The organism is Pseudomonas pisciculturae, from assembly GCF_015461805.1.
GTDB classification, from domain to species: Bacteria; Pseudomonadota; Gammaproteobacteria; order Pseudomonadales; family Pseudomonadaceae; genus Aquipseudomonas; species Aquipseudomonas pisciculturae.
Map to the genome: position 1 here is coordinate 569,383 of NZ_JACVZE010000002.1, position 115,343 is coordinate 684,725.

The window sequence follows — 115,343 nt, forward strand, 5'->3', positions numbered from 1 at the left end:
GCGGTCACCTTGCCGGCAATGGAGGCCTGCACTTCGGTTTCCATCTTCATGGCTTCGGTGATCAGTACGGCCTGGCCAGCCTTGACCACATCGCCTTCCTTGACCAGCACATCGACGATATTGCCCGGCATCGCCGTGCTGACATGGCCTGGCTCAGTGGCTTGCTTGCGCTTGCTGCTGCCACCGCCGACAAACTCGTTGAGCGGTTCGAACACCACTTCTTCCGGCATGCCGTCGATGGACAGGTAGAAGTGACGCTTGCCTTCGGCCTTCACGCCAACACCCGTGATGTCGACGCGGTAGCTTTCGCCATGCACGTCGATGACGAACTCGGTCGGTACGCCTTCGCCACCGGCACGCGCAACACCGCCGGCTTCCGGGATAGGCAACAGCACTTCCGGTGCCAGGGTGCCGGCATCGCGTTCTTCGAGGAACTTGCGGCCAATGTCCGGGAACATGGCGTAGGTCAGCACGTCTTCTTCAGATTTAGCCAACGCGCCGATTTCGCCACGCAGCTTGGTCATTTCCGGCTTGAGCAGGTCGGCCGGGCGTACGTCGATCACTTCTTCGCTGCCAATGGCCTGGCGACGCAACTTCTCGTTCACGGTACCCGGCGCCTTGCCGTAGCCGCCTTGCAGGTACAGCTTCACTTCGTTGGTGATGGTTTTGTAGCGCTCGCCGGCCAATACGTTGAAGAACGCCTGGGTACCAACGATCTGCGATGTCGGGGTGACCAGCGGCGGGAAGCCCAGGTCTTCACGCACACGCGGGATCTCGGCCAGCACTTCGCTCATGCGGTTGAGCGCGCCCTGCTCTTTCAACTGGTTGGCCAGGTTGGAAATCATCCCGCCCGGTACCTGGTTGACTTGCACGCGGGTGTCGACGGCGGTGAATTCGCTTTCGAACTGGTGATATTTCTTACGCACAGCGTAGAAATACAGGCCGATCTCTTGCAGCAGTTCCAGGCTCAGGCCGGTGTCGAATTCGCTGCCTTTAAGGGCCGCGACCATCGACTCGGTGCCAGGGTGGCTGGTGCCCCAGGCGAAGCTGGAGATGGCGGTGTCGATATGGTCGGCACCGTTTTCGATGGCTTTGAGTTGGCACATCGCGGCCAAGCCAGCGGTGTCATGGGAGTGGATGAAGATCGGCAGGTTTTGCTCGGCTTTCAGCGCCTTGACCAGCTCGCCGGTGGCGTAAGGGGTCAGCAGGCCGGCCATGTCCTTGATCGCGATGGAGTCGCAACCCATGGATTCCAGTTGCTTGGCCTGGGCCACAAAGGCCTCGATGGTGTGCACCGGGCTAGTGGTGTAGGCGATGGTGCCTTGAGCATGTTTGCCGGCGGCTTTCACCGCTTCGATGGCCACGCGCAGATTACGCACGTCGTTCATGGCGTCGAAGATGCGGAACACATCGATGCCATTCACAGCGGCCTTGGCGACGAAGGCTTTGACCACGTCGTCGCTGTAGTGGCGGTAGCCCAGCAGGTTCTGGCCACGCAGCAGCATTTGCAGGCGGGTATTAGGCAACGCGGCGCGCAGTTTGCGCAGGCGCTCCCACGGGTCTTCTTTCAAAAAACGTACGCAGGCGTCGAAGGTCGCGCCGCCCCAGACTTCCAGGGACCAATAGCCGACTTTGTCGAGCTTGTCGCAGATCGGCAGCATGTCGTCGGTGCGCATGCGAGTGGCCAGCAACGATTGGTGGGCGTCGCGCAGGATGGTGTCGGTGACAAAGATTTTCTTGCTCATTGTTATATTCCTCACAGGCCTGCGTGGGCGGCGATGGCGGCGGCGATGGCCAGGGCCAGCTCTTCGGGTTTGCGCTTGATCGAGTAGTTGGTCAGCTCAGGGTGGGCTTCAACGAAGCTGGTGTTGAACTGGCCACTGCGGAATTCCGGGTTGCGCAGGATTTCCTGGTAGTACGCGGCGGTAGTCTTCACGCCTTGCAGGCGCATGTCGTCCAGGGCACGCAGGCCGCGGTCCATGGCTTCTTCCCAGGTCAACGCCCACACCACCAGTTTCAGGCACATGGAGTCGTAGAACGGTGGGATGGTGTAGCCGGTGTAGATCGCCGTGTCGGTACGCACGCCAGGGCCGCCGGGGGCGTAGTAGCGGGTGATCTTGCCGAAGCTTGGGAGGAAGTTGTTCTTCGGGTCTTCGGCGTTGATACGGAACTGCAACGCGAAACCACGGTGCTGGATGTCTTCCTGCTTCACCGACAGCGGCAGGCCCGAGGCGATGCGGATCTGCTCGCGAACGATATCGATCCCGGTGATTTCCTCGGTGATGGTGTGTTCCACCTGCACCCGGGTGTTCATTTCCATGAAGTACACCTCGCCCTCGGCGAGCAGGAACTCCACGGTACCGGCGTTCTCGTAGCCCACGGCCTTGGCCGCACGCACCGACAGGTCGCCGATGTAGGCGCGCTGTTCAGGGGTCAGTTGCGGGCTGGGGGCGATTTCGATGAGCTTCTGGTTACGACGTTGGATCGAGCAATCGCGCTCGAACAAATGCACCACGTTGCCAAAGCTGTCACCGAGGATCTGCGCCTCGATGTGCTTGGGGTTGACGATGCATTTTTCCAGGAACACTTCCGCCGAACCGAACGCCTTGGTGGCTTCGGAAATCACGCGGGGGAAGGCTTGTTCAAGTTCTTCGCGGCTGTTGCAACGACGAATGCCGCGACCGCCACCACCCGAGGTGGCCTTGAGCATCACCGGGTAACCAATACGGTCGCCTTCGGTAAGGGCTTCGGCGATGTCGGCGACGTTGCCTTCGGTACCGGGGGTGACCGGTACGCCCGCCTTGATCATGCTGCGACGCGCTTCGGTCTTGTCGCCCATGCGGCGGATGACTTCAGCGGACGGGCCGATGAATTTGATTCCACGTTCGGCGCAGATGTCGGCCAGTTCAGCGTTTTCCGACAGGAAACCGTAGCCGGGGTGCAGCGCATCACAGCCGGTTTCCACGGCAAGGTTCACCAGCTTGCGCGGGTTCAGGTAACCGGCCAGGGGCTCGGCACCAATGCTATGGGCTTCGTCGGCACGTTTGACGTGCAACGCGTGGCGGTCGGCGTCGGAGTAGACCGCGACCGAGCGAATGCCCATCTCGGCGCAGGCACGCACGATTCGTACGGCAATTTCACCACGGTTGGCGATCAGGATCTTTTTTATCACTTGGAAATTCCCTTGAGCCGATTGCTGCGTTCTTCGACCCGCTAGACCCGGGTCGGCGCGTGACCAAATGTTTCATGACAGTCGCGAGACACACACTATGCGCAGCGGAGGATTAACAAAAATCAATAATTATTGGGTTGTATATAAGTAAAGACTTATAGTTGAGACCATCTGGTTTGGTGAAAGGGCTTGAATAATGCGTAAGTCATTGATGCGCATGACATTGCGTCAATTGCAGATCTTCAATGAAGTGTGCGATTTGCGCTCCTATAGCCGCGCCGCCGAGGAAATGTCCCTCACACAACCGGCCGTGAGCCTGCAAATTCGGCAGCTCGAAGAGCTGATCGGCCAGCCGCTATTCGATTATGTCGGCAAAAAGCTCTATATGACCGAGGCCGCTGAAGCCCTGCAACGGGCCAGCCGCGACATTTTCGGACGCCTGGAAAACCTCGACATGCAACTGTCGGACATGCAGGGCTCACTGCAAGGTCAGTTGAAGCTGGCGATTGAATCCAGCGCCAAGTACTTCGTGCCGCACCTGTTTGCCGCCTTCAAGCGCCAGCACCCCGAGGTGCAGTTGCACCTGACGGTGGTCAACCGCGCTCAAGTGATCCGACGGCTCTCAGACAACCGCGACGATTTGGTGATCATGTCCATGGTGCCGCAGGACATGGGCCTGGAATTCCTGCCGTTCCTCAACAACCCGATTGTCGCCGTGGCGCCACTTGATCATCCGCTGAGCCTGCAAGGCCCGCTGCGCCTGCAAGACCTGGAGCCTTACACGCTGCTGCTGCGCGAGCCGGGGTCCGGGACGCGACTGGCCTGCGAGGAGTATTTCAAGGAAAAACGCGTGCACTTCACCCAGACGGTGGAAGTGGCCTCGGCCGAGGCGCAACGTGAATGCGTATGCGCGGGATTGGGCGTGGCCCTTCTGACGCGTCACGCGGTCAACATGGAGCTGGCCACCGGCGGGCTCAAGGAGCTGCCGGTGGAAGAACTGCCGCTGTACCGCAGTTGGTGCCTGGTGCAGGCCAAGGCCAAGCGCCTGTCACCAGTGGCCCATGCGTTCCTGGGCTTTATCCGCAGCGAGCGGGCGCAGATCAGCGTGTTGGCTGAGCGTTTCGCTGGGCAGCCACGGGTGCCTGCCAGTGCAGTTCCGGGTAGTCACTGATGCTCTGGAGCAATTGGCGCTCATCACAGCGGTCTTCGATTGCACGACGGAACGCCATGCGGCGCTGATCTTCCTGCTGACGACGGGTTTTTACAGCGCTGTTGCTGTCTTCGTAGGGACGGGCCATTTCGAGTCTCCCAATGCGAGTACGGGAGCTCAGGATGGGCGCTGGCGGTTACGGTTTGGCGGCGCGGGGATGACAGGACGATGAATCTTGCAGATATACACTCGGTCAAAATGTGGGAGGGGGCTTGCCCCTGATAGCAGTGGATCAGTCAATGAATCAGGTGACTGATACTCCGCTATCGGGGGCAAGCCCCCTCCCACATTTTGCTCTGCGTACAGCTTTAGTCGTCGAGGGCTTTGACGGATTTGGGCGACAACCGCAGGCTGCGCAAGCTGCGCTTCACGCTCTTGAGGTGGTTGACCAGGCTCGGCCCACGCGCCATGGCCACGCCCATCGCCAGCACATCGATCACCACCAGGTGGGCGATACGCGAGGTGAGCGGGGTATAGATCTCGGTGTCTTCATGCACATCAATCGCCAGGTTGACCGTAGACAGCTCCGCCAACGGCGTTTGGCTTGGGCACAGGGTAATCAGGGTGGCGCCGCTTTCACGCACCAGGTTGGCGGTGATCAGCAGGTCTTTGGAGCGGCCCGACTGGGAAATGCAGATCGCCACGTCGGTAGGCTTCAACGTTACCGCCGACATCGCCTGCATGTGCGGGTCGCTGTAGGCGGCCGCCGTCAGCAACAGTCGGAAGAATTTGTGCTGGGCGTCCGCCGCCACCGCACCCGACGCGCCGAAACCGTAAAACTCAACACGTTGAGCCTGAGACATGGCCGTCACGGCCTTTTGCAGCTCAATCGGGTCGAGCTTCTCGCGCACTTCCATAAGGGTGTGCAACGTAGTGTCGAAAATTTTCAGGCTGTAGTCGGCGACGGAATCGTCTTCGTGGATCGCAAACTGCCCAAAGCTCGCACCGGCCGCCAGGCTTTGGGCCAGCTTGAGTTTCAAGTCCTGGAACCCGGAGCAACCGATGGCGCGGCAAAAACGCACGATGGTCGGCTCACTGATGCCCACGCTGTGGGCCAAGTCGGCCATGGAACTGTGCATCACGGCCGCAGGGTCAAGCAGCACGTGATCGGCAACCTTGAGTTCCGATTTGCGTAACAGGTGGCGTGACTGGGCGATATGTTGCAACAGGTTCAAAGGGCAGGACTCTTGTTATGGGCAGGGCCAGGGATGTAGCAAGCTTGTAGTTATACTACAAGAATTGTCGTTTTGCCCGTGCGACGCATCACTAAATCGCCCTGCTGCCCTCTGAATCAAAGGGCGCAGGCTTTGTAGCCACACAGGCGCCGTCGCCCGCACTAAGGAAAATCTGCATTTTTCCGTAACAAATCTGCCAAGCCTTCGGCCTGCATCGGCCGGCTGATCAGATAGCCCTGTACTTCATCGCAGCGTTCCCCCCGCAGAAAATCCAGTTGCTGCTGATCTTCCACACCTTCGGCCACCACTTTGAGTGCCAAGCCGTGGGCCATGGCGATGATTGCCCGGGTGATAGCGGCGTCCTCACGGCCCTGGCCTAACCCGCGAATGAAGGTCTGGTCGATCTTCACGTAATCCACAGGGATGCGCTTGAGGTAGCTGAGGGAGGAATAGCCGGTGCCGAAGTCATCGATGGCCAGCTTCACGCCCAAGTCCCGCAGTTGCTGGAAGGTGGCAATGATGTGTTCAACGCTGTCGAGCAACTGGCTCTCGGTAAGTTCAAGCTCCAGGTACTGCGGGTCCAGGCCGGTTTCTTCCAACACTTGCCGCACCAGGCTGACCAGCTTGCCCTGGCGCAGTTGGTGCACGGACAGGTTCACCGACACCCGAATCGGCGCGAGCCCCTGGCGCTGCCACTCACAGGCCTGCCAGCAGGCTTGGCGCAACACGAACTCGCCCAACGGTACGATCAGGCCGGTTTCTTCGGCCAGGCCGATAAAGTCGCATGGCGGCACCATGCCCCACTGCGGATGCTCCCAGCGGATCAGTGCCTCAGCGGCGTTCAACTTGCCAGTGGCCAGGCACAGCTTCGGCTGGTAGAACACCGTGAGCTGACGCTCTTCGATAGCCTTGCGCAGATGGTTTTCCAACTGCAAACGCTCCAGGGTGCTGGCTTGCAGGCTATCGGTGTAGAACTGGAAGTTATTGCCGCCCAGATGTTTGGCGTGCTGCATGGCGATGTTCGACTGGCTGACCAGTTCGGAAATTTCCCGCGCGTTATCCGGCAGTAGACTGACGCCCATCGAAGCGCTTACCACCAGCTCATGCCCCTCCACCGTCACCGGCACCCGCAGCTTGGCCAGCAACCGCGTCGCCACCCGTGCCAGGCTCGACAGGTTGCCGTAGGCGTCGAACAGCACGGCGAACTCATCCCCGGACAGGCGCGCGATGGTGTCGGCTTCCGGCAAGGCATTGATCAAGCGACGAGACATTTTTTGCAGCAACTGGTCGGCGACTTCATGGCCGAGGCTGTCATTGAGCAGTTTGAAGCGGTCCAGGTTGATATGCAGCAACGCCAGGCTGCGCCCGCCCTGACGCACCCGCGAATGGGCTTCGCGCAGCCGCTCACGGAACAACGAGCGGTTCGCCAGGCCGGTAAGTTCGTCGTAGTGGGTCAGGTAGCGCATGCGCTCTTCAGACTCACGGCGCGCCGAAAGATCGGCGAAAAAGCCTACGATATGGCTGACTTTTCCGCGAATATCACGCACTACATTCAATTGAAGCCACTGCGGGTACAGCTCGCCGTTCTTGCGTGTTTCCACCAGTTCGCCCTGCCACGTACCTTGGCTGAGCAGGGCCTGGCGGATGACCGGGAAATGCCGACGGGCGTCGCGGCTGCAGGGCAGCTCCACCACATTGCGACCAATCATGTCGTCAATATCAAAACCAGTGACACGGCTGAATGCCTGGTTCACAGCCACCAGTACGTAGTCAGGGTTGAGGATCACGATACCTTCGCTGGCGGCCTCAAACACGGTCGATGCCAGGCGCTGCTGCTCTTCCAGGGCCTTGTCGGCGCTGATATCCCGGCGGGTGCCGAGCATTCGGGTCACGCGACCACTGGGCGCACGCTCCACGGCACGGCCGCGGTCTTCGATCCATACCCAGTGCCCATCACCATGGCGCACGCGATACTCGACTTGATAGTCCTCACTGCGACCCTTGAGGTGTTCCACCAAGGCCCGCTTGAGCAGCGGCAAGTCGTCTGGGTGCAGGCGCGGCTTGAGGTGGCTGAGCATCGCCGTGACGTACTCAGGCTCCAGGCCAAACAACTCCTTGAGCTGGGTGTGGTGGACTTCGTCGGTTTGCAGGTTCCAGTCCCACAAGCCCAGCTCGCTGGCTTGCAGGGCCATGGCCAGGCGCGCTTCACTTTTATTCAGGGCGAGGCTGGCGGCGTCCAGCTCTTGGCTGCGTTGCGCCACACGGTCCTGTAGGCCGACTTGTGCGTCGCGCAGTTCCTGCTCGACCTGGCGACGCTGCTCGACTTCACGCACCAACTCCAGGTTCAACTGCTCGCTGCGCTGCTGGGCCTTCTGCAAATGCTCAATCAACGCCTGGTTCTGAAAGCGTCGCAACAGCCCGCGCTGGATCAGCCGGTTGACCTGCCACGCCACCAGGCTCAGCGATGCCAGCAAAATCAGGCCGAGCACACCCCACCCTTGTTGCTGCGGGGCGCCGCTCCAGAACAGATAGACGATCGCCGGCACCAGACACGGCAAGGCAAACGACAGAAACGCCGGCAGGCTGACGGCATAGGCCACACTCGCCGACAGGGTCGCAGCACCGATCAGGCCGAATACCCAGGCCTGCTGCATAAAGCTGTCCGCCGGCACCAGGGCGATGGCCGCCGTGGCCAGGGTCAAGCCGCTGACCGCCGAGCCGAGCATAAACATGCGCCGCCACAACGGCTGGGCCTGGCGGCTGGGCATGGCCGAATCAAATGCAGCCACCTGGATCACGCGCATGGCCACCAACGCGAGCAGCCAGACCAGCCAGATGCTGTCCAGCAGGTATTGCTTGGGGTTCCACAGAAGCCAGGCGCAGACCAGGCCGTTGACCAGCATTAATAACGTAGGCAACAACGAGCCTTGGTACAGCAGGCGTGTACGCTCGACCGCCATCTCAGTGGCGTAATGTTTGCGGATAACCTGCGCGGGCGCCACCGAGGGGCCGAACAGGTCAGAGCTGAGGGTCATAGGCAGTGTTCTTATAATGGTGAGCCCGAAACGTCGACGGAGCATACACAAGCAAGCGCTTGGGCCACACTGCTGCGCGTCATAAAAAATGCGCGCTCATCTGCCGTAAACCTTGGGGCCAGACAGCCTGAGCGAGACACAGCGGGGCCTGCGGCCATTGACCGACCGGTCATCACCCCGGATGTTTTCTGTCGACCACCCGGCATTGGGGTTTGCCCACTCCACCCCGGCACCCTAGAATGCGCCGATGCGCGATGATCTCTCTCTTTTGCTGAACTCCCTCAACGATGCCCAACGCCAGGCCGTAGCGGCCCCCGTTGGCCGTCAGTTGGTCCTGGCCGGTGCTGGCTCCGGTAAAACCCGAGTGCTGGTGCACCGTATCGCCTGGTTGATCCAGGTCGAAAACGCGTCCCCGCATTCCATTCTGTCGGTGACCTTCACCAACAAGGCCGCTGCCGAGATGCGCCACCGCATCGAGCAGTTGATGGGCATCAGCCCGGCCGGCATGTGGGTGGGCACTTTCCACGGCCTGGCGCATCGTCTGCTGCGCGCACACTGGCAGGAAGCTGGCCTGGCACAGACCTTCCAGATTTTGGACAGCGACGACCAGCAGCGCCTGGTCAAGCGGGTGATCCGTGAGCTGGGCCTCGACGAGCAGCGTTGGCCAGCGCGCCAGGCCCAATGGTTTATCAACGGTCAGAAAGACGAAGGCTTGCGCCCTCAACATATCCAGGCCAGCGGTGATCTGTTTTTGGCCACCATGCGCAGCATTTATGAAGCCTACGAGGCGGCCTGTGCGCGCGCCGGTGTCATCGACTTCTCCGAACTGCTGCTGCGTGCCCTCGACCTGTGGCGCGACAATCCCGGCTTGCTGGCCCATTACCAAAAGCGCTTCCGGCACATCCTGGTGGACGAGTTCCAAGACACCAACGCCGTGCAATACGCCTGGTTGCGCCTGCTGGCCAAGGGCGGCGACAGCCTGATGGTAGTGGGCGACGACGACCAGTCGATCTACGGCTGGCGTGGCGCGAAAATCGAGAACATCTACCAGTATTCAGAAGACTTCCCGGACGCGGTCACCATCCGCCTGGAGCAAAACTACCGCTCCACCGCGGGTATCCTCAAGGCCGCCAACGCCTTGATCGCCAACAACACCGGGCGCCTGGGCAAAGAGCTGTGGACCGACGGTGGCGAAGGCGAAGCGATCAACCTGTACGCTGCCTTCAACGAGCACGACGAAGCGCGCTACGTGGTGGAAACCATCGAAAGCGCCCTGAAAACCGGCCTCGCACGCAGCGATATTGCGATTCTGTACCGCTCCAACGCCCAATCGCGGGTATTGGAAGAAGCCTTGCTGCGCGAACGCATCCCGTACCGCATCTACGGCGGCCAGCGCTTTTTCGAGCGGGCTGAAATCAAGAACGCCATGGCGTACCTGCGCTTGCTCGAAGGCCGTGGCAACGATGCAGCGTTGGAGCGGGTGATCAATATCCCGGCCCGCGGCATTGGCGAGAAAACCGTCGAAGCCATTCGCGACCATGCGCGCCACGCCGATGTGTCGATGTGGGAAGCCATGCGCTTGCTCATTGCCAACAAAGGCCTGACCGGGCGTGCGGCTGGTGCGCTGGGGGTGTTTGTCGAGCTGATCGAGAACCTCGCGGCCAAATGCTCAGAAATGCCTCTGCATTTGATGACGCAGACGGTGATCGAACAGTCCGGGTTGATCGCCTACCACGAAGCGGAAAAAGGCGAGAAAGGCCAGGCTCGGGTAGAAAACCTTGAGGAACTGGTCAGCGCCGCCCGCGCCTTCGAAAACACCGAAAACGAAGAAGATCTCACACCGCTCGCGGCCTTCCTCGGCCATGCGTCGCTGGAAGCCGGTGATACCCAGGCCGACGAGCATGAAGACAGCGTCCAGCTGATGACCTTGCACAGCGCCAAGGGCTTGGAGTTTCCGTATGTGTTCCTGGTGGGCATGGAAGAAGGCCTGTTCCCCCACAAGATGAGCCTGGAAGAGCCCGGCCGCCTTGAGGAAGAACGCCGCCTGGCTTATGTGGGCATCACCCGCGCCATGCAGAACCTGGTGATGACCTACGCCGAGACGCGACGCCTGTACGGCAGCGAGACCTACAACAAGGTGTCGCGTTTCGTACGTGAAGTGCCGAAGGGGCTGATCCAGGAAGTACGCTTGTCCAACAGCGTGAGCCGCCCGTTTGGCGGCGGCCAACAGCAGAGCGCCAGCAGTATGTTCGCCGGGGCCGAGATTCCTGAAACCCAATTCAGTCTTGGCCAACAGGTCAAGCACGCCGTGTTCGGTGAAGGGGTGATCCTCAACTTCGAAGGCGCTGGCGCACAGGCCCGGGTGCAGGTGAATTTCGCCGAAGGCAGCAAGTGGCTGATGATGGGTTACGCGAAGCTCGAAGCCGTCTGAAACATTTCTGTGGCAAGGGAGCTTGCTCCCGCTGGCGTGCGTAGCGCGCCCGTTTTTTGGGGCTGCTGCGCAGCCCAACGGGAGCAAGCTCCCTCGCCACAGTAAGCGCCCCCAAGAAACACTGCGTTACATGAAGCTTATTGCCCCGCCCTTGTTTTTGACGGGCGCGGGCCAATATCTGTATTTAGTCCTACAGACCCTTCGGCATCGGTCTTACGCAAAAGCCGGAAACATTATGCCGCTAGCCACTGTCACTACACCTGTGCAACATGGCGCGCGTGCAATCCACAAATGGGAATTCCCTTTATGAAACGATTTCTTAGCATCGCCATGGCGTTGTGCATCGGCCTGACGATGAGCCTCGACGCCAACGCCAAACGCTTTGGTGGCGGCAAAAGTTCCGGTGCAGCACCGACTCACCAGACCAGCCAAATGGCTCCATCCGCCGGTGCCGGCGGCGCTGCGGCTACCGCAGGCGCAGCCGGTGCTGCTGGCGCCGCTGCCAAGGCTGGCGGTGCTTCGCGCTGGTTGGGCCCTCTGGCCGGTATCGCCGCCGGTGGCCTGCTCGCTTCCATGTTCATGGGCGGCGGCTTCCAGGGCATGCAGATCTTCGACATGCTGATCCTCGCGGTCATCGCGTTTGTGATCTTCCGCTTTATCGCCGCCCGTCGCCGCAAGCAGCAGGAGCACATGGCTCCAGCTGGCGCGCCAATGCAGCGTGAAGTGTTCGAGCAAAAACCAGCCATGGGCTCGATCTTCGGTGGTTCGGCAGCACCTGCTGCAGCCCGCCCGGTGATCAACGCACCGGCCTGGTTCAACGAAGAGCGTTTCATCGAAGCGGCCCGTAGCCACTTCCAGTCCCTGCAACAGCACTGGGACGCCAATGAAATGGACAAGATCGCCGAGTTCGTGACCCCGCAACTGCTTGAGTTCCTCAAGCGCGAGCGTGCCGACCTGGGCGATGCATTCCAGTCCACCTACATCGACGACCTGCGCGTACAGCTCGAAGGTGTGGATGATCGCGCCGACAAGACCATCGCCACCCTGACCTTCAGCGGTGTGTCGAAGACTTCGCGCTTCGACCAAGGCGAAGTGTTCAGCGAAAGCTGGAACATGGAACGCCCACAAGGCGAAAACCAGCCTTGGTTGGTGGCCGGTATCCGCCAGAACGGCTGAAACCCGCACGTGTGACCAAGCAATAGCCAAAACCCCGGACATGTTCCGGGGTTTTCTATTTCACGGTTGCACTTATAGCGAGCTACTGTATAAAACGCCCCTATTAACCGCGCCATCTAGCAAGAGGATCCCGGCCGTGGAAGAAATCATCGAACAATTGCGTGAAGCCAACGAACCGGTCCCGGTTCCTCTGGAGCTGCCTGACGAAGACCAACTGGTGGAAGTTGAAGAACAGCTGTTCATCAACATTCCGTTTGTCTTCAAAGAATTCCTGCTGACCGTCAGCGACGTGGTGTACGGCAGCCTGGAGCCGGTGACCATCACTGACCCTGGCTCCCATACCTACCTGCCGGAAGTGGCGGCGACGGCCTGGGACATCGGCGTGCCTCGCGAGCTGATCCCGATCTGCCAGGACGGCGACGATTACTACTGCGTCGAAGAAGACGGCACCGTGGTGTTGTGGTCCGGCGAAGAGGAAATCGTCACCGAGGAGTCGTGGGAATCGGTATGGCACTGGGCGCGGGACGTCTGGCTCGAAAGCTGATAGCTGACACCTTTGGCGAATGGGCTTTTGTGGCGAGGGAGCTTGCTCCCGCTGGGCTGCGTAGCAGCCCCCTCAAGCCACTCAGTGCTCCGCCGTATCCTTATGGTTATCCAGCGTCTCCAACAAGGCGACCTGCATCCGCGTATGCACGCGAATGAACCAGCGCCACAGCACAGCCGCTACCGCCGCTGTGACTACGGCGATCAACACCAGCAACTTGTTGGTCGGCAGAATACTGGCCGACAAGGCTGCCAATAGCAGGAAGATCACCAGCAGCGACAGGATCGGGATCAGCTCCGCGATCACCCGTCGCACGCGCTGGGTATGCCGCCCGGCCATCTCCGGCTTCACGCTCATCTCTGCCAGCAACATCGACAACGCCTTGAGCTTGCGATACGCCGCAATCAGGAACGGCAGCGACAACAGCAACGCCCCGCCCCAGATCAACGCCTTCTGCCAGCTTGGATCGCTGATCCAGCCCTCCAGATAGCCGCCAATGCGCGCCGCAAAAAAGCTGCCAGTGAAGAAGATCGCCACCACCAACGCCAGGTTCACCCCCACTTGCAGGATGATCTTGCGGATCATCGACGCCAGCATCGCGCCCTCGCCTTGTGGCTGAATACTGCGCAGCCATTCGCCGTACATCCCGAACACCCGGCTCATGCGCGTGGGCATCACCGCTGCGATCTTTATGGACAACGGGTCAGCGCCGCGAATCAGGTAAGGCGTCAGCAGCGTGGTAATCACCGAAACCGCCACAGCCACCGGGTAGAGAAAGTCGCTGGTGACCTGCAACGTCATCCCCAGCGCCGCAATGATGAACGAAAACTCACCAATCTGTGACAGCCCCATGCCCACACGCAGTGAGGTACGGCCATCATTGCCGGCGATAAACGCCCCCAGGCCGCAAGACAACATCTTGCCCAGCACCACCGCCACGGTAATCACCGCAATCGGCCAGGCGTATTGCAGCAGGATCTGCGGGTCGATCATCAGGCCGATGGCAACAAAGAAGATCGCGCTGAACATGTCGCGAACGGGTTCGATCAGGCGTTCGATCTTAATCAACTGCTTGGATTCGGCCATGATCGCGCCGATCAGGAATGCCCCTAGCACCATGCTGTACTCCAGCTTGACCACCAGCAGGCAGAAGCCGAAACACAGGCCCAATACGGTAATCAGCAGCATCTCGTTGCTTTCGAACTTGGCCACGTAGGCCAGCAGGCGCGGCACCAGCAGAATGCCGATCACCAGCGCAACGATCATGAACAGCGAGAGCTTGCCGACGGTGGAGAACACTTCGCCGGAGCTGACCGTACCGCTGACGGCGATGCTCGACAGCAAGGCGATGATGCCAATGCCAAGGATGTCTTCAACAATCAACACACCAAAAATCAGTTGGGCGAAGCGCTGGTTTTTCATCTTCAGGTCGTTGAGGGCCTTGACGATGATGGTCGTGGAAGAGATCGCAAGGATCGCGCCGAGGAACAACGAGTCCATCGTGTTCCAGTCGAACCACTGGCCGATCTCGTAGCCGATCCAGATCATCAGGATGATCTCCAGGAAGGCCGCGATAAACGCCGTGGCGCCCACGTTGAACAACTTGCGCAGGCTGAACTCCAGGCCCAGGCAGAACATCAGGAAGATCACACCCAGCTCCGCGAGGGTCTTGATGGTGTCTTCATCATGGATCAGGCCGAACGGCGGAGTGTGGGGGCCGATGATAAAGCCGGCGACGATGTAGCCCAGCACCACCGGCTGCTTGAGCCGATGAAAGAGGATAGTGACAACCCCTGCCACCAACATGATCACGGCCAGGTCCTGGATAAAGCTGATGGCGTGCATGGCGAGGGGCTCCTTGAGGGTGCTGGCGCTTTTCCCACTTCCGCGCGCGCCTTTGAAAAGTCGCAAAGTGCGGAAGGAAAAGTCTGCCGAAATCGTAAGAAATGCCCTGAGATGGGCTTTTGCAGGTTAACACCGCGACTTCCGGCAGAAAGCCGGTGCAATATATGGAAACAGATCGGTGCACGCGTGACGGCAAGTCGCCTACCGGCGTCCCGTTAAGGAAGGCGCAGCAAAGATTCCAGCACCCGCAGAGGTGCCCCCCAACCAATGCCTACAACCCGTGAGTGTGCTATGGAACCCGGAAACGCCCAGCTGTCGATGACGGTACTGATGACCCCCGATATGGCCAACTTCTCTGGCAATGTCCACGGCGGCACCCTGCTCAAGTACCTCGACGAAGTGGCCTACGCCTGTGCGAGCCGTTATGCCGGTCGCTATGTCGTCACGCTGTCGGTAGACCAGGTTATTTTTCGCGAGCCGATCCACGTAGGAGAGTTGGTGACCTTCCTCGCCTCGGTCAACTACACCGGCAACACCTCGATGGAGGTGGGCATCAAGGTGGTGACCGAGAACATCCGCGAGCGTTCGGTGCGCCACACCAACAGCTGCTTCTTCACCATGGTGGCCGTTGACGACCAACGCAAACCTGCCGCTGTACCGCCATTGCAGCCGCATAACAGCGAAGACAAGCGCCGCTTTGTGCAGGCCCAGCAGCGTCGGCAGATTCGCCAGGAGCTGGAGAAGCGGTATCAGGAAATCAAGGGCTGATCCGCTTAAAATCCCAGGATTAAAACTGGATCAAATGTGGGAGGGGGCTTGCCCCCGATGGCGGTGGATCAGTCACACAGTTGTTGACTGGCACTCTGCAATCGGGAGCAAGCCCCCTCCCACATTTGACGGTGTCCACATTTTAGATCTGTGTGCTTATAGACCGATCGGTGTGGCTTCAAACCGCACACGCGGATGGGCAATACGGTCCTGAGCCCGCACCAGCTCCAACTCGTAACTGGCACACGCCTGGGTCTCCAACAGCACTTCATGCACCGCCGCTGCGGTGAACTCAAAGGCTGCCACCAGGCTGTCACCCAACAACACCCGCGCCAGGAACAACCCCGAGGTCAAGTCGCCCACGCCCACCGGCTGACGCGGGAACGCCAGCAATGGCCGTCGCAGGTGCCAGCTGCCTTCAGCCGTCACCAGCAACATCTCAAAGCCCTCCGGCAACTTGCCCGGATAATCCAAATGCTTGACCAACACCGCCTTCGGCCCACGCGCCAACAACGCCTTGGCCATGGCTAGGCAATCGAACAGTGATTGCGGCTTGCGCCCGGCAAAGCTGTCCAGTTCCAACTGGTTGGGGCACAGGAAGTCAGCCATGGCAACTGCCTCGTCCAGCAGGAAGTCACTGACTTCCTGGGGCACGATGCAGCCTTTTTCCGGGTGGCCCATCACCGGGTCGCACAGGTACAACGCCTTGGGGTTGATGGCCTTGATGCGCGCCACACCGGTCAGAATCGCCCGCCCCTGATCGGCACTGCCCAGGTAGCCGGACAGCACCGCATCGCAGTTGCCCAGCTCGCCGATAACAGCAATCCCTTCCACTAACGCGGGAATTTGCTGCGGCGCCAACACTTCGCCCGCCCACTGTCCATACTGGGTGTGGTTGGAGAACTGCACCGTGTTCAGCGGCCACACGTTCACGCCGACACGCTGCATAGGGAACACGGCGGCGCTGTTTCCGGCGTGGCCGAAGACCACATGAGACTGGATCGCAAGCAGATGAGGTGTGCGTTTCATGCGGGAGATTTCCGTAAAACCATTGAATTTCTGGCCGCGCAGTATGCGACTAAACGCAGCCTGTACGACAGACCGACGACGCAGTTAAGCTGCGCTCACTTTGTTGGAGTTTTCGCATGCTGACCCTGGGAAATATCTTCGTGTTGATGCTGCTGGCCACCGGTGCTGCGTGGGTGTGGCACAACCACGGCCTGCGCGAGCGCGCATTGGAGCGGGTCAAGCAGCATTGCGCCAAGCTCGACATCGAACTGCTGGACGGCGCCGTGGCGCTCAAGCGCATCGGTTTTGTAAAAGATGCCAAGGGTCGGCGGCGCCTGGCGCGTATCTACAACTTTGAATTCACCGTGACCGGCGAAGCCCGCCACCCGGGCACGATCACCCAGTTTGGCGCCCATAGCGCGCAGATCGAACTGGCGCCCTACCCGTTCGAGATCAAGACGCCGCTGCCCAGCGCCGATGTGATCGAGCTAAGCCAGTGGCGCCAGGACCACGCCAGCAAGAATCGTCACTGACGACAGGCTGCCAATGCGGCCTGTAACGCAGCCACGTCTTGTGGTGCGCTGAAGATCAATTCGATACGTGAATCGCGACGCCATTCGCTGGGTTGCCAAGCGAGTGGGCTGTTATCCACAGCGTTGGCGCTGACCCAGCCTTCGCCGCTGTGGATAACCAGTTTGGCGCGGCGCCACTCAAGGCTTGCGAGCCACGCCTGCAAACGCCCGGCATTGAATTTCTGCGACGGGTGCCAGCGCCAGCCGATGCTCCAGCCGCCTTCTTGATCCTGGCTCAGGCAGATAGGCAGCGTAGGATCACTCCAGATCGCAGGGATTTGCGCCAGGCCTTTGGGCACTTCGAAGTTATCCACAGCGGCGCGAGCCTGTGCATTCAAGCCGGGTAACTGCTCCAACGGCAGTTGCGCCTGGCGCGTCCAATAATGCGGGCAATCGGGCAACTGCCGTAAGACAGCCTGGCGTTGCGCGGCATCCAACGCCTCATCCTTGTTCAACAGCAATAGCCCGGCACTCGACAACGCTTCTTGTTGGGCTTGCGGCAACGGTTTGCCCGCCGCCAAAGCCTGGGCGTCCAACACCATCACGCAGGGCTGCACCGCCAACACTTCCTGCCACGGCGCCTCTCGCAGCTGTTTAAGCAACTGCGCCGGATGCCCCAGGCCCGAAGGTTCGATAAACAACCGATCCGGCTTGGCCTTACGCAGCAAGCGGCCAAGGCCTACCTGGAACGGCGCCCCATTCACACAGCACAGGCAACCTCCGGCTACCTCGCCCAAGGCAATGCCCTCGTCGTCCAGGGTCAGCAGCGCAGCGTCCAGACCGATCTGCCCGAACTCGTTGATCAACACCGCCCAACGCTCGTTGGCCGGGCGTTGGGCAAGCAGGTGCTTGATCAGGCTGGTCTTGCCGGCGCCCAAGGGCCCGGCAATCACGTGGGTGGGAATGTTCTGCAACATGGGGGCATCATTCAGACCGTATAGGGCGTTTGATCCTACGCGGTTACGCGAGCCAATCCAGTGTCAGGATCAAGCGGCGCTCGTCGGCCTTGAGCGCGGGTGAGCGGTGGATCAGCCCGTAGCCTTCGTTGCCATGCCATTTGGTGCCCTTGAGCAACGCCACTTCGCCACAGTGGACCTGCTCGATGCGCTCGCTGGGCTCAGCGTCCGGTTGGCTCAATTTGCGGCGATCCATCACGCCTTCACGCAACCACTGGCTGCCGATGCCCGCATAGGTGGTGATCAACCGCACCGGCACATGGTCAACATGAAAACGCGGGCACATGGCCTTGTCCAACAAACGCAGGCGCACGCCGATGCGCTTGGCACCCAGCAGGCAGGCGAACGCGCTGACCAGCCATGACACATCGGCGATAAAACCTTCGTAGCCTTCAAGATCACGGCAACTGCCCGCCAAACCCTGCAAGTTCGGCTCAGCCTCTTCGCTGTTGAGTTCTATCACCATCGAGTCGGCCAATGGCTCGTTGAGCGCCACCAACAAGGCACCAAACTCGGCGATATGCAGCGGCAACTGGCGCTGCCATAGCGCCAGGTTTACGCCGTCTTCAAGAATGTCGGACAAGGCCAGCGGGGTGTCACCAAACGACTGGCGAATCACGGGGCGCAGGGGAATTACCGGGGCGAGCATCAGGCGGCTGCCTCCTCATACCAGGGGCCAAAGGGATCGGCCAGCAGGCGCCAACCGTCGACGCCCAAGGCCATTTCTTCATCGTTGAGCAAGCATGCATCCAGCTCGGCGCGCATCTGGGCGAAGTCGATGTTCTGCCCGATAAACACCAGTTCCTGGCGGCAATCGCCGGTGCTCAGTTGCCAGTTGCCCATGATCGCCGCAACGCTTTCTTCGTCCTGCGGCCACTGGCTTTTGGGCACGAAGCGCCACCAGCGTCCGGCAAAACCATGACGCATCAGGCCGCCAGCCTGGGACCAACTGCCCGCGTCCTGATGCTTGCTGGCGAGCCAGAAAAAGCCCTTGGAGCGCAGCAGTTTGCCGTTCACCCAAGGACGGTCGATAAAGTCGAAGAAGCGCTGGGGATGAAACGGGCGGCGTGCGCGATAAGCGGTAGAGGCGATGCCGTATTCCTCGGTTTCCGGCACATGTTCACCGCGCAGTTCCTGGAGCCAACCCGGGGCCTGGGCGGCACGTTCAAAGTCAAAGCGCCCAGTGTTGAGGATCTTGTGCAGCGGCACTTCGCCCATGACCATCGGGATGATTTCAGCCTGGGCGTTGAGGCGCTCAAGAATCGCCATCAGCTCTTCGCGTTCGCGGCTGCTGATCAGGTCGATCTTGCTGATCAGGATCACGTCGGCAAACTCGATCTGCTCAATCAACAGGTCGGTGATCGAGCGTTCATCTTCTTCGCCGAGGGTTTCACCCCGTGAGGCCAGGCTTTCGGCGGCCTGGTAGTCGAGCAGGAAGTTCATGCCGTCGACCACGGTGACCATGGTGTCCAGGCGGGCGATGTCGGCCAGGCTGTGCTCGTTTTCATCGCGAAAGGTGAAGGTTTCGGCCACCGGTAACGGCTCGGAGATGCCGGTCGATTCGATCAGCAGGTAATCGAAACGACCTTCCTTGGCGAGTTTTCCCACTTCCAACAGCAGGTCTTCACGCAAGGTGCAACAGATGCAGCCGTTGCTCATCTCCACCAGTTTTTCTTCGGAACGGTTGAGGGTGACGTCGCGCTGGACCTCGCTGCCATCAATATTGATTTCGCTCATGTCGTTGACGATCACCGCCACCCGCAGGTTTTCGCGGTTGCGCAAGACGTAGTTAAGCAGCGTGCTTTTACCGGCGCCGAGAAAGCCGGACAACACAGTAACGGGGAGACGATTGGGCATCAGGTATTCCTCATCAGGGTTGGCCGGTCAAATCGCCCGTTTATGGCGTTCGCGCAGCTCTTCACGTTCTTTGGCTTCGATACACAGGGTGGCGGTGGGGCGCAGCAGCAGGCGTTGCAGGCCGATCGCTTCACCCGTTTCACGGCACCAGCCGTATTCACCGCGAGCCAGCAGTTCGAGGGCGTCGTCGATCTTGTCCAGCAGCTTTTTCTCGCGCTCCAGCAGGCGCAGTTGCCATTGGCGCTGCTCTTCGGCGCTGCCTATGTCGGCCAGGTCGCTGTTGGTTTCCTGCTCACGCAGCACCAGGAACTCGGCTTCGATGCGGGCTTGCAGCTCGTTGCGTTGGGTTAGCAGCAGCTCACGGAAGAAGCCTTGCTGGGCTTCATTCATGTAGTCGGCGGCCGGCTGGGCCAGCAGGTCTTGTCGGGTCATGGAGAGCGATTCACGGGTCAGGCTGTGCTTTAATGTTATAGTATAACAATACAAATAAGCCAATCCCTCTTGAACGCCACGACGAAGGGCGCAATGCTTGAGCACCTTCCCGCCCCGAGAAACCCTATGAAATACCTGGTGTGCCCCCTGCTATTGGCAGCGGCAGTACCGGCCTGCGCCCAAGTGCCAAGCCTGCTGGCCAATTGCACACGCAGCGCCAACCTGCTGGCGTGCATAGACCCACAGGGCAATGCTTACAGCGTGGCGACGGTAGGCAGCACTACGTATTTGCGTGGCTATGAGGTGATCGGCAAACGCTATTGGGCGCAGACCAACAGCCGCTATGGGCAGCTGACGTTCTTTACCGGGTTGGCCTCGGATGGGGAGGCGTGGGTCGGCTACACGCGGCGGGTGGGCTGGACCACGATCAACCGGTTTTCCAGTTCCGGGGGGGCCAGCGCCAAGTTCACGTGCAACCGGATGACGGGCTGTTAGACCTGGGCGTTTTTCTGCTCCTGAGCCCAGGCCATGTAGCTGTTCATCGGTGGGTTCTTCTCGAAATACCGTTTAAGGCCTTCGAACAAACCATCCGCAACTGCCTGTTGATGACGCGCCGTGACCAAGCGCGCAGCATCCCGAGTGTTGGAGATAAACCCGGTCTCCACCAAAATCGACGGCACATCCGGTGACTTGAGCACCGCGAACCCGGCCTGTTCCACGCGTTTCTGATGCAGGCTGGTGATGCCTTCCAGGCTGCCCAGGATCGAGCTGCCCAGTTGCAGGCTGGAGGCGATGGTGGCGTTCATCGACATATCCAGAATGACCCCGGCCAACATCGGGTCTTTGTCCTTGAGATTGAGCAGCGTGGTGGCCCCCAGCAGGTCGGCACCATTTTCGCGCTGGGCCATAAAGCGTGCCGTGGCGGAGGTCGCACCACCTTCAGACAGCGCATACACCGAGGCCCCCGACGCCGTCAGCCGTGGCGCGGCATCGGCATGTACCGAGATAAACATGTCGGCCTTGTGCTGACGGGCGATGTCTACACGCTTGCGCAGTGGCACAAAGAAGTCGTCGTTACGCACCAGTTTCACGTCAAAACCCTTCTCGCGCTTCAAGCGTTTGGCCAATAGCTGGGCGATAGACAGCACCACGTCTTTCTCGCGCTGGCCCTTGGAGCCAACGGCGCCAGGGTCTTTACCGCCGTGGCCGGGGTCGACCACCACGATGATGTCGCGCTTGGGATGGGTTCTATCCACCGGCGGCCTGGGCTCAGCCGCGATTTGACGGGGGGCCTGGGTGGCGCTGGTCAGGTCCAGCACCAGGCGATGCCCCTGCCCATCCTGGGGGGGCAGTAGAAAGCTGTTGAGCTGCATCGGCGCCGCCAGGTCCAGCACGATGCGCGTGTCGCTCTTGCCAAAATGCCCCGAGCGGATCGCGGTAATCCCGCTGTTCTTCAACGCCAGTTGCGAGAAATCACCGCTGAGCCCTGCCCCGCTCAAATCGATGATCAGGCGCTCCGGTGCAGTGAGGGAAAAGGTTTTGTACTGCACCGGGCCGCTGAGGTCGAACACCAATCGCAGCTTGTCGTCCGAGCGCCACAAGCGCGCATTGCTGACCTGCGTGGCATTCGCCGCAAACGGCAGCGTGAACAAAGGGCTGGCGAGCAGCAGGTTTAGGAGCTGACGTCTGTGCATGACAACTACCGCGAATGGAGGAGCATCCCTACTCGACATGACTGAAAAAAGGCTGGAGCAGAATATTCATCGTCGACCTTATTGTTATACTATAACATGTCTAATTATTACCAACGATGGACCTGCTCATGAATGCGCTGACTCTGCCGGATATCGCCGCGCAGGCTTCACGCCAAGCCTTGCCACTCGATTGGGTCGGCATGTGCGGCATTGCCCTACCCATCTTCATTGACGGCCAACGCCTCAGCGCCAGCGCCGATGCCGGCGTAAGCCTGGACGATGGCGAGGCCCGTGGCATCCACATGTCACGCCTGTACCTGGCGCTGGAGATGCTTGAGCAGCAGCCCCTTACACCTGCACTTCTGCGTAATGTACTGCAGCGCTTCCTCGACACACATGAAGGTTTATCTAAGAACGCCTTCCTGCGTATCCACACCGATTTGCTGCTCAAACGCCCGGCACTGATCAGCCCATTAGCCGGTTGGAAAAGCTACCCAGTGAGCATCGAAGCGCGTCTGGAAAACCAGATGTTCCACGTGGAACTAAAAATTGACGTTACCTACTCCTCAACCTGCCCGTGCTCGGCTGCCCTCGCCAGGCAGTTGATTCAGCAACAATTTCTCCAGGATTTCGCCAACACGCCGTTGCAGCATGAAGACGTGCTGGCTTGGCTTGGCAGCGCCAACGGCATCACTGCCACACCCCACAGCCAGCGCAGCACGGCGCAGCTCAACATCCAGTTGCAAGGCGTTGACCTGCCGCTGACCGACCTGATCAACGCCGCCGAAGCCGCCCTCGGCACCGCCGTACAAACCGCTGTAAAACGCGCGGACGAACAAGCCTTCGCCCTGGCCAACGGGCAGAACCTGATGTTCTGCGAAGACGCCGCCCGCCGCCTCAACCTCGCCTTGAAACGCTCGGACGCCGTCAAAGCCTTCCACCTGAAAGTGATCCACGCCGAAAGCCTGCACGCGCACGATGCCGTGGCTGAAAGCCGCTGGACGAGACACCCTGCATGATCACCTGCACCGCTTTACGTTGGGGCGCGCCTGGCCAACCGCTGACACCCGCCCTAGACTTCACCCTCGATAAAGGCAGCCTCACCGGCATCATCGGCGCCAATGGCACCGGCAAAAGCAGCCTGCTTAAAGTCATCGCCGGCTTGCAAAAGCCGCTAGCGGGAAAGGTAACCGTGGATGTTCCACGCCGTGGCGGCCTGTCGTTCCTGCCCCAGCAACAGCACCTCGACCGCCAGTTCCCCATCAGCCTGCAAGAGTTGGTCGCCGCCGGTTTCTGGGGCACCCAGCTCTCGCCGCAACAGCGCAGCCAACGCCTTGAAGCCGTATTGGAAGACTGGTGCCTCAGCGGCCTGGAGCACCGCCCGTTGATGGCCTTGTCCGGCGGTGAGCTGCAACGTGCCCTGCTCGCCCGCATGAGCCTGGCGCAGGCGCCGGTGTTGCTGCTCGACGAACCCCACGCCGCCCTCGACGAAGAAGGCCAGGCGCTGTGCTGGAAACATGTGCACGCCTGGCACGACGAAGGCCGTACGGTGGTGATCGTTTGCCATGACCTGGCCTCCGTGCGCCATCACACCCAGCAAGTCGTACAGATCAAGCGCACCGGCTGCGTCTTCGGCGACAGCAAAGCGCTGATCCGCCCACAGCCCCACATGCAGGTGGCCTGATGCACTTTGCCGCCCACCTGTGGATGCCCTTCGTCGACTTCGTCTTCATGCGCCGCGCGCTCATCGGCGGGCTGGTACTGGCCTGTAGTACCGCGCCACTGGGCGTATTCCTGATCCTGCGACGCATGAGCCTGATCGGCGACGCCGTCGCCCACGGCATATTGCCCGGCGCTGCCCTCGGCTTCTGGTTTGCCGGCCTGAGCCTGCCCGCCCTGACCCTCGGCGGCCTCGGTGCCGGGCTGAGCATGGCCGGCTTGTCCGCGTGGATCACCCGCCGCACCGGCTTGCGTGAAGACGCCAGCCTCGCCGCCATCTACCCCATCTCCCTTGCCGCCGGTGTGCTGATCCTCGGCATCGCCGGCAAACGCCTGGACCTGCTGCACCTGCTCTTCGGCTCTGCCCTCGCGGTGGATCAAACCACCCTCACCGGCATGCTCTGGGTCACCGGGTTCAGCCTGATCGCCATGGCGGTGATCTGCAAACCGCTGCTGCTGGACACCCTCGACCCGCTGTTCCTGCAAACCGTCAGCCGTCTCGGCCCGTTGGCCCACGGCGTGTTTCTGACCCTTGTGGTGCTGAACCTGGTGATCGGTTTCCAGGCCATCGGCGCGCTGATGGTGGTGGGCCTGATGATGTTGCCGGCCATTGCTTCACGCTTCTGGAGCCGGCGCCTGCCGGTACTGATCGCGGTATCGGCAGTGCTTGGCTGCCTGTCGGTATGGCTGGGCTTGTTGCTGTCGTTTTACTACTCGTTGCCCAGCGGCCCGGCCATCGTGCTGGTAGCGGGCGCCGGGTATTTGCTGTCTGTGGCCTTCGGTCCGGTGCACGGTTTGCTGCGCCGCCCGCCCTCTCTTACATCCCAATGAGGTGTTCCCCGATGCGCGCTTTACTCGTGCTGTTCAGTCTTCTGCTGCCGCTGTCGATGGCCCAGGCTGCCGACAAACTCCAAGTGGTCACCAGCTTCAGCATTCTCGATGACATCACCCACCAGATTGGTGGCGATCACATCCAGATCAGCAACATGGTCGGCCCCGACGCCGACGCCCACACCTACGAGCCAAGCCCGGACGACGCCAAGGCGCTGCTCAAGGCCCGCGTGATCATCAAGAACGGCCTGGGTTTCGAACCCTGGCTCGACCGCCTGGTGACCAGCACCGAAACCAAGGCCACCGTGGTCACCGCCAGCAAGGGCGTGATCTCCCACACCATGGACGAAGACGGTGAAACCATCCCCGACCCGCACGCCTGGCATAACTTGGCCAACGCTGAAATCTATGTAAACAACATCACCAAGGCACTGATCACCGCCGACCCGGCCAACAAGGCTGATTACCAGCGCAATAGCCAAGCCTACCTGCAAGACATCTACCGCCTGCTGGCCGAAGCCAAAACCAAGTTTGCCGCGCTGCCGCCGGGCAACCGCCGCATCGTTACGTCCCACGACGCCTTCGGTTACCTGGGCCAGGCGTATGGCATCGAGTTCCTCGCGCCACAGGGCCTGTCCACCGAGCGTGAGCCGTCTGCCGCCGAAGTGGCGGCGTTGATTACCCAAATTCGCAAAGACAAGGTCAAGGCCGTGTTCATGGAAAACATCAAGGATTCACGCCTGCTCAAGCAGATCGCTGACGAAAGCGGCGCGCAAATCGGCGGCACGCTGTACTCCGACGCCCTCGCTGCTAAAGGCCCGGCCAGCACCTTCATCGGGTTGTTCGAGTACAACCTCAACACGCTCTGCGCCGCGTTGGGCAAGCCATGATCCGCAAGAACCCGTCCGGCGATCTGCCGGTGATTGCCGAATCGGCCTACGTCGACAAGACCGCGATCATCTGCGGCAAAGTCATCATCGGCGAGAATGTCTTCGTCGGCCCCTACGCCGTGATCCGCGCCGACGAGGTTGACGCCAGCGGCGCCATGGACCCGATCACCATCGGCGCCAACTCCAACATTCAGGACGGCGTGGTCATCCACTCCAAATCCGGCGCGGCGGTGACGATAGGCGAATTCACCTCGATCGCCCACCGCTCCATCGTCCACGGCCCCTGCACGGTCGGTGACCGCGTGTTCATCGGTTTCAACAGCGTGCTGTTCAACTGCGCCCTAGGCGATGGCTGCGTGGTGCGCCACAACTCGGTGGTCGATGGCCGCGACTTGCCGGATGCGTTCTACGTGCCCTCCACCACCCGCATCGGGCCCAGCACCGACCTGTCGCAATTCCCGCCGGTGAGCGTCAGCGCATCGGAATTTTCCGAAGACGTGGCGCGCACCAATGTCGACCTGGTGCGCGGCTACAAAGCCCTGCAAAACGAGTTCTGAACCATGAGCCGCCTGCTGATCCGCAATGCCCGCCTGGTGAACGAAGGCCAAGAGTTCGACGCTGATGTGCTGGTATCCAACGGCCGCATCGAGAAGATCGCCAGCAGTATTGAGGGCTGCAACGCCCCCGTGGCCATCGACGCCAAAGGCCAATGGCTGCTGCCGGGCATGATCGACGACCAGGTGCATTTTCGCGAACCCGGCGCGCCCGACAAAGGCAGCTTCTACAGCGAGTCCCGCGCGGCGGTGGCCGGCGGCATCACCAGCTTCATGGACATGCCCAACACCAACCCGGCCACCCTGAACTTGGAAGCCCTGGCCGACAAAAAGCGCCGCGCCTCTCTACATTCGGTGGCCAACTACGGCTTTCACTTTGGAGTGAGCAACGACAACCTCGATACCGTTGCCGCCCTGGACCCGAGCCAAGTGGCCGGGGTCAAAGTGTTCATGGGCGCCTCCACCGGCAATATGCTGGTGGACGACCCGCGCATCCTGGAACGCCTGTTTGCTGAAGTGCCGACCATTCTGCTGGCCCACTGCGAACACACGCCGAGTATCCTGGCCAACGAGCAGCGCTTGCGCGAACGTTTTGGCGAGCACATCCCCGCTGTCGCTCACCCACTGATCCGCGATGCCGAGGCGTGTTATCGCTCGTCGTCGTTTGCGGTGGAATTGGCCAAGCGTCACGGTACACGCCTGCATGTACTGCACCTGACCAGCGCACGAGAACTGGCGCTGTTCGAAGACAAACCGCTGGCGCAAAAGCGCATCACCGCCGAAGTCTGCCTGCACCACTTATTGTTCGATGACCGCGACTATCACCGCCTGGGCCACCAGATCAAATGCAACCCGGCGATCAAGACCCGCGCCGACCGCGACGCGCTGCGCCAAGCCTTGCTCAGTGATCGTCTGGATGTGATTGGCAGTGACCATGCGCCGCACACTTGGGCGCAAAAACAGTTGGGGTATCGAGAGGCGCCGTCAGGTTTGCCCCTGGTGCAGCATGCGCTGCCGGCGTTATTGGAGTTGGTGGCGGATGGGCTTTTGCCCCTGGCGACGCTGGTGGCCAAAACCAGCCATCGCGTGGCGGACCTGTTTGCCATTCCCGATCGCGGCTATTTGCGCGAAGGCTATTGGGCCGACCTGGTGTTGATCCAGCCCGAGCCCGACGGCAAACCGGTGAGCAGCCAGCCGATCCTGGGGCGCTGTGGCTGGACACCTTTCGCCGAACGCAGCTTTCGTCACAGCGTCAGTACCACGTTGGTGTCCGGCCACCTGGCCTGGCACAACGGCCAAGTGGTCGACAGCTGCCAGGGTTTGCCGCTGCATTTCTTGCGTTAAGCGCGGGGTTTGACCGTGCCGCAATCGTTGCCAAGCCATTGGGCGTGGCTGTCCAGGCTGCCCTTCTGCTGGATGCCGGTAGCATTGAACGTGCCGTTGACGGTGGTGGTGAATTCTTTCTGGCTCTGGAAAGTCGCCACACCCGTGCCTTGGGCTTTCGGGCAGCTGAAACGGAATTTCCACTGGTTACCGGTCTTGTCGGTCACTTCCTGTTTACAGCCCGATTGCGGGTCGGTCAGGGGGATCGAATCGGAGGCCACCTGTGCCGGGGTCAAGCACACCTGCACGCCTTTACCGGCCATGGTGATGCCTTGTTTTTCCAGCATGGCGCGCTGTTCAGGGGTCATCTGTTGCTTGAGCTGGCCGAGAATCAGCGACAAATCCGGCAGGTCCTGGTTATCCACTTTCATGTTGCTGGTGGTCAATTCCCACAAGCCCGGCGCCAGCATCTGCGCCTGCGCCGCTACCGGCAGCGCCAAACCAGTGACCATGGCTAAACAGAGCAAACGAGCATTCATCGGGTAACTCCTGGGTAATGTTGGGCGTTAGACGCCGCAAAGCCGCCAGTGTTGCACGGCAAATAAAATAGCGACATTCATAGCCGTTCATGGTCTGTTAGGCATTGGATTGTCTGGAGTATCGCCGTCCATGGATTTCTTTGGCCCGCACCTGCTCGCCTACTTCATTGCCACGCTGCATTTTTTCGGCACCCTCGCCGCGCTCCACGCGGTGCTGACCGTCAGGACCGCCCAAGGCTCCATCGCCTGGGCCTTGTCGCTGATGTTCATTCCCTACCTCACGCTGATCCCCTACCTGATTTTTGGCCGCAGCACCTTCGACGCCTATATCCAGGCACGCCGCCAGGCCAACCAGGAAATGCACAGCGCCATCGCCGAGCTGAACTGGCGCCCCTGGGTCGAAGAGGCGTTGGCCGCACGAAACTCCAGCGCCTATGCCTCCTTGCGCGCCATGCCCAAGCTGGGGCGCATGCCGTGCCTGGCCAACAACGAAGTGCGCTTGTTGATCAATGGCGACGCCACCTTCAGCGCGATTTTCGACGCCATTCGCAGCGCCAAGACCGCCGTGCTGTTCCAGTTTTTCATCATTCATGACGACGAACTTGGCCGCCAACTGCACACCCTGTTGAAGAAGAAAGCCGCCGAAGGCGTCGCCATTTACGTGCTCTACGACCGCATCGGCAGCCACGCCCTGCCCCATCGCTACGTGCAATCGCTGCGCGATGCCGGCGTACAGGTGAAGGCATTCGCCACCCGCAGCGGATGGCTCAATCGTTTCCAGGTCAACTTTCGTAACCACCGCAAGATCGTGGTGGTGGACGGCATCACCGGGTTTGTCGGCGGGCATAACGTGGGCGATGAATACCTGGGCAAAAAGCCGCCACTGGCACCGTGGCGCGATACCCATATGCAGGTCACCGGCCCTGTGGTCGCGTGTTTGCAGGAGTCGTTTGCCGAGGACTGGTTCTGGGCGGCGCGTGAGTTGCCGCCGCTGATCCTCCCGGACGCCTACCCCGAAGATGGCGTGCTCTGCCAACTGCTCGCCAGCGGCCCGGCCGACCCTTACGAAACCTGTTCACTGTTCTTCGTCGAAGCTATCCATGCCGCAACCGAACGGGTGTGGATCACCAGCCCCTATTTCATACCCGACGAAGCCGTGTTCGCCGCGTTGCGCCTGGCGGTGTTGCGCGGCGTCGATGTGCGCTTGCTGCTGCCGTCGCGGCCCGATCACCGCATCGTCTACGCCGCTTCGAGCCTTTATGCGATTGAAGCCGTGCGCGCAGGCGTGCGGGTATTTCGATATACGCCGGGGTTCCTGCATCAGAAGGTGGTGTTGGTGGACAGCGAAATCAGCGCCATCGGCAGTGCGAACATGGACAACCGATCGTTCCGGCTGAATTTCGAAGTGATGTTGCTGACGGTGGATGAGGGTTTTGCCCGCGAAGTGGAGCAGATGTTGCTGGATGATTTCGCCTTGGCCCATGAGGTCAGCCAGGAAGAAAGCCGCGAGACCCCGCGTTTGCAGCAGTTGGGGATGCGGGTGGCGCGCTTGATCTCGCCGATTCTCTAACAGGCGACGCGGTGAAAAATGTGGGAGGGGGCTTGCTCCCGATAGCAGTGGTTCAGTTGATATATGTGTGACTGACACACTGCAATCGGGAGCAAGCCCCCTCCCACATTTTGATCTTCAGTGTATTCAGAAGATCAGCGGTAGATATCTTCCCGCGTCCATGGCAGTTCATGGCCGCCATCGGCATGGGGTTTCACCGCCAATATCTGATGCAAGTTGATCCACCCCCGCGCAAACGCATACGCACACCCGGCCAGGTACAACCGCCAGATACGCAATGCCTGCTCCGGCACCATCTTCGCGGCGGCTTCCAGGTTGTCTTCCAGGCGCTCGCTCCAGTGGTCCAGCGTGCGCGCGTAATGCAGGCGCAGGCTTTCGACGTCGACCACTTCCAGCCCAACTTCGCTGAGCTCAGCCGTCATCATCGCCAGGTGCGGCAGCTCGCCGTTGGGGAACACATAGCGCTCGATAAACTCTCCGGCGCCACGGCCCACGGGGCGGCCGTCGGTGTGCTTGGCGGTAATGCCATGGTTCATCACCAGGCCACCTTCACGCACCGCGCCGAACAAGGTTTGGCAGTAGGCGGCCAGGTTGGCGTGGCCGACGTGTTCAAACATGCCCACGCTCACCACTTTGTCGAAACGCCCGTCTTGCGGCAGGTCGCGGTAGTCGAGTAGTTGCAGGTCAACCTGGTCTTCCAGGCCCTCGGCGTTCACCCGCTCCCGGGCCAGCGTCAACTGTTCTTTACTCAGGGTGATGCCAAACACTTTCACCCCGAATTCCCGCGCCGCAAAGCGCGCCAGCCCGCCCCAGCCACAGCCGACATCGAGCAAATACTCGCCCGGCTGCAACCGCAGCTTGCGGCACAGGTGGCGAAATTTGTCTTGTTGGGCTTGGTCGATGGATTCGCTGCCGGTTTCGAAATAACCGCAGGAGTACGCCATGTCCTGGTCCAGCCACAGCTGGTAGAACGCGTTAGACAGGTCGTAGTGGTAGGAGATGGCCGCCGCGTCAGTGGCCTTGTCGTGGGTCGAGCGCACCGGACGACTCCCCTCGTCGTCCTCAATCAGGGCGTGGCTCAACTCGTCGCACACCCGGATCACTTCGGTGATGGAGCCTTCCAGCTCCAGTTTGCCCTCGATAAAGGCTTCGCCTAGGGAATCGAGCGTGGGATGGGTCAGCTGTGTCACGACGGTGGGGTCCTTCACCACGATGGTCACACTGGGCTCAGGGCCCAAGTTGAATTCATGGCCATCCCAGAGTCGAAGACGCAGCGGTAGCTGAAGATTCTGTAAGGCCGGTGGAAGTTGCGCGAGCATGAGTAGTCCCCCCTTGTTTCAGACGTCTGGAGTGAGGGTAGACCATCCCTATAAAAGTAGGCAGCTATCTATTGGTAGCACCCCGCCGACTAAGTTCGACGCTCGATCAGCCCCTCCTGCACCCACTGCTTCAGCCATGTAACGGCTTGCAGGGGCGCACCCTCTGCATAAGTGACTGCCAACTCAGCGCACAGTTCTGAGAAGCACCAGCCGCTGGTCACCATACCCGCCAACGCACAGGCTTCTGCCGGCTCCAGGCTGCGGTAATGGCACACGTTCTGAGAACGCCACACCAGGCAAACCTGCGCAAACTCAAGGGCCTGGCTACCGGGGAAGCCTGAGTCGTCCTTGCTGGCCCGCCAGATCGCCACGGTATTGAAGTGGCACAGCAACTGCTGCACCGATGGCGCCAGCGTGACGTGCAAATCCGGCCAGGCCTCTGGCGGCAACTGCGCCATGTCATTGAGGCTCAGCGCATGACCCTGCGGCGCGTCGAAGGCCAGCGTAAACGCCCACTCCAGCCGAGCCAGTTCGGCCAGTGGCGCGCTTTGCTCGGCGATCAAATGCTCTGTGATAAACCCGGGTAAGCGCTCACCGAGCCAACGCAGGCTGTAATGGCCCGACGGATAACGGCGCACGTAGGCTTCGGCCAGCAACGCGAACTCATCATCACCCAGCCAATAGCGCGTGGCGCTGAAGTCGTGTCGCAACACTTCCTGTAACCGCGCCAGGTAAGCGTTGTGATAAATCGCCAAGCCCGTTTCCACATCCAGCGTCGGGCCGCCCATCAAGGTGGCGGCGAAACCCGCGCTGGCAACTGGCGACTCCGTGAGTAGGTGATGTTCAAAGGCCAACTGCCAATCGGTCAGGCGCATAGCGGTCTCCTGGCCAACGCCTCAGCACCCAGTTCACGCGCCTTGCTCAATTCGGTGAGTAACTCTTCGAACGGTGGGAAGTGGTCATCACGCTCCAACAATGTCGAAACAGGCCCCAGGTGTTCCAACGTCTGCTGGTACAGCGCCCACACCGGATCGCACACCGGATGGTCATGGGTATCGACCACGTAGTCGCCATAATCCTTATGCCCGGCCAGGTGCAGTTGGCGGATGCTGTCGGGCGGCAGATTACGGATAAACGTCCAGGCGTCGAAGCCATGATTGCGCGAGCTGACATACACGTTGTTAACGTCCAGCAGCAGTTGGCACCCCGACAGGTGGGCCAACGCGGTGAGGAATTCCCACTCGGTAAACTCATCGGCCTTGGCGCGTACGTAACTGGAGACGTTTTCCAGCACCAGTGGGCGCTGCAACACGTCCTGCACTTGGCGCACGCGGGCGGCTACGTGGTAGAGGCTTTCTTCGGTGTAAGGCAGGGGCAGCAGGTCGTGCAGCTGGTGGGCGCTGCCGCGGCTCCAGCACAGGTGATCGGAGACCCACGCCGGCTGGATACGCTCGGCGAGCTGCTTGATCTGCGTGAGGTAGTCGATATCGAGGGCATGAGGCCCGCCGATGGAAAGGGACACACCGTGCATCACCAGGGGGTAACGCTCGGCTATTGCATCCAGGTAGTACAGGGCTTTGCCGCCCTGGACCAAATAATTCTCGGAGATCACTTCAAACCAATCCACCGCAGGGGATTGCTCAAGGATCTGCTCATAGTATTCATTGCGTAAACCCAGGCCGTAACCGAGGTTGGGAAGGGACGTCGGCATCAGACACTCCTGGGGAAAGTGTCCGCAGCGGCGTAGGCAGCCGCTGCGGGTGCACGGGGTTACTCGCCGACTTTGCCGCCAGCCGCATCGCACGCGGCCTTGGTCATGGCCTTGAAGCCGTGCCCCTTGCACGCAGCCTGGCCCTTACAGGCGTTTTCGGCGGTCTTGCAGTCATTCATGCCTTTGCAGGAAGTGACGCCGTAGCAATGAACAGTAGCGTCGGCAGCCTGTACCTGGGTGGCAACACCGGCAAACATTGTGGCAGCAGCGATAGCCAGGGCTGCACCGGAAACGGCGTTTTTGATGTTCATTATTGTAGTCCTCAGAGATCGGTAGGGGTGTCGGTCCGAGCGGATTGCTCGGTCTCGACACACCACTAGAGAGAGGCCCCCCATCGGCGTTACAACGGTTTCAAGATTTTTCTTCAAGTTTGGACAATGGCTCCTGAAAACGCAGCAAACGCCCGGCGTTGCCCAGCACCAATAACGTGCTGAGGTTGTGCAATACCGCCGCAATCATCGCGCCCGCCGCCCCCAGCCAGCCGAAGGCGGCAAACACCACGATGGCCAACGTCCAACCCAGGCCGATGATCACGTTCACCTGCAAGGTCTGCCGGCACTGGCGGCTCAAGCGCACACACGTGCCCAGGCGCCGCAGGTCGCTGCCGATCAACACTACATCCGCCGAGGCCAACGCGATATCCGCCCCACCCGCCCCCATCGCCACGCCAACTACACCGGCCTTGAGCGCCAGGGAATCGTTGATGCCGTCGCCTACCACCATCGGGCGGAAGCCGCTGCCGATCTCTCCCAACACGCGGTTGAGCTTGTCTTCCGGCAGGGCTTGGGCTTCAACGTCACTGATGCCTACGTCCCGCGCCAGGCTGTCGGCGACGCTTTGGCGGTCGCCGGTGAGCAACAGTTGGCGGCCCAGGCCGAGGTCACGCAACTCTTGCAGGGCCTGACGGGCTTCGGGTTTGACGCTGTCGGCCAGCAGCAGCCAGGCGAGAAACGCCCCGTTCAAGGCCAAACCGGCAATCGGGCCATCATGGTTCGGAACCGGCGTCGTCACGATGCCCAACTGCTCAAACAACTCCGGCCGCCCCAACGCCGCTTCGCCCTGCGAAGTCTGCGCAACCACGCCCAGGCCCTGACGCTCGCGGATATCGGTTAGCGACAGCCTCTGCTCCTGCGTCGCCAACCCCGCCAGCGCCCGGCTGACCGGATGGCTGCTGGCCGAACCCAAGCTGGCGGCCAGATTGAGCAACACCTGCCGATCCGGCGCGGTGGTTTCGATGGATTGCAGGCGCAGGGTGCCAAACGTCAGGGTGCCGGTCTTGTCGACCACCAACGAGGTCAGGTCCGCCAATTCCTCCAGAAACGCCGAGCTGCGAATCAAAATCCCATGGCGCGCTGCCACGGCAATCCCCGCAATCGCGGTAGCCGGCGCCGACAACACCAATGCACAGGGGCATGCCGCCACCAACACCGCGAGCATCGCCTGGGCATCGTTGGTCACAAACCAGGTCACCGCTGCCAGTAACAACACCAACACCATATAGCTGCCGGCGTACCGCTCCAGCAGCCGCGTGATCGGCGGCTTGGAACGCTCGGCGTTCTGCATCAGGGCGATGACTTTGCCCAAAGTGGATTCATGGCCGGTGCGTGTCACTTCAAGGCGCAGCAACCCATCCAGATTGATCGCCCCCCCAAACACTTGCACGCCCACACTGGCTTCCAACGGCACCGACTCACCGGTAATCGGCGCCGTGTCCAGGCTCGCCTGGCCCGACAACACCACCCCATCGGCCGGCACGCGGTCACCGGCGCGCACTTCAACGATATCGCCGGTATTGAGCGTGCCGTTGTCCACTTCAACGATGCTGCCATCGGCCTGCACCAAACGCGCATGGCTGCGGGTCAATTTGCCCAGGGCGTGAATGGCCTCCTGAGAACCGATTACGCTGCGCTCTTCCAGCACATGGCCGAAGATCATGATGATCGGCAGCAGCGCGGCGGTCAGCAGATCACCGGTCGCCCAGGCGCCAAGCATGGCCAGGGCGATCAACTGGTCGGTGATGCCGTGCAGGCTGGGAAACCGCAGGCTGTACCAGGCCGAACGCATCACCGGCACCGCCACCAACAGCGAAGCGACGCCCAACAGCAACTGGCTCACCCCGCTCTGGTCCGGCGCCAGCCAGCGCCACACCAGGCCCAGTACCAGTAGGCCGAGCGCCAGCATGGCCAGGGTCAATTGCCGCGCAGCACTGCGCTGCTCGGCGGAGGTCAACATAGGTGCGCTCATTGTTCGGCTCCCTGGATGATCAAGCGGGAGTCGTCTTTGGGGTCGACCGTGGTCACGGAACCGGCCTGGCCGAGGATCTTCGGCAAGCGTTCGCGGTATAGGCGCAGCAACAAGCCCGGGTCTTTCACTTGGGCCAGGCTGGCTACAGTGGCGGTTTGCGCCTGGGCATTGGCCAGGCGTTCGCTGGCTTGGGCGTGGGCCACTTGCACCAAGCGGTCGGCCTGCTGATTGGCGGTCTGGGTGAGTTTTTCTGCATCCGTGCGGGCGTTGGCCACGGCTTTATCAGCTTGCTGGCTGGCGGTCAGTACGGCGTTGAACGCATTCACCGCCGGCCCTGGCAGGCTCGATTGCACATCCACACGAGTGACGGCGATGCCCAGGCCCAAGCCACTGGACGTCAACGCTGCCAGTTGTTGATTGATGCCTTGCACCAGGTCACCGCGCAGCCGTTCACGACGCTCGGCGGCGCCGTTGTCAGTGCCCATCAGCTCGGGGCGCGCCACCAAAATCGTATCCAGATCGCGGGCGGCCGTAAGGGCAACGGCGCTACGGGTCACCAGGCGATCAAGGGCCGGCAACACATGCTCGCCCTGGAGCACGAAGGCATAGGGCTCAGTGACTTTGTAAAACACCCGCACATCCAGCTGTACCACCCCGGCATCGCCGGTCAGCAGGTAACCGGAGCCAGCCAGGGCATCGCTCAGCGGCGTGGCAAAACTGGCCACGCGGTCCGCCTGGATCGCCGCGTCGGAACGCAGCAGGTTCGCCACCCTACGCTCGATCACCCGGTCGGCCGCCGGCAACAGCACCACTTGCTCAAACGGTTGCGGCCAGGCCAGCAACAGCCCGGCATTCTGGATGCGGTCCAGGGCGCCAAAGTGCAGCACCACGGCGCGGTTCTGCGGGTCGATCTGGCGCACATTGGAAAACGCCCAGGCCAACGCGGCCAGCACGGTTACCGCGTACAGCGCCAGGAAAGTCAGGCGCCCAGCCTGGATCCATGGGCTGTCCGGGCTGTCACGCTCGGTCATGGCTGGACGTCCTTCGGCCCGTCCACCAAGGCGCGAAACGGCGCCGCATCGGTGCGCAGGATGATCTTGGTACCCGGCGTCACCACGGTGCCCAAGGTATCCAGCGAGCGCAGCAGGTTGTACAGCTGCGGGTTGCCGGCGTAGGCGCGGCCGTAGATCTGCGCGGCTTCGACCCGCGATTGGGCTTCGATATCGGCGGCTTTCACCGTGGCGTCGGCCTGCACGATGCGCGCATCACGCTCGGCGCCAGAGCGGATCTGCGCGGCCTCGCGCTTGCCCACGGCGGTGCGTTCGGTGGCAATGGTTTCACGCTCGGCGCGCATGCGGTCGACGGTGGCGGTGAGGGTGACCGATGGTAGGGTCAACCGTTCGATACCGACTTGCGCCACGCGCACGCCATAGGTCGTGAGCAATTGTTGATCAATCTGCTGGCGCAGCTGCGCTTCGAAATCGGCGATGCGCACTTGGCTGGCGTCGGTGTTGACCAGGCTGGAGAGGTCGAAACTGGCGGCCGTGGTTTCCAGTGCCGAGCCAACAAAGGTGCGAATCTGCCGCGCCGCTTCATCCGGCTGGTTCTGCACCGCGCGCATAAAACGCTGCACATTGTCGGCATCGCCCTGCACCTGCCACGCCACGTAGGCCTGCACGATAATGCGCAGGCCATCACGGGTGCCCACATCCTGCAAACCACTGGAGGTGGTGCGCAGGCGCAGATCCACCGGGATTGCCGCCTCGAACGGCGCTGGCCAGCGCCAGCCCAGGCCTGGTTCCAACAGCACCCGCGCCGGGTTGCCGAAGCGCGTGATCACCGTAGCCTCGCCGGAACGCACCTGCACCAGGCTGGCGGCCGCTACCGCAAACAGCACCAGCAACGCCGCCCAAGCCATGCGCCGCCACGGGAAGGGGCCAGCAGCGTGTTCGTCACCGTGATGATGGTGGTGATGGCCATGATGATGACCGTGATCGTGGGAATGAGCGCTCAACAGACAGACTCCTTATTGAACGGCTTTACGCGGCGCGGAAGGGTCGGCCGGTAAGGTAAAGGAACGCAGATCGATCGTCGGCGCACTGTCGGCGCCCAGGCGATGATCCAGAATAAGCAGCTTGGCGTGGGCCAGGCCCTGGCTGAGTTGGCCGAGGTACTGTTCCAGTACGAAAGCCTGGCCGGCGGTGGCGTAGGCCTTTTGTTCGGCAGCGAATCGCAGATCAGCGGCCTGGGCGCCCGCATTCACTTCGCGGGCGGTGGCCGTGGCCTGGTCGCGGGCGGTGCTGGCTTGCAGCAAGGCCTGGTTGGTTTGCTCGCTGGCGGCGCCGCGCTCGCGGGAGATCAGCGCCTGGGCGCCGATCTGCGCCGCTTGCACGCCGTGATAGGCGTTGGCGGCGCCGGCGGGGGGGTGGATCGCTTCGACCACGGTGGCGAGAATTTCCACGCCGCTGTCGAGTTTTTGTAGATCCGCTTGCACGGCGCGGCCGATTTCGTCCGCAAGGCTGGTGCGTTGTTCACCCAGCAGTTCGTCGAGGGTGCGCGAAGCAAAGTCGTGAACCAGTATGCGGCTGGCGGTGCTGCGGATCAGGGTCGGCACATCGGCGCTGTTATAGGTGGCGGCCAGCGCGGCCTGATCGGTCAGGCCGATACGGTAGACGAACCGCACATCCATATTGACGATCTGGAAGCTCTGCTTGTCGCCGCTGCTGCTGGCGATGACCTGGGATTTATCATTCACATGGCTGGCGTCCCATAGCCGATTGGCGATCAGCGGCGCCGGGCCTTCGGCAGGGGCCAGTTCCGGCGCGGCGGCTTCGCTGACGCTGGTGGCCAGTTCGTGGACCACGCCGTTTTCCACCTTGATGACGCGCCCCAACGGCCACGGTAACCCGGCGTGCAGGCCTGGGCCGTAAACCTCTACTGGTTTGCCAAAGCGCTCATAAATCCCACGACCTTGCAGGGCCACTTCGTGCACGCCGGTCAGCGCCCAGCCGACCGCCAACACCACCAACAGCACCGGCAAAAATGCCCGGCGCATGTAGGTAAAGGCCCAGATCTGACGCAGGTCGATGCCGAAGCGGTTGTGCAATTCGTGCTGTAACGCCAGCAAGGGTTGCGGCGGCCAGCGCAGCAGCCCAGCGATAAAGCTTTGCGCCATCAGCCGCGGTTCGAGGCGCGGTTGGCGCGGGCTGAACAGCGAAAGTACGGCCCTCAGCAAAAACTCCACGGCGACCAGCGCTGGCAGCAAGCCGATCAATACCGCGAGGCGCAACGGCCAGACGGATTCGGCGCCAGCAAACAACAGGCAAACCGCACTGACCACCAGGCAGATAATCGCCACCCGGCTCAACTGCGCCAGTTGCGAAGCCTCAGGCCATTGGGCGGCGGTTTCCTGGGCCAGGCGGCGTTCGAACACCAGCAAGGCAAACGCCAAGGCTAGCGCCAGCGCGGCACCAATGGTTGCCGATTGGCCGACCGCCGCGGCGGGCAAGGCCAGGTTCCAGAACTCAGTGATGCTGACGAGCGCCAGCAGCGACCAACCGCCCAACCACAACACCGGCGCGCCAATCTGTTGAGCAAAGCGTCCTGCAAGCCGGGCGTACCGGCCCGTTTCTTCAACCGGTACTTCGATCACAGACTCTTCCAGCGCCTGCGCGCGCCAATCGGCCACCCACCACGCCGATTGCAAACCCGCCACCAACAGCAGTAGCGCCGAGGCACAGTTGATCAACACCACCGGCCAGATCGACAGCGGCGCAAACAGCGCGACAAACAGCGCCAGCACCCAACCGGCGACGGCCAATGCGGTCAGCCCGATGCCGGCCTGGCGCAATCGCCGGGAATGGAACGGCCCCTGTTGAAAACGCGCCAGGCCTTCTACCGAAGCGCCGTCAGCTTCCAGATCCACTTGCATCCACTCAACGCCCACGTGCACATAATTCGTTACGATATAACACGCAACGTGAAATTTTTGTTCGGTGAATGCAGCTTTCGAACACGATATAAATCCAGGGTGGGAGGGGGCTTGCTCCCGATAGCAGTGTGTCAGTCATTGCATTTGTAGCTGACCCACCGCTATCGGGAGCAAGCCCCCTCCCACATTTGCCCCTCGTTGCCTTCCAGACCGTGACTAAACCCCCATAAACACGCGCCATCACTGGTGAACGCTACGAATAATCGGCACACTCCAACCCAGTTTTTCGCGGGTTCACGGACAAGGAAGCGTCACCTCCCATGATTTCGATCTATCAGCTCAAGCCGCGTTTTCAAAACCTGCTGCGCCCCCTCGTGCAGCGCCTCTACGACAACGGCACCACCGCCAACCAGATCACCGTCATTGCCGGCGTGATCTCCCTGCTGGTGGGCCTGCTGATCGCCAGCTTCGCCCATCACCTATGGCTGTTTGCGCTGATCCCGCTGTGGATGATCCTGCGCATGGCCCTCAACGCCATCGACGGCATGCTCGCCCGCGAATTCGGCCAGCAATCACGCCTGGGCGCGTACCTCAATGAACTGTGCGATGTGATCGCCGACAGTGCGCTGATCCTGCCCTTCGCGTTGATCCCCGGCGTGAGCCTGGCGCCAGTGCTGCTGGTGGCGCTGCTGGCGGTGTTCAGTGAATACGCCGGCGTGCTGGGGCCGATGGTGGGCGCATCCCGCCGCTATGACGGGCCGATGGGCAAAAGCGACCGGGCCTTCGTGCTCGGCGTGCTGGCCACCGGCGTGGCGCTGGGCTGGCTGGGGGCGGGCTGGGTCGACGCGGTGATGTGGCTGGTCGCCGCCCTGCTCGCCTACACCCTGGTCAATCGAGTGCGCCAAGGCCTCAAAGAAGAACACACTTCCCCTTCTGCATAAGGATTTTGCGATGCGTGAACAACAAGAACACACCTTCAGTACCCACGATGGCGTCGAGCTGTTCTACCGGCATTGGCCGGCCACAGAAGGTGCCGGGCCACGCCAGGCCATCGTGTTGTTCCATCGCGGCCACGAGCATTCGGGGCGCATTGCCCACTTGGTGGATGAGCTGAACCTGCCGCAATTCGACTTCTTCGCCTGGGATGCCCGCGGCCACGGCCAGTCACCCGGCGAGCGCGGTGACAGCCCAAGCTTCGCCACCAGCGCCCGCGATGTGCAGACCTTTTGCGATCACATCAGCACCACCTACGGCATCGAAGAAGAGAACTTAGCGGTCATCGCCCAAAGCGTCGGCGCCGTGATCGCGGCCACTTGGGTACACGATTACGCCCCGAAGATCCGCGCCCTGGTGCTGGCCTCCCCGGCCTTCAAGGTCAAGCTGTACGTGCCGTTCGCCCGGCCGGGCCTGGCCTTGATGCGCAAGTTTCGCGGCAATTTTTTCGTCAACAGCTACGTCAAGGCCAAGTTCCTCAGCCATGACCCCGAGCGCGTGGCGTCCTACGACAGCGACCCGCTGATCACCAAGGCCATCTCGGTGAATGTGCTGCTGGGCCTGTACGAAGCGGCCGACCGGGTTGTAGCCGATGCCCAGGCGATCCAGGTGCCAACGCAGTTGCTGGTCTCGGGTTCCGACTTTGTGGTGCACCGCAAACCCCAGCAGCAATTCTTCGACCGCCTTGGCAGCCTGAAAAAAGAGCTGCATATCCTCCCCGGTTTCTTCCACGACACCCTGGGCGAGCGCGACCGTGCCACCGCTGTAAACAGCGCCCGTCGCTTTATCCTGCAAAACTTCGAACACCCGCTAGACCGCGCATCATTACTGGACGCCGACAAAATCGGCGCCACCTGCGCCGAGTCTGAAGCCCTCGCCGCGCCGCTGCCGCGCAACTCCCTGCGTGATCTTTACTGGCGCATGACCCGCGCCAGCATGGGCCTGGGCAAAAATCTGTCGGAAGGCGTGAAGCTGGGCTTCGATACCGGCTTCGACTCCGGCAGCACCCTGGACTACGTGTACCGCAACACGCCCACCGGCAAGGGCGGGCTGGGGCGCATGATCGACACCAACTACCTCAACTCCATCGGCTGGCGCGGCATTCGACAGCGCAAGCTGAATGTCGAAGAGCTGCTGCGCCTGGCCATGGCCAAGTTGCGTGCAGAAGACCGTGAAGTGCGCATTGTGGATATCGCCGCCGGCCACGGGCGTTACATTCTCGAAGCCTTGCAGGGCGTGTCGCCGTTGCCGGAATCGATCCTGCTGCGTGACTACAGCGACATCAACGTGCGCGACGGTGGCGCGCTGATTCGCGAGAAAGGCCTGGGGGATATCGCGCAATTCGTCAAAGGCGATGCATTTGATCGCCTGGATTTGGCGGCGCTGGCCCCTAAACCGACATTGGCGGTGGTGTCCGGGCTGTATGAATTGTTTGCCGACAACGCCATGGTCGGCGGGTCGCTGGCGGGGCTGGCCGAAGCGGTGGAGCCTGGCGGTTATTTGGTCTACACCGGCCAACCGTGGCACCCGCAGTTGGAACTGATCGCCCGCGCCTTGACCAGCCATCGCCAAGGCCAGGCCTGGGTGATGCGCCGGCGTAGCCAGGCGGAGATGGACCAACTGGTGGAAGCCGCAGGCTTTCGCAAGATCACCCAACGTGTGGATGAGTGGGGCATTTTCACCGTGTCCCTAGCACAGAAGATCTGAACATGCGCGAACCCGGCTTGTTAAAGCCAGCAGTGCTTTGGCTACTGCTGTTGGCGCCGCTGTTTTTCAGCACTTACGGCTTCGCCACCTGGGTCACCAGCCAACGCAGCGATGTCGGCACGCTGGTGTTCGACTGGGAAACCCATATGCCGTTCTGGGCCTGGACCATCGTGCCCTATTGGTCCATTGACCTGCTTTACGGGTTCTCCCTGCTGCTGCCCAATACCCGGCATGAGTTGAAGCAACATGCGCTGCGCCTATTGAGTGCACAGGTGATCGCCGTGAGCTGCTTCCTGATCTGGCCGCTGCGTTTCACCTTCGAGCGGCCGGAACTGGATGGGGTGTTTGGCTGGTTGTTTGCGGTGCTGGCAGGGTTCGACAAGCCGTTCAACCAGGCGCCTTCGCTGCATATCGCGCTGCTGGTGATCTTGTGGGTGATGTTCCAGCGCCATACCCAGGGCGTGTGGCGCTGGGTGGTGCATGGGTGGTTTGCGTTGATCGGTATTTCGGTGCTGACCACTTATCAACACCACTTTATCGACTTACCCACAGGCGCACTGGCTGGCTGGATTTGCGTGTGGCTGTGGCCGTTAGAACACCCGAGCCCGCTGTTGAATGCGCGGCTGACGCGAGACCCCAAGCGTTGGCGGCTGGGTGTGCGCTATGGGTTGGGCGCGCTGGCGCTGGCTATCCTGGCGTTGTTCATGGGCGGCGGTTGGCTGTGGATACTTTGGCCAGCGGTGTCCCTCGCCTTGATCAGCGCCCATTACGTTGTACTCGGTGCCTCGGGTTTCCAGAAACGCGCCGATGGGCGACTGACTCCGGCGTCGCGCTGGCTCTATGCGCCCTATCTGGCAGCCGCGTGGGTTAACTCGCGCCTGTGGACACGTAAACATCCACAGCCCGACCTGATTGTGGATAACGTCTGGCTCGGGCGTATTCCTACGACTGGCGAGCAGGCCCCCTTCAAGGCCATCGTCGACCTCTGCGCCGAACTGCCGATTAATCCACAGGGCCGCGCCTACGCGTCCATCCCCGTGCTGGACCTGATCGCCCCCACGCCCGACGAATGCCTGCAAGCCGCCCAAGCCATCGAACGCCTGCGCCCAAGCGGCCCGCTGCTGGTGTGTTGCGCGCTGGGCTACTCGCGCAGCGCCACCGCTGTGGCGGCCTGGCTGCTGCATACAGGCCGCGCAACGACGGTGGAGCAAGCGCTGACTATTATTCGTACAGCGCGGGCCGATGTGGTCCTGCATCCTGCTCACCGTGAAGCGTTGGAGGGTTTGCCCCATGCCCGCTGATATGGAACTCCAGATCGTCGCCAGCCTGTTGCGTCGTGGCCGTTCGCTGGATCAGTTATCCACAGGCCTGACGTTGTTGGGCGTACTGTTCGGCCTGGCTCAGCTATTAATGGCCAGTATCGCGCCGATCTGCCTGTTACTCAGCCTGTGGATGATCATCCTCGGGCTGCTGCAAAAATACTGGGCGCTGCGCGTAGCCTTCGACGCCGACTTGTTTGCCCTGCTCGCCCGCGACATAGACCGCACCGCCGACCTCGACCAGGCCCTGCAAACCCTGGGTTTGCAATCGCCCAAACGCGCTGGCCGACCCTGGGCCGAACGTCGCCGCGGCGCCCTCAAACTGCTGCGCAAACAAGCCTGGCTGTTGGGCGCTCAAGCGCTGCTGACCCTGGGCGTGATCCTCGCCAGCCCTTGGCTGCCTTTCGCCGGATAAGGAACTCCCATGTTTGAACCCGTGGTCGCCACGCTCATCACCTCCATGGCCCGCACCGTCACCGGCGCCCGCAGCCTGTGGCTCGGCTGCGCGCCGGTGCCGGTGCAACGCATCTACTTCGCCAACCACAGCAGCCACGGCGACTTCGTGTTGCTGTGGGCCTCGTTACCGCAAAACCTGCGCAAATTCACGCGCCCGGTGGCCGGCAGTGATTACTGGAATAAAAGCGCCCTGCGCCGCTACATCATCAACCGTGTGTTCAACGGCGTGCTGATCGACCGTGAACGCAAAGACCCTGTGGATAACCCGTTGCAGCCCATGCTCAGTGCCCTGGAAGGTGGTGATTCGCTGATCATCTTCCCGGAGGGCACGCGCAACCTGGAAGACGGCCTGCTGCCGTTCAAAAGCGGCCTCTACCACCTGGCCAAAAGTTACCCACAGGCCGAATTGATCCCCGTGTGGATCGCCAACCTCAACCGGGTCATGCCCAAGGGCCGCGTACTGCCGCTGCCTTTGTTGTGCACCACCAGCTTCGGCGCGCCGCTGCAATTGGAGCAAGACGAAGACAAAGGCGCCTTCTTGGCCCGCACCCGCGACGCCCTGCTCGCCCTTGCCCCGGAGCATTCCTGATATGCACAGCCAGACCATAATGCTGTTCGGGGGCATCGGCGCGATCCTGGTGCTCGCCTCGTTGATCGGCCTGATCCTCAAGCTGCGCACCCGTGGTACGCCCAATGCAGTGATCGACAACCTCAACGCCCGCATCAACGCCTGGTGGGTGATGGTGGTGGTGATCGGCATCGCCTTCTGGCTCGGCACCGGCGCGGTGATCCTGCTGTTCTACGCCGTGTCTTTCTACGCCCTGCGCGAATTCCTTACCCTTACCCCCACCCGCCGCAGCGACTACCCGGCGCTGGTGGCGGCGTTCTACCTGGCACTGCCCCTGCAATATCTGCTGATTTATTCGGATTGGTACGGGCTGTTCTCGATCTTCATCCCGGTGTACGTGTTCCTGCTGCTGCCGATCCTTGCCTCCCTGGGCGGCGACACCACGCACTTCCTGGAACGCGCCTCGAAAGTACAGTGGGGCCTGATGATCGCGGTGTTCTGCGTGTCGTTCGTGCCCGCCCTACTCACCCTCGATATCCCAGGTTATGAAGGCCGCAACCTGCTGCTGATTGCCTACCTGGTGATCGTGGTGCAACTGTCGGACGTGCTTCAGTACGTGTGTGGGAAGTTGTTCGGCAAACACAAGATTGCGCCCAACCTGTCGCCGTCCAAAACCGTGGAAGGCTTCGTCGGCGGCATTTTGCTGTCGTCCCTGATCGGCGCAGCGCTGTGGTGGACCACGCCGTTCAACCCGTGGCAGTCGTTCTTGATTGCGCTGTTGATCAACTTGCTGGGCTTTGCCGGCGGCATCGTGATGTCGGCGATCAAGCGCGACCGGGGCGTGAAGGACTGGGGGCATATGATCGAAGGGCACGGCGGCATGCTGGACCGGCTGGATTCGGTGTGTTTTGCCGCGCCGATATTCTTCCACCTTGTGCGCTACTGGTGGACCTGACCCCACCATTCTCAAGCCAGACAAAGATCAAAATGTGGGAGGGGGCTTGCCCCCGATTGCGCTGTATCAGCCAACCTATTCGTAGCTGACACTCCGCAATCGGGGGCAAGCCCCCTCCCACATTTGTTCTGCGGCAAATTTAACACTGCGGTTATCTGGTGACGTGGGACCTTGCTCCCTCGCTACACACAGCAAGGCGTATCTGGGTAATCTTTTGTATCAAAGACGCGTGTAAGATACGCCGCACTTAGCCAGGGATGCTCACCATGTTCGACTCGTTCAAAGCGATCAGCCGCCGTATTGCCGGTGCGTTAGCGACTGTGGTGGGGGCCGTTTTCGGTCAATGGCATCCGCCGTTTTGGCTGCGGGCCATCGGGCGTGGCCTGGCTAACGTAGGCCACAAAGCCCGCGCCTATCCGCGCCAGGCAGGTGCCGGTGTGTTGGCCGTGGTGTTGCTGGCCGCCGCCGGGTTTTATGGCTGGCAGTGGTATTCCCACTTGCCGCAGCCCCACACTGCGAGTTATTCGCTGCACAAACCTAACCTGACCGACTACACCCAGCCATCGCCGGTTGTGGATAACTTGCAGGTTCGCTTCGCCGAGTCCGTCGCCCCGCTGACGGCGATTGGCAAGCCGGTGACCGAAGGCATCACCCTCAAACCAAGCGTGGCCGGCACCTGGCGCTGGTCCGATGACCGCACCTTGCTGTTCGTGCCGGAAAAAGACTGGCCCATCGACGCCGGCTACACCCTGGACCTCGCGAAGAAAAACCTGCTGGCCGACGGCGTGTTGCTGGACCAGTACAGCGCTCAATTCTCCACCCAACCGTTCCGCGCCACCCTGGCACAAACCGAGTTGTATCAAGACCCGTCCAACCCAACGCTGAAACAGTTGGTCGCCACCTTCCATTTTTCCCACCCGGTGGATGAAGACAGCCTACGCAAGCGTGTGTCGGTGACCCTCGACAAAGGCCTGGCCTACCGCGACGCCCAGTTGCCCAACCGCCCGGAAATCACCTTCGACGAGAAAAAACTCAACGCCTACGTGCGCTCCGCCGCCCTGGCTACGCCGTTGGAAAGCACGCAGGTCAGCGCCAAGCTCGACGAAGGCCTCAAGGCCCGCGACGGCGGCAACGCCAGCACTGCACCGTTGGTGGCGCAAGTCACCGTGCCCGGCCGCTATCGCCTGACCTTTACCGGCGCCGAAGTGAGCTTTGTCGACAACGAACGCAGCGAGCCGGAGCCGGTGCTGATGTTCAGCAGCTCCAGCGCCGTCGCCGATGACACCATCGCTGGCAAGGTGCAGGCCTGGCTGCTGCCGGAAAAAGCCCAGGACGACACACGCCCCTATAACAGCAACGACATCGACGACGCCCTGCTCGCCCGCAGCACCAAGGTCAACCTGACCCATGTGCCCAGCGTCGAGCCGCTGAACACCCTGCACGCCTTCAAGTTCAAGGCCCCGGCTGGCCGCGCCATTTACGTACGTGTTCCCGCCAACCTGGAAGCCATCGGCGGCTATCTGGCGAAGAACCCTACGGCGTCGCTCATCAGCATGCCGGCGTATCCGCGTACTTTGCAGTTCTTGTCTGACGGCGCCCTGCTCAGCCTCAACGGCGAAAAACGCCTGGGCTTCATGGCCCGTGGTGTACCCGGCGCCCATGTGGAAATCGCCCGCCTGCTGCCCAACCAACTGCAACACCTGGTAGACCAGAGCAGCGGCAGCTTTGCCCGGCCGAATTTCGGCAACGAGTATTTCGACCGCATGGTTGAACGTCAGTCGCTGGATATTGCCCTGTCGTCCAACGACCCGGCGAAAACCGTGTATGACAACGTGGATTTAAGCCACTACCTCACCGCCAATGGCGGCCGGCGCGGCATTTTCGTGCTCAAGCTCAGCCCCCAGGATGAACCGGCCGAGCGCACGTTCGAGTACGACCGCAGTAACACCAGCGACCTGCGGTTTATCGTGGTGACCGACCTGGGCATCATTGCCAAGCGCTCCAGTGATGGCAGCCATGATGTGTACGTGCAGTCCATCGGTAACGGCTCGCCGGTAGCCGACGCACAGGTCGATATCATCGGCCGCAACGGTTTGCCGGTCAGCAGCGGCCGCACCGACGGCGAAGGCCACGCGCATTTCGCCAAGCTCGATGAACTGCGCCGTGAGAAAACGCCGCTGATGTATGTGGTGACTCGCGGCAATGACCAGTCGTTTTTGCCGATTGCCCGTCAGTCTCAGCAGCTGGATTTGTCGCGATTCGATGTAGGCGGTTTGGAAGAAGACGGTGCGATTGATCGCCTTAGCGCCTACCTGTTTACCGACCGTGGCCTGTACCGCCCGGGCGAAACCGCGCACCTGGGCATGATCGTGCGCAGCGGCAACTGGCAAGGCGCCCTGCAAGGCCTGCCGGTGGAGCTGCAAATCACCGACCCTCGTGGCCTGGAGGTGATTCGCCAGCCGTTGAAACTCTCCGCCAGTGGCTTTGAAACCTTTGACTTCCCTAGCAGCGAAGTCGCCCCCGCCGGGGACTACACCGCGACCTTGCAGCTGATTGGCCAGAAGCAGACCCGCACCGACCTGGGCAGTGTGAGCTTTAAGGTGCGCGACTTTGAGCCAGACCGTATGAAGGTCAGCCTGAGCCTGCACGACACGCCTGTGCAGGGCTGGATTCCACCCGATCAGGTGGTGGCCAAAGTGACCGCCATGCACCTGTTCGGCGCCCCGGCTGCCGACCGTCGAGTGACCGCGAAAATGTCCTTGAGCCCAACGCTCGCGGCATTCGACCGCTACCCCGACTACCGCTTCCGCCTCAGCGATTCCCTGGATGAAGCCAGCACCGAAGACCTCGCCGAAACCACCGTGGATGACAACGGCCAAGCCGTACTCGACCTCAACCTGCAACGCTTTGCCAACAGCACCTATCGCCTGCAAGTCATGACTCAGGTGTACGAAGCCGAGGGCGGTCGCAACGTGGCGGCGCAGAGTGCCTTGCTAGTGTCGTCCGCGCCTTACCTCGTGGGTGTTAAAAGTCAGGACTCGCTGTCGTACGTTGCCAAGGATGCACCGCGCCAGGTGCAATGGCTGGCCGTCGCGCCAGACCTTTCGCCACTGGCGGTGGACGGCCTGACTACAGAGGTGGTCGAACACCGATACGTGTCGGTGCTGGTGAAACAGTCCAACGGCACCTACAAGTACGAGTCGCGCATCAAAAACATCAGCCAACCCGCCTCCCCGCTGGTGATGACCACGGACGGCGCCAAGCAAACCCTGAATACCGCAACGCCGGGCGACTTCACGCTGCAAGTCAAGGACGCCAACGGCAACCTGCTCAACCAAATCGACTACAGCGTGGCCGGGCGCGGCAACACTTCGCGCTCGCTGGAACGTAATGCCGAGCTGCAACTGCGCCTGGATAAACGCAGCTATGCCACCGGTGATGAGATCGCCATCAGCATCCGCGCGCCCTACACCGGCGCCGGCTTGATTACCATTGAACGCGACAAGGTCTACACCCAGCAGTGGTTCAAGGCCGACAGCACCAACAGCGTGCAGCACATCCGCGTGCCGGCGGGGCTTGAGGGCAATGCCTACGTCAACGTGCAGTTCGTGCGGGATATGGGCTCGGCCGAGGTGTATATGAGCCCGCTGTCCTACGGCGTGGTGCCGTTCAGCATCAACCTGGATGCGCGGCGCATGGCGCTGAAAGTCGAGGGCCCGGCGAAGATCGAGCCGGGGCAGACGCTAGATATCAAGGTCAATGCTGATCGCCCGGGCCGCGCCGTGGTCTACGCGGTGGACGAAGGCATCCTGCAAGTGGCGCGCTACCAGACGCCGGACCCGCTGGGTTTCTTCTTCCAGAAGCGGGCGCTGGAGGTCGGCACCAGTCAGATTCTTGACCTGATCCTGCCGGAATTCAGCCGCCTGCTCAGTGGGGCAGCGCCCGGTGGCGATACGGAAGGCGCCCTGGCCAATCACCTCAACCCGTTCAAGCGTAAACATCAGCCGCCTGTAGCTTGGTGGTCTGGTTTGGTGGACTTGCCGGCCGGTGAAACCGTGCTGCATTACCAAGTGCCGGACAGCTTCAACGGCAAGCTGCACCTGTTTGCAGTCGCCGTGGACAGCGACAGCGTCGGCGTCAGCGAAGCCACTACCGACGTGCGTGGGCCGATTGTGATCACGCCGAACGTGCCAGCTTTTGTGGCGCCAGGGGATGTGTTCAACGTCAGCGCTGGGGTGTTCAGCAACCTCGATGCCGCAGCGGACGTGAAGTTTGAAGTGCAGACCAGCGACGGCCTCAAGCTGCAGGGCGACAAAGGCAGCACCCTGTCCCTGCAACCGCGCAAGGAAGGCACCGCCGAGTTCAAGATCAAGGTCGGCGACACCCTGGGTTCTGCCGACCTGCGTTTTGTCGCGGTGCTGCCAAACGGCAAGCGCATCCAGGTGGCGGAAACCACCTCGATCCGCCCCCTGAGTGAGCACCGCGTGGTCTTGAGCCTGGGCCGCTTCGACAGCGCCAGCAAAGAACTCAAACCCACCCGCGAGCTGTTCAGCCAACTGCGCGACGTGCAACTGGGCGTGGCGGCCTCGCCGCTGGTATGGGCCAACGGCCTCAAGCACTACCTGGATGACTACGGCTATGCCTGCACCGAGCAACTGGTGTCCAAGGCCATGCCGGCGTTGATCTGGGGCGGCAACGCCCCCGAAGCCGAGCAGGCCTTCAACAGTGCGGTGCGCATGCTGCGTCAACGTCAGAACCAGGCCGGCGGCTTTGGTTTGTGGGCAGCCAACCCGGATGTGGCGCCATACGTCAGCCTGTACGCCACCGACTTCCTGATCGAAGCCAAGGAACGCGGCCTGCCGGTGCCGGAAGATCTGCTGGTGCGCTCGAACGCGTATCTGACAGACCTGGCCAACGGCCCGAGTGAAGGCCTGTCGGAATTGCGCAATCGCGCCTACGCCAGTTACCTCTTGAGCCGTCAGGGGATTCTGGTGAGCGGCGCCTTGAGCGATATCCGCGAGCGCTACGAAAGCTACTTCAAGGACAGCTGGCAAAACGATCTGGGCGCCGCTTACCTGGCAGCCAGCTACAAGTTGCTCAAGCAGGATCGCCAGGCCGATACCTTGTTCGGCAAAATCCCTTGGCGCGCCCTTGTGGATAAGTGGACCAGCGACGGCCTCTACTACGACCCGCTGGTGCACGATGCCGAACACCTGCACCTGCTGGCGCGGCACTTCCCGGAGCTGATGGACGATGTGCCCACGGCGCTGCTGGATAAACTCGGCAAGCGCCTCAACGAGCAGCGTTACAACTCGTTGTCGGCGGCCCTGTTGCTGCGGGCTCTGGACAACTATGGCCAGCGTGCGCAAAGCGATATGACCCTCAAGGCCACCGCCTGGTTGGGTGATAAACAGCAGCAGTTGCTGGAGATGGCCGGCCAACCGCCACGCGCTGCGGTGCCGAGCGCCACGCAAAAGCTGGTGATGGAAAAGTCCGACGGCCCCGCCGCGTTCTACATGCTCAGCGAAGCCGGTTTCGACAAGGGCACCAAGCTTAAGCCGATCACCAATGGCCTGGAGATCATCCACGAATACCTCGACCTCAAGGGCGAGCCGGTGAGTAAAGTCGCGGTGGGGGATGAGTTCCTGGTGCGCTTGCGCCTGCGCGCTACCGACCGCGATCAAGTGCAACAAGTGGCCGTGGTCGACCTGCTGCCGGGCGGCGTCGAGCCTGTGTATAACTTGCCGCCGGAGCCGGAAGCCGCCAGCAGCGAGGAAGGTGAAGGCGAAGAATCCGAGTACGTAGAAGAAGACAGCCAGGAAGAAGCCAGCTGGCAAGCGCCTATCGGCGAAACCGAGCTGAGCACTTGGCAGCCGGAGTATGTGGATGTTCGCGATGATCGAGTCGTGCTGTACGGCACTGCACTGCGCGACGTAGGCACGTTCGTCTACCGCGTGCGCGCCACCAACGCCGGTACCTTCAATACGCCACCGGCCTACGCCGAGGGCATGTACGAAACCACCCTGCAAGGGCGCGGCAAAGTAGGCCAGCTTGAAATTACCAAGCCTTAAACGCCTGACGCCGCTGCTTGCAGCGGCGGTGATGCTGGCGGGCTTGCGCCTGTGGCCCCATGCGCCGCTGGAACAGGCCGTGACCTCGTCACGGGTGGTGTTGGCCGACGACGGTGCGCTGCTGCGCATGACGCTGGCGGATGACGGCCAATACCGCCTGTGGCTACCGCTGGAGCGGATGTCGCCTTCGCTGGTCGAGGCTTTGTTGCTCAAGGAAGACCGCAATTTTTACTGGCACCCAGGGATCAACCCCCCGGCATTGCTGCGTGCAGCCATGGCCACCTACAGCGGTGGCCAGCGCCAGGGCGGCTCGACCCTTAGCATGCAACTGGCGCGGCGCTTGTGGGATCTGAACACCCGCCAGGTGCCCGGCAAGTTGCAGCAAATGGCCCTGGCCCTGTGGCTGGAGGCGCGCTACAGCAAGCACGACATTCTTGAGGCTTACCTCAACCTGGCGCCCATGGGCGGCAATATCGAAGGGGCCGAAGCGGCGAGCCGCATCTATTTTGGTAAGTCGGCAGCGCAGTTGTCGCTGTCTGAAGCGCTGGCACTGGCGGTGATCCCCCAGCAGCCGGGGCGGCGTGCGCGCTTCGGGCCGTCGCTGCAAAACGCGCGGCTGCGCTTGATGGCCGACTGGCGCGAGACTTATCCACAAGACCCGCGTAACCACAGTTTGCTGGACTTGCCACTGGAGGCGCGCAATCGCCAGCAGATCCCATTCCTGGCGCCGCACTTGAGTGAACAACTGCTGGCGTCCCAGCCCGGCAACGAGCTGAACAGCACGCTCAATCTGCCCTTGCAGCAATTGCTTGAGCGCCTGATCACCGGTTTTATCGCCGAGCGGCGCAGCACCGGTGTGGAAAACGCCACAGCGATCCTGATCGACAGCCGCGACCAGAGCGTCAAGGCGCTGGTGGGGTCGGCGGATTACTTCTCAACAGGCATCCACGGCCAGGTCAATGGCGTGCTGTCGCGGCGTTCGCCGGGGTCAACGCTCAAGCCATTTTTGTATGGGTTGGCGCTGGATCAGGGCGTGATCCACCCCTTGAGTATCCTCAAAGACTTACCGAGCAACTTCGGCTACTTCCAGCCGGAAAACTTCGACGGCAGTTTTGTCGGGCCGCTGACAGCGCGTGATGCCTTGATACGTAGTCGAAATATCCCGGCAGTGTGGCTGGCCAGCCAAGTGAAATCGCCGTCCTTGTATGGATTGCTGCAACGCGCCGGCATCAAGGGCTTGCGCGACGAGAGCCATTACGGCCTCGCCCTTGCCCTCGGCGGCGGCGAGATGACACCTGAGGAGTTGGCGCGGCTGTATGTAATGCTGGCGGGTGACGGGCATCTGCGACCACTGCGCTATTTGCAAGAGCAGCAACAATCCACTGGCCCGCCACTGCTAACGCCGCAAGCAGCCTTTATGGTGCGCGACATGCTGCGCCGCAACCCGCGCCCGGATGGTTTGCCCGGCCGGCACTGGCGCGCGGCGTGGAAGACCGGCACCTCCTGGGGTTTTCACGATGCCTGGAGTGCGGGGCTGGTGGGCCCGTACGTATTGGTGGTGTGGGTGGGCAACTTCGATGGGCGGCCAAACCCGGCGTTTATCGGCGCCAAGACCGCTGCGCCGCTGTTCTTTCGCATTGCCGACGCCCTGCCGCTGGCCTTGCCGAACGTTGTGATCAAGGCCGACAAACCGCCCGCCGGGCTGGTGCGTATCGACGTGTGCGCCGCGTCTGGCGAGTTGCCCAACCGCTGGTGCCCGCAAACCCGCAAGACCTGGTACATCCCCGGTGTGTCGCCGATTCGCGTGTCCAACCTGCACCGCCCGGTGCTGATCGACACCCGCACCGGCAAGGCCGCCTGCCCGCCGTTCGAGGCGCAATACACCCGTGAGGAAGTCTTCGAGTTCTGGCCCAGCGACGTGCAACGCCTGTACCGCGCCGCAGGCTTGCCACGTCGCACGCCGCCCAACGTGATGAAAAACTGCCAGCCCAACCGCATCAGCGACGGGAGCGAAGCACCCCAAATACGCTCGCCACTGACCCAGGTGAGCTACCAGTTGCGCCTGTCTCAACCGCAGGAAAGCATCCCGCTGAACGCCAATGCGGCCAGCGATGCGACAACGTTGTATTGGTTTGCAGACCAAACCTTGATTGGTCAGGGCCCGCCGCAGGCCACGTTGAACTGGCGGCCGGGCAAGTCGGGGGAATATCGGTTGCGGGTGACGGATGATCAGGGGCGCAGTGCGGGTCGGGGGTTGCGGGTGGAGTTTGTGCCTTAGAAAACTCGCTCGCTATCGTGAATTGGGAGCTCCAGATAGTAGGACTCTCCCCCGCCCACCGCGCCCGACAACCAACCCCATACAAAGGCAAGAGTAGTAAGCCCGGCGTCATCAACACCGACAGTGCCACGCGACCAGCCGGCCAATAACTCCCCTTCTGTGGTCAGGCACTGATAAAGCAATTGGATAGTATCTGGGCCTGTCACACGCCCAATCTGCTGACCGCTGCGAATCCGGCCACCCTGATAGGTGCCCGAGATGGCTACGCCGTCGACCTGGTAATGAAATACCGTGCCTGTGCCGGAGAGGCCCTGGGTGTTGTTGGCGACTGAAAAGCGGCGATTGTGCAAACGTTCGCCGATCAGGGAAGAGGGTGTGTGCATCGGGTTCGAATCCTTTCGTCGAGCCGGGCCTGGAGACCCGGCGGGCCTCCAGGGTGTCGCGTGTTACTCCACCGTGACCGATTTGGCCAGGTTACGCGGCTGGTCGACGTCGGTGCCTTTGAGCACGGCGACGTAGTACGACAGCAGTTGCAACGGGATGGTGTAGAGGATCGGCGACAAGGTGTCATTGATGTGCGGCATGTTGATGACGTGGGTGCCTTCGCCGTTGGTCATGCCGGCTTTTTCATCAGCGAACACCACTAACTGGCCGCCACGAGCACGTACTTCCTGCAGGTTGGATTTGAGTTTTTCCAGCAGTTCGTTGTTCGGTGCCACGGTGACCACCGGCATGTCGTCATCCACCAGGGCCAGTGGGCCGTGTTTTAGCTCGCCAGCAGGATAAGCTTCGGCGTGGATGTACGAGATTTCCTTGAGCTTGAGAGCGCCTTCCATCGCGACCGGGTACTGCGCGCCACGACCGAGGAACAAGGTGTGGTTTTTGTCGTTGAACAGCTCGGCGACTTTTTCCACGGTGCTGTCCATAGCCAAGGCTTCACCCAAACGGGTTGGCAGGCGGCGCAGTTCTTCGACCAGGGTGGCTTCGACGCCGTTGGCGAGGGTGCCGCGCACTTGGCCCAGGGAGAGGGTCAGCAACAGCAGGCCAACCAGTTGCGTGGTGAAAGCTTTGGTGGACGCCACGCCGATTTCACGACCAGCCTGGGTCAGCAGGGTCAGGTCGGATTCACGCACCAGCGAGCTGATGCTGACGTTGCAGATTGCCAGGCTGGCGAGGAAGCCCAATTCTTTAGCGTTGCGCAGGGCGGCCAGGGTGTCGGCGGTTTCGCCAGACTGAGAGATGGTCACGAACAGGGTGTCGGGCTGTACCACCACTTTGCGGTAGCGGAACTCGCTGGCGACTTCGACCTGGCAAGGGATGCCGGCCAGCTCTTCCAACCAGTAACGGGCAACCATACCGGCGTGGTAGCTGGTGCCGCAGGCGACGATCTGCACATTGCGCACCTTGGCGAACAGCTCGGCGGCTTGTGGGCCGAAGGCGTTGACCAGTACCTGTTTGTCGCCAAGACGACCTTCGAGGGTGCGTTGCACGACTGCCGGTTGCTCATGGATTTCCTTGAGCATGAAGTGGCGATACTCGCCTTTGTCGGCAGCTTCGGCACCATCGCGGTATTGCACGGCTTCGCGCTCGACGGAGTTGCCGTTTACGTCCCAGATCGCCACGCTTTCGCGGCGGATGTCGGCGATATCGCCTTCCTCCAGGTACATGAAGCGGTCGGTGACCTGACGCAGGGCCAGTTGGTCGGAAGCGAGGAAGTTCTCGCCCAGGCCCAGGCCAATCACCAGCGGGCTGCCACTGCGGGCAGCAACCACGCGGTCCGGTTGGCTCGCGCTGACCACGGCCAGGCCGTAGGCGCCGTGCAGCTCTTTGACCGTGGCCTTGAGGGCGGTGGTCAGGTCACTGTGGTCCTTGAGTTTGTGGTTGAGCAGGTGGGCGATGACTTCGGTGTCGGTGTCCGAGGTGAACACGTAGCCCAGGCCTTTGAGTTGCTCACGCAGCACTTCGTGGTTTTCGATGATGCCGTTGTGCACCACGGCAAGGTCACCGGAGAAATGCGGGTGGGCGTTGCGTTCGCACGGCGCACCGTGGGTGGCCCAACGGGTGTGGGCAATGCCTAAGCGCCCCACCAGCGGCTCACCGGCCAGGGCCTGCTCCAACTCGCTGACCTTGCCCGGGCGACGCACGCGCTCAAGTTTGCCAGCGTTGGTGAAGACGGCCACACCGGCGCTGTCATAGCCACGGTATTCCAGGCGCTTGAGGCCTTCGAGCAGGATAGCCGTTACGTTACGTTCAGCGACTGCGCCAACAATTCCACACATGGTGCTTCTCCTAGATGATTGCCGCGCATATCAGCGTAATGCCGCGGGCTTGGATCTGGTCGCGGGCCTCAAGCGGCAGGCGATCATCGGTAATAAGGGTATGGACGCTGCTCCAGGGCAGTTCCAGGTTGGGGATCTTGCGGCCGATCTTGTCGGATTCGACCATCACCACCACCTCACGGGCGACCTCGGCCATTACGCGGCTCAGGCCCAGCAGCTCGTTGAAGGTGGTAGTACCGCGCTGCAAGTCGATGCCGTCAGCGCCGATGAACAGCTGATCAAAGTCGTAGGAACGCAGCACTTGCTCGGCGACCTGGCCTTGGAACGAGTCTGAATGGGGGTCCCAGGTGCCGCCGGTCATCAACAGTACGGGCTCGTGTTCCAGTTCGCTCAAGGCGCTGGCCACGTGCAGGGAGTTGGTCATGACCACCAGGCCAGGTTGATGGCCCAGCTCGGGGATCATGGCGGCGGTAGTACTCCCGCTGTCGATGATGATGCGCGCGTGTTCGCGCAGACGCACCACAGCGGCACGGGCGATGGCGCGCTTGTACACCGAAATGGGTTGGGCGGCGTCACCCACCAGTTCCTGAGGCATGGTGATAGCACCGCCGTAGCGACGCAGTAGCAGGCCGTTGCTTTCGAGGGCGGCCAGGTCCTTGCGGATGGTGACTTCCGAGGTTTCGAAATGCTTGGCCAAGGCGTCCACGCTGACTTCGCCCTGTTCAGTGAGCAAAGTCAGGATATTGTGGCGCCGTTGGGGTGTATTTCGTTTCGACATGGTGATGATAAGTTTCGTTTCGAAAGATAACGAAGGCAATCAAAACCTATTAGCGAAAGATCGTCAAGCGCACTGCAGCAAATTTTTGATCGGACATAGAACAAATGTGGGAGGGGCGGTGCGACGATTCGACTTGCCCCCTCCCACATTGGAGATTTATTGCTGCTGAGGGTGTGGGTAACTCAGGTCTTTTTAATTTTCACCGGGCGTTTCCAGCCGTCGATGTTGCGTTGACGGGCGCGGGCCACGGCCAGTTGCGACTTATCCACATTCTGGTTGATGGTAGAGCCCGCCGCAGTGCTCGCACCATCGTCGAGGGTAACCGGTGCAACCAACGAATTATTGGAACCAATAAACACGTCAGCACCAATGGTGGTCTGGTGCTTGTTGGCGCCGTCGTAGTTGCATGTGATCGTGCCAGCACCGATGTTGGTACGCGCGCCCACAGTGGCATCACCCAGGTAGGTCAGGTGACCGACCTTGGCCTCATCACCCAGCTTGGCGTTTTTCATTTCAACAAAGTTACCCACATGGGCCTTGGCACCCAACACGCTGCCCGGACGCAAGCGCGCAAACGGGCCGGCATCACTGCCCTCGCCCATGACCGCACCTTCGATATGGCTGTTGGCCTTGACCACCACGCCTTTACGCAGGGTGCTGTCCTTGATCACGCAGTTCGGGCCGATTACCACGTCATCTTCGATGATCACGCGGCCTTCGAGGATAACGTTGATGTCGATCAGCACGTCGCGGCCGACCGTCACTTCACCGCGCACATCGAAGCGCGCCGGGTCGCGCAGGGTCGCACCCTGAGCCATCAACCGGCGGCCTTCGCGCAGTTGATAGTGACGCTCAAGCTCGGCAAGTTGCTTGCGGTCGTTGGCGCCCTGCACTTCCATCGGGTCGTGGGGCTGTTCGGTGGCTACCAACAGGCCATCGCTGACGGCCATTTCGATGACATCGGTGAGGTAATACTCGCCCTGGGCGTTGTTGTTGGACAAGCGGCTCATCCAGTCGGCGAGCTTGCTGGCAGGGACTGCCAGAATGCCGGTGTTGCCTTCGGTGATAGCACGCTGAGCTTCGCTGGCATCCTTGTGCTCGACGATAGCCTGGACCTTGCCATCGGCATTGCGCACGATGCGCCCGTAACCGGTGGGGTCAGCCAGTTCGACGGTGAGCAGTCCCATCTGGCCAGGCACGACGTGCTTGAGCAGGCGTTGCAGGGTTTCTACTTCGATCAGTGGCACGTCGCCGTAGAGAATCAGCACCGTATCGGCGGTGATGAACGGCACGGCTTGCGCGGTGGCGTGGCCCGTACCGAGTTGTTTGTCCTGTAAAACGAAATTCAAATCGTCCGCGGCCAGGCGCTCACGCACTGCATCAGCACCATGGCCGATCACCACGTGGATACGTTGCGGGGCCAACTGCCGGGCGCTGTGGATAACATGGCCCAGCATGGAGTTGCCGGCAACCGGGTGCAGCACCTTGGGCAGGGCCGAACGCATACGGGTGCCCTGGCCTGCGGCGAGAATGACGATTTCAAGAGACATGAATGGCTACCAATCCTGGGCGGTCCGGCTTCAGACCAACGAAGTGTTTTGCTGAAAAAGAAAAAGGGTAGCCGAGGCTACCCTTTTTAATCAATCGCGCATGAAGCATGACGGCGTGGCCGCTTACTTCTTGCGGATCTGCTGGAGCGTGCGCAGCTGGGCTGCAGCCTCGGCCAGACGTACAGCAGCAGCGCTGTAGTCGAAGTCCGCGCCCTTTTCATTCAGGGCCTTCTCAGCAGCCTGAACGGCTTCCTGAGCAGCGGCTTCGTCCAAGTCGCCAGCGCGTTGCACGGTGTCGGCAAGTACCTTGACCATGTTCGGCTGAACCTCGAGGAAACCACCGGAGATGTAGAACACCTCACGTTCCCCGCCCAGCTTGGTCAGAGTAATCGGGCCAGGCTTCAGGGAAGTAATCAATGGCGCGTGGCCAAAGTTAATACCCAGATCGCCCAACTCGCCGTGTGCAATCACACTTTCAATCTGACCGGCGAAAATTTCACCTTCCGCGCTGACGATATCGCAATGGAATGTCATAGCCATCTGATTGCCTCAACCTGATTAGCGCCCGTTACCGGGCGCCGGGATTACAGTTTCTTGGCTTTCTCGATCGCTTCTTCGATGCCGCCGACCATGTAGAACGCTTGTTCTGGCAGGTGGTCGTAGTCACCGTTGAGGATGCCTTTGAAGCCAGCAATGGTGTCTTTCAGGGAAACGTATTTACCCGAGGCACCGGTGAAGACTTCAGCCACGAAGAACGGCTGCGACAAGAAGCGTTGGATCTTACGAGCACGGTTTACCAACTGCTTGTCGGCTTCCGACAGCTCGTCCATACCCAGGATCGCAATGATGTCCTTCAGTTCTTTGTAACGCTGCAGCACGTACTGAACGCCGCGAGCGGTGTCGTAGTGCTCCTGGCCGATCACGTTCGGGTCCAGTTGGCGCGAAGTCGAGTCGAGTGGATCGACCGCTGGGTAGATACCCAGGGAAGCGATGTCACGGGACAGAACGACGGTGGCGTCCAAGTGGGCGAAGGTGGTCGCAGGCGACGGGTCGGTCAAGTCATCCGCAGGTACGTATACCGCTTGGATCGAAGTGATCGAACCTTCTTTGGTCGAAGTGATACGTTCTTGCAGAACGCCCATCTCTTCGGCCAGGGTCGGCTGGTAGCCTACTGCGGAAGGCATACGGCCCAGCAGTGCGGATACTTCAGTACCGGCCAAGGTGTAACGGTAGATGTTGTCGACGAACAGCAGAACGTCGTTACCTTCGTCACGGAACTTCTCGGCCATGGTCAGGCCAGTCAGTGCTACGCGCAGACGGTTACCCGGCGGCTCGTTCATCTGACCGTAAACCAGTGCCACTTTGTCCAGAACGTTGGAGTCCTTCATCTCGTGGTAGAAGTCGTTACCCTCACGGGTACGCTCGCCCACACCGGCGAACACGGAATAACCGCTGTGCTCGATGGCGATGTTACGGATCAGTTCCATCATGTTTACGGTCTTGCCTACACCGGCACCACCGAACAGACCGACTTTACCGCCCTTGGCGAACGGGCAAACCAGGTCGATAACCTTGATGCCAGTTTCCAGCAGGTCGTTGCCGCCAGCTTGTTCCGCGAACGAAGGTGCTGGACGGTGAATGCCCCAACGCTCTTCGGTGTCGATCGGACCAGCTTCGTCAATCGGGTTGCCCAGTACGTCCATGATCCGGCCCAGGGTCGCTTTACCGACCGGTACGGAGATGGCTGCGCCAGAGTCGATAACGTCCAGACCGCGCTTCAAGCCTTCGGTGGAACCCATCGCAATGGTACGAACTACGCCGTCGCCCAGCTGTTGCTGAACTTCCAGAGTAGTTTCCGCGCCTTGTACTTTCAGCGCGTTGTAGATGCTCGGTACGCTGTCGCGTGGAAATTCCACGTCGATAACGGCGCCGATGATTTGAACGATACGTCCGCTACTCATAGCTGGATCCTCTGAATATTTGAACCGTTAAACCGCGGCAGCGCCGCCGACGATTTCCGAGATCTCTTGGGTGATCGCAGCCTGACGCGCCTTGTTGTAGATCAGCTGCAAATCGCTGATCAGATCACCGGCGTTGTCGGTAGCGTTTTTCATCGCGATCATCCGCGCCGCTTGTTCAGCTGCGTTGTTCTCGACCACCGCCTGGTACACCTGCGACTCCACGTAGCGCACCATCAAGCCGTCAAGCAGCTCTTTGGCGTCTGGTTCGTAGAGGTAGTCCCAGTGGTGCTTGAGTTCCTGATCCGGAGTCGCCACCAGTGGAATCAATTGCTCCACGGTTGGCTGCTGGGTCATGGTGTTGATGAACTTGTTGGATACCACGGAGAGGCGGTCAATCCGGCCTTCCAGGTACGCATCCAGCATCACCTTCACACTGCCGATCAAATCATTGATCGACGGCTCTTCACCCAGGTGGCTGATAGCTGCAACGACGTTACCGCCGAAGTTACGGAAAAAGGCCGCACCCTTGCTACCAACAACACACAGATCGATCTCGACGCCGTTTTCGCGGTTTACCGCCATGTCCTTGACCAGGGCCTTGAACAGGTTGGTATTCAAACCACCGCACAAACCACGGTCACTGCTCACAACCACATAACCCACACGCTTAACTTCGCGGTCGATCATGAATGGGTGGCGGTATTCCGGGTTGGCGTTGGCCAAATGCCCAATTACCTGGCGGATACGCTCCGCATAAGGACGGCTAGCAGCCATGCGCATTTGTGCCTTGCGCATTTTGCTGACCGCCACTTTTTCCATGGCGCTGGTAATCTTTTGCGTGCTTTTGATGCTCGCAATCTTACTGCGAATCTCTTTTGCGCCTGCCATGTAACACCTATCAGGTTAGCAAGCGGGAGCCTTGCGGCTCCCGCTGCGGCTTACCAGGTTTGGGTGGCCTTGAACTTCTCGATACCGGCTTTGAGGCCAGCGTCGATTTCGTCATTGAAGTCACCCTTCACGTTGATCTTGGCCAACAAGTCGGCATGATCGCGGTTGAAGTAAGCAATCAGCGCTTGTTCAAAGCTGCCAACCTTGGTGATTTCGACGTCAGTCAGGAACCCACGCTCAGCGGCATACAGCGACAACGCCATGTCAGCGATCGACATTGGGGCGTATTGCTTCTGCTTCATCAGCTCGGTAACGCGCTGACCATGCTCAAGTTGCTTACGGGTCGCTTCGTCCAGGTCAGAAGCGAACTGGGCGAATGCCGCCAGTTCACGGTACTGAGCCAGAGCGGTACGGATACCACCGGAAAGCTTCTTGATGATCTTGGTCTGAGCGGCACCACCCACACGGGATACCGAAACACCGGCGTTCACTGCTGGGCGGATGCCCGAGTTGAACATGGCCGATTCCAGGAAGATCTGACCGTCGGTGATGGAAATCACGTTGGTCGGAACGAACGCGGAAACGTCGCCAGCCTGGGTTTCGATGATCGGCAGTGCGGTCAGGGAACCGGTTTTGCCGGTCACTGCGCCGTTGGTGAACTTCTCTACGTACTCTTCCGAAACGCGGGATGCGCGCTCCAGCAGACGGGAGTGGAGATAGAACACGTCGCCTGGGTAAGCTTCACGGCCTGGTGGACGGCGCAGCAGCAGGGAAATCTGGCGGTAAGCCACTGCTTGCTTGGACAGATCGTCATAAACGATCAGCGCGTCTTCACCGCGGTCGCGGAAGAATTCACCCATGGTGCAACCGGAGTACGGTGCCAGGAATTGCAGCGCAGGAGATTCCGAAGCACTGGCAGCCACGATGATCGTGTTGGCCAGGGCGCCGTTTTCTTCCAGCTTGCGAACCACGTTGGCGATGGTCGATTGTTTCTGACCGATTGCTACGTAGACGCAGAAAATGCCGCTGTCTTTCTGGTTGATGATCGCGTCGATGGCCAGAGCGGTTTTACCGATCTGACGGTCACCGATGATCAGCTCACGCTGGCCACGGCCGACTGGGATCATGGCATCGACAGCCTTGTAGCCAGTCTGTACAGGCTGGTCTACCGACTTACGCCAGATCACGCCTGGAGCAACTTTCTCGACCGCGTCGGTCTCGGTGTTGCCCAGTGGACCTTTACCGTCAACAGGGTTACCCAGTGCGTCGACTACGCGACCCAGCAGTTCCTTACCAACCGGAACTTCGAGGATGCGGCCAGTGCACTTGGCGCTCATGCCTTCAGCCAGACTGGTGTACGCGCCCAATACAACGGCACCTACGGAGTCTTGCTCCAGGTTGAGGGCCATACCGAAGACGCCGCCCGGAAACTCGATCATCTCGCCGTACATTACGTCGGCCAGACCGTGAATCCGCACGATGCCGTCAGATACGCTGACGACAGTGCCTTCGTTACGGGCTTGGGAGGTCACATCGAGCTTGTCGATGCGGCCCTTGATAATTTCACTTATTTCGGAAGGATTGAGTTGCTGCATTGCTCTGCTGCCCCTTCAAACTCAAGATTTCAATGCTTCGGCAAGATTCGCGAGTTTGCCGCGAATCGAGCCATCGATAACCAGGTCGCCGGCGCGAATGATGACACCACCAATAAGGGTGGCATCCTCCGCAACTTGCAGGCGCACTTCCCGGTCGAGTCGTGCACTGAGAACCTTGGCGAGTTTGTCTTGCTGTTCTTGGTTCAATGCAAAAGCACTGGTGACTTCAACGTCTACCGACTTCTCTTGCTCGGCCTTGTACAGGTCGAACAGAGCGGCAATCTCCGGCAGAAGCAGGAGACGGTCGTTTTCGGCAACGACGTGCAAGAAGTTCTGCACTTTCACATCAAACTTGTCGCCGCACACTTCAATAAAAGTGGCGGCCTTGTCTGCGCTCGTCAGTCGCGGGGCCTTGAGCACGCGCTGCATGGTGTCGTCTTGCGACACTGCTGCAGCCAGGCCGAGCATGGCTGACCAAGAGGCCAGCTGCTGGTGGGCCTGGGCGTGCTCGAAGGCTGCCTTAGCGTAAGGTCGGGCCAACGTGGTCAATTCTGCCATGATCGCCCTCGCTTAAATTTCAGCAGCCAGTTTGTTAACCAGCTCCGCGTGCGCGTTTTGATCGATTGTGGCACCCAGGATCTTCTCAGCACCGCCGACAGCCAGAGCACCCAGTTGGGCACGCAGAGCGTCTTTGACACCGTTCAGTTCCTGCTCGATCTCGGCCTGAGCCTGAACCTTCACACGGTCAGCGTCGATACGGGCTTTTTCAACAGCCTCTTCAACGATCTGGTTACCGCGTTTCTTGGCTTGCTCAATGATTTCGGCTGCTTGAGCTTTCGCTTCGCGCAGTTGTTGACCCGCTTTATCTTGGGCCAACTCCAGGTCGCGAGCTGCTCGTGCTGCAGCGTCCAGCCCATCCGCGATCTTCTTCTGACGTTCGTGCAGAGCTGCGATGACCGGAGGCCATACGAACTTCATGCAGAAAACGACAAAAATCAAGAACGCTAAGGACTGACCAATAATGGTTGCATTAATGTTCACGCCAATACCTCGCTCATTCGTTGCACAACACACCAATCACTCGAAAAGACGAGTGATTAACCGGCGAGTTGACCAACGAAAGGGTTCGCGAAGGTGAAGAACAGAGCGATACCAACACCGATCATGGTCACGGCGTCGAGCAGGCCGGCGACGATGAACATTTTAACTTGCAGCATTGGAACCATTTCTGGCTGGCGCGCTGCGCCTTCCAGGAACTTGCCGCCCAGCAGGCCGAAACCAATGGCAGTACCCAGGGCGCCCAGGCCGATCAACAGTGCAACAGCGATAGCGGTTAGACCAACTACAGTTTCCATCTTTCCTCCCGACTTTTACGTCGTATGGTTTAGGTTTTTTAGATTTTAAAGCGGTAAAACAAATCGTTTCATAGCCCGGTAGGGCCCACCTTCCCGTTTGACCGGGAAGGACATCAGACTAGTCGAGACTGGTCTTAATGGTTCTCTTCGTGCGCCATCGACAGGTAGACGATGGTCAGCATCATGAAGATAAAGGCCTGCAGGGTGATGATCAGGATGTGGAACACAGCCCACGCCCACTGCAGAACAATGCCCAGGCCGCTAAGCCAGAGCAGGCCGCTGCCGAACATCACAGCGATCAGAATGAACACCAACTCGCCGGCATACATGTTGCCGAACAGTCGCAGAGCCAGGGAAATCGGCTTGGCGATCAGGGTGACGAATTCCAGCAGGAAGTTCACCGGGATCAGCAGGGCTTGAACGAAGATGTTCTTGCTGCCGAACGGGTGCAGGGTCAGTTCGCCGATGAAGCCGCCGATGCCCTTGATCTTGATGCTGTAGAAAATGATCAACGCGAATACCGACAGGGCCATGCCCAGGGTAGCGTTAGGGTCAGTGGTCGATACGGCACGGAATGGAATGTGCGGATCGCCGCTGATCGCCATGGCGAGCTGAGGAATCCAGTCAACCGGGATCAGGTCGACGGCGTTCATCAGGAACACCCAGACGAAGATGGTCAGTGCCAACGGTGCAATCACCGGGCTACGGCCATGGAAGCTGTCTTTCACGCTGCCATCGACGAATTCGACCAATACTTCAACGAAGTTCTGCAAAGCACCTGGCTGACCGGAAGTCGCCTTCTTTGCCGCCATGCGGAAAATCAGAACGAAGATCAGACCCAATGCGACCGACCAACCCAGAGTGTCCAGGTGGAAAGCCCAGAAGCCCATTTCTTTGGCCTCTGCTGCGGAGTGGGCAAAGCCCCAGCCGCCATTAGGAAGCTGACCGAAGGTCAGGTTCTGCAAGTGGTGCTGGATATAGCCCGAAGCGGTTGTTTCTGCCATGGTTGCCTCAAACGCCCTAAGGTTTCGAAAGTCTTGTTTTCATTAGCAGGGGAGCGAACCAGCTGACCAGTTGGGTCAACACGAAGACGCCGAATACAGCCAGCGGCGCCAATGGCTTCACACCTGCAAAGGTCAGTGCAAACAGCACTGCCGTCAAAATCAGTTTCCCTGCTTCGCCGGCATAAAATGACCGGACGATAGCCTGGGCTGCTCGGGCGCCGGAAAACCGAAAGGCCCTATGAGCAAAATACATATTGGGCAGCAAGGCTATCAGGCCTCCGCAGAGTCCTGAATATCCGGCTACGACTCCATGCCCGTACCAAAGCGCCAACGCGGCGATCAGCAAGATGACAAATTGAGCCAATAAAACCGGAAAAACGGCCAAGCGATGGAACGGCAACGTGTTTGGCGTGCGGGTTTCCATCACTCTTGCTCCTCAATGGTCGGCTGCCGGAAATCAATAACTTGGCATAATTTGTGCCGACAAAATGCGCGCAGAGTATAGGGGCGGTTCTGCCCCTATTCAACTGTCGGGTAGTGATTTCCGATCACACGCTACATGAGTAAATGTTTCAGCGGATGTGGGCAAGGACGCCCTGAAGCTCATCGAGAGAGTTATATCCGATAACCAATTGGCCTTTACCTTTCTTGCCGTGGCGAATTTGCACCGCAGAGCCTAGGCGCTCGGCCAGGCGCTGCTCAAGGCGGGCAATATCCGGATCAGGTTTGGTCGTTTCGACCGGTGCAGGTTTGCCGCTGAGCCACTGGCGAACCAGGGCCTCGGTCTGACGAACGGTGAGCCCTCGTGCGACAACATGTCGCGCCCCTTCAACCTGTTGGTTTTCGGGCAAACCGAGCAAAGCACGGGCGTGGCCCATTTCCAGGTCGCCGTGCGACAACATGGTCTTGATGACTTCCGGCAGCGAAATCAGACGCAGCAAGTTGGACACAGTCACGCGGGACTTGCCCACTGCATCGGCCACTTGTTGCTGAGTCAGTTGGAACTCCTGCTGCAAGCGCTGCAACGCGATCGCTTCTTCGACCGGGTTGAGGTCTTCACGCTGGATGTTCTCGATCAACGCCATGGCAATGGCGGTTTCATCCGGCACATCGCGCACCATCGCGGGGATGGTTTCTTTGCCAGCCTGCTGGCTGGCGCGCCAGCGGCGTTCGCCGGCGATGATCTCGAAGCGCCCGCCACCAATGGGGCGCACCACGATCGGCTGCATGACGCCCTGGGCCTTGATCGAATTGGCCAGTTCTTCCAGCGCCTGGGGGTCCATGTCCCGGCGGGGCTGGTATTTGCCCCGCTGGATCAGGTCCAGGGGCAGGTGTTGCAGCTCGCGCTCGTCGGCCTGCACCGCTTGTTCTTCAAGCGACGTGACAGTCGGACCACTCAGCAGTGCATCCAGTCCACGTCCGAGACCTCGTTTCTTGACGGCCATGGGGGTTCCTTAAGTTGGCTGGGCTGCAGCGGTGCGTGAGTTGCGGCGTTGACGGCGAACCATCTCGCCGGCCAGGGCCAGGTAGGCAATGGCACCCCGCGAGGATTTGTCGTACGCCAACGCCGGCATGCCGTAGCTCGGGGCTTCGGCCAAACGGATGTTGCGTGGGATCACCGTGTCGTAGAGCTGGTCGCCAAAGTGCTCCTTGAGCTGCGCCGATACGTCATTCATCAGGCTCAGGCGCGGGTCGAACATCGTCCGCAGCAGGCCTTCGATCTGCAGGTTCGGGTTGAGCAGCTCGGCGATGCGCTTGATGTTATCCACAAGGTCGCTCAGCCCTTCCAGCGCGTAGTACTCGCACTGCATGGGGATAATCACCCCATCGGCCGCCACCAACGCGTTCAATGTCAGCATCGACAGTGACGGTGGGCAGTCGATCAGGATGTAATCGTAATTCTCGCGGATCGGCGCCAAGGCGCTGCGCAGACGGCTTTCTTTCATCTGCATTTCCAACAGCACCACTTCCGCCGCGGTCAAATCGCGGTTGGCGGGTAGCAGTTGGTAGCCACCGTGTTCGGAGTAGTGCATGGCTTGGGCCAGGTCGCACTCACCAATCAGCAAGTCGTAGACCGAGTTTTCCAGGCCGTGTTTATCCACACCGCTACCCATGGTGGCGTTGCCCTGTGGATCGAGATCGATCAACAGCACCCGGCGCTTGGTAGCGACCAGGGATGCTGCGAGGTTGATGCAGGTGGTGGTTTTGCCCACGCCACCTTTCTGGTTCGCTATCGCGAATACCTTAGCCATTCTTGCTTGTGTTCCCAATCATGCCGTGCGGCGCAGTATCAGCAGATGGCGTTGGCCTTGGCAACCGGGTACGGCCAAGGCGTGTTCGCTATCGAGGTGGAAGTCTGCCGGCAATGCTAACAGCTCATCGCTTGGATGGACGCCCTTCATTGCCAGCCAGCGCGTGTCGCGATCGCCCAGGTGGCGAGTCCAGTTGCTGAAGTTCTCCATGCTGCTGAACGCCCGGGAAACAATTCCGTTGAAGGGCAGCTCAGGCGTGAAAGCTTCGACGCGGCTGTGGATAACTTGCAGGTTATCCAGCTTGAGTTCGAGTTTGACCTGGGTCAGGAAGCGGGTTTTCTTGCCGTTGCTGTCCAGGCAAGTCACTTGGGCCTCTGGAAACAGGATGGCCAATGGGATGCCGGGCATACCGCCGCCGCTGCCCACGTCAAGCCAGCGGCCATTTTCGATAAATGGCATGACGCTCAAGCTGTCGAGCAAGTGGCGGGAAACCATTTCATTGGGGTCGCGCACTGCGGTCAGGTTGTAAGCCTTGTTCCATTTAATCAACAGGGCCAGGTAGCCCAGCAGCAATTCGTGCTGGGCCGGGGTCAGGTCGACGCCCAACTGGCGTGCACCTGTGGATAACTCTTCGGCGTGTTGCGAGGTGACCAACGAACTCAAGCGCTTTGCTCCAACTGACGGCCCGCGCCGCGTTTTTTCAAATGAATCATCAACAGCGAAATGGCTGCCGGGGTGACACCGGGAATGCGTGAAGCCTGGCCCAGGGTTTCTGGCCGAGTTACCCCCAGCTTGCTTTGGATTTCTTTCGACAACCCGGAAATACCGGTGTAGTCGATGTCCACAGGCAGCTTGGTATTTTCACTGGCGCGCAGGCGAGCGATCTCGTCCTGCTGGCGGTCAATGTAACCGGCGTATTTGGTCTTGATTTCGACCTGCTCGGCGACCTGTGGGTCTTCTGCACCGCCGCCAGTCACTTCAACCAGGCCAGCGTAGTCGATTTCCGGACGGGACAGCAGGTTCAGCAAGTTGTACTCGTGAGTGAGCGGCGTGCCGAACTTTTCAGCGATTGCATCGCCTTGCTCGGTGCCCGGGCGAACCCAGGTGCTTTTCAGGCGCTGCTCTTCCAACACGATGCTTTCGCGTTTTTTGCAGAAGGCTTCCCAACGCACGTCATCGACCAAGCCAAGCTCACGGCCTTTTTCGGTCAGGCGCAGGTCGGCGTTGTCTTCGCGCAGGATCAGACGGTATTCCGCCCGGGAAGTGAACATCCGGTACGGTTCCTGGGTGCCCAGGGTAATCAGGTCGTCAACCAGCACGCCGATATACGCTTCGTCGCGACGCGGGCACCAGCTGTCTTTGCCCTGTGCACGCAATGCAGCGTTGGTACCGGCCAACAAACCTTGGGCACCGGCTTCTTCGTAACCGGTGGTGCCGTTGATTTGGCCGGCGAAGAACAGGCCGCCGATCACTTTGGTTTCCAGGCTGTACTTCAGGTCACGCGGGTCGAAGTAGTCGTACTCGATGGCGTAGCCCGGACGCACGATATGCGCGTTTTCCATGCCGCGAATCGATTGCACGATCTGGATTTGCACGTCGAACGGCAGGGACGTGGAAATCCCGTTCGGGTACAGCTCGTGTGTAGTCAAACCTTCGGGCTCGATAAAGACCTGGTGGCTTTCCTTGTCGGCAAAGCGGTGGATCTTGTCTTCAATCGACGGGCAATAACGCGGGCCAATACCTTCAATCACCCCGGAATACATCGGTGAACGATCAAGGTTTGCCGCGATGATTTCGTGGGTACGGGCGTTGGTATGGGTAATCCAGCAGCTGACCTGTTTCGGATGCTGCTCCTTGGAGCCCATGAACGACATGACCGGGATCGGTGTATCGCCAGCCTGTTCGGTCATCACCGAAAAGTCCACAGAACGCCCGTCGATACGCGGCGGAGTCCCGGTTTTCAGGCGGCCTACACGCAGCGGCAGTTCTCGCAGGCGTTTTGCCAGGGCAATCGACGGCGGGTCGCCAGCGCGGCCGCCGGAATAGTTCTGCATACCGATGTGGATAAGTCCGCCGAGGAAGGTACCGGTGGTTAACACCACGGACTCTGCGAAGAAACGCAGGCCCATTTGGGTGACCACACCGCGTACCTGGTCTTGTTCGACGATCAGGTCATCCGCTGCTTGTTGAAATATCCACAGGTTCGGCTGGTTTTCCAGGGTTTCGCGTACCGCCGCCTTGTACAGGATGCGGTCGGCTTGGGCGCGGGTAGCACGTACGGCCGGGCCTTTGCGGCTGTTGAGCACGCGAAATTGAATACCACCCTTATCGGTAGCCATGGCCATCACGCCGCCGAGGGCGTCGATTTCTTTGACCAAGTGGCTTTTGCCGATGCCACCAATGGCGGGGTTGCAACTCATCGCACCGAGGGTTTCCACGTTGTGCGTGAGCAGCAGGGTTTTTACGCCCATGCGTGCTGACGCCAGTGCTGCCTCGGTACCGGCATGACCGCCGCCGATGACGATCACTTCAAAACGGGAAGGGAAATCCACCACGCACCTCGTGCCTGCTTATGTAGGTAATCAGGAATTGTTTGTTGAAAGGGTTTTGGAGCTTTGGCGGCAAGTATAGGGACTTAGCCCTCCCTAAAGAACCCTTTGCACAAAATTTAACCAGCTGTGGATTAATCACAGACAATAGAAATTAAAAGAGAGAGATTTATTAAATCTTTGTTTTTATGTTTATTTCTACTGAGGCTATTTTCTGTGGATAGATCGCTATAGGCCTTTGTTTACTTCATGTACAGAGGTTCAAAAGTCTGTGGTCATATGCCGATGAGCCACGTGGATAAGTGCTTTAAGCCTGTGGATTAAACAGGTGGTTATCCACAGACGGGTTTATGCTCAGTTTTAAAGCCCTGTTATCAACTGGGCACAAGGGCGGTTATTCACAGGGCTTAATCCACAGAAATTGGCAAAAGGAGGCGTATATCACCCACGACGAAACCTCCGAAACTCAGATGTCGGGTGCAGAGTTCGGTAAAAAGAGGACTATTGTGAGAAAGCGACGGGGCAGTTAATAATAGCGATTATCATTAAGCCACCTTGTCTCGCTCCTATGCCCGCTCCTTCGCACACGGCTGTAGTCCAGCACATCTACGAGCAACACCATTCCTGGTTGCACGGGTGGCTCAAAGGCAAATTGCATAACGCCTGCGATGCGGCCGATGTGGCCCAGGATACGTTCGTGCGCATACTGGGCGGTCGTCATGCTGCACAGATCCAGGAACCGCGCGATTACCTGGCGACCATTGCCAGGGGGCTGGTGATTGATCGCTATCGCCGGCATGCCATTGAGCAGGCTTACAAGCAGAGCTTGGCCGAGCGCCCTGAAGCGGTGGCCATCAGTGAAGAAGACAAGGCAATCATCATCGAAACCCTGGTGGCTGTGGACAAAGCGCTCTGCGGCCTGGGGGAGCGGGCGCGGCGTATCTTCATGCTCTCGCAGATTGATGGGCTGACTTATCAACAGATCGCCGATCAACTGCAGGTTTCACTGACCACGGTGAAAAAGCACATGATCCGCGCGCTGACGGAATGCTCGCTAATCATGGCCAGCATGTAATGGCGGTGCCTGATCGCAAAACGTTCGAAGCTGCCGCCAGTTGGTATGTGCAGTTCCAAGCCCAGTCGCCCACGCCCGCTGAACGCCACGCCTGGCAGCAATGGCTCAGTGGCGATCCTTCCCATCAGGCCGCCTGGAACCAGATAGAGCAATTGCAGCGCAGTCTTGGCACCCTGCCCCCGGACCTGACGCGCCGTGCTCTATCCACCACGCAACAACGCCGCCAGGTACTCAAGTGGATGTTACTGCTAGGTGGCACCGGGTATCTGGGATGGAATGTTCAGCAACATACGTCCCTGGGCAGTGCTTGGGCCGACTACCGCACCGGCGTGGGTGAACGCCGGCGCATCGCGTTCGCCGATGGCACGCAGGTTGATCTCAATACCCACACCTCGATTGATGTGGCGTTCGACGGGCGCCAGCGCTTGATCCGCCTGCGTGAGGGGGAAGTACTTATCCACACCGGCAAATCGGGCGGGCAGGCGCCGTTTTACGTCGAAACTCGCCAAGGGCGGGTTCAGGCTTTAGGCACGCGGTTTACCGTACGTCAGTTGTCGGACGCCACACGTGTTGGCGTACTGGAAGATCGGGTCAGGGTTTCACCCGCAGGCCAACCCGACCACGGCCGGATGCTCAGCGCGGGTGAGAGCGTTGACTTCGACCGACAGAACGTTGGGGTCAACCACCCGTATCGAGGTACCCAGGCCGCCTGGGTCGACGGCCAACTGATCGTATTAAATGCGCGCTTGGGTGACGTGATCGACGACCTTGCCCGCTACCGGCCGGGCGTCTTGCAGTGCGATGCAGCATCCGCACGTTTGCGCGTTTCCGGAGCATTCCGTCTGGATTCTACCGATGCGGTGCTGGCCAACCTCCAAGCCACCCTGCCCATCCAGGTGAAATACTTCACCCGCTATTGGGTTTCGGTGAAGGGAAGCGGCTGATTGCAAAAAATAATCCACAAGGGGTTATCTTTTTTTTACCTGACGCGGCCCTACAGGTAATTACGACGCTACCTTCAGGGCTTACCCACCTATGCGCCTTCCCACCAAGCTTCGCCAACGACTCTCTTGTCACGGCATCACCTACGGCCTGCTACTGGGCACTGCCGCCAGCACGGGGGCTTTATTCTCGACTGGCGCCATGGCCGCCAGTGCGGTGCAGCACTACACCATTGCAGCCGGGCCGCTGGACAACGCCTTGAGCCAGTTTGCCGCCAAGGCCAATGTGATTCTGTCTTTCTCGCCTGAGCAGACCGCGAGTTTGAGCACGCCAGGGTTGGACGGTGACTATTCGGTGGAACAAGGCTTTGCATTCTTGCTGCAAAGCTCAGGCTTGCAGGCTGTCGTTCAGGCACCTGGAAGCTATGTGTTGCAGGCGGCGCCCACCGGGCAACTTACGCTTTCACCGACGACCGTCAGCACTTATCAACAGGGTGGTTTCAATCAAGAGATTGCCGGGGACATCGGTTACAAGGCGCAAAACAGTCGCATCGGCACCAAGACCAGTACACCCTTGTCGGAAACACCTCGCTCGGTGTCAGTGGTCACTGGCCAACGCATCAAGGACCAGAAATCTCAGACATTGACTGAAGTATTGGGCTACGTGCCGGGTATTTTTGCGCCCCCGTTTGCGGCCGGCGATAGCCTGGCGGGCGATTTGTTCTTCATTCGCGGTTTCAACGCCACGGATTACGGCTACGGCCTGTTGCGTGATGGCTTACGCGTACAAGGCAATAGGTACGACACCACCAGCGAACCCTATGGGTTAGAGCGTGTGGAAATCTTCCGTGGGCCTTCATCGCTGCTTTACGGTGAAAACGCCCCTGGTGGCCTAGTGAACCTGGTCAGTAAACACCCCACGGCGACCCCGCAAGGCGAGGTGCAGCTGGGCTACGGCTCGAACAACCGACGTCAACTGGGTGTGGATATCTCTGGACCGCTCAATGACAGCGGCAACATCCTTGGCCGGGTGGTGATGCTTGGCCGAAAGTCCGATACGCAGACCGACCATGTCCCGGACGACCGTCTCTACATTGCCCCCTCCCTGACCCTGAATTTCGACGACTACAACACCCTCACCCTGTTGGCCAACTACCAGAAGGATCACACCAACCTGGAACTCGGCCTACCGGCTGCCGGCACATTGCTGACTAACCCCAACGGCCAGTTGTCGAAACACACCATGCTCGGCGACCCGGACTGGAACACCTTTGAGCGCGAAGCCTGGAATACCGGCTATGAATTCAGCCACAGCTTCAATGACGATTGGCAGTTCCGCCAAAACTCGCGCTATATGCAGTCACGCATTACCCGGCATGAAACCTGGCCTGGCGAATTGAATAACCAGGGCTTTGGCACCCAGCTGAACATGAGTGCCTACGACCGCTACAACAAGTCGATGGTTTATTCGCTGGATAACCAACTGGAAGGCAAATTCCAACTGGGCAGTCTGGAAAACACCGTGCTATTTGGCGCGAGCTACGATCGCACCTCGTTCAATCAGGATTGGGATGGCGGGTTGGTTGGCGCAATCAATGTGTATAACCCTGTGTATCTAAACGATCCGACCACTCCCATCGCCGTGCAAAACACCTTGCTCGAGCAGCAGATGAAAGGCGTTTATGCACAGATCCAAAGCAAGTACGACCACTGGTTGTTCCTGCTGGGCGGTCGTCAGGACTGGGTCGACAGTGATTTTCGCGACAAGGTAAAAAGCTCGACGGACTCCAGCACCACCGAGCAGAAATTCACTTACCAAGGTGGCGTGATGTACCAGTTCGACAACGGCCTGACGCCGTATGTCAGCTACTCCACGGCGTTCGTCCCGGTACAGCAGATCGCGGTGACAGGCTCACCGCTCAAGCCCATCACCAGCCGCCAATATGAAGTGGGCGTGAAGTACGAGCCCATCGGTTGGGACACGGCGATGACGCTGTCGGTGTATGACTTGCGCAAGCAGGACGATACCTACCTCGATAGCACCACCAATACTTATCGCCAAGTGGGTGAAAGCCGCGCCAAGGGCGCAGAGCTTGAGATCAACAGCAACATCACACCGAACCTGAACCTCACGGCTGCCTACACGTACACCGACGCTCGGATTACCAAAGACACGGCTGGCTCATTGGTTGAGGGGCGCCAGATGACGGGGGTTCCGCGCAACCAGGCGTCGGTCTGGGGCAAGTACCGGTTCCTGGATGGCCAACTCAAAGGGCTGTCGCTGGGCGGTGGTGTTCGTTACTTCGACAGCGCCTATTCCTACACCAAGCCGACCCTCTACGGGAAACTCGACCCCGGCAGCGTCACCTTGGTGGATGCTGCCATCGGCTACCAGATCGACACGCACTGGGCGGTGGACCTGAATGCCAAGAACCTGTTCGACAAGGAATATGTATCCGGTTGCAACGATGCGGGGCGTTGCTACTGGGGAGACAGCCGTACCTTGCTCGGTACGGTGTCCTACAACTGGTAAGGGGGCTGTGGATAACTCGGCTATTTGCCGATGCAGAAGCTGGAAAAGATCCGCCCCAACAAATCATCTGAGCTGAATGCACCGGTGATTTCTCCCAACAGTTGCTGTGCCTGGCGTAAATCCTCAGCCAGCAGCTCACCGGCCCCCGCCAAGGTCAGCTGTGCCCGGCCGTGCTCCAGGGCCGCGCTGGCATGTCGCAGCGCTTCCAGGTGTCGGCGGCGCGCGCTGAAGCTGCTTTCCGAGGTCTGCTCGTAGCCCATGCAGGCCTTGAGGTGCTCGCGCAGCAATTCCAGGCCATCACCGGCGGATTTCGCACTCAAGCTGATGGTGACATGACCATCGTCGCTGGTATGCATGGTAATGGCTTCGCCCGTCAGGTCGGCCTTGTTGCGGATCAAGGTAACTTTGGCGGGGTCTGGTCGTTGTTCAAGGAATTCCGGCCAGAGCGCAAAAGGGTTCACAGCCTCAGGCGCAGTTGCGTCTACTACCAACAGCACGCGATCAGCTTCGGCGATGGCCTTGAGCGCTCGCTCTACGCCGATCTTCTCCACCTGATCATCGGTATCGCGCAGGCCCGCGGTATCGACCACGTGCAGCGGCATGCCGTCGATGTGGATATGTTCACGCAAGATATCTCGGGTGGTACCGGCAATCTCGGTGACGATCGCGGCTTCACGGCCTGCCAAGGCATTGAGCAAACTGGATTTGCCGGCATTCGGACGACCGGCAATCACCACAGTCATGCCGTCGCGCAACAAAGCGCCCTGCCCGGCTTCGCGCAGCACTGTGGATAACTCATCACGGACCTTATCCAGCATTGCCAAAACGTGGCCATCGGCCAGGAAGTCGATTTCTTCTTCCGGGAAATCAATGGCAGCCTCGACGTAGATGCGCAAGCTGATCAATTGCTCGGTCAGGTTATGCACACGCAAGGAGAATGCGCCCTGCAGTGAGCGCAACGCATTGCGCGCAGCCTGTGCAGAACTGGCCTCGATCAAGTCAGCAATCGCTTCAGCCTGGGCAAGGTCGAGTTTGTCGTTCAGGAACGCGCGTTCGCTGAATTCCCCCGGCCGGGCCAGGCGGCAACCCAATTGAAGGCAGCGCTGCAACAACATATCCAATACGACCGGGCCACCGTGACCCTGCAATTCCAAGACATCTTCGCCAGTGAAGGAGTTTGGCCCAGGAAAATAAATGGCCAAGCCTTCATCGAGCACGCTGTCGTCAGCATCCAGGAACTGACCGTAATGGGCGTAGCGCGGTTTCAACTCACGCCCACTGATGGCCTTGGCAGCAATGCCGGCGAGCGGCCCGGAAATTCGAACGATACCGACGCCGCCCCGACCTTGAGCGGTAGCGACAGCAGCGATGGTTTCACGAGGAGCGCTCATCAGCAGGTTCCAGAATAAAAGTGGCGGAAAGCAAAACGCCCCACTAGGGGGCGTCTTGAGTGGTTACCCACAGAGTAAATTACGCGGCAGCTTTTGCAGTAGCTGCTTCGATTTTACGTGTGATGTACCACTGTTGAGAGATCGACAACACGTTGTTGACCACCCAGTACAGCACCAGACCAGCAGGGAACCACAGGAAGAAGAAGGTGAAGATGATTGGCATCATTTTCATTACCTTGGCCTGCATCGGGTCCGGCGGAGTCGGGTTCAGACGCTGCTGGATAAACATGGTCGCGCCCATGATGATCGGCAGGATAAAGAACGGGTCTTTGATCGACAAGTCAGTTATCCACAGCATGAACGGCGCCTGGCGCATTTCAACGCTTTCCAGGAGTACCCAGTACAGCGACAGGAACACCGGCATCTGCACGAGAATCGGCAAGCATCCACCCAGCGGGTTGATCTTCTCTTTCTTGTACAGCTCCATCATGGCCTGCGACATTTTCTGCCGGTCATCACCATGTTGCTCTTTCAGAGCGGCCAGTTTCGGTGCAACGGCACGCATGCGCGCCATCGACTTGTAGCTGGCGGCCGACAGAGGGAAGAAGATCCCTTTGATCAGCATGGTCAGGAAGATGATCGAGAAGCCCCAGTTACCCACAATGCTGTGGATATGTTGCAGCAGCCAGAAAATCGGCTGGGCAATGAACCACAGAATGCCGTAGTCCACAGTCAGTTCCAGGCCTGGGGACAACTCTTTGAGTACAGCCTGGCTTTTCGGGCCGGCATACAGGGTAGCGCTGGTTTCAGCTTTCGCGCCTGGAGCGACGGTCAACGCCGGGCCAGTGAAGCCGATGATGTAGTTGCCCTGGTTGTCCTTGCGGGTTTGCACCAGGTTGGCTTCACCCTTGTTCGGGATCCATGCGGTCACGAAGTAGTGTTGCAACCAGGCAACCCAACCACCTTGGACGGTCTCTTTCAGCGCGCCTTTGTCGATATCTTTCATCGACACTTTTTTGTACGGCTCGCTACTTGTCCACAGGGCAGCGCCCAGATAAGTAGCGGTACCGGTGGCGGTGCTGGAAGACGGATCGGAGCTGCCATCACGCTTGAGCTGGGCAAACAGGTTGCCGCTCCACACTTTGTCGCTTGTGTTGTCGATCAGGTAAGTGACCTTCAAGTCGTACAAACCGCGGGTAAAGCTGAAGCGTTTGATGTAGTTGACGCCGTCCTGAGTGAATTTCAGGTCGACGTTCAACTGGTTCTGGCCATCAGCCAGTTGATAAGTCTTCTGTTCGGTCGAATAAACCGGACGACCGGTAGCGCGAGCATCCGGGCCGTTGGTGCCGGTCAGGCCACTTTGTGCCAGATAAGTACGTTCACCACCGTTATCGAACAGTTGGAACGGAACATCCGGGTGATCCTGGCGACGTGGATACAGCGGCAGCTTCAGCTGGGCAATATCACCACCTTGTGGATCGATAGCCAGGTCGAGCACATCCGTTTTCACGTGGATGAGGTCTTTGTTGGTGACCACTGGCGTTTCTAAAGGGGCGCTTGTCTCGCCATTCGCGCTGGGAACATCGGCACTCGCGGACGCATTGTTACCCAGCGGGGTGTCCGGAATAGCCGGCGCAGCCTGGTTGGTAGCAACATTCTGAGTCGGCAGGGCAGCCTGGCCATAGTCCTGGTTCCACTTAAGGACCATAACGTAGGACACGATTGCCAGGGCGACGATCAGGATCGTGCGTTTAATATCCATGATTACTCGGCCATCGAAGAAGAACGGGAGGTAGGGATAGGTGGAACCGGGTCATAACCACCGGGATTCCACGGATGACAGCGACCTAAACGACGAAAGGTCAGCCAGCCACCGCGCAGAAGACCATGATTTTCTATGGCCTCTAACGCGTAGCAGGAACAACTGGGGTAGAAACGACAGTGGCTGGCCATCAGGGGACTAATGGCATAGCGATAAAACTGGATCGGTACGAGTGCCAGTTTACGCATCGGTACTGTCTACCCCTACAGTTTCGGTGCTGACTGCTGGTGCTGGCTTGTTGGTACGCGCCAGACGTTTCCAGAGCTTGCCGAAATGCTGAATCAATTCGGGGTTTTCTACATCCCCCAAGCCTTTGCGCGCGACGATAACAATATCCCAACCAACCAGAGTGTCCTGGTGGAGGCGAAACGATTCGCGCATCAGACGCTTGAGGCGATTGCGCTCAACGGAGAGCTTGACGCTCTTCTTGCCGATCACCAACCCGAGGCGGGGGTGATCCAGATCGTTGTTACGCGCAAGGAGCAGGAGATTTTTCCCCGGAACCTTGCCGGTGGGGGAGTCAAAGACTGCCTTGAAATGCCGGGGGGTTAGCAGACGCTTTTCCCGACTGAAGTCCTGACTCACCACCAGTACCGGATTATCAAACTGCCAGACGCGCACGACCTTTGGCGCGGCGACGCGACAGGACAGCACGGCCGTTCTTGGTAGCCATGCGAGCACGGAAGCCGTGAGTACGGGCGCGTTTGATGGTGCTTGGTTGGAAAGTACGTTTCATGGCGTTGTTACCTGGTTCGTCCACAACGGGCCGGAATGGCCCCCGTTTTAAGAGACCGGCGATTCTAGAGAAAGCAAGCCTCTAGGTCAATTTCCAACCAGCTTTTCCTTCAATTAGATCTCCGTAGGGCTAAAGACTCTTTTCTGGCCGCTCGCCTTTCACGGGCAATGCCATAGATATAAAAATAAAGAAGGAAGTTATTTAAAGCTTTTCTGTAAAGCTTATAAAAGCTAGGGAAGCGATCATCTGTGGATAACTACCTTAAGGCCATATTCTACGTGCTGTACAGAGAATGACAACACGGGGGAGAAACGGTGCTCTGCCTGTGCTGCGCTATCGGATAAGCTGTGGGTGGAATGGGTTGTTATCCACAGGCCAGTTACCCACAGACTTTCGACCCCACTTGTACAACGGGCTTACGTGCGCTTATCCACAGAGCTTATGCACAGACCGCCGGTCGCTTTTTTAAGGGATAACACGTTGATTTTGGCTGCCCTGTGCGCAACCTACATGTGGATAAGTGGGCGGCTCGCCGCTACAATGGCGGCTGTTTTTGCCTCACCGGCTTTCAACTTAGGGGATATCCGTGTCAGTGGAACTTTGGCAGCAGTGCGTGGAGCTTTTGCGCGATGAGCTGCCTGCCCAGCAATTCAACACCTGGATCCGTCCACTACAGGTCGAAGCCGAAGGCGACGAGTTGCGTGTCTACGCACCCAATCGTTTTGTTCTCGACTGGGTCAACGAGAAATACCTGAGCCGCGTTCTCGAATTGCTCGACGAACAAGGCAATGGTGTTGCGCCCGTGCTCTCCTTATTAATAGGCAGCAAACGTAGCTCGGCACCTCGTGCTGCGCCGAATGCACCGTTGGCCGCTGCGGCCTCGCAAGCCCAGGCTGCGTCGTCGCCGGTGGTCTTGACGCCTGCCTCTGCGCCGACGCCATCGAAGTCTTCTGTGCAAAAGCATGCGCCAGAGCATGAAGAGCCGTCCCGCGACAGCTTCGACCCGATGGCGGGTGCGAGCTCTCAGCAAGCACCGGTCCGCGCCGAACAACGCACCGTGCAGGTTGAAGGTGCTCTCAAGCACACCAGCTATCTGAACCGCACCTTTACCTTTGAAAATTTCGTCGAAGGTAAATCCAACCAGTTGGCGCGTGCTGCGGCCTGGCAAGTGGCCGATAACCCCAAGCACGGTTACAACCCGCTCTTCCTTTATGGAGGCGTGGGCTTGGGTAAGACGCACTTGATGCACGCTGTGGGTAACCATCTATTAAAGAAGAACCCGAATGCCAAGGTCGTGTACCTGCACTCGGAGCGCTTCGTGGCTGACATGGTCAAGGCCTTGCAGCTCAACGCTATCAACGAGTTCAAGCGGTTCTACCGCTCCGTTGATGCGCTGCTGATCGATGACATTCAGTTCTTCGCGCGCAAAGAGCGTTCCCAGGAAGAGTTTTTCCATACCTTCAACGCCCTGCTCGAAGGCGGCCAACAGGTCATCTTGACCAGTGACCGTTACCCGAAGGAAATCGAAGGCCTGGAAGAACGCCTGAAGTCGCGTTTTGGCTGGGGCCTCACCGTTGCGGTCGAGCCGCCCGAGCTGGAAACCCGCGTCGCGATCCTGATGAAAAAGGCCGACCAGGCTAAAGTTGATCTGCCTCACGACGCCGCTTTCTTTATCGCCCAGCGCATTCGCTCCAACGTGCGTGAGTTGGAAGGCGCGCTCAAGCGTGTCATCGCTCACTCGCACTTCATGGGTCGCGACATCACCATCGAGCTGATTCGCGAATCCCTGAAAGACTTGTTGGCACTGCAGGACAAATTGGTGAGTGTGGATAACATCCAGCGCACCGTGGCCGAGTACTACAAGATCAAGATTTCCGACCTGTTGTCCAAGCGCCGCTCGCGCTCGGTAGCACGTCCGCGTCAGGTAGCCATGGCGCTCTCCAAAGAGCTGACCAACCACAGCCTGCCGGAAATCGGCGATGTATTTGGTGGTCGCGACCACACCACGGTCTTGCACGCATGCCGCAAGATCAATGAACTTAAGGAATCCGACGCGGATATTCGCGAGGACTACAAGAACCTGCTGCGTACACTGACTACTTGATGAGACCAGCGCAGCTAAATAAGGCAAGGGACTAGACCATGCATTTCACCATTCAACGCGAAGCCCTGTTGAAACCCCTGCAACTGGTCGCAGGCGTCGTCGAGCGCCGACAGACCTTGCCGGTGCTCTCCAACGTATTGCTGGTGGTCGAAGGCCAGCAGTTGTCCCTGACCGGTACCGACCTGGAAGTCGAGCTGGTCGGCCGTGTGCAACTGGAAGAGCCTGCCGAACCCGGCGAGATCACCGTACCTGCGCGCAAGCTGATGGATATCTGCAAAAGCCTGCCCAATGACGCGCTGATCGACATCAAGGTCGATGAAGCCAAGTTGGTGGTCAAGGCGGGTCGCAGTCGCTTCACTTTGTCCACGTTGCCGGCCAATGACTTCCCGACGGTGGAAGAAGGCCCGGGCTCGCTCACGTGCAGCCTGGAACAGAGCAAACTGCGTCGTTTGATCGAGCGCACCAGTTTCGCAATGGCTCAGCAGGACGTGCGTTACTACCTCAACGGCATGCTGCTGGAAGTGTCTGAAGGTATCATTCGTGCCGTGGCCACTGACGGTCACCGTCTGGCGATGTGCTCGATGAAGGCCGATATCGGTCAGCCAGATCGTCACCAGGTGATCGTGCCGCGCAAGGGTATCCTTGAGTTGGCGCGTCTGCTCACCGAGCCGGACGGCAACGTGAGCATCGTGTTGGGTCAGCATCACATCCGTGCTACCACTGGCGAGTTCACCTTCACCTCCAAGCTGGTAGACGGCAAGTTCCCGGATTACGAGCGCGTACTGCCAAAAGGCGGTGACAAACTGGTACTCGGCGATCGCCAGGCCCTGCGTGAAGCGTTCAGCCGTACCGCGATCCTGTCCAATGAAAAGTACCGTGGTATCCGCCTGCAATTGGCTAACGGCCAACTGAAAATCCAGGCCAATAACCCGGAGCAGGAAGAAGCGGAAGAAGAAGTGGGCGTTGACTACAACGGCGGTTCTTTGGAAATCGGCTTCAACGTGAGCTACCTGCTCGACGTATTGGGCGTCATGACCACCGAACAGGTTCGCCTGATTCTGTCGGACTCCAACAGCAGCGCACTGGTGCAAGAATCCGACAACGACGACTCGGCCTACGTTGTTATGCCGATGCGCCTGTAACAGACGCTAGATGTCCCTCAGTCGTGTCTCGGTCACCGCGGTGCGCAATCTGCACCCGGTGACCTTCTCCCCCTCCCCCCGCATCAATATCCTCCACGGCGCCAACGGCAGTGGCAAAACCAGCGTGCTGGAAGCCATTCACTTATTGGGGTTGGCCCGTTCCTTTCGCAGCGCTCGCTTGTTACCCGTTATCCAATACGAACAATTGGCGTGCACGGTGTTTGGCCAAGTTGAATTAGCCGAAGGTGGCCACAGCAGCCTGGGGATATCCCGTGATCGCGGGGGAGAGTTTCAAATTCGTATCGACGGGCAAAATGCGCGGAGTGCCGCTCAGTTAGCCGAAATATTGCCGCTGCAATTGATTAACCCTGACAGCTTTCGACTGTTGGAAGGTGCACCAAAAATCCGCAGGCAATTCCTCGATTGGGGAGTGTTCCACGTGGAACCGCGTTTTATGGCCACTTGGCAGCGCCTGCAGAAGGCCCTGCGGCAGCGGAACTCATGGCTGCGGCATGGTACACTTGACGCCGCTTCGCAAGCGGCCTGGGACCGGGAGCTGTGCCTGGCCAGTGACGAAATAGATGAGTACCGACGCGCTTACATCAAAGCCTTGAAACCAGTCTTTGAGCAGACCTTGAGTGAGTTGTTGGACCTCGAGGGGCTGACCCTGAGTTACTACCGTGGTTGGGACAAAGAGCGCGAGCTGAGTGCTGTGCTCGCTACGTCCTTGCAGCGGGATCAGCAAATTGGCCATACCCAGGCCGGACCCCAACGCGCTGATTTGCGCCTTAGATTAGGCGCCCATAATGCTGCGGACATTTTGTCCCGCGGCCAGCAGAAGTTGGTGGTGTGTGCGCTGCGTATCGCCCAGGGCCATTTGGTCAGCCAAGCCCGGCGCGGTCAGTGTATTTATCTGGTGGATGACTTGCCGTCTGAACTCGACGAGCAACACCGCCTCGCGTTATGCCGCTTGTTGGAAGAATTACGCTGCCAGGTGTTTATCACCTGTGTAGACCACGAATTATTGAGGGAAGGCTGGCAGACGGAAACGCCAGTCGCTTTGTTCCACGTGGAACAAGGCCGTATCACCCAGACCCACGACCATCGGGAGTGAAGGCATGAGCGAAGAAAACACGTACGACTCGACCAGCATTAAAGTGCTGAAAGGTTTGGATGCCGTACGCAAACGTCCCGGTATGTACATTGGCGACACTGATGACGGTAGCGGTCTGCACCACATGGTGTTCGAGGTGGTCGACAACTCCATCGACGAAGCCCTGGCCGGTCACTGCGACGACATCAGCATCATTATCCACCCGGATGAGTCGATTACCGTGCGCGACAACGGTCGCGGCATTCCGGTAGATGTGCACAAAGAAGAAGGCGTTTCGGCGGCAGAGGTCATCATGACCGTGCTCCACGCTGGCGGTAAGTTCGACGATAACTCCTATAAAGTCTCCGGCGGTTTGCACGGTGTAGGTGTTTCGGTAGTGAACGCGCTGTCCGAAGAACTGATCCTGACCGTCCGCCGTAGCGGAAAAATCTGGGAACAGACCTACGTCCACGGTGTTCCACAAGAGCCGATGAAAATCGTTGGTGACAGTGAATCGACCGGTACGCAGATTCACTTCAAGCCATCGGCTGAAACCTTCAAGAATATCCACTTCAGTTGGGACATCCTGGCCAAGCGTATTCGTGAGCTGTCTTTCCTCAACTCCGGTGTGGGTATCGTCCTCAAGGACGAGCGCAGCGGCAAGGAAGAGCTGTTCAAGTACGAAGGCGGCCTGCGTGCGTTCGTTGAATACCTGAACACCAACAAGACTGCGGTCAACCAGGTGTTCCACTTCAACATCCAGCGTGAAGACGGCATCGGCGTGGAAATCGCCCTGCAGTGGAACGACAGCTTTAACGAGAACCTGTTGTGCTTCACCAACAACATTCCTCAGCGCGACGGCGGTACTCACCTGGTGGGTTTCCGTTCCGCACTGACGCGTAACCTCAACACCTACATCGAAGCCGAAGGCTTGGCCAAGAAGCACAAGGTCGCCACCACCGGTGACGACGCGCGTGAAGGCTTGACCGCGATTATCTCGGTTAAAGTGCCAGACCCTAAGTTCAGCTCCCAGACCAAAGACAAGCTGGTGTCTTCCGAAGTGAAGACTGCAGTGGAACAAGAGATGGGCAAGTACTTCTCCGACTTCCTGCTGGAGAACCCGAACGAAGCCAAGCTGGTCGTCGGCAAGATGATCGACGCTGCTCGTGCCCGGGAAGCGGCGCGTAAAGCCCGTGAGATGACTCGCCGTAAAGGCGCTTTGGACATTGCTGGCCTGCCCGGCAAACTGGCCGACTGCCAAGAGAAAGACCCTGCCCTCTCCGAACTGTACCTGGTGGAAGGTGACTCTGCTGGTGGTTCCGCCAAGCAGGGTCGTAACCGTCGCACCCAGGCGATCCTGCCGTTGAAGGGTAAGATCCTCAACGTCGAGAAAGCTCGCTTCGACAAGATGATTTCCTCCCAGGAAGTCGGCACCTTGATCACCGCGCTGGGCTGCGGTATTGGCCGTGACGAGTACAACATCGACAAGCTGCGCTACCACAACATCATCATCATGACCGATGCTGACGTCGACGGTTCGCACATCCGTACCCTGCTGCTGACCTTCTTCTTCCGTCAGCTGCCTGAGCTGATCGAGCGTGGCTACATCTACATCGCCCAGCCGCCGTTGTACAAAGTGAAAAAGGGCAAGCAAGAGCAATACATCAAAGACGACGACGCCATGGAAGAGTACATGACGCAGTCGGCCCTGGAAGATGCCAGCCTGCACTTGAACGACGAAGCACCGGGTATCTCCGGTGAGGCGCTGGAGCGTCTGGTTAACGACTTCCGCATGGTGATGAAGACCCTCAAGCGCTTGTCGCGCCTGTACCCTCAGGAGCTGACAGAGCACTTCATCTACCTGCCGGCCGTGAGCCTCGAACAGCTAGGCGATCATGCGGTCATGCAGGATTGGCTGGCTCAGTACGAAGTGCGCTTGCGCACCTCCGAGAAGTCTGGCCTGGTGTACAAAGCCAGCCTGCGTGAAGACCGTGAACGTAACGTGTGGCTGCCAGAGGTCGAACTGATCTCCCACGGCCTGTCGAACTACGTCACATTCAACCGCGACTTCTTCGGCAGCAATGATTACAAAACCGTAGTCACCCTGGGCGCACAACTGAGCACCCTGCTGGACGACGGCGCTTATATCCAACGTGGCGAACGCAAGAAGCAAGTCAAGGAATTCAAAGAAGCCCTAGACTGGCTGATGGCCGAAAGCACCAAGCGCCACACTATCCAGCGCTACAAAGGTCTAGGCGAAATGAACCCGGATCAACTGTGGGAAACCACTATGGACCCCGCTCAGCGTCGTATGCTGCGGGTGACCATTGAAGACGCCATTGGCGCTGACCAGATCTTCAACACCCTGATGGGTGATGCGGTCGAGCCTCGTCGCGACTTCATTGAGAGCAATGCCTTGGCGGTTTCTAACTTGGATTTCTGATCCAAAGCCAGCGCAAAACAAAAAAGGCCAACGCTTAGCGTTGGCCTTTTTTATTGGGCAAAAATCAAATGCTCCACGTGGAACATCAATGAGGAGCCGCCGCCACACTCTCCAATCGATACCCATACCCATAGATCGTCAGCAATTGCCAACCTCTATCCGCCGTAAGCCCCAGCTTATTGCGCAGCCGATAAATATGCGTATCCAACGGCCGTGACGAAACCATTTCTTCATGGGTCCAAAACCGCTCATACAAATACTCACGGGACAGCGGCCTGGCCAGGTTGGCGAATAAGCAACTGGCCAAACGGTACTCACGCTCTGTGAGGTTGATCGGCTTACCCGCACGGGTAACGGTCAATTCGGCATCGTCAAAGGTCAGGTCATTGAAGCTTTGCACTTCATGAGTTGCCGATTTTTGCAGACCATGTCGACGCAAAACTGCGGTGACACGAGCTTTCAGCTCATTAGGCCGAAAGGGCTTACTCACGTAATCATCGGCGCCACTGTTCAACGCAGTGACGATATCGCTCTCGGCATCACGGCTGGTGAGCATGATGACAGCGGGCGGCGATTCCATGTGCTCACGCGTCCAGCGCAGGATGGCAATACCGGTGATATCCGGCACCTGCCAATCGAGTATCAACAGGTCAAAGGTTTCACGGCGCAGTTGGCGCAGCAGGTCTTCACCGCGTTCAAAACAGTGCAGGGTCCAAGGGTGATCGGCAGTGCTTGGGATCTGTCGCAGTGTCTGTTCAACCCGGCGCAATTCGGCAGGCTCGTCATCCAGTATTGCGACACGCATGTGTGGTCCTTTCTTCTTGAAAAGTACGGCAGCCGACGACCTGTTTGAAGGGCACGTACTGCACAGATGCCGGTCTTCGAATCTGAAGAATTATGCGCAGATTCGTCGACCCCTTGGATCTCTCGGTACGCTGAGGCAGATAAGCGGATAACCCGTTAAAAAACCTCACATCCAATGTTGGAAAGATACCGGCTCCTGACCGTAAGGAAAAGGATCAGCCGACGCATGCGCTGTCGTAAACTCCTGTGCACTGAGAATACGTTTGCTACGTGCTGGAAATGAGCTTCACTGGCAAAGCGTCAACCTATGTTTGACTGTTACAGCCTGGAGGGAGAAACCGGGGCCTATGAAATGTTCAGTGACTCACTTACATCACCGGCGCGTTGATTCGTGATGCTCTGGGGCAAGCCTGAGAAACGCCAACCTACCCATGCCCAACGACTGTTCCACGGTCTGGTGCGCGAGTGGTTATGGATTGGTTTGCTGCTGCTGCCCTTCACTGCCTACCTGTCCCTTAGCCCAGGCCTGGCGTTGAATAACCCGCTCTACGATAGCCTTCGTCGCCTCACACCGCTGCCGTTAGACCCGCGCATCCTTTTGGTGACCATTGACGTCCCAAGCCTCAAGAAATTAGGCCCTTGGCCATGGTCGCGCAGCTTGCATGCCGACATGATCGACCGCCTGAGTGCCGCGCAACCTACCGCGATTCTGTTCGATGTCATGTTCAGCGAGCCCAGTGACCCTGCCGATGACAGGCGCCTGGCCGAAGCAGTATGCAGCGCTGGTAATGTCTTGTTGCCCCTGGTGCGTGAAAGCACCACCAGTTACAGCTTGCCGGCTCCCCAAGTGCTGCCGCTGCTCAAATGCGCCAAGGGTGTTGGCCATATCAACGTAGAGGCGGATAACGATGGCGTGGTGCGCAGCCTGTATCTACGGGAAGGGCCACTCGATGCGACAGCCCCGCAGTTGGCTTGGCTGGCTTACAAGATGACGGGCGAGCAGTCGCAAATGCCTGGCGAGGCGCTTGAGCCAATCACTCAACACTGGCACCGGGAGCATGCGATTCGTATCCCATTCATCGAAGCCCATGTGCACTTTCCCAGCGTGTCTTACGCCAGCGTCATTAACGGCGAGGTCTCGTCCGAATTACTTCGCGACCGTCTCATTCTCGTAGGCACAACCGCCACGGGGATGGGCGACCGATTTGTCACCCCGCTTTCTTCCACGGTCGGTACCACTGCGGGCGTCGAGATCCAGGCGAATGTACTCAATGGCTTGCTGCAAGGGCGCAGCATCGTGGACTTGCCGAAATGGCTGGCCGCGTTCATGGCGACATCCCTGGTGGCATTGCTGTTGGGGTTGTTGCTCTATCGCCCGCGCTACGCGCTGTGGATGACGCTGGGCTGCATGGCCGTGGCGTTGCTCGTTTCGTTGGTGCTATTGCGGTTGGGCCACTGGTGGTCGCCTGCCGCGTGCCTGATCGGTTTGCTGCTCAGCTACTTGATCTGGAACTGGCGACGCCTCAGTGTGATCCTCGCCTACTTCGGCTGGGAGCTGGCACGCTTGGACAACGAACCCAAAGTGTTGCCCGAACGCCGCCGAGCGCCGGCCAGTAAAGGCGATGTGCTGCAGGCGCGTATCTTTGCCCTTGAGCAGGCTGTCAGCCGTACGCGGGACACGCGACGCTTTATGGCGGATGGTCTTGAGTGCTTGCCGGTGGCCACGTTGATTACCGACCCGCGGGGCAACGTCCTGCTGGCTAACCGTATCGCACGGGAAGTGTTCGGCAATGACCTGGTCAGCGAAAACCTCTTGGAGCAACTGGCTGATCTCGGTTATCCGCCGCTACACAACGGCGTGCGCCCTACCCTCTCGGCGTTGGAAATGATTGAGTTCCGGGATATTCATCAACGCAGCCTGCGTATGGAGCTTGCCCCTCTGCTGCCCGCTGAAGGGGATGTCGCCCTCGGTTGGCTGCTGAGCCTGACAGACTTGAGCAAGGAGCGTGAAGCCCAGCAGCACCGTGAAACCATGCTGCGCTTCCTCTCCCATGACCTGCGCGCGCCGCACTCGGCCATTCTTGCGCTGCTGGATGTGCACAACGGCGAGTCGCCCGTGTTTGCCCAGATCGAGCAGCAAGTGCGACGTGCCTTGAGCCTCACCGAATCCTTCGTGCAACTGGCGAAAGCCGAGGCGGATGGCTATCAGTTCCAGCCAACGCTGTTCGCCATGTTGGTGATGGATGCTTTCGATCAAGTGGCTTTGGTCGCCCAGCTCAAGGGTATCCACTTGGTGCACGACTTGGATGAAGCCGACGAGGGCATGGTCTCAGCCGATCAATCGCTGCTCACCCGTGCGTTGTTCAACGTGCTGGAAAACGCCATCAAATACTCGTCGTCTGGCACAACCGTCAGGTTGAGTCACGAGAGCACACAGGGCTGGTTGGAGTGCTGTATCAGTGACCAGGGCCCAGGCATAGCCGCAGAGGATCTACCGGAGCTGTTCAGCCAGTACCGACGCTTCGAGTCAGCTCAGGGCAGCGAAGGGCTGGGGTTGGGACTGACCATGGTCAAGGCGGTCGTGGAACGCCATGGCGGGCGCATCAGTTGCGAAAGCGTGATGGGCAAGGGCACTACATTCCGGCTGCGATTGCCTTTGCTGGAAGACTGAAAAGTCGAGTTTTCACCTGTGCATAAAAAACCGGTCACAAGGACCGGTTTTTTAATGCGGAAAAAACTTATGCACCTTTTCCGTGATTTTATCCGTTTGATAAATATGTAAGTAAATCAGCTTCTTATAAGTCAAAAAAGGCGATTCGCCAACAAACCGTACACAGGTTATCCACAGAAGCTCAAGCGGCGGGTTGCTCGGCAATAACCGGCTCCGGTGGCAGTGAGCCCATAGCCCGTTGCTGGGCTTCATTCCATGCCGCAGCACGGTCATTGAGCGCTGCAATAGCACGCGGGCCTTCACCTTCGGCGTACATCGGCTCGCCAATCACCACGGTGATTGTGCCCGGACGTTTAGCCCAGCCGGTCTTCGGCCAGAATTTACCCGCGTTGTGGGCAATCGGCAGTACGGGCAGGTTGGCGTTGACCGCCAGTGCAGTACCACCGCGTGAGAACTTGCCTACAGTGCCGAAGGGAACACGTGTGCCTTCCGGGAAGATCAGCACCCAGACGCCATCCTTGAGCAGCTCGTCGCCCTTCTTGGCCACGTGCTTAAGGGCCGCCTTGGGGTTGTCGCGGTCAATGGCGATCGGCCGCAACATGGCCATGGCCCAGCCAAAGAACGGCACGTACAGCAACTCACGCTTAAGCACTTGGCTCAACGGCGAAAAGTACGCCGAGAGGAAGAACGTTTCCCAGGTACTTTGGTGGTTCGACAGAATCACGCAAGGCTGGTCCGGGACGTTTTCAGCGCCCTTGACCTCGAAACGAATGCCCAGGAATACCTTGGACAGCCACAGCGCGCAGCGGCACCAATAGACGTTGATAAAGCGATAGCGCGCCTTGAACGGCAAAAAGGGCGCAATAAAAAAGCTCAGGGTGCACCAGAGAAACGAACTGGTGCCCAACAGCAGGTAAAAGAAGAAGGTTCTGATGGCCTGCAAAATCGACATGGCGGCATTTACCGTTGCGGGACAACGCCCGCCTGTTAAAAGCGCACTCCCGAACACTCCTTGTCAGGAAGTCGAGGGCGGCTAGTTGTTGATAAGTTCTGCGGCAACGGCCGCCAGATCGTCAAAAATCAAGGTGCCCACCGGCAGGGTTTTCGCCTGGGTCTTCTCGCCTTTCCCGGTTTTAACCAAAACTGGCTGAGAGTCGACGGCTTTGGCCGCCTCCAGGTCACCGAGGCTGTCCCCGACGAACCATATCCCAGCCAACGGCACCTTGTAATGTTCTGCAATGGTTTTCAACATGCCCGGCTTCGGTTTGCGGCAATCGCAGCCCTCATCCGGCCCGTGGGGGCAGTACACCACCAACCCCACCTCACCGCCCTGCTCGGCCACCAACGTGCGCAAGCGCGCGTGCATGGCGTCCAGGGTGGCGATGTCGTAGTAACCGCGGGCAATGCCGGACTGGTTGGTGGCGATGGCCACTGTCCAGCCGGCTTTGCTCAACTGCGCGATGGCCTCGATCGAGCCGGGCAGTGGAACCCATTCCGCCACCGACTTGATGTAAGCGTCGGAGTCGTAATTGATCACCCCGTCCCGATCGAGAATCAGCAGTTTCAACATGGTCAGCTCAGCGTCGAAATGTCGGCGATATTGACGAACAAACCACGCAGACGCGCCAGCATGGCGTAGCGGTTTTTGCGTACGTTGGCATCTTCGGCGTTGATCATCACCGCTTCGAAGTACGCATCCACTGGCTCGCGCAGGGTGGCCAGTCGCGCCAACGCTTCGGCGTAGTTACGCTCGGCGATCAACGGTTTCACCGCCGTTTCCGCTTTGGCGATGGCCGAGTTCAGCGAGAACTCCTTGGCATCGGCAAACAGGCCGGGGTCTACGTCAGCGTTGCCCAGGCCTTCGGCCTTGCTCAGCAGGTTCGACACGCGCTTGTTCACGGAGGCCAGGGCCTCGGCTTCCGGCAGTTTGCGGAAGGCCTGCACGGCTTGTACGCGCTGGTCAAAGTCCAGCGCCGAACCCGGTTGCAGGGCACGCACTGCCAGGTACACCGACACGTCCACGCCTTCGTCTTCGTAACGCGCACGCAGGCGGTCGAACACAAACTCCAGCACTTGCTCGGCCAGGCCGGCTTGCTTGACCTTGGCACCGAACTGGCCGACGGCAAACACCACAGCCTGGGTCAGGTCGAGGTCGAGCTTTTTGTCGATCAGGATACGCAGCACGCCCAAGGCGGCACGGCGCAGGGCATACGGGTCTTTGCTACCGGTAGGCAGCATGCCGATACCGAAGATACCTACGAGAGTGTCCAGCTTGTCGGCGATGGCCACGGCTGCACCGGTCAGGGTGCTTGGCAGCTCGGCACCAGCACCGCGCGGCATGTACTGCTCGTTCAGCGCCAGGGCAACATCGTCTGGCTCGCCGTCGTTGAGGGCGTAGTAGTAGCCAGCAACACCTTGCATCTCCGGGAACTCGCCGACCATCTCGGTGGCCAGGTCACACTTGGACAGCAGGCCCGCACGGGCAGCCCAGGCAGAGTCACCGCCAATGCGCGGCGCAATGTAAGCGGCCAGCTTGGAAACACGCACGGCCTTGTCGTAGACGCTGCCGAGTTTTTCCTGGAACACCACGTTTTGCAGGCGCAGGTTGAAGTCTTCCAGTTTCTGCTTCTTGTCTTGCTTGAAGAAGAACTCAGCGTCGGTCAGGCGCGGGCGAACGACTTTCTCGTTACCGGCGATGATCTGCTGCGGGTCTTTGCTTTCGATGTTGGCCACGGTAATGAAGCGCGGCAGCAACTTGCCATCCACGTCCAGCAGGCAGAAATACTTCTGGTTGTCCTGCATGGTGGTGATCAGCGCTTCTTGCGGCACATCGAGGAAGCGCTCTTCGAACGAGCACACCAGCGGCACCGGCCATTCAACCAGCGCGGTTACTTCGTCGAGCAGGCTTGGCGGCACGATGGCGGTGCCTTCCTGCAGGCGGGCCAACTCTTCGGTACGCTTGCTGATCAGCTCGCGACGCTCGTTCGCGTCAGCCAACACATAAGCAGCACGCAGGTCGGCGGCGTAGTTGGCCGGCGAAGTGATACGTACCGCTTCCGGATGGTGAAAGCGGTGACCACGCGAATCTCGACCGGATTTCTGAGCGAGGATGGTGCAGTCGATGACTTGGTCACCGAGCAGCATCACCAGCCATTGGGTTGGGCGGACGAATTCTTCTTTGCGTGCACCCCAGCGCATGCGCTTGGGGATCGGCAGGTCGTTCAGGGAATCTTCAACGATGGTCGGCAGCAGGCTGGCAGTCGGTTTACCGGTGATGACCTGGCTGAAGCGCAGTTTTGGGCCGCTTTGGTCGATCTCACTCAGTTCCACGCCACACTTCTTGGCAAAACCAAGGGCGGCCTGGGTCGGATTGCCTTCTGCATCGAAAGCCGCCTGGCGCGGCGGGCCGTCGAGGTTGATGCTGCGGTCCGGCTGCTGGGTTTCCAGCGCGGTCAGCAGTACCGCCAGGCGACGTGGCGCGGCGTAGACTTTTTTTGCTTCAAACTTCAGGCCAGCGCTTTGCAGGCCTTTTTCGATACCGGCCAGGAACGCGTCGGCCAGGGTGTTGAGTGCCTTGGGTGGCAGCTCTTCGGTGCCCAGTTCAACCAGGAAATCTTGAGCACTCATTGTGCAGCCTCCAGCTTAGCCAACACTTCATCACGCAGGTCCGGGGTTGCCATCGGGAAGCCCAGCTTGGCGCGAGCCAGCAGGTAAGCTTGGGCGACGGAACGCGCCAGGGTGCGTACACGCAGGATGTATTGCTGGCGCGCAGTTACCGAGATGGCACGGCGGGCGTCCAGCAGGTTGAAGGTATGGGAGGCCTTCAACACCATTTCATAGCTTGGCAACGGCAGCGGCTGGTCGAGCTCGATCAGGCGCTTGGCTTCGCTTTCATAGAAGTCGAACAGTTCGAACAGCTTGTCGACGTTGGCGTGCTCGAAGTTGTAGGTCGATTGCTCCACTTCGTTCTGGTGGAACACATCGCCGTAGGTCACTTTGCCGAACGGGCCGTCAGCCCACACCAGGTCGTAGACCGAGTCCACGCCTTGCAGGTACATGGCCAGGCGCTCAAGGCCGTAGGTGATTTCGCCGGTTACCGGGTAGCACTCGATGCCGCCGGCTTGCTGGAAGTAAGTGAACTGCGTCACTTCCATGCCGTTGAGCCAGACTTCCCAGCCCAGGCCCCAGGCGCCCAGGGTCGGCGATTCCCAGTTGTCTTCAACGAAACGGATGTCGTGGACCAGCGGGTCCAGGCCGACATGTTTCAGCGAGCCAAGGTACAGTTCCTGGAAGTTGTCCGGGTTGGGCTTCAATACCACCTGGAACTGGTAGTAGTGCTGCAGACGGTTCGGGTTCTCGCCGTAGCGGCCGTCAGTCGGGCGACGACTGGGCTGCACATAAGCGGCGTTCCAGGTTTCCGGGCCGATGGCCCGCAGGAATGTAGCGGTGTGGAAAGTGCCGGCGCCTACTTCCATATCGTAGGGCTGAAGTACCACACAACCTTGCTCGGCCCAGTATTGCTGGAGGGCGAGGATCAAGTCTTGGAAGGTACGCACGGCTGGCGTAGGCTGGCTCACGAAATTCACCTGTTACTTGGGCTGCGATTTAAAGAGCGGGAGTATACCCGATTCGGCCCTGCCACCACTCCCTGGAGCCTTATGCCACGCTGCTTTTGGTGTTCTGAAGATCCGCTGTACATGGCTTATCACGATCAGGAGTGGGGAACGCCGCTGCGCGATGCGCAGGGCTTGTTCGAGTTGCTTTTACTCGAAGGGTTCCAGGCAGGCCTTTCCTGGATCACCGTTTTACGCAAACGCGAGCATTATCGAAAGGTCTTGTTTGGGTTTGATGCGCAGCGTCTGGTGCAGTTGACCGATGACGAGATCGAAGCGCTGATGCTCGACCCCGGCATCGTGCGCAATCGCCTCAAGCTCAATGCTACCCGCCGCAACGCCGCTGCCTGGCTGGCGCTGGAGAATCCCGTAGAGCTGCTCTGGTCCTTTGTTGGCGGGGTGCCGAAGGTCAATCATTTCAAGGATCGCAGCGAAGTCCCGGCGATTACCCCCGAGGCCGAGGCCATGAGCAAAGCCCTGAAAAAAGCCGGTTTCACCTTCGTTGGCCCAACCATTTGCTACGCGTTCATGCAGGCCTCGGGCATGGTCATGGACCACACTCAGGACTGCGACCGTTACGCGCACCTGGCCAACGCCGGTTAGAATGCCGGCTTTGCGCACCACACACGATCAGGAGTGACCTGTGGAAAAGTTAAAAGGCGCCTTGCTGGTTGGCGCTCTTCGGTTATTTGCCTTGCTGCCTTGGCGCGCCGTCCAGGCCGTCGGTAACGCGATTGGCTGGATCATGTGGAAAACCCCCAACCGTTCACGCGAAACGGTGCGGATCAACCTCTCCAAATGCTTCCCGGACATGGACCCGGCCGCCCGCGAGCGCCTGGTCGGCCAGAGCCTGATGGACATTGGCAAGTCCCTGACTGAAAGCGCTTGCGCGTGGATCTGGCCGGCCCAGCGCTCCATCGACCTGGTGCGTGAAGTCGAGGGCCTGGAAGTGCTGCACGAAGCCTTGGCTTCGGGCAAAGGCGTGGTTGGGATCACCAGTCACCTGGGCAACTGGGAAGTGTTGAACCACTTCTATTGCAGCCAGTGCAAACCGGTCATTTTCTACCGCCCGCCCAAGCTCAAGGCGGTGGATGAGCTGCTGCGCAAACAGCGCGTGCAACTGGGCAACCGTGTGGCGGCGTCTACCAAGGAAGGCATTCTCAGCGTGATCAAGGAAGTGCGTCGGGGTGGTCAGGTGGGCATTCCGGCAGATCCGGAGCCGGCCGAATCCGCCGGTATCTTCGTGCCGTTCTTCGCCACCCAGGCGCTCACCAGCAAGTTTGTACCGAACATGCTCGCCGGGCACAAAGCCGTGGGTGTGTTCCTGCATGCTCTGCGGCTGCCGGACGGCTCGGGTTACAAAGTGATTCTGGAAGCAGCGCCGGAAGACATGTACAGCACCGACACCGCCACGTCTTGTGCGGCGATGAGCAAGGTGGTGGAGCGGTATGTTGGCGCCTACCCGAGCCAGTACATGTGGAGCATGAAGCGCTTCAAGAAACGCCCGCCGGGTGAGGAGCGGTGGTACTGAGACACCACTGACCTCCCTGCCAATGGAGATCAAATGTGGGAGCTGGCTTGCCTGCGATGCGGGCAACTCGGTGTTTGAGTTACACCGCAGTGATGCTATCGCAGCGGTGCGGCGATCCGACAAGCCAGCTCCCACAGGGACTGCGTCAGGGCTGGCGGTCGAGTTTCTTCAGAAACACCGTCATCTCTTTTTCTGCCTGTTTGTCGCCATGGGCCTGGGCCGCTTCAATGCCCTGCTCCCACGCCAGCCGCGCCGCCGCACTGTCTTCCAAGCCTAATTGGGCCTTGCCTAAAAGCTTCCACGCCGCCGAATACTTCGGGTCGAACTCGACACACTTCTGCAAATGCTCCGCCGCCTTGGCGTTGTCCTTCAAATCCAGATAGCCCTTGCCCAAGCCAAAGCGCAGCAGCGAGTTATCCACACCCTTGGCGAGCATTTTTTCCAGGGATTCGAGCATGTCGTTCACTCCGTCAAATCAGAAAAAGCTCAAGCCCACGTGGAACAGTTTCTCCACGTCGCGGATATGTTTTTTATCCACAAGAAACAGGATCACATGGTCGCCGGTGGCGATCACCGTGTCGTCGTGGGCAATGATCACTTCTTCGTCACGAATGATCGCGCCAATGGTGGTGCCCGGTGGCAAGCCGATATCGCGGATGGCCTTGCCGATCACTTTGCTCGATTTGGAATCGCCATGGGCAATCGCCTCGATGGCCTCCGCCGCACCACGGCGCAGGGAGTGCACGCTGACGATATCGCCACGGCGCACGTGGGCCAGCAAGGTGCCGATGGTGGCCAACTGCGGGCTGATGGCGATGTCGATATCGCCGCCCTGGATCAGGTCGACATACGCCGGGTTGTTGATGATGGTCATGACCTTCTTCGCCCCCAACCGCTTGGCCAGCAGGGAGGACATGATGTTGGCCTCGTCATCGTTGGTCAGGGCCAGGAAAATATCGGCGTCGGCGATGTTTTCTTCCATCAGCAGGTCGCGGTCCGAGGCGCTGCCTTGCAGTACGACAGTGCTGTCGAGGGTGTCGGACAAATGCCGGCAACGCGCCGGGCTCATCTCGATGATCTTCACTTGGTAGCGGCTTTCAATGGCCTCTGCCAAGCGTTCACCGATCTGCCCGCCGCCGGCAATCACGATGCGTTTATAGCTCTCGTCGAGGCGGCGCATTTCGCTCATCACTGCGCGAATATTCGCTTTGGCAGCGATGAAGAATACTTCGTCGTCAGCCTCGATGACGGTGTCACCCTGGGGCAAAATCGGCCGGTCGCGGCGGAAAATCGCGGCTACGCGGGTTTCTACATTTGGCATGTGCTCGCGCAACTGGCGCAGCTGTTGCCCCACCAGCGGCCCGCCGTAGTAAGCCTTTACCGCCACCAGCTGGGCTTTGCCCTCGGCGAAGTCGATCACCTGCAAGGCGCCCGGAATCTCGATCAGGCGCTTGATGTAGTGGGTCACCACTTGCTCCGGGCTGATCAGCACGTCTACCGGAATCGCATCGTTGTCGAACAGCCCTGCACGGGTCAGGTAGGCCGCTTCACGCACACGGGCGATCTTGGTCGGGGTGTGGAACAGGGTGTGGGCAACCTGGCACGCGACCATGTTGGTTTCGTCGCTATTGGTCACCGCGACCAACATGTCGGCATCGTCCGCACCGGCCTGGCGCAATACCGTCGGGAACGACGCGCGGCCTTGCACGGTGCGGATATCCAGGCGGTCGCCGAGGTTGCGCAGACGTTCGGCATCGGTGTCGACCACAGTGATGTCGTTGGCTTCGCTGGCCAAATGTTCAGCCAACGTACCGCCGACCTGCCCTGCCCCAAGGATGATGATTTTCATCCGGTCACTCCCTTAAATCATTCAGCCGCGCGCGGCGGCAATCTTGATCAGTTTGGCGTAATAGAAGCCATCGTGTCCGCCTTCTTGGGCGAGCAGCTGGCGACCGTGGGGCTGCTTGATGCCGGCCGTCGTGGCCAGGTCCAGCTCCCGTGCGCCGCTGGTGCGCGCCAGGAAGGCTTCGATGACCTCGGTATTTTCTGTAGGCAAGGTGGAGCAGGTGGCGTAGAGCAGGATGCCGCCGACCTCCAAGGTTGGCCACATCGCGTCGAGCAGCTCGCCTTGCAGCACCGCCAGGGCGGCGATGTCGTCAGGTTGACGGGTGAGCTTGATGTCCGGGTGGCGGCGGATCACACCGGTCGCGGAGCACGGCGCGTCGAGCAGGATGCGCTGGAACGGCTTGCCGTCCCACCAGGTGGCGGTGTCGCGGCCATCGGCGGCGATCAGCTCGGCGCTCAGGCCCAGGCGTGCAAGGTTCTCGCGCACGCGCACCAGACGCTTGGCTTCCAGGTCGACAGCGACGACACCGGCCAGGTCTTTTTCCACTTCCAAAATGTGACAGGTCTTACCGCCAGGGGCGCAGCAGGCATCGAGCACGCGTTGGCCGGGTGCCAAGTCCAGCAGGTCGGCAGCCAGCTGCGCGGCTTCGTCCTGCACGCTGATCCAGCCTTCGGCAAAACCTGGCAGGCTGCGCACGTCGGTGGCGGCTTCGAGCACGATGCCGTCGATGCTGTACACGCACGGCGTGGCGTTGATCCCGGCAGCGGTGAGCAATTGCAGGTACGCATCACGGCTGTGATGGCGACGGTTGACCCGCAGGATCATCGGCGGGTGCGCATTGTTTGCTGCGCAAATCGCTTCCCACTGCTCAGGCCAGAAGGCTTTCAGGGATTTTTGCAGCCAGCGCGGGTGAGCCGTGCGCACCACCGGGTCATGTTCCAGCTCGGTCAGCAGCGCTTCGCTTTCACGCTGGGCGCGGCGCAGTACGGCGTTGAGCAGGGCCTTGGCCCAAGGTTTTTTCAGCTTGTCGGCGCAACCCACCGTTTCGCCGATGGCGGCGTGGGCCGGTACGCGGGTGTAGAGCAATTGGTAGAGACCGACCAGCAGCAAGGCTTCCACATCGGCATCGGCAGCCTTGAACGGCTTTTGCAACAACTTGGCCGCCAGCGCCGACAGGCGCGGCTGCCAGCGGGCGGTGCCGAAGGCCAGGTCCTGGGTGAAACCACGGTCGCGGTCTTCGACCTTGTCCATCTGCGTCGGCAGCGAACTGTTCAGCGAAGCCTTGCCATTGAGGACGGCGGCGAGTGCCTTGGCGGCGGCCAGACGTGGGTTCATTGCGCGGCCACCCCAAGGGTCGTGCCCAAGGCAAATTTCTCACGACGGCTGTTGAACAAATCGCTGAAGTTCAGCGCCTTGCCGCCGGGCAATTGCAGACGTGTCAGACACAGCGCCTGCTCACCGCACGCCACTAGCAGGCCGTCTTTGCTGGCGCCGATGATTTCACCGGGGGCGCCTTTGCCGTCGGCCAGGGTGGCTGCCAACACCTTCAAGGCTTCGCCATTGAGGGTGCTGTGGCAGACCGGCCACGGGTTGAAGGCACGCACCAGGCGCTCCAGCTCAACCGCCGGGCGGCTCCAGTCGATGCGCGCTTCGTCTTTGTTCAATTTGTGGGCGTAGGTGGCGAGGCTGTCGTCCTGCTCTTTGCCTTCCAGGGTGCCGGCGGCAAGGCCGGCGATGGCCTCGATCACCGCAGGCGGGCCTAGTTCGGCCAGGCGGTCGTGCAGGCTGCCGCCGGTGTCTTCGGCGCTGATTGGCGTGGTGACCTTGAGCAGCATCGGGCCGGTATCCAAACCCGCCTCCATGCGCATCACGGTCACACCACTTTCGCTGTCACCCGCCTCAATGGCGCGCTGGATCGGCGCCGCACCGCGCCAGCGTGGCAGCAGCGACGCATGGCTGTTGATGCAACCCAAGCGCGGGATATCCAGCACGACTTGCGGCAGGATCAGGCCGTAAGCCACTACCACCAACAGGTCCGGCTCCAGCGCGGCCAACTCGGCCTGGGCCTCGGCGTTACGCAGGGTCGGTGGTTGAAGTACAGGGATATTGTGCTCCAGCGCCAGTTGCTTGACCGGGCTCGGCATCAGTTTTTGCCCGCGACCGGCCGGGCGATCTGGCTGGGTGTACACCGCGACGATGTCATAAGGGCTGGTTAGCAGCGCCTTGAGGTGTTCGGCGGCAAATTCAGGCGTGCCGGCAAAAACAATGCGCAGTGGCTCGGTCATGGGAGGTCTCGGTTAAAAACAGTCACAAAAGAAAAAGGCTTGCCGCAGCAAGCCTTTGGAAGGGGGCATCAAGCTTGCTGGCGATGCTTTTTTTCCAGCTTCTTCTTGATCCGGTCGCGTTTGAGCGTGGACAGGTAATCGACAAACAGCTTGCCGTTGAGGTGGTCGCATTCATGCTGGATGCACACTGCCAGCAGGCCTTCGGCAATCAGCTCGAACGGCTTGCCGTCGCGGTCCAGGGCCTTGATCTTCACACGTAGCGGGCGCTCGACGTTCTCGTAGAACTCCGGCACCGAGAGGCAGCCTTCCTGGTATTCGCCCATCTCGTCGGTCAGCGGTTCGAACTCAGGGTTGATGTACACCATCGGCGCAGTGCGATCTTCCGACAGGTCCATGACCACGACACGCTGATGCACGTTGACCTGGGTAGCGGCTAGGCCGATGCCTGGTGCTTCATACATTGTTTCAAACATGTCATCGACCAACTGACGAACCTTGTCGTCCACTACGGCCACCGGCTTGGCGACAGTGCGCAGGCGCGAGTCGGGAAATTCGAGGATGTTCAAAATAGCCATAAGCGTAATTGCTGCACATGTGAGGTAGAGGCAAATCGGCGTTGGGATGGACCCACACGACCGGTGTGAAACCCTTAAAAGCCGCGAAGGCCAAGGCATTTCACGCGAATGCACATAATAAAGGAGATTCGCCCCATGAGGAAATCGCTACTCGTCTTGCTGTTGTGGGCCCCGTTCGTCATGGCCCTGGTCCCACCCCCCGCGCAACGCCTGGATGCACTGACGCAACAGGCCATTCAGCGCTTTCTCTTGCATAACCGCATTCTTGATACCCCCCAGGATCTGGATAACGCGCCGTACATCATCGCGGCGGATGCCGGTCGTGTGCTTGGGGCCAACGGTGAGCGCATCCACGCCAGGGGCGACCTGGACCCTTCCCAGCCCAACTACGGCATCTTCCGACGCGGCAGGGTTTACACCGACCCACAGACCCAGGAGTTGCTGGGGGTCAACGCCGACGACATCGGCACTGCCCGCTTTGTCACCGCCGGCGACCTCACCACGCTGGCCGTGCATCGGGTGACGCAGGAGATTCGTCCGGGCGACCGCCTGCTGCGTGCGCAACCGCCCGTTTATCCGTCAACCCTGCTGATCCCGCTGCAGTCACCCTTGGTCGAAGGGCACATCATTGATATCCCCAGGGGCGTCACCCAAATCGGCGTGCTGGACGCCGTCACCCTCAACAAAGGCCGCCGCGATGGCTTGGCTGAAGGCCAATTGCTCACGGTTATCAAAACCGGCTCCACCGTAAGAGACCCTTTCAGCGGCGCCAAAACGAAACTCCCCGACGAGCGTGCCGGCACCCTGCTGGTGTTTCGTACCTATCAAAAGCTCAGCTACGGCCTGGTGCTCAGCGCGTCACGATCACTGGCGGTGAGCGACCGTTTCGAGACTGCCCGTCAAACGCAATAAATAGCCTGCTAAATAAGTTACCAACAGAGTTATCCACAACTTGTTCAGGTCAAGGATGTTCAGATGTATCCGACAGATAGCCATGAAATATCCCCGTCAGAACTGGAAGCACGACTACGCTTGCACAGGCTGCCGGAACTGGGCCCCAAGCGTTTTTGCTTATTGATCGAAGCGTTCGGCAGTGCTTCGAAGGCCATCAGTGCGCCGGCCAGTGCCTGGCGTTCACTGGGCTTGCCGGCCATCAGCGCCGATGCCCGGCGTAGCCATGAAATCCGTGACGGCGCCAGTGAGGCTTTGGCCTGGTTGACGCGCCCGGCCCAGCATTTGCTGATGTGGGACCAGCCGGATTACCCCGCACTACTCGCCCAGATCGACGATGCCCCGCCGCTATTATTTGTCGCGGGCGACCCCTCAATTCTCGAAAAACCGCAGTTGGCGATGGTCGGCAGTCGTCGTGCGTCGCGCCCTGGTATGGATACGGCCGCAGCGTTTTCCCGCAGCTTGGCGAGTGCCGGTTTTGTGATCACCAGCGGCTTGGCACTGGGCATTGATGGTGCGGCGCATCAAGCGGCATTGGATGTCGGGGGGCAGACAATCGGCGTGCTGGGCACAGGCCTTGAAAATTTTTATCCACAACGCCACCTACGGCTTGCGGCAGCCATGATTGACCAGGGCAGCGCGGTGGTTTCTGAGTTCCCACTGGATGCTGCGCCCCAGGCCGGCAACTTTCCTCGGCGCAATCGCATCATCAGCGGGCTGTCTCTGGGTGTGCTGGTGGTGGAGGCCAGTACGGCCAGCGGTTCGTTGATTACCGCGAAGCTGGCGGCCGAACAAGGTCGCGAGGTGTATGCGATCCCAGGTTCCATCCACCACCCCGGCGCGCGAGGGTGCCATCAGTTGATCCGCGAGGGCGCGGTGCTGGTAGAAACCATTGAGCACATCATGGAAGGTTTGCGCGGCTGGCAGGCCATGTCACGCCCGGCGCCGATGCCGGTAACCCACCCGCTGGTCGCGTTGCTGCACGCTGCGCCCCTGACCAGCGAAGCCCTGGCGATTGCCAGCGGTCGGTCGTTGTCTCAGGTGTTGGCGACCCTTACGGAATTGGAGCTCGAAGGCCAGGTAATCTGCGAAAGCGGGCGCTGGCTGGCGCGTTCGCCGCTTTTGTAACTGGGTTTTGTAACGAAGATCGGTAAACTGCGCAGAGCTTTAGTCTGGAGAGTGAGCAATGGTCAACAGGTGGCGTGTGCTGGAAACCGCACGGGAAATTCGTGCAGGCGCGGTGATTGCCTATCCAACCGAAGCAGTGTGGGGCCTGGGCTGCGACCCGTGGAATGAAGAAGCCGTGGACCGTTTGCTCGCCATCAAGAATCGCTCGGTGGACAAGGGGCTGATCCTGGTGGCAGACAACATCCGTCAGTTCGACTTTCTGTTCGAAGATTTTCCGCAAGACTGGATCGACCGCATGGCCAGCACTTGGCCGGGGCCGAATACCTGGCTGGTACCCCACCAGGACCTGCTGCCGGAATGGGTGACGGGTAGGCACGATACCGTCGCATTGCGTGTGACAGATCACCCACTGGTGCGAGATTTATGCTCGGTGGTAGGGCCGTTGATTTCCACCTCGGCCAACCCACAGGGTCGCCCGGCGGCGCGCACGCGGATTCGTGTGGAGCAGTACTTTCGGGGCCAGGTGGATCGGGTATTAGGTGGTGCCCTGGGTGGGCGCAAAAACCCGAGCTTGATTCGGGATTTGGTGACGGGTGAAGTGGTGCGGCCGTCCTGAGACCGAGTCGTGGCCTTCGCGGGCAAGCCCGGCTCCCACATTTGAAAGCGTTCACAAATCAAATGTGGGAGCGGGCTTGCCCGCGATGAGGCCCTCATTGCCTCCAGATCTCTATCGACTCATGGCAACAAAATAGTCGACCCCGTCGTCCGACGCCCCGACAACTCGGTCTGCGCCTTCGCCGCATCCGCCAGCGCATACCGCTGGTTGATATCAATGCGCACCTTGCCGCTCTTGATCATCGAGAACAGATCATCGGCCATCGCCTGCAAGTTCTGCGGGTTGTTGGCGTAAGTCGCCAAGGTCGGGCGCGTCACGTACAGCGAGCCCTTCGCCGACAAGATGCCCAGGTTCACCCCGTCTACCGCACCGGATGCGTTGCCAAAACTCACCACCAAACCCCGTGGCGCCACGCTGTCCAGCGACGTCAGCCAAGTGTCCTTGCCCACACCGTCGTACACCACCGGGACTTTTTTGCCGTCAGTCAATTCCAGCACGCGCTGTGCGACATCTTCCTTGCTGTAGTCGATGGTTTCCCAGGCGCCGAGGGATTTGGCCAGGGCGGCTTTTTCCGGCGAGCTGACGGTGCCGATCAACTTCACGCCCAGGGCCTTGGCCCATTGGCAGGCCAGCGAGCCTACGCCACCAGCCGCGGCGTGGAACAGAATGGTCTCACCGCCCTTCAACTCATAAGTCTGGCGCAGCAGGTACTGCACCGTCAGGCCCTTGAGCATGGCGCCGGCGGCTTGTTCGAAGCTGATTTCGTCCGGCAGGTGCACCAGGTTGGCAGCAGGTAGCACATGCAGTTGGCTGTAGGCGCCCAGCGGGCCGCTGCCGTAGGCCACACGGTCGCCGACCTTGAATTGGGTGACTTCGCTGCCGACCGCATCGACCACGCCAGCGCCCTCCGCGCCTAACCCCGATGGCAGTGCGGGCGGTGCGTACAGGCCGCTGCGGAAATAAGTGTCGATGAAATTCAGGCCGATGGCCTCGTTACGTACGCGAACCTGCTGCGGGCCAGGCTCCGCGGGCGTGTAGTCCACATACTCAAGCACGTCGGGGCCGCCATGGGCGCTGAACTGGATACGTTTTGCCATCTGCCTTCTCCTTGGGTCGATTTCGCGTAGCGCCCTATCGAACGCCTAAGCTTGATCTTCGTCAACTGCGGCGTAGCCGGGTGCGGTGGTATCCTGTGCGCCCATTTGCCGCCGACGCCCAATGGCCTCGCGTAGCTTTGCCCGATTCAAGGTGATGCCATGACTACCCGCACCGAGGCTGTAAAGGCCTACCTGCTCGACCTGCAAGACCGTATTTGCAGCGCCCTGGAAACCTTCGAGACGGACACTCGCTTTATCGAAGACGCCTGGACCCGGCCTGCCGGCGGCGGCGGTCGTACCCGCGTGATTGAAAACGGTGCGGTGATCGAAAAAGGCGGCGTTAACTTTTCCCACGTGTTCGGCAGCGGTCTCCCACCGTCCGCCAGCGCCCATCGGCCTGAACTGGCCGGTCGGGGTTTTGAAGCCTTGGGTGTGTCGCTGGTGATTCACCCGCATAACCCCCACGTGCCGACTTCCCACGCCAACGTGCGGTTTTTCATCGCTGAAAAAGAAGGCGAAGAGCCGGTGTGGTGGTTTGGTGGCGGCTTCGACCTCACGCCCTACTACGGCAACGAAGAAGACTGCATTCACTGGCACCGCGTGGCCGAGCAGGCCTGTGCGCCGTTTGGTCCGGATGTGTACGCGCGCTACAAAGCCTGGTGCGACAGCTACTTCCACATCAAGCACCGCAACGAGCCACGTGGTATCGGCGGCCTGTTCTTCGATGACCTGAACGAGTGGGGCTTCGACACCTGCTTCGCTTTCATCCGCGCCATCGGCGACGCCTATATCGACGCCTACCTGCCGATCGTGCAGCGCCGTAAGGCCACGGCTTACACCGAGCAGCAGCGCGAATTCCAGGAGTTTCGCCGTGGCCGCTACGTTGAATTCAACCTGGTCTACGACCGTGGCACCTTGTTTGGCCTGCAATCGGGCGGGCGTACCGAGTCCATTCTGATGTCGCTGCCCCCGCAAGTGCGCTGGAGCTACGACTGGAAAGCCCAGGCTGGCAGTGAAGAAGCGCGCCTCACTGATTACTACCTGCAAGACCGCGACTGGCTGGGCGTTGCTGCGCCCAAGGCGGCTGTCTGATGGACCGTTATGTCGTGTTCGGCAACCCCATCGGCCACAGCAAGTCGCCGATCATCCACCGCCTGTTCGCCGAGCAAACCGGTGAGCAACTGGACTACAGCACCTTGCTCGCGCCGCTGGAGGATTTCACCGGCTGTGCCCGTGAGTTTTTTCAGCAAGGTCGCGGCGCCAACGTCACCGTGCCGTTCAAGGAAGACGCCTACCGCCTGGCCAACAGCCTGACAAAACGCGCCGAGCGCGCTGGTGCGGTGAATACCTTGAGCAAGTTGGCCGATGGCAGCCTGTTAGGGGACAACACCGATGGCGCAGGCCTGGTGCGCGACCTCACGGTCAACGCCGGGTTGAGCCTGCAAGGCAAACGCATCCTGTTGCTGGGCGCGGGTGGCGCTGTACGTGGGGCGTTGGAGCCTCTATTGGCTGAGCGCCCAGCTTCGCTGATCATCGCCAACCGCACCGTGGAAAAAGCCGAAATGCTCGCCGAGCTGTTCGACGATCTTGGCCCGGTGTCTGCCAGTGGTTTCGACTGGCTGCGTGAGCCGGTGGACGTGATCATCAACGCCACGTCCGCCAGCCTGTCAGGCGATGTACCGCCAATTGCCAGCAGCTTGATCGAGCCGGGCAAGACGTTTTGCTACGACATGATGTATGCCAAAGAGCCGACTGCTTTTTGCCAGTGGGCGACGGAGCACGGTGCGTCTGTGGCAATGGATGGCTTGGGCATGCTGGTTGAGCAGGCGGCGGAAGCGTTCTTTCTGTGGCGCGGGGTGCGGCCGGAATCGGCGCCGGTGTTGGCCGAATTACGCCGGCAGTTGATCTAACACCAATCTAAAGTGGGCACAGTCAATGTGGGAGGGGGCTTGCTCCCGATGGTGGTGGTTCAGTTGAGTAATTCTTGACTGAACCACCGCCATCGGGAGCAAGCCCCCTCCCACAGTTTTAACCGCATTTCAGTCTTCGAAATGCAGGGGGCAGTTGTCGGGCCCTTCCAACTTTTTCAGCTCTTCAACCACCTGCGGCCTGGCCCTGCGCAACGTCAAACTGCGCCCCAACCCCCGCAACCTGCGCGCCTCCTGGTGCAACATCTCCACCCCGGAATAATCGATAAAGTTGATCTGCTGCGCCTCGATCACCACGCGTTCGCCCTGCAACCGTTGCAGACGCACTTGCAGGTAATGGCTGGCGCCAAAGAAGATCGAGCCCCCCACCCGCAGCACATCCTCATCCCCATCACGCCATTGCTGCACCCGCGGCTGTGAGGTGCGCTTGAGGTAGAAAAACAACGACGCCAACACCCCCGCATAAATCGCCGTTTGCAGCTCCAGCAATAAGGTGGCGATGCAGGTCAGGGCCATCACCGCAAACTCGGCGCGGCTCACGCGGAACAACGCGCGGATACCGCGACGGTCCACCAGCCCCCAACTGATCAGCAGGATGCTCGCCGCCATGCTCGGGATCGGTATATGGGCGATCAACGCCGCGCCAAACAACGCAAACAACGCCACCCACAGCGCCGAAAACACCCCGGCCAACGGCGAGCAGGCGCCCGCCTCATAGCTGAGCCCGGAGCGGGTGAACGAACCGGCCGACAAGTACCCGGAGAAGAATCCGCCAACGATATTGGATAAGCCCTGCGCACGAACTTCCTGGTTGGCGTCGAGCAACTGCTGCGAACGGGCCGACAACGAGCGCGCAATCGACAGGCTGGTGACCAGCCCCAGCATGCCTACCGCCACGGCGCTGGGTAGCAGGCGCAGGATCATGTCCAGGTCCATCGGCAGCGGGCTAAACGGCGGCAACTTGCCGATGAACGAGCTGACCAGCGTCACGTGCCCGAACATCGACGGCCACAGCCAGGCCACCAGGCTGCCGAGTGTCAGTGCGATCAACAAGGTCGGCCAGCGGGGTACGAGGTATTTAAGCAGCGCGCCCACGAGCAAAGTGCCAAGCCCAAGGGCGAGCGAGGCGTGGTCCCATTCCCCTGCATGGTCGATAAGGGCCAGCAAGCTCTTGATCGCCGTGGCTTGGCTCGGTAAATCCAGCCCCAGCAAGTTGGGGACTTGCCCCAACGCGATCACCACGGCGGCGCCCAGGGTAAAGCCCAGCACCACCGAATGAGAGACGAAATTCACCAGCGCCCCGAAGCGCAGCATGCCCAGTAGCCACTGGAAAATACCCGCAAGGAATGTGAGCAACAGGATCAGCGTGATGTAGTCCTGCGAACCGGGTACGGCCAACGGACTGACACTGGCGTACAACACGATGGAAATTGCTGCCGTAGGACCGCAGATCAGGTGCCAGGAGGAGCCCCACAGGCAGGCGATCAGCACCGGGATAATGGCGGCATACAGGCCGTATTCCGGTGGGAGACCGGCGATCAGTGCGTAGGCAATGGATTGCGGCAACGCCAGAACAGCGCCGCTTAAGCCGACGATGGCATCCCGCCCGACGCTGGCGCGGGTTTGGCGCGGGAGCCAGCTGAGGAAGGGGAAGAGAGTGTGGCGGTTGGGCCGGGGCATCAGGGTCTCGGTTTGAAGGTTTGCCGCAGAATATCAGTACATTCGGAACCCTGTGGGAGGGGGCTTGCCCCCGATTGCAGTCTGCCAGCTAGCAAAAGGTTGGCTGACACACCGCTATCGGGGGCAAGCCCCCTCCCACATTTGGATTGCATCAAGTATTAGAGTTTGGCTTTTACTGCGGGCAATGCCTCCTTGCCATCCACCGTCTTCACACCCTCAAGCCACTTATCCAACACCGCCGGATTGGCCTTGATCCACGCCTTTGCCGCATCGGCATTGCTGACCTTGTTATTGGCCACTTCAGCCATGATTGCGTTCTCCATCTCCTGGGTAAAACTCAGGTTGGTCAGCAATTTCCCTACATTCGGGCAGGCTTGTGCATAACCCTTGCGGGTCAAGGTGTACACGCTGCCGGTATCCCCAAAATACTTCTCGCCCCCTTTGAGGTAGTGCATTTTCAACTGCACGTTCATCGGGTGCGGGGTCCAGCCGAGGAAGGTCACGAACTTCTGCTTTTTAACGGCCCGCGACACTTCGGCGAGCATCGCTTGTTCGCTGGACTCGATCAGCTTCCACTGGCCGAGGTCGAAGTCGTTCTTCTTGATGATCTCTTGCAACGAGATATTGGCCGGCGCGCCGGAGCCGATGCCGTAGATCTTTTTGTCGAACTTGTCGGCATATTTGTTCAGGTCGGCAAAATCATGCACCCCGGCGTCCCACACGTAGTCGGGCACGGCGAGGGTGAACTCGGTGCCGTCGAGGTTCTTGGCCAGTTGCACCACATCGCCATTGGCCACGAACTTGTCGTAGAAACCCTGCTGCGCCGGCATCCAGTTGCCGAGAAACACATCCACCTGGCCGTCCTTGAGCCCGCCAAAGGTAATCGGCACCGCCAGGGTGTCGACCTTGGCCTTGTAGCCCATGCCCGTCAGCAAAAAACCGGTGATGGCATTGGTGGCGGCGATATCGCTCCAGCCGGGATCGGCCATCTTTACCGTGTCACAACTCGTATCGGCGTACACATTGGCGCTGCCCAGCGCCAACATTCCAAGTACCACGGTTAACTTTTGCATGGCCTTCCCTCAGTGTTATTGGTTTTGGCAGGGTTGTGGATAACGTGCCTTGCGCTCCAGGTCGTCGAGGTCGATATGGTTGCGCATGTATTGCTGACTGGCGTCTACCAGTGGCTGGTGGTCCCAGCTCTTCAGCTTGCCTTGGGTCAGTGCTTCAAACACCAGACGGCGGCGGCGTTGGCTGGCGAGCACCTGCTGGTGGATCGCCGGGATGTCCCATTTGGCCCGCGCCTCGTCCAGGAACGCATCGAACAGCACCCGATGTTGCGGCGACTGGCTCAGCTCTTCCTGCTCCCGTGGGTCGTTGTGTACATCGAACAGTAGACAAGGGTCGTCTTCGCTGTAGATGAATTTGTAGGCGCCTCGGCGAATCATCATCAGCGGGCTGATGGTGCCTTCGGCCATGTATTCGCCAAACACTTCGTCGTGCCCGCCCTGCCCTTGCAAGTGCGGGACCAGCGAGCGGCCGTCCAGCGGCAGACGTGGGTCGAGTTCGCCGCCGGCCAGTTCCACCAGGGTTGGCAGCAGGTCGGCGGTGGAAACGGCTTTGCTGACGCGGCTCGCCGCAAACTGCCCCGGCGCACTGACCAGCAGCGGCACGCGGGCAGCCATTTCAAACCAGTGCATTTTGTACCAGAGGCCGCGCTCGCCGAGCATGTCGCCATGGTCGCCGGAGAACACGATGATGGTGTCGTCGGCCAGGCCCGTGTCTTCCAGGGTTTGCAGCAGCTTGCCGACATTGCTGTCGATGTAGCTGCACGCGCCGAAATAGGCCCGGCGCGCGTCGCGGATCTTATCCACAGGCAGCGGCTTGTCCCACAGGTCGTAGACCTTGAGCAGGCGCTGGGAGTGCGGGTCGAGATCACGTTGCGCAGGTGTTGTGGGCAAAGGGATGTCGGCGTCGTCGTACAAATCCCAGAACGGCTTGGGAATCGTGTAAGGGTCGTGGGGATGGGTCATCGACACGGTCAGGCAGAACGGCTGGTCGCCGTCCTCGCGGATATGGTCGAACAGATACTGCTGGGCCTTGAACACCACCTCTTCGTCGAAATCCAGCTGGTTGGTGCGCACGCACGGGCCGGCTTGCAGCACCGAGGACATGTTGTGGTACCAGGTTGGGCGCACGTCTGGTTCGTCCCAGTTCACCGCCCAGCCGTAGTCGGCGGGGTAGATGTCGCTGGTCAGGCGTTCTTCGTAGCCGTGCAGTTGGTCTGGCCCGCAAAAGTGCATCTTGCCCGACAGCGCGGTGCGGTAGCCGAGGCGTCGCAGGTAGTGGGCATAAGTGGGCACATCGGCGGGGAAATCCGCCGCGTTGTCGTAGGCCCCGATCTTGCTCGGCAACTGGCCGCTTACCAATGTGAAGCGCGACGGCGCGCACAGCGGGCTGTTGCAGTAGGCGGCATCGAACACCACGCCTTGCGCAGCCAGGCGGCTGAGATTGGGCAGCTTGATAGGGGAAGATCCGTAGAACGGAAGCATCGGCGCGGCCATTTGATCGGCCATGATGAAAAGAATGTTCTTGCGCTTCATGAGTCTTCGGCATTCCATAGGCGGTGTTTATGCGAATGAGCATGCAGCCCATGCAAAATGGGGTAAAGCCCATGAAAAGCAATGTCTAGGATAAGCCCAGCTTATGTATGAAGCCCTTGGCGATGTGTCCCTCGATCTGCTGCGCGCCTTTGAGGCGGCCGCGCGCCATCGCAGCTTTACCGCTGCCGCGATGGAGCTTGGCACGACCCAGCCGGCTATCAGCCAGCAGATCAAGCGCCTGGAAGAACAGTTGGCGATTCGCCTGTTTGATCGCATCTACCGCGGCATCGAGCTGACCGACGCCGGCGCCCTGTTGTTCGAGCATGTGCAAGGGGGGTTGCAGAGCATCAACCAAGGCCTCAGCGCCATCACTCAGCAGGACCAACACGAAGTGCTGCAAGTGGCCACCGACTTCGCCTTCGCCGCCTATTGGCTGATGCCGCGTTTGCATCGCTTCCACCAAGCCAACCCCCAAGTGGATGTGAGCCTGGTGACCAGCGAGCGCAACCACGCGACCCTGCGCAGCGATATCGACGTGGCCGTGCTGTTCGGCGACGGTCGCTTCAAACAGGGCGAGAGCCTGTGGTTGTTTAATGAGGAAGTGTTCCCGGTGTGTAGCCCGCAGTGGCTCAAGGCACAGGCCACACCACTGACTGTACAAAATTTGCATGACTACCCGTTGCTGCACCTGCGCCAGGAAAACAACAGCCAATGGTTCGACTGGAGCGGCGTGTTTCGCGAGTTGGGTATCAGCGCCGCGCCCACTCCCGGCCAACTGCGTTTCGACAACTACACCCTGCTGATCCAGGCGGCGATTGCTGGCCAAGGCGTGGCCATTGGCTGGCGCCACCTGGTGGATAACCTGCTGGAGCAGAACTGGCTGTGCCGGCCGTTCAGCGACACAGTGGTCTCGCGCTTCGGCTATTACGTGGTGCAGCCCCAGCGCAAACGCCGGGGGCAGTTGGTGGAGCGGTTTGTCGAGTGGCTGTTGGCCGAGCAAGCCAGTAGCGCGCAGTCGTTGACCGGGCTGGCCCTGCCATCGATTGCGGTCTAGGATTTGGCCCATATTGGATCCGGAGTCCGTCATGCAACGTATCAAGGGCTACCACGCCCATGTCTATTTCGACGCAAGCACCATCGACCAGGCGCGCACCCTTTGCGAAGACGCCGCCAAACTCTTCCCGCTGCGCATGGGCCGTGTGCACGAAAAGCCAGTGGGCCCGCACCCCGATTGGAGCTGCCAACTGGCGTTCGATGCCGAATACATCGGCGTGGTGCTGCCCTGGCTGGTGATTCATCGCGATGGGTTGGTGGTGTTCCTACACCCCGATACGGGTGATGACCTTAAAGATCACACCGACTATGCGATCTGGATGGGGGCCATGCGTGAACTGAACCTGTCAGTATTTTCTTAAATTCCGTCCCTAAATATGGGATTGATATTTATATATTGAGACTTTCTCGCGCGTAGGTTTATATTCGCCGCATCCGCTCAAAACTCAGGTGAAGCGATGCAGGCGCATTTGATCGCGCTCGATTGGGGGACCAGCTCCCTTCGTGCTTACAAACTCGGCCCCACCGGCGTGGTGCTCGAGCAACGCTCGCTCGCGTCGGGGATCATGCATTTGCCCACCGAGCCCCGGGACATCGCCGGTGTGCGCTGCAGCGATGGCTTTGAACTGGCCTTCGATACAGCCTGCGGCGATTGGCTCGATGCCCAGCCGGGCCTACCGGTGATTGCCTGCGGCATGGTCGGCAGCGCCCAAGGCTGGAGCGAAGCGGCCTACCGCAATACCCCCGTCGACGTCGCCAGCCTCGGCCAGGCGCTGCACCGCGTGCGCAGTCTGCGTGGCGTGGAGGTGCATATCGTGCCGGGTGTCATCGAGCAGGTCGGTCTGCCCAACGTGATGCGTGGCGAAGAAACCCAGGTGCTGGGGGTGCTGCAAGGGCTTGGCGCCGAGGTGTTGATCGGCCTGCCGGGCAGTCATTCCAAGTGGGTTGAGGTGGTCGATGGCTGCATCACCCACTTCGACACCTTCATGACGGGCGAGGTGTTTGCGGTATTGAGCAAACACAGCATTCTGGGGCGTACCCAAAAGATTTCCGAGCAATTGCAGGCTGAAGCGTTTGACCGAGGCGTGCACGTGGCGCTCTCCAAGGACGGCCAGCGCGGCCTGCTGTCGACCTTGTTCAGCGCCCGTACCCTCGGCCTCACCACTGAACTTTCCCCCGAGCAGCAGCCTGACTATCTCTCCGGCCTGCTGATCGGACATGAACTCGCCGGCCTGCCGGAGCGTGCCCAACAGCAGCCGATCATTCTGGTCGGCGCAGCGCCCCTATGTGCCCGCTATCAACGCGCCCTCGCCCTTTGCGGCTTCGCCCATGTCAGCCTGGCGCAGGAAGCCACCGCGCGTGGCCTGTGGCAACTGGCCGTGGCTGCCGGGCTCACTCAACCTGTATCGGAGGCCTGACATGCTCAAGCAAGCACTCGCGCAAAACGGTTTGATCGCCATCCTGCGCGGCATTCGCCCGGACGAAGCCCAAGCGGTCGGCCAGGTGTTGTACGACGCTGGATTTCGCGTCATCGAAGTACCGCTCAATTCGCCAGACCCTTACACCAGCATCCGCAACCTGCGCGACAGCCTGCCCGCCGATTGCCTGATCGGTGCCGGCACGGTGTTGACGCCGGAGCAGGTCGAGCAGGTGAAAGCGGCAGGCGGCCAGGTGATCGTGATGCCCCACAGCGATGCCAAGGTGTTGCGCGCCGCGAAAGCTGCGGGCCTGTTCCTGTCGCCGGGTGTGGCCACGCCGACCGAAGCCTTTGCGGCGCTGGCCGAAGGCGCCGACGTCTTGAAGCTGTTTCCCGCCGAGCAAATGGGCCCGGCGGTGATCAAGGCGTGGCTGGCCGTATTGCCGGCGGGCACGTTGCTGCTGCCAGTGGGCGGCATTACCCCGGACAACATGCAGGTGTTTATCGACGCCGGCGCCAAAGGGTTCGGGCTGGGTTCCGGTTTGTTCAAACCGGGTATGACAGTGGATCAGGTAGCGAGCCGCGCCCAGGCTTATGTCGCCGCCTGGAAAGCCCTGAGCTGATATCAAGTCTTGCGCCCACAGGCGCCGCATCTATAAGAGAGATAACAGATGAAAATCACCAAACTGACGACCTTTATCGTCCCACCGCGCTGGTGCTTCCTTAAGGTCGAAACCGACCAGGGCGTGACCGGCTGGGGTGAGCCCGTGGTCGAAGGCCGCGCCCACACGGTTGCTGCTGCCGTTGAAGAATTGTCCGACTACCTGATCGGCAAAGACCCACGCAATATCGAAGATATCTGGACGGTGTTGTATCGCGGCGGCTTCTACCGTGGCGGCGCCGTGCACATGAGCGCCCTCGCCGGCATCGACCAGGCGTTGTGGGACATCAAGGGCAAGTCCCTCGGCGTGTCCGTCAGCGATCTGCTGGGTGGCCAGGTGCGCGACAAGATTCGCGTGTATTCGTGGATCGGTGGCGACCGCCCTGCCGACACTGCCCGCGCTGCCAAAGAAGCCGTGGCCCGTGGTTTCACGGCAGTAAAAATGAACGGCACCGAAGAATTGCAGTTCGTCGATAGCTTCGAAAAAGTCGACCTGGCCCTGGCCAACGTCGCAGCCGTGCGTGATGCGGTGGGCCCCAACGTCGGTATCGGCGTCGACTTCCATGGCCGGGTACACAAGCCCATGGCCAAGGTGCTGATGAAAGAGCTGGACCCTTACAAACTGATGTTTATCGAAGAGCCGGTGCTCAGCGAAAACTACGAAGCCCTCAAAGAGCTGGCACCGCTGACCAGCACGCCCATTGCGTTGGGCGAGCGCCTGTTCTCGCGCTGGGACTTCAAACGCGTGCTCAGCGAAGGCTACGTCGACATCATCCAGCCGGATGCCTCCCACGCCGGCGGCATCACCGAAACCCGCAAGATCGCCAACATGGCCGAAGCCTACGACGTGGCGCTGGCCCTGCACTGCCCGCTGGGCCCGATTGCGCTGGCGGCGTGCCTGCAATTGGACGCGGTTTGCTACAACGCGTTTATCCAGGAGCAAAGCCTGGGCATTCACTACAACGAGAGCAATGACTTGCTCGATTATGTGAAAGACCCGCAAGTTTTTGACTACGACAAAGGCTTTGTGAAGATCCCCAACGGGCCGGGCCTGGGCATCGAGATCAACGAGGAATACGTGATCGAACGCGCGGCCATAGGACATCGCTGGCGCAACCCGATCTGGCGCCACGCCGACGGCAGCTTCGCCGAGTGGTGATATTGAATTAAAGAAACGCGGTCGGTGTGGGAGCTGGCTTGCCTGCGATAGCGGTGTGTCAGCTTGCACATCTGGCACTGAGACACCGCTATCGCAGGCAAGCCAGCTCCCACAGTTTGATCCTGGTTTCTTCAGTCAGATCCGTTCCAGACCTCAATAAACATAAGAAGAGGCACCCCATGCATCCTGAACCCCTCACCGGCCAGGCGTCTTTAGTCACGCCTACTCGAAAGCGCTATTTCATCATGGTGCTGCTGTTTATCACCGTGGTCATCAATTACCTCGACCGCAGCAACCTGTCGATTGCCGCACCGGCGCTCACCAGTGAATTGGGTATCGACCCGGTTCATGTGGGCCTGATTTTCTCCGCCTTCGGCTGGACCTACGCCGCCATGCAGATCCCCGGCGGCTGGCTGGTAGACCGCGTGCCGCCGCGCATTCTTTACACCGCTGCCCTGCTGTTGTGGTCCATTGCCACCGTGATGCTCGGCTTCGCCGCCAGCTTTATCGCGCTGTTCGTGTTGCGAATGGCAGTGGGCGCGCTGGAAGCACCGGCCTACCCGATCAACAGTCGCGTAGTCACCACGTGGTTCCCCGAGCGCGAGCGCGCCACCGCGATTGGCTTCTACACCTCCGGGCAATTTGTCGGGCTGGCGTTTCTTACGCCGGTGCTGGCCTGGCTGCAGCACTACTACGGCTGGCACATGGTGTTTGTAGTCACTGGCGGCGTGGGCATTTTGTGGGCGGCCATCTGGTACGCGGTGTACCGCGAGCCCAAGGATTTCAAAGGCGCGAACGCGGCGGAAATCCAACTGATCCGCGACGGTGGCGGCTTGGTGGATATGCAGGAAAAAGCCGTCAAAGCGCCGTTCAGTTGGGTCGATTTAGGGATTGTGCTGAGCAAGCGCAAGCTCTGGGGCATTTACCTGGGCCAGTTCTGTCTGAACTCTACGCTGTGGTTTTTCCTGACGTGGTTCCCGACCTACCTGGTGAAATACCGCGGCATGGACTTCATCAAGTCCGGCCTGCTGGCGTCACTGCCCTTCCTCGCGGCGTTTGTCGGCGTGCTGTGCAGCGGGATTTTTTCTGACTGGCTGATTCGTCGCGGCGCATCGGTGGGCTTTGCGCGCAAGCTGCCGATTATTGGCGGGCTGCTGATTTCCACGGCGATCATCGGCGCCAACTACGTGGACTCGACGGCGTGGGTGATTGCGTTCCTGGCGGTCGCGTTTTTTGGCAATGGCCTGGCGTCGATCACCTGGTCGCTGGTCTCGACCCTGGCACCTGCGCGCTTGTTGGGGCTGACGGGTGGGGTGTTCAACTTCATCGGCAACTTGGCGGCGATTGCCACGCCGATTGTGATCGGGTTTTTGGCCAGCGGTGATTCGTTTGCGCCGGCGATTACCTACATCGCGGTGCTGGCGCTGCTTGGGGCGCTTTCCTACATCTTGTTGGTAGGTAAGGTCGAGCGCATCGAACTCAACGAATAACCTGTGGCAGGGGCGCTTGTTGTGGCGAGGGAGCAAGCTCCCGCGCCACAGGGGCAGTCTTCAGTTCAGCACGCCATCGAGAATCTCGTAGACGATGCCGGTGCCCACAGCAATCAACACCACATCCGGCCCCGAACGGCGCCATTCGTAACCTTGATACACCGGCAGGCGCTCCAGGGCGCGGCGGTCCAGGCGCTCGCCGTAGTAGCCGGGTGGCAGCGGCTGGCCGCGTACCAGGCGCACATTGCGCGGTGGCGGTGCGCCACGGGAGAACCGGTCATGGTTATCGCGGATCACCTGACGCACCGGGCCGAAGTCCTGAGGTGGGCCGCCACGGCCTTTGGCCTGGGGCGCGCGATGGTCGTCACCACGGGGTTGCTCGTGCTGGCCCTGAGGGCCTCCCCGGTCAGGGCCGCCCTGATCATTCGGCGCGGCGTGCACCAGGGCACTGGTGCCAAGCACCAGCACGCCAAGGCCTGCAATTATCGATTTGGATAGTTTCATCGGGTGTTCCTCAGGGCGCATAAGCAAAAAAGGGATTTCGAACGAGGTTCGAAATCCCTGGGTCTTGCCATTTAGGCTATGGGTTCTGCACTTGATTCCTTTGTATCAGGAACTTTACCTCGCGTTGACGAGTGCCTTACGCCGGCTGTTTTAAAAGCCTCTCCCAACTGGCAAGTTTCTCTAGCGTTAAATTGAGTTCTTTACCCTGTTCTTTGAGGTTTTGGTTTATCGCGCGTTTGTCACCAATACCAGCAAACTGGTCGGTCGTGATCTTTTTGTAGGGGCTGTCTACCAACGTGCGCATATTAGGGTTGAGTTGTTCTGCGT

102 protein-coding genes (2 of these 102 only partly in view) are annotated in these 115,343 nt (G+C 60.1%); 43 read left to right on the forward strand and 59 right to left on the reverse strand.

Translation table 11 applies throughout. The features are described from left to right. Positions 1-1,745: the 5' portion of a sodium-extruding oxaloacetate decarboxylase subunit alpha gene (oadA, locus tag ICY20_RS08280; RefSeq protein ID WP_159960395.1), read on the reverse strand. It extends 64 nt beyond the left edge of the window; 1,745 of the gene's 1,809 nt are visible here — the first part of the coding sequence; it begins with the start codon at positions 1,743-1,745; its stop codon lies beyond the left edge, outside the window. A gap of 11 nt (positions 1,746-1,756) precedes the next feature. Beyond that, on the reverse strand, positions 1,757-3,172 hold the full coding sequence (locus ICY20_RS08285; RefSeq protein ID WP_049710865.1) for an acetyl-CoA carboxylase biotin carboxylase subunit: 1,416 nt from the start codon (positions 3,170-3,172) through the stop codon (positions 1,757-1,759). A 196-nt stretch (positions 3,173-3,368) separates the two neighbouring features. On the opposite strand from ICY20_RS08285, the gene ICY20_RS08290 reads away from it, so the two are divergent. After that, positions 3,369-4,343, forward strand: a complete 975-nt coding sequence (locus ICY20_RS08290; RefSeq protein ID WP_159960397.1) for a LysR family transcriptional regulator — start codon at positions 3,369-3,371, stop codon at positions 4,341-4,343. On the opposite strand, the gene ICY20_RS08295 is transcribed toward ICY20_RS08290, so the two are convergent. From ICY20_RS08295 to ICY20_RS08305, 3 genes are all read right to left on the reverse strand, one after another. Continuing rightward, the gene (locus tag ICY20_RS08295) at positions 4,273-4,470 is read right to left on the reverse strand and encodes a PA3496 family putative envelope integrity protein (RefSeq protein ID WP_159960399.1); all 198 of its coding nucleotides are present in this window, start codon (positions 4,468-4,470) and stop codon (positions 4,273-4,275) included. The two genes, ICY20_RS08290 and ICY20_RS08295, sit on opposite strands and share 71 nt — an antisense overlap. 220 nt (positions 4,471-4,690) lie before the next feature. Beyond that, the gene (hexR, locus tag ICY20_RS08300; RefSeq protein ID WP_017739023.1) at positions 4,691-5,557 is read right to left on the reverse strand and encodes a transcriptional regulator HexR; all 867 of its coding nucleotides are present in this window, start codon (positions 5,555-5,557) and stop codon (positions 4,691-4,693) included. 161 nt (positions 5,558-5,718) lie between these two features. Further along, complete coding sequence (locus tag ICY20_RS08305) at positions 5,719-8,592, reverse strand: EAL domain-containing protein (RefSeq protein ID WP_194937271.1); 2,874 nt, start codon at positions 8,590-8,592, stop codon at positions 5,719-5,721. Positions 8,593-8,839: 247 nt separating this feature from the next. Between ICY20_RS08305 and uvrD the strand changes: the two genes are divergently transcribed. The 3 genes from uvrD (at position 8,840) to ICY20_RS08320 (ending at position 12,743) form a co-directional block, all read left to right on the forward strand. Next, a complete protein-coding gene (uvrD, locus tag ICY20_RS08310) occupies positions 8,840-11,023 on the forward strand; it encodes a DNA helicase II (RefSeq protein ID WP_194937272.1) in 2,184 nt (727 codons plus the stop codon). A gap of 306 nt (positions 11,024-11,329) precedes the next feature. Next, positions 11,330-12,199: a Tim44 domain-containing protein gene (locus ICY20_RS08315; protein WP_159960416.1), complete on the forward strand. Its 870-nt coding sequence runs from the start codon at positions 11,330-11,332 to the stop codon at positions 12,197-12,199. A 136-nt stretch (positions 12,200-12,335) separates the two neighbouring features. After that, on the forward strand, positions 12,336-12,743 hold the full coding sequence (locus ICY20_RS08320) for an SMI1/KNR4 family protein (RefSeq protein ID WP_105695902.1): 408 nt from the start codon (positions 12,336-12,338) through the stop codon (positions 12,741-12,743). Between the two features lie 81 nt (positions 12,744-12,824). Here the strand turns inward: ICY20_RS08320 and ICY20_RS08325 are convergent, their stop codons facing one another. Then, positions 12,825-14,588, reverse strand: coding sequence for a cation:proton antiporter (locus tag ICY20_RS08325; RefSeq protein ID WP_159960418.1), 1,764 nt, complete (start codon positions 14,586-14,588; stop codon positions 12,825-12,827). Between the two features lie 291 nt (positions 14,589-14,879). Between ICY20_RS08325 and ICY20_RS08330 the strand changes: the two genes are divergently transcribed. Next, positions 14,880-15,356 carry an acyl-CoA thioesterase gene (locus ICY20_RS08330; RefSeq protein ID WP_017739034.1) on the forward strand — a complete coding sequence of 159 codons (477 nt, stop codon included), beginning with the start codon at positions 14,880-14,882 and terminating at the stop codon, positions 15,354-15,356. Between the two features lie 156 nt (positions 15,357-15,512). On the opposite strand, the gene pdxY is transcribed toward ICY20_RS08330, so the two are convergent. Further along, positions 15,513-16,385, reverse strand: coding sequence for a pyridoxal kinase PdxY (gene pdxY, locus ICY20_RS08335; RefSeq protein ID WP_159960420.1), 873 nt, complete (start codon positions 16,383-16,385; stop codon positions 15,513-15,515). 116 nt (positions 16,386-16,501) lie between these two features. On the opposite strand from pdxY, the gene ICY20_RS08340 reads away from it, so the two are divergent. Beyond that, positions 16,502-16,897, forward strand: coding sequence for a DUF3301 domain-containing protein (locus tag ICY20_RS08340; protein WP_122511969.1), 396 nt, complete (start codon positions 16,502-16,504; stop codon positions 16,895-16,897). On the opposite strand, the gene ICY20_RS08345 is transcribed toward ICY20_RS08340, so the two are convergent. The 4 genes from ICY20_RS08345 to dksA are packed head-to-tail and all read right to left on the reverse strand — an operon-like array spanning position 16,891 to position 20,181. Then, entirely contained in the window at positions 16,891-17,853 is a 963-nt protein-coding gene (locus ICY20_RS08345) for a CobW family GTP-binding protein (RefSeq protein ID WP_159960422.1), read from the reverse strand. The two genes, ICY20_RS08340 and ICY20_RS08345, sit on opposite strands and share 7 nt — an antisense overlap. Positions 17,854-17,896: 43 nt before the next feature. After that, entirely contained in the window at positions 17,897-18,541 is a 645-nt protein-coding gene (locus tag ICY20_RS08350) for a DUF1826 domain-containing protein (protein WP_159960424.1), read from the reverse strand. Further along, complete coding sequence (gene zigA, locus ICY20_RS08355) at positions 18,541-19,749, reverse strand: zinc metallochaperone GTPase ZigA (RefSeq protein ID WP_159960426.1); 1,209 nt, start codon at positions 19,747-19,749, stop codon at positions 18,541-18,543. The genes ICY20_RS08350 and zigA overlap by 1 nt, the downstream gene beginning before the upstream one ends. A 27-nt stretch (positions 19,750-19,776) precedes the next feature. Beyond that, positions 19,777-20,181 (reverse strand): RNA polymerase-binding protein DksA, encoded by a 405-nt coding sequence (gene dksA / locus ICY20_RS08360; protein ID WP_159960428.1) that lies wholly within the window; start codon positions 20,179-20,181, stop codon positions 19,777-19,779. A 126-nt stretch (positions 20,182-20,307) separates the two neighbouring features. Here dksA and ICY20_RS08365 point away from each other — a divergent pair, with 126 nt between their 5' ends. Then, a complete protein-coding gene (locus ICY20_RS08365) occupies positions 20,308-20,676 on the forward strand; it encodes a glutamine synthetase (RefSeq protein WP_159960430.1) in 369 nt (122 codons plus the stop codon). Here the strand turns inward: ICY20_RS08365 and ICY20_RS08370 are convergent. Next, positions 20,673-21,875, reverse strand: coding sequence for an N-acetylmuramoyl-L-alanine amidase (locus tag ICY20_RS08370; protein ID WP_159960432.1), 1,203 nt, complete (start codon positions 21,873-21,875; stop codon positions 20,673-20,675). The two genes, ICY20_RS08365 and ICY20_RS08370, sit on opposite strands and share 4 nt — an antisense overlap. Positions 21,876-22,003: 128 nt before the next feature. On the opposite strand from ICY20_RS08370, the gene folE2 reads away from it, so the two are divergent. The 6 genes from folE2 to ICY20_RS08400 are packed head-to-tail and all read left to right on the forward strand — an operon-like array spanning position 22,004 to position 27,213. Beyond that, positions 22,004-22,894, forward strand: coding sequence for a GTP cyclohydrolase FolE2 (gene folE2 / locus ICY20_RS08375; RefSeq protein ID WP_159960434.1), 891 nt, complete (start codon positions 22,004-22,006; stop codon positions 22,892-22,894). Beyond that, complete coding sequence (locus ICY20_RS08380) at positions 22,891-23,559, forward strand: metal ABC transporter ATP-binding protein (protein WP_159960436.1); 669 nt, start codon at positions 22,891-22,893, stop codon at positions 23,557-23,559. Before folE2 ends, ICY20_RS08380 begins: the two co-directional genes overlap by 4 nt. Beyond that, positions 23,559-24,425, forward strand: coding sequence for a metal ABC transporter permease (locus tag ICY20_RS08385; RefSeq protein ID WP_159960438.1), 867 nt, complete (start codon positions 23,559-23,561; stop codon positions 24,423-24,425). The genes ICY20_RS08380 and ICY20_RS08385 overlap by 1 nt, the downstream gene beginning before the upstream one ends. Positions 24,426-24,436: 11 nt before the next feature. Continuing rightward, positions 24,437-25,315, forward strand: a complete 879-nt coding sequence (locus ICY20_RS08390) for a metal ABC transporter substrate-binding protein (protein ID WP_159960440.1) — start codon at positions 24,437-24,439, stop codon at positions 25,313-25,315. Then, positions 25,312-25,872: a gamma carbonic anhydrase family protein gene (locus tag ICY20_RS08395; protein ID WP_159960442.1), complete on the forward strand. Its 561-nt coding sequence runs from the start codon at positions 25,312-25,314 to the stop codon at positions 25,870-25,872. The genes ICY20_RS08390 and ICY20_RS08395 overlap by 4 nt, the downstream gene beginning before the upstream one ends. A gap of 3 nt (positions 25,873-25,875) precedes the next feature. Then, positions 25,876-27,213, forward strand: a complete 1,338-nt coding sequence (locus ICY20_RS08400) for a dihydroorotase (protein ID WP_159960444.1) — start codon at positions 25,876-25,878, stop codon at positions 27,211-27,213. Here ICY20_RS08400 and ICY20_RS08405 read toward each other — a convergent pair. Then, complete coding sequence (locus ICY20_RS08405) at positions 27,210-27,731, reverse strand: DUF3617 domain-containing protein (RefSeq protein WP_105521334.1); 522 nt, start codon at positions 27,729-27,731, stop codon at positions 27,210-27,212. The genes ICY20_RS08400 and ICY20_RS08405 overlap by 4 nt on opposite strands. Positions 27,732-27,861: 130 nt before the next feature. Between ICY20_RS08405 and cls the strand changes: the two genes are divergently transcribed. Further along, positions 27,862-29,301 carry a cardiolipin synthase gene (cls, locus tag ICY20_RS08410; RefSeq protein WP_194937273.1) on the forward strand — a complete coding sequence of 480 codons (1,440 nt, stop codon included), beginning with the start codon at positions 27,862-27,864 and terminating at the stop codon, positions 29,299-29,301. Positions 29,302-29,435: 134 nt separating this feature from the next. On the opposite strand, the gene cfaB is transcribed toward cls, so the two are convergent. From cfaB to hflK (ICY20_RS08450), 8 genes are all read right to left on the reverse strand, one after another. Next, positions 29,436-30,620 carry a C17 cyclopropane fatty acid synthase CfaB gene (cfaB, locus tag ICY20_RS08415; RefSeq protein ID WP_159960448.1) on the reverse strand — a complete coding sequence of 395 codons (1,185 nt, stop codon included), beginning with the start codon at positions 30,618-30,620 and terminating at the stop codon, positions 29,436-29,438. A gap of 89 nt (positions 30,621-30,709) precedes the next feature. Beyond that, on the reverse strand, positions 30,710-31,495 hold the full coding sequence (locus ICY20_RS08420) for an HvfC/BufC N-terminal domain-containing protein (RefSeq protein WP_159960450.1): 786 nt from the start codon (positions 31,493-31,495) through the stop codon (positions 30,710-30,712). Then, entirely contained in the window at positions 31,486-32,331 is an 846-nt protein-coding gene (bufB, locus tag ICY20_RS08425) for an MNIO family bufferin maturase (RefSeq protein ID WP_159960452.1), read from the reverse strand. The genes ICY20_RS08420 and bufB overlap by 10 nt, the downstream gene beginning before the upstream one ends. Positions 32,332-32,390: 59 nt before the next feature. Continuing rightward, positions 32,391-32,642, reverse strand: coding sequence for a BufA2 family periplasmic bufferin-type metallophore (gene bufA2 / locus ICY20_RS08430; protein ID WP_159960454.1), 252 nt, complete (start codon positions 32,640-32,642; stop codon positions 32,391-32,393). Positions 32,643-32,742: 100 nt separating this feature from the next. Continuing rightward, entirely contained in the window at positions 32,743-34,635 is a 1,893-nt protein-coding gene (locus ICY20_RS08435) for a cation-translocating P-type ATPase (RefSeq protein ID WP_159960456.1), read from the reverse strand. Beyond that, on the reverse strand, positions 34,632-35,666 hold the full coding sequence (hflK, locus tag ICY20_RS08440; protein ID WP_159960458.1) for a protease modulator HflK: 1,035 nt from the start codon (positions 35,664-35,666) through the stop codon (positions 34,632-34,634). Before hflK (ICY20_RS08440) ends, ICY20_RS08435 begins: the two co-directional genes overlap by 4 nt. Further along, on the reverse strand, positions 35,663-36,652 hold the full coding sequence (hflC, locus tag ICY20_RS08445) for a protease modulator HflC (protein ID WP_194937324.1): 990 nt from the start codon (positions 36,650-36,652) through the stop codon (positions 35,663-35,665). Before hflC ends, hflK (ICY20_RS08440) begins: the two co-directional genes overlap by 4 nt. Positions 36,653-36,661: 9 nt before the next feature. Continuing rightward, complete coding sequence (gene hflK, locus ICY20_RS08450) at positions 36,662-38,566, reverse strand: protease modulator HflK (RefSeq protein ID WP_159960462.1); 1,905 nt, start codon at positions 38,564-38,566, stop codon at positions 36,662-36,664. 320 nt (positions 38,567-38,886) lie between these two features. On the opposite strand from hflK (ICY20_RS08450), the gene ICY20_RS08455 reads away from it, so the two are divergent. The 8 genes from ICY20_RS08455 to pbpC all read left to right on the forward strand — a co-directional run bounded on the left by ICY20_RS08455 (position 38,887) and on the right by pbpC (position 52,913). Further along, positions 38,887-39,507 (forward strand): CDP-alcohol phosphatidyltransferase family protein, encoded by a 621-nt coding sequence (locus ICY20_RS08455; RefSeq protein ID WP_159960464.1) that lies wholly within the window; start codon positions 38,887-38,889, stop codon positions 39,505-39,507. Positions 39,508-39,517: 10 nt separating this feature from the next. Then, a complete protein-coding gene (locus ICY20_RS08460) occupies positions 39,518-41,266 on the forward strand; it encodes a bifunctional alpha/beta hydrolase/class I SAM-dependent methyltransferase (RefSeq protein WP_194937274.1) in 1,749 nt (582 codons plus the stop codon). Between the two features lie 2 nt (positions 41,267-41,268). Then, entirely contained in the window at positions 41,269-42,567 is a 1,299-nt protein-coding gene (locus ICY20_RS08465; protein ID WP_159960468.1) for a phosphatase PAP2/dual specificity phosphatase family protein, read from the forward strand. Then, positions 42,557-43,000, forward strand: coding sequence for a hypothetical protein (locus tag ICY20_RS08470; protein WP_194937275.1), 444 nt, complete (start codon positions 42,557-42,559; stop codon positions 42,998-43,000). Before ICY20_RS08465 ends, ICY20_RS08470 begins: the two co-directional genes overlap by 11 nt. 9 nt (positions 43,001-43,009) lie before the next feature. Further along, positions 43,010-43,630: a lysophospholipid acyltransferase family protein gene (locus ICY20_RS08475; RefSeq protein WP_159960472.1), complete on the forward strand. Its 621-nt coding sequence runs from the start codon at positions 43,010-43,012 to the stop codon at positions 43,628-43,630. 1 nt (position 43,631) lies between these two features. Further along, positions 43,632-44,564, forward strand: coding sequence for a phosphatidate cytidylyltransferase (locus ICY20_RS08480; protein ID WP_122485301.1), 933 nt, complete (start codon positions 43,632-43,634; stop codon positions 44,562-44,564). A gap of 266 nt (positions 44,565-44,830) precedes the next feature. Next, positions 44,831-50,635 carry an alpha-2-macroglobulin family protein gene (locus ICY20_RS08485; protein WP_194937276.1) on the forward strand — a complete coding sequence of 1,935 codons (5,805 nt, stop codon included), beginning with the start codon at positions 44,831-44,833 and terminating at the stop codon, positions 50,633-50,635. Continuing rightward, positions 50,616-52,913, forward strand: coding sequence for a penicillin-binding protein 1C (gene pbpC, locus ICY20_RS08490; RefSeq protein ID WP_194937277.1), 2,298 nt, complete (start codon positions 50,616-50,618; stop codon positions 52,911-52,913). The genes ICY20_RS08485 and pbpC overlap by 20 nt, the downstream gene beginning before the upstream one ends. Here the strand turns inward: pbpC and ICY20_RS08495 are convergent. The 17 genes from ICY20_RS08495 to mnmG all read right to left on the reverse strand — a co-directional run bounded on the left by ICY20_RS08495 (position 52,910) and on the right by mnmG (position 69,127). Continuing rightward, positions 52,910-53,296 carry a hypothetical protein gene (locus tag ICY20_RS08495; RefSeq protein ID WP_159960478.1) on the reverse strand — a complete coding sequence of 129 codons (387 nt, stop codon included), beginning with the start codon at positions 53,294-53,296 and terminating at the stop codon, positions 52,910-52,912. The genes pbpC and ICY20_RS08495 overlap by 4 nt on opposite strands. A 63-nt stretch (positions 53,297-53,359) precedes the next feature. Next, entirely contained in the window at positions 53,360-55,192 is a 1,833-nt protein-coding gene (gene glmS, locus ICY20_RS08500; RefSeq protein ID WP_159960480.1) for a glutamine--fructose-6-phosphate transaminase (isomerizing), read from the reverse strand. A 10-nt stretch (positions 55,193-55,202) separates the two neighbouring features. After that, positions 55,203-55,970, reverse strand: a complete 768-nt coding sequence (locus ICY20_RS08505; RefSeq protein ID WP_159960482.1) for a DeoR/GlpR family DNA-binding transcription regulator — start codon at positions 55,968-55,970, stop codon at positions 55,203-55,205. Positions 55,971-56,152: 182 nt separating this feature from the next. Next, entirely contained in the window at positions 56,153-57,520 is a 1,368-nt protein-coding gene (glmU, locus tag ICY20_RS08510) for a bifunctional UDP-N-acetylglucosamine diphosphorylase/glucosamine-1-phosphate N-acetyltransferase GlmU (RefSeq protein ID WP_159960484.1), read from the reverse strand. A gap of 123 nt (positions 57,521-57,643) precedes the next feature. After that, complete coding sequence (locus ICY20_RS08515) at positions 57,644-58,060, reverse strand: F0F1 ATP synthase subunit epsilon (RefSeq protein WP_122485312.1); 417 nt, start codon at positions 58,058-58,060, stop codon at positions 57,644-57,646. A 44-nt stretch (positions 58,061-58,104) separates the two neighbouring features. Further along, positions 58,105-59,481 (reverse strand): F0F1 ATP synthase subunit beta, encoded by a 1,377-nt coding sequence (gene atpD, locus ICY20_RS08520; protein WP_003177062.1) that lies wholly within the window; start codon positions 59,479-59,481, stop codon positions 58,105-58,107. A gap of 27 nt (positions 59,482-59,508) precedes the next feature. Then, the gene (atpG, locus tag ICY20_RS08525; RefSeq protein WP_010565870.1) at positions 59,509-60,369 is read right to left on the reverse strand and encodes a F0F1 ATP synthase subunit gamma; all 861 of its coding nucleotides are present in this window, start codon (positions 60,367-60,369) and stop codon (positions 59,509-59,511) included. A gap of 50 nt (positions 60,370-60,419) precedes the next feature. Beyond that, the gene (gene atpA, locus ICY20_RS08530; RefSeq protein ID WP_122485313.1) at positions 60,420-61,964 is read right to left on the reverse strand and encodes a F0F1 ATP synthase subunit alpha; all 1,545 of its coding nucleotides are present in this window, start codon (positions 61,962-61,964) and stop codon (positions 60,420-60,422) included. A 21-nt stretch (positions 61,965-61,985) separates the two neighbouring features. Next, positions 61,986-62,522 carry a F0F1 ATP synthase subunit delta gene (locus ICY20_RS08535; RefSeq protein WP_032885165.1) on the reverse strand — a complete coding sequence of 179 codons (537 nt, stop codon included), beginning with the start codon at positions 62,520-62,522 and terminating at the stop codon, positions 61,986-61,988. 12 nt (positions 62,523-62,534) lie between these two features. Beyond that, positions 62,535-63,005, reverse strand: a complete 471-nt coding sequence (locus ICY20_RS08540) for a F0F1 ATP synthase subunit B (protein ID WP_008439543.1) — start codon at positions 63,003-63,005, stop codon at positions 62,535-62,537. A gap of 56 nt (positions 63,006-63,061) precedes the next feature. Next, complete coding sequence (gene atpE, locus ICY20_RS08545) at positions 63,062-63,319, reverse strand: F0F1 ATP synthase subunit C (RefSeq protein WP_002555987.1); 258 nt, start codon at positions 63,317-63,319, stop codon at positions 63,062-63,064. 134 nt (positions 63,320-63,453) lie between these two features. After that, positions 63,454-64,323 carry a F0F1 ATP synthase subunit A gene (gene atpB / locus ICY20_RS08550; protein WP_017736231.1) on the reverse strand — a complete coding sequence of 290 codons (870 nt, stop codon included), beginning with the start codon at positions 64,321-64,323 and terminating at the stop codon, positions 63,454-63,456. Between the two features lie 16 nt (positions 64,324-64,339). Continuing rightward, positions 64,340-64,747: a F0F1 ATP synthase subunit I gene (locus ICY20_RS08555; protein ID WP_003177069.1), complete on the reverse strand. Its 408-nt coding sequence runs from the start codon at positions 64,745-64,747 to the stop codon at positions 64,340-64,342. Positions 64,748-64,895: 148 nt separating this feature from the next. Next, positions 64,896-65,768 (reverse strand): ParB/RepB/Spo0J family partition protein, encoded by an 873-nt coding sequence (locus ICY20_RS08560; protein ID WP_159960486.1) that lies wholly within the window; start codon positions 65,766-65,768, stop codon positions 64,896-64,898. A gap of 9 nt (positions 65,769-65,777) precedes the next feature. Further along, positions 65,778-66,575 (reverse strand): ParA family protein, encoded by a 798-nt coding sequence (locus ICY20_RS08565; protein ID WP_016978715.1) that lies wholly within the window; start codon positions 66,573-66,575, stop codon positions 65,778-65,780. Between the two features lie 18 nt (positions 66,576-66,593). Continuing rightward, entirely contained in the window at positions 66,594-67,238 is a 645-nt protein-coding gene (gene rsmG / locus ICY20_RS08570; protein WP_159960488.1) for a 16S rRNA (guanine(527)-N(7))-methyltransferase RsmG, read from the reverse strand. Beyond that, complete coding sequence (gene mnmG, locus ICY20_RS08575; protein WP_159960490.1) at positions 67,235-69,127, reverse strand: tRNA uridine-5-carboxymethylaminomethyl(34) synthesis enzyme MnmG; 1,893 nt, start codon at positions 69,125-69,127, stop codon at positions 67,235-67,237. The genes rsmG and mnmG overlap by 4 nt, the downstream gene beginning before the upstream one ends. Before the next feature lie 565 nt (positions 69,128-69,692). Here mnmG and ICY20_RS08580 point away from each other — a divergent pair. The 3 genes from ICY20_RS08580 (at position 69,693) to ICY20_RS08590 (ending at position 73,673) form a co-directional block, all read left to right on the forward strand. After that, positions 69,693-70,199 carry a sigma-70 family RNA polymerase sigma factor gene (locus ICY20_RS08580; RefSeq protein WP_159960492.1) on the forward strand — a complete coding sequence of 169 codons (507 nt, stop codon included), beginning with the start codon at positions 69,693-69,695 and terminating at the stop codon, positions 70,197-70,199. Then, positions 70,199-71,143, forward strand: a complete 945-nt coding sequence (locus tag ICY20_RS08585; RefSeq protein ID WP_159960536.1) for a FecR domain-containing protein — start codon at positions 70,199-70,201, stop codon at positions 71,141-71,143. The genes ICY20_RS08580 and ICY20_RS08585 overlap by 1 nt, the downstream gene beginning before the upstream one ends. A gap of 91 nt (positions 71,144-71,234) precedes the next feature. Further along, the gene (locus ICY20_RS08590) at positions 71,235-73,673 is read left to right on the forward strand and encodes a TonB-dependent siderophore receptor (RefSeq protein WP_159960494.1); all 2,439 of its coding nucleotides are present in this window, start codon (positions 71,235-71,237) and stop codon (positions 73,671-73,673) included. A 20-nt stretch (positions 73,674-73,693) separates the two neighbouring features. On the opposite strand, the gene mnmE is transcribed toward ICY20_RS08590, so the two are convergent. The 5 genes from mnmE to rpmH all read right to left on the reverse strand — a co-directional run bounded on the left by mnmE (position 73,694) and on the right by rpmH (position 77,622). Continuing rightward, positions 73,694-75,064 (reverse strand): tRNA uridine-5-carboxymethylaminomethyl(34) synthesis GTPase MnmE, encoded by a 1,371-nt coding sequence (gene mnmE, locus ICY20_RS08595; RefSeq protein WP_159960496.1) that lies wholly within the window; start codon positions 75,062-75,064, stop codon positions 73,694-73,696. A 79-nt stretch (positions 75,065-75,143) separates the two neighbouring features. Then, positions 75,144-76,826, reverse strand: coding sequence for a membrane protein insertase YidC (gene yidC / locus ICY20_RS08600; protein WP_159960498.1), 1,683 nt, complete (start codon positions 76,824-76,826; stop codon positions 75,144-75,146). Positions 76,827-76,828: 2 nt separating this feature from the next. Beyond that, complete coding sequence (gene yidD / locus ICY20_RS08605; protein WP_010207715.1) at positions 76,829-77,074, reverse strand: membrane protein insertion efficiency factor YidD; 246 nt, start codon at positions 77,072-77,074, stop codon at positions 76,829-76,831. Next, complete coding sequence (rnpA, locus tag ICY20_RS08610) at positions 77,067-77,471, reverse strand: ribonuclease P protein component (protein ID WP_053128141.1); 405 nt, start codon at positions 77,469-77,471, stop codon at positions 77,067-77,069. Before rnpA ends, yidD begins: the two co-directional genes overlap by 8 nt. A gap of 16 nt (positions 77,472-77,487) precedes the next feature. After that, entirely contained in the window at positions 77,488-77,622 is a 135-nt protein-coding gene (gene rpmH, locus ICY20_RS08615; RefSeq protein ID WP_003213577.1) for a 50S ribosomal protein L34, read from the reverse strand. Positions 77,623-78,208: 586 nt separating this feature from the next. Between rpmH and dnaA the strand changes: the two genes are divergently transcribed. Genes dnaA through gyrB form a run of 4 tightly spaced genes read left to right on the forward strand, consistent with a single transcriptional unit; the run spans position 78,209 to position 84,404 of the window. After that, positions 78,209-79,726: a chromosomal replication initiator protein DnaA gene (gene dnaA, locus ICY20_RS08620; RefSeq protein WP_194937278.1), complete on the forward strand. Its 1,518-nt coding sequence runs from the start codon at positions 78,209-78,211 to the stop codon at positions 79,724-79,726. A gap of 38 nt (positions 79,727-79,764) precedes the next feature. Further along, positions 79,765-80,868 carry a DNA polymerase III subunit beta gene (gene dnaN, locus ICY20_RS08625; protein WP_122485322.1) on the forward strand — a complete coding sequence of 368 codons (1,104 nt, stop codon included), beginning with the start codon at positions 79,765-79,767 and terminating at the stop codon, positions 80,866-80,868. A 10-nt stretch (positions 80,869-80,878) separates the two neighbouring features. After that, the gene (gene recF / locus ICY20_RS08630; RefSeq protein WP_024072542.1) at positions 80,879-81,982 is read left to right on the forward strand and encodes a DNA replication/repair protein RecF; all 1,104 of its coding nucleotides are present in this window, start codon (positions 80,879-80,881) and stop codon (positions 81,980-81,982) included. Positions 81,983-81,986: 4 nt separating this feature from the next. Further along, positions 81,987-84,404: a DNA topoisomerase (ATP-hydrolyzing) subunit B gene (gyrB, locus tag ICY20_RS08635; RefSeq protein ID WP_159960502.1), complete on the forward strand. Its 2,418-nt coding sequence runs from the start codon at positions 81,987-81,989 to the stop codon at positions 84,402-84,404. An 85-nt stretch (positions 84,405-84,489) separates the two neighbouring features. On the opposite strand, the gene ICY20_RS08640 is transcribed toward gyrB, so the two are convergent. Beyond that, entirely contained in the window at positions 84,490-85,209 is a 720-nt protein-coding gene (locus ICY20_RS08640; protein ID WP_159960504.1) for a response regulator transcription factor, read from the reverse strand. A 390-nt stretch (positions 85,210-85,599) separates the two neighbouring features. Here ICY20_RS08640 and ICY20_RS08645 point away from each other — a divergent pair, with 390 nt between their 5' ends. After that, entirely contained in the window at positions 85,600-87,879 is a 2,280-nt protein-coding gene (locus ICY20_RS08645) for a CHASE2 domain-containing protein (RefSeq protein ID WP_194937279.1), read from the forward strand. A gap of 181 nt (positions 87,880-88,060) precedes the next feature. Here ICY20_RS08645 and ICY20_RS08650 read toward each other — a convergent pair whose 3' ends face one another. The 4 genes from ICY20_RS08650 to glyQ all read right to left on the reverse strand — a co-directional run bounded on the left by ICY20_RS08650 (position 88,061) and on the right by glyQ (position 92,456). After that, positions 88,061-88,831 (reverse strand): lysophospholipid acyltransferase family protein, encoded by a 771-nt coding sequence (locus ICY20_RS08650; RefSeq protein WP_194937280.1) that lies wholly within the window; start codon positions 88,829-88,831, stop codon positions 88,061-88,063. A gap of 81 nt (positions 88,832-88,912) precedes the next feature. After that, entirely contained in the window at positions 88,913-89,449 is a 537-nt protein-coding gene (gene gmhB / locus ICY20_RS08655) for a D-glycero-beta-D-manno-heptose 1,7-bisphosphate 7-phosphatase (protein ID WP_177414067.1), read from the reverse strand. 2 nt (positions 89,450-89,451) lie between these two features. Beyond that, positions 89,452-91,506 (reverse strand): glycine--tRNA ligase subunit beta, encoded by a 2,055-nt coding sequence (gene glyS, locus ICY20_RS08660; RefSeq protein WP_194937281.1) that lies wholly within the window; start codon positions 91,504-91,506, stop codon positions 89,452-89,454. Then, positions 91,503-92,456 (reverse strand): glycine--tRNA ligase subunit alpha, encoded by a 954-nt coding sequence (gene glyQ, locus ICY20_RS08665; RefSeq protein ID WP_003187265.1) that lies wholly within the window; start codon positions 92,454-92,456, stop codon positions 91,503-91,505. Before glyQ ends, glyS begins: the two co-directional genes overlap by 4 nt. A gap of 81 nt (positions 92,457-92,537) precedes the next feature. On the opposite strand from glyQ, the gene ICY20_RS08670 reads away from it, so the two are divergent. Both ICY20_RS08670 and ICY20_RS08675 read left to right on the forward strand, forming a co-directional pair. After that, the gene (locus ICY20_RS08670; RefSeq protein WP_159960512.1) at positions 92,538-93,095 is read left to right on the forward strand and encodes a DNA-3-methyladenine glycosylase I; all 558 of its coding nucleotides are present in this window, start codon (positions 92,538-92,540) and stop codon (positions 93,093-93,095) included. 40 nt (positions 93,096-93,135) lie between these two features. Beyond that, positions 93,136-94,023: a lysophospholipid acyltransferase gene (locus tag ICY20_RS08675; protein WP_159960514.1), complete on the forward strand. Its 888-nt coding sequence runs from the start codon at positions 93,136-93,138 to the stop codon at positions 94,021-94,023. Positions 94,024-94,168: 145 nt separating this feature from the next. Here ICY20_RS08675 and ICY20_RS08680 read toward each other — a convergent pair whose 3' ends face one another. From ICY20_RS08680 to def, 5 genes are all read right to left on the reverse strand, one after another. Next, positions 94,169-94,480: a hypothetical protein gene (locus tag ICY20_RS08680; RefSeq protein WP_194937282.1), complete on the reverse strand. Its 312-nt coding sequence runs from the start codon at positions 94,478-94,480 to the stop codon at positions 94,169-94,171. An 18-nt stretch (positions 94,481-94,498) separates the two neighbouring features. Then, a complete protein-coding gene (gene trkA, locus ICY20_RS08685; RefSeq protein ID WP_159960518.1) occupies positions 94,499-95,872 on the reverse strand; it encodes a Trk system potassium transporter TrkA in 1,374 nt (457 codons plus the stop codon). A 21-nt stretch (positions 95,873-95,893) separates the two neighbouring features. After that, positions 95,894-97,204 carry a 16S rRNA (cytosine(967)-C(5))-methyltransferase RsmB gene (gene rsmB / locus ICY20_RS08690; protein ID WP_159960520.1) on the reverse strand — a complete coding sequence of 437 codons (1,311 nt, stop codon included), beginning with the start codon at positions 97,202-97,204 and terminating at the stop codon, positions 95,894-95,896. Continuing rightward, a complete protein-coding gene (gene fmt / locus ICY20_RS08695; protein ID WP_194937283.1) occupies positions 97,201-98,154 on the reverse strand; it encodes a methionyl-tRNA formyltransferase in 954 nt (317 codons plus the stop codon). Before fmt ends, rsmB begins: the two co-directional genes overlap by 4 nt. 68 nt (positions 98,155-98,222) lie before the next feature. Next, entirely contained in the window at positions 98,223-98,729 is a 507-nt protein-coding gene (def, locus tag ICY20_RS08700; protein WP_105521380.1) for a peptide deformylase, read from the reverse strand. 135 nt (positions 98,730-98,864) lie between these two features. On the opposite strand from def, the gene ICY20_RS08705 reads away from it, so the two are divergent. The 3 genes from ICY20_RS08705 to ICY20_RS08715 all read left to right on the forward strand — a co-directional run bounded on the left by ICY20_RS08705 (position 98,865) and on the right by ICY20_RS08715 (position 101,424). Beyond that, positions 98,865-99,641 carry a peptidoglycan-binding protein gene (locus tag ICY20_RS08705; protein WP_159960524.1) on the forward strand — a complete coding sequence of 259 codons (777 nt, stop codon included), beginning with the start codon at positions 98,865-98,867 and terminating at the stop codon, positions 99,639-99,641. A gap of 63 nt (positions 99,642-99,704) precedes the next feature. After that, positions 99,705-100,808 carry a DNA-processing protein DprA gene (gene dprA / locus ICY20_RS08710; protein WP_159960526.1) on the forward strand — a complete coding sequence of 368 codons (1,104 nt, stop codon included), beginning with the start codon at positions 99,705-99,707 and terminating at the stop codon, positions 100,806-100,808. A gap of 58 nt (positions 100,809-100,866) precedes the next feature. Beyond that, complete coding sequence (locus ICY20_RS08715) at positions 100,867-101,424, forward strand: L-threonylcarbamoyladenylate synthase (RefSeq protein ID WP_122485339.1); 558 nt, start codon at positions 100,867-100,869, stop codon at positions 101,422-101,424. Positions 101,425-101,543: 119 nt separating this feature from the next. Here ICY20_RS08715 and ICY20_RS08720 read toward each other — a convergent pair whose 3' ends face one another. After that, positions 101,544-102,521: a quinone oxidoreductase family protein gene (locus tag ICY20_RS08720; protein ID WP_194937284.1), complete on the reverse strand. Its 978-nt coding sequence runs from the start codon at positions 102,519-102,521 to the stop codon at positions 101,544-101,546. A gap of 159 nt (positions 102,522-102,680) precedes the next feature. Here ICY20_RS08720 and hemF point away from each other — a divergent pair, with 159 nt between their 5' ends. Further along, entirely contained in the window at positions 102,681-103,613 is a 933-nt protein-coding gene (gene hemF, locus ICY20_RS08725; protein ID WP_159960530.1) for an oxygen-dependent coproporphyrinogen oxidase, read from the forward strand. Further along, entirely contained in the window at positions 103,613-104,431 is an 819-nt protein-coding gene (gene aroE, locus ICY20_RS08730; RefSeq protein ID WP_194937285.1) for a shikimate dehydrogenase, read from the forward strand. Before hemF ends, aroE begins: the two co-directional genes overlap by 1 nt. Positions 104,432-104,560: 129 nt before the next feature. Here the strand turns inward: aroE and ICY20_RS08735 are convergent, their stop codons facing one another. From ICY20_RS08735 to betC, 3 genes are all read right to left on the reverse strand, one after another. Then, positions 104,561-106,129: a SulP family inorganic anion transporter gene (locus ICY20_RS08735; RefSeq protein WP_194937286.1), complete on the reverse strand. Its 1,569-nt coding sequence runs from the start codon at positions 106,127-106,129 to the stop codon at positions 104,561-104,563. A 158-nt stretch (positions 106,130-106,287) separates the two neighbouring features. Beyond that, positions 106,288-107,202, reverse strand: a complete 915-nt coding sequence (choX, locus tag ICY20_RS08740; protein ID WP_159961923.1) for a choline ABC transporter substrate-binding protein — start codon at positions 107,200-107,202, stop codon at positions 106,288-106,290. 15 nt (positions 107,203-107,217) lie between these two features. Continuing rightward, positions 107,218-108,732, reverse strand: coding sequence for a choline-sulfatase (gene betC, locus ICY20_RS08745; protein WP_194937287.1), 1,515 nt, complete (start codon positions 108,730-108,732; stop codon positions 107,218-107,220). Positions 108,733-108,835: 103 nt separating this feature from the next. Between betC and ICY20_RS08750 the strand changes: the two genes are divergently transcribed. The 6 genes from ICY20_RS08750 to ICY20_RS08775 all read left to right on the forward strand — a co-directional run bounded on the left by ICY20_RS08750 (position 108,836) and on the right by ICY20_RS08775 (position 114,512). Further along, a complete protein-coding gene (locus tag ICY20_RS08750) occupies positions 108,836-109,786 on the forward strand; it encodes a choline sulfate utilization transcriptional regulator (protein WP_194937288.1) in 951 nt (316 codons plus the stop codon). Positions 109,787-109,817: 31 nt separating this feature from the next. Beyond that, positions 109,818-110,147: a DOPA 4,5-dioxygenase family protein gene (locus tag ICY20_RS08755; RefSeq protein ID WP_194937289.1), complete on the forward strand. Its 330-nt coding sequence runs from the start codon at positions 109,818-109,820 to the stop codon at positions 110,145-110,147. 96 nt (positions 110,148-110,243) lie between these two features. After that, entirely contained in the window at positions 110,244-111,203 is a 960-nt protein-coding gene (locus ICY20_RS08760) for a 2-dehydro-3-deoxygalactonokinase (protein ID WP_194937290.1), read from the forward strand. 1 nt (position 111,204) lies between these two features. Then, positions 111,205-111,825, forward strand: a complete 621-nt coding sequence (locus ICY20_RS08765; protein WP_194937291.1) for a 2-dehydro-3-deoxy-6-phosphogalactonate aldolase — start codon at positions 111,205-111,207, stop codon at positions 111,823-111,825. Between the two features lie 48 nt (positions 111,826-111,873). Further along, the gene (gene dgoD / locus ICY20_RS08770; protein ID WP_194937292.1) at positions 111,874-113,022 is read left to right on the forward strand and encodes a galactonate dehydratase; all 1,149 of its coding nucleotides are present in this window, start codon (positions 111,874-111,876) and stop codon (positions 113,020-113,022) included. Between the two features lie 179 nt (positions 113,023-113,201). Further along, positions 113,202-114,512, forward strand: coding sequence for an MFS transporter (locus ICY20_RS08775; RefSeq protein WP_194937293.1), 1,311 nt, complete (start codon positions 113,202-113,204; stop codon positions 114,510-114,512). Between the two features lie 60 nt (positions 114,513-114,572). Here ICY20_RS08775 and ICY20_RS08780 read toward each other — a convergent pair whose 3' ends face one another. Together ICY20_RS08780 and ICY20_RS08785 are read right to left on the reverse strand one after the other, a co-directional pair. Then, the gene (locus ICY20_RS08780; protein WP_159961916.1) at positions 114,573-115,016 is read right to left on the reverse strand and encodes an anti-virulence regulator CigR family protein; all 444 of its coding nucleotides are present in this window, start codon (positions 115,014-115,016) and stop codon (positions 114,573-114,575) included. A 136-nt stretch (positions 115,017-115,152) separates the two neighbouring features. Continuing rightward, positions 115,153-115,343 carry the 3' portion of a hypothetical protein gene (locus ICY20_RS08785; protein ID WP_159961915.1) on the reverse strand. It continues 358 nt past the right edge of the window, so 191 of the gene's 549 nt are visible here — the last part of the coding sequence; the start codon falls outside the window, past its right edge — the gene reads right to left on this strand; its stop codon occupies positions 115,153-115,155.

What these genes read in the sequence shown, in the direction of transcription:
- ICY20_RS08405 (WP_105521334.1), bottom strand. Translation starts at nt 27,731, where the DNA reads ATGAATGCTCGTTTGCTCTGTTTAGCCATGGTCACTGGTTTGGCGCTG.
- ICY20_RS08680 (WP_194937282.1), bottom strand. Translation starts at nt 94,480, where the DNA reads ATGCTCGAATCCCTGGAAAAAATGCTCGCCAAGGGTGTGGATAACTCG.
- ICY20_RS08420 (WP_159960450.1), bottom strand. Translation starts at nt 31,495, where the DNA reads ATGCGCCTGACCGATTGGCAGTTGGCCTTTGAACATCACCTACTCACG.
- ICY20_RS08560 (WP_159960486.1), bottom strand. Translation starts at nt 65,768, where the DNA reads ATGGCCGTCAAGAAACGAGGTCTCGGACGTGGACTGGATGCACTGCTG.
- ICY20_RS08295 (WP_159960399.1), bottom strand. Translation starts at nt 4,470, where the DNA reads ATGGCCCGTCCCTACGAAGACAGCAACAGCGCTGTAAAAACCCGTCGT.
- ICY20_RS08640 (WP_159960504.1), bottom strand. Translation starts at nt 85,209, where the DNA reads ATGCGTGTCGCAATACTGGATGACGAGCCTGCCGAATTGCGCCGGGTT.
- bufB (WP_159960452.1), bottom strand. Translation starts at nt 32,331, where the DNA reads ATGCCGACGTCCCTTCCCAACCTCGGTTACGGCCTGGGTTTACGCAAT.
- atpA (WP_122485313.1), bottom strand. Translation starts at nt 61,964, where the DNA reads ATGCAGCAACTCAATCCTTCCGAAATAAGTGAAATTATCAAGGGCCGC.
- ICY20_RS08290 (WP_159960397.1), top strand. Translation starts at nt 3,369, where the DNA reads ATGCGTAAGTCATTGATGCGCATGACATTGCGTCAATTGCAGATCTTC.
- betC (WP_194937287.1), bottom strand. Translation starts at nt 108,732, where the DNA reads ATGAAGCGCAAGAACATTCTTTTCATCATGGCCGATCAAATGGCCGCG.
- bufA2 (WP_159960454.1), bottom strand. Translation starts at nt 32,642, where the DNA reads ATGAACATCAAAAACGCCGTTTCCGGTGCAGCCCTGGCTATCGCTGCT.
- ICY20_RS08705 (WP_159960524.1), top strand. Translation starts at nt 98,865, where the DNA reads ATGAGGAAATCGCTACTCGTCTTGCTGTTGTGGGCCCCGTTCGTCATG.
- uvrD (WP_194937272.1), top strand. Translation starts at nt 8,840, where the DNA reads ATGCGCGATGATCTCTCTCTTTTGCTGAACTCCCTCAACGATGCCCAA.
- ICY20_RS08780 (WP_159961916.1), bottom strand. Translation starts at nt 115,016, where the DNA reads ATGAAACTATCCAAATCGATAATTGCAGGCCTTGGCGTGCTGGTGCTT.
- yidD (WP_010207715.1), bottom strand. Translation starts at nt 77,074, where the DNA reads ATGCGTAAACTGGCACTCGTACCGATCCAGTTTTATCGCTATGCCATT.
- glmU (WP_159960484.1), bottom strand. Translation starts at nt 57,520, where the DNA reads ATGTCTCTTGAAATCGTCATTCTCGCCGCAGGCCAGGGCACCCGTATG.
- zigA (WP_159960426.1), bottom strand. Translation starts at nt 19,749, where the DNA reads ATGCCCAATCGTCTCCCCGTTACTGTGTTGTCCGGCTTTCTCGGCGCC.
- hemF (WP_159960530.1), top strand. Translation starts at nt 102,681, where the DNA reads ATGACTACCCGCACCGAGGCTGTAAAGGCCTACCTGCTCGACCTGCAA.
- ICY20_RS08345 (WP_159960422.1), bottom strand. Translation starts at nt 17,853, where the DNA reads ATGTTGCAGAACATTCCCACCCACGTGATTGCCGGGCCCTTGGGCGCC.
- dprA (WP_159960526.1), top strand. Translation starts at nt 99,705, where the DNA reads ATGTATCCGACAGATAGCCATGAAATATCCCCGTCAGAACTGGAAGCA.
- ICY20_RS08670 (WP_159960512.1), top strand. Translation starts at nt 92,538, where the DNA reads ATGCCACGCTGCTTTTGGTGTTCTGAAGATCCGCTGTACATGGCTTAT.
- ICY20_RS08480 (WP_122485301.1), top strand. Translation starts at nt 43,632, where the DNA reads ATGCACAGCCAGACCATAATGCTGTTCGGGGGCATCGGCGCGATCCTG.
- recF (WP_024072542.1), top strand. Translation starts at nt 80,879, where the DNA reads ATGTCCCTCAGTCGTGTCTCGGTCACCGCGGTGCGCAATCTGCACCCG.
- cls (WP_194937273.1), top strand. Translation starts at nt 27,862, where the DNA reads ATGGATTTCTTTGGCCCGCACCTGCTCGCCTACTTCATTGCCACGCTG.
- aroE (WP_194937285.1), top strand. Translation starts at nt 103,613, where the DNA reads ATGGACCGTTATGTCGTGTTCGGCAACCCCATCGGCCACAGCAAGTCG.
- dgoD (WP_194937292.1), top strand. Translation starts at nt 111,874, where the DNA reads ATGAAAATCACCAAACTGACGACCTTTATCGTCCCACCGCGCTGGTGC.
- rpmH (WP_003213577.1), bottom strand. Translation starts at nt 77,622, where the DNA reads ATGAAACGTACTTTCCAACCAAGCACCATCAAACGCGCCCGTACTCAC.
- pdxY (WP_159960420.1), bottom strand. Translation starts at nt 16,385, where the DNA reads ATGAAACGCACACCTCATCTGCTTGCGATCCAGTCTCATGTGGTCTTC.
- fmt (WP_194937283.1), bottom strand. Translation starts at nt 98,154, where the DNA reads ATGACCGAGCCACTGCGCATTGTTTTTGCCGGCACGCCTGAATTTGCC.
- atpG (WP_010565870.1), bottom strand. Translation starts at nt 60,369, where the DNA reads ATGGCAGGCGCAAAAGAGATTCGCAGTAAGATTGCGAGCATCAAAAGC.
- ICY20_RS08765 (WP_194937291.1), top strand. Translation starts at nt 111,205, where the DNA reads ATGCTCAAGCAAGCACTCGCGCAAAACGGTTTGATCGCCATCCTGCGC.
- ICY20_RS08385 (WP_159960438.1), top strand. Translation starts at nt 23,559, where the DNA reads ATGCACTTTGCCGCCCACCTGTGGATGCCCTTCGTCGACTTCGTCTTC.
- ICY20_RS08555 (WP_003177069.1), bottom strand. Translation starts at nt 64,747, where the DNA reads ATGGAAACCCGCACGCCAAACACGTTGCCGTTCCATCGCTTGGCCGTT.
- ICY20_RS08305 (WP_194937271.1), bottom strand. Translation starts at nt 8,592, where the DNA reads ATGACCCTCAGCTCTGACCTGTTCGGCCCCTCGGTGGCGCCCGCGCAG.
- atpE (WP_002555987.1), bottom strand. Translation starts at nt 63,319, where the DNA reads ATGGAAACTGTAGTTGGTCTAACCGCTATCGCTGTTGCACTGTTGATC.
- trkA (WP_159960518.1), bottom strand. Translation starts at nt 95,872, where the DNA reads ATGAAAATCATCATCCTTGGGGCAGGGCAGGTCGGCGGTACGTTGGCT.
- ICY20_RS08330 (WP_017739034.1), top strand. Translation starts at nt 14,880, where the DNA reads ATGGAACCCGGAAACGCCCAGCTGTCGATGACGGTACTGATGACCCCC.
- dksA (WP_159960428.1), bottom strand. Translation starts at nt 20,181, where the DNA reads ATGACCCGACAAGACCTGCTGGCCCAGCCGGCCGCCGACTACATGAAT.
- ICY20_RS08565 (WP_016978715.1), bottom strand. Translation starts at nt 66,575, where the DNA reads ATGGCTAAGGTATTCGCGATAGCGAACCAGAAAGGTGGCGTGGGCAAA.
- ICY20_RS08650 (WP_194937280.1), bottom strand. Translation starts at nt 88,831, where the DNA reads ATGTCGATTTTGCAGGCCATCAGAACCTTCTTCTTTTACCTGCTGTTG.
- ICY20_RS08455 (WP_159960464.1), top strand. Translation starts at nt 38,887, where the DNA reads ATGATTTCGATCTATCAGCTCAAGCCGCGTTTTCAAAACCTGCTGCGC.
- ICY20_RS08715 (WP_122485339.1), top strand. Translation starts at nt 100,867, where the DNA reads ATGGTCAACAGGTGGCGTGTGCTGGAAACCGCACGGGAAATTCGTGCA.
- ICY20_RS08590 (WP_159960494.1), top strand. Translation starts at nt 71,235, where the DNA reads ATGCGCCTTCCCACCAAGCTTCGCCAACGACTCTCTTGTCACGGCATC.
- ICY20_RS08720 (WP_194937284.1), bottom strand. Translation starts at nt 102,521, where the DNA reads ATGGCAAAACGTATCCAGTTCAGCGCCCATGGCGGCCCCGACGTGCTT.
- ICY20_RS08470 (WP_194937275.1), top strand. Translation starts at nt 42,557, where the DNA reads ATGCCCGCTGATATGGAACTCCAGATCGTCGCCAGCCTGTTGCGTCGT.
- ICY20_RS08515 (WP_122485312.1), bottom strand. Translation starts at nt 58,060, where the DNA reads ATGGCTATGACATTCCATTGCGATATCGTCAGCGCGGAAGGTGAAATT.
- ICY20_RS08380 (WP_159960436.1), top strand. Translation starts at nt 22,891, where the DNA reads ATGATCACCTGCACCGCTTTACGTTGGGGCGCGCCTGGCCAACCGCTG.
- ICY20_RS08340 (WP_122511969.1), top strand. Translation starts at nt 16,502, where the DNA reads ATGCTGACCCTGGGAAATATCTTCGTGTTGATGCTGCTGGCCACCGGT.
- ICY20_RS08760 (WP_194937290.1), top strand. Translation starts at nt 110,244, where the DNA reads ATGCAGGCGCATTTGATCGCGCTCGATTGGGGGACCAGCTCCCTTCGT.
- ICY20_RS08755 (WP_194937289.1), top strand. Translation starts at nt 109,818, where the DNA reads ATGCAACGTATCAAGGGCTACCACGCCCATGTCTATTTCGACGCAAGC.
- ICY20_RS08750 (WP_194937288.1), top strand. Translation starts at nt 108,836, where the DNA reads ATGTATGAAGCCCTTGGCGATGTGTCCCTCGATCTGCTGCGCGCCTTT.
- hflK (WP_159960458.1), bottom strand. Translation starts at nt 35,666, where the DNA reads ATGACCGAGCGTGACAGCCCGGACAGCCCATGGATCCAGGCTGGGCGC.
- ICY20_RS08495 (WP_159960478.1), bottom strand. Translation starts at nt 53,296, where the DNA reads ATGCACACACCCTCTTCCCTGATCGGCGAACGTTTGCACAATCGCCGC.
- folE2 (WP_159960434.1), top strand. Translation starts at nt 22,004, where the DNA reads ATGAATGCGCTGACTCTGCCGGATATCGCCGCGCAGGCTTCACGCCAA.
- ICY20_RS08370 (WP_159960432.1), bottom strand. Translation starts at nt 21,875, where the DNA reads ATGCACAGACGTCAGCTCCTAAACCTGCTGCTCGCCAGCCCTTTGTTC.
- yidC (WP_159960498.1), bottom strand. Translation starts at nt 76,826, where the DNA reads ATGGATATTAAACGCACGATCCTGATCGTCGCCCTGGCAATCGTGTCC.
- hflK (WP_159960462.1), bottom strand. Translation starts at nt 38,566, where the DNA reads ATGCAAGTGGATCTGGAAGCTGACGGCGCTTCGGTAGAAGGCCTGGCG.
- ICY20_RS08775 (WP_194937293.1), top strand. Translation starts at nt 113,202, where the DNA reads ATGCATCCTGAACCCCTCACCGGCCAGGCGTCTTTAGTCACGCCTACT.
- ICY20_RS08735 (WP_194937286.1), bottom strand. Translation starts at nt 106,129, where the DNA reads ATGCCCCGGCCCAACCGCCACACTCTCTTCCCCTTCCTCAGCTGGCTC.
- glyS (WP_194937281.1), bottom strand. Translation starts at nt 91,506, where the DNA reads ATGAGTGCTCAAGATTTCCTGGTTGAACTGGGCACCGAAGAGCTGCCA.
- ICY20_RS08505 (WP_159960482.1), bottom strand. Translation starts at nt 55,970, where the DNA reads ATGTCGAAACGAAATACACCCCAACGGCGCCACAATATCCTGACTTTG.
- ICY20_RS08365 (WP_159960430.1), top strand. Translation starts at nt 20,308, where the DNA reads ATGAAATACCTGGTGTGCCCCCTGCTATTGGCAGCGGCAGTACCGGCC.
- ICY20_RS08535 (WP_032885165.1), bottom strand. Translation starts at nt 62,522, where the DNA reads ATGGCAGAATTGACCACGTTGGCCCGACCTTACGCTAAGGCAGCCTTC.
- ICY20_RS08390 (WP_159960440.1), top strand. Translation starts at nt 24,437, where the DNA reads ATGCGCGCTTTACTCGTGCTGTTCAGTCTTCTGCTGCCGCTGTCGATG.
- gmhB (WP_177414067.1), bottom strand. Translation starts at nt 89,449, where the DNA reads ATGTTGAAACTGCTGATTCTCGATCGGGACGGGGTGATCAATTACGAC.
- ICY20_RS08400 (WP_159960444.1), top strand. Translation starts at nt 25,876, where the DNA reads ATGAGCCGCCTGCTGATCCGCAATGCCCGCCTGGTGAACGAAGGCCAA.
- mnmE (WP_159960496.1), bottom strand. Translation starts at nt 75,064, where the DNA reads ATGAGCGCTCCTCGTGAAACCATCGCTGCTGTCGCTACCGCTCAAGGT.
- ICY20_RS08460 (WP_194937274.1), top strand. Translation starts at nt 39,518, where the DNA reads ATGCGTGAACAACAAGAACACACCTTCAGTACCCACGATGGCGTCGAG.
- glmS (WP_159960480.1), bottom strand. Translation starts at nt 55,192, where the DNA reads ATGTGTGGAATTGTTGGCGCAGTCGCTGAACGTAACGTAACGGCTATC.
- ICY20_RS08485 (WP_194937276.1), top strand. Translation starts at nt 44,831, where the DNA reads ATGTTCGACTCGTTCAAAGCGATCAGCCGCCGTATTGCCGGTGCGTTA.
- atpD (WP_003177062.1), bottom strand. Translation starts at nt 59,481, where the DNA reads ATGAGTAGCGGACGTATCGTTCAAATCATCGGCGCCGTTATCGACGTG.
- dnaN (WP_122485322.1), top strand. Translation starts at nt 79,765, where the DNA reads ATGCATTTCACCATTCAACGCGAAGCCCTGTTGAAACCCCTGCAACTG.
- ICY20_RS08315 (WP_159960416.1), top strand. Translation starts at nt 11,330, where the DNA reads ATGAAACGATTTCTTAGCATCGCCATGGCGTTGTGCATCGGCCTGACG.
- rsmB (WP_159960520.1), bottom strand. Translation starts at nt 97,204, where the DNA reads ATGAACCCACGTCTGGCCGCCGCCAAGGCACTCGCCGCCGTCCTCAAT.
- cfaB (WP_159960448.1), bottom strand. Translation starts at nt 30,620, where the DNA reads ATGCTCGCGCAACTTCCACCGGCCTTACAGAATCTTCAGCTACCGCTG.
- ICY20_RS08350 (WP_159960424.1), bottom strand. Translation starts at nt 18,541, where the DNA reads ATGCTCGCCCCGGTAATTCCCCTGCGCCCCGTGATTCGCCAGTCGTTT.
- ICY20_RS08435 (WP_159960456.1), bottom strand. Translation starts at nt 34,635, where the DNA reads ATGAGCGCACCTATGTTGACCTCCGCCGAGCAGCGCAGTGCTGCGCGG.
- def (WP_105521380.1), bottom strand. Translation starts at nt 98,729, where the DNA reads ATGGCTATTTTGAACATCCTCGAATTTCCCGACTCGCGCCTGCGCACT.
- ICY20_RS08325 (WP_159960418.1), bottom strand. Translation starts at nt 14,588, where the DNA reads ATGCACGCCATCAGCTTTATCCAGGACCTGGCCGTGATCATGTTGGTG.
- ICY20_RS08580 (WP_159960492.1), top strand. Translation starts at nt 69,693, where the DNA reads ATGCCCGCTCCTTCGCACACGGCTGTAGTCCAGCACATCTACGAGCAA.
- atpB (WP_017736231.1), bottom strand. Translation starts at nt 64,323, where the DNA reads ATGGCAGAAACAACCGCTTCGGGCTATATCCAGCACCACTTGCAGAAC.
- ICY20_RS08585 (WP_159960536.1), top strand. Translation starts at nt 70,199, where the DNA reads ATGGCGGTGCCTGATCGCAAAACGTTCGAAGCTGCCGCCAGTTGGTAT.
- gyrB (WP_159960502.1), top strand. Translation starts at nt 81,987, where the DNA reads ATGAGCGAAGAAAACACGTACGACTCGACCAGCATTAAAGTGCTGAAA.
- ICY20_RS08395 (WP_159960442.1), top strand. Translation starts at nt 25,312, where the DNA reads ATGATCCGCAAGAACCCGTCCGGCGATCTGCCGGTGATTGCCGAATCG.
- ICY20_RS08465 (WP_159960468.1), top strand. Translation starts at nt 41,269, where the DNA reads ATGCGCGAACCCGGCTTGTTAAAGCCAGCAGTGCTTTGGCTACTGCTG.
- ICY20_RS08475 (WP_159960472.1), top strand. Translation starts at nt 43,010, where the DNA reads ATGTTTGAACCCGTGGTCGCCACGCTCATCACCTCCATGGCCCGCACC.
- choX (WP_159961923.1), bottom strand. Translation starts at nt 107,202, where the DNA reads ATGCAAAAGTTAACCGTGGTACTTGGAATGTTGGCGCTGGGCAGCGCC.